The sequence below is a fragment of the Burkholderia sp. BCC1047 genome (assembly GCF_902833155.1).
In the GTDB taxonomy this organism is placed as follows: Bacteria; Pseudomonadota; Gammaproteobacteria; order Burkholderiales; family Burkholderiaceae; genus Burkholderia; species Burkholderia sola.
Map to the genome: position 1 here is coordinate 57,153 of NZ_CADFEH010000019.1, position 88,881 is coordinate 146,033.

The following is an 88,881-nucleotide window of genomic DNA, read 5'->3' on the forward strand; positions in this document are numbered from 1 at the left end:
GCCAACGATGGCGAGCACCTTTGCTACCGATGTTGGAAACGAACGGATTTGCATACGACTTACTCCTGAAATTCGAACCAGCTGTGTGCCGTGTCTGGTACACACGCGTTTTCGGCGCAAGAACGGGACGCCCTCTGTCTGGGGCGCTAGAAGAAGCAGGCGCCGACTGCCACGAAGGGACGCTGAGTGCGATAGTTCGGCTACAGTACATGTGAAAGCAAGGCCCGCGTCAGTAACGCTGAAGCCGAACTCGTTGCGCTGGAAGAGGGCGTAGAGCATCATGCAGGAAAGGGAGGAATAGCCGGCGAGAAATGCAGTGTTTACGCCGAGCGGTGAATTCCGGTTGAAGGCACAATGAGGACGCTGGCTGCTCCGCCGAGCGACACCCAATAGCCTCTTCGTCAGCCGCATCGGCGAACCGCGATCACTACATTGGTGGATTCGGAGGAGCTGGGCCTACGGGCGACGATCGCATTTTTGTGGCGAGAGAAGCTTGTGGGCAATTCCACCGAACGGAAATGGGACCGACACTCTATACAACGAAATGTAGTCTTGGATGACGGAGCATCAGACAAGCCGACCGCAGTCGACGCATGTCGCAAGCAAAGATCACGGCATGTCCGCGGTCGGACCATGTATTGACGAAGCTCGACGGCTATCATCAGTCGCATGTGGGTGCGGATCGACACGCACGTGCCGTGTCCACGTCAATGCGGCTCAGAAGCGGTATCCGATCGAAAGGGATGTCACAATCGGATTGACCCGGAATTTGCTGGTGCCCGTGACCGTGCCGACGGATGACCGGGTAGTCAGCGTAGCGCGCGTCGATAACCACGAGTACGCCACCGATGCGCTGATCGACCAGCGAGAGTCGATGTTGTAGGTCAGGCCGCCGCTCACGACAGGCGAAAAGGATTTACTGAGTGACACTGATGTCGGTCCCTCGAGCGCCGTCCCGACGGTCGGCGAGAAATAGATCTGACCTGTGGAAACGGGGTTGCTGAGCTTGATGTTGCTGAACCACGTATAGGTGACACCGGCGCCCAGATACGGCCTGAACCGTGCATTCGGTTGGCCGAAGTAGTAATTGAAGATGATCGTCGGACTCCAGGCCCGCGCGGTCCCCAGCTCGCCGAGACCGCTGAGCGTACCCGTGCCGTTCAAGTGCCATGTCGGCGGAAATCCCATGATCGTCGTTGCCGCAATATGGTCGGTCAAGAAGTACGTTGCGGTAAGCCCGAACGTATCGCCGCTTGCGATGTCCCCGCCGCTGCCAGTTATCACATGTGACTGGCCGAGCGCATTGACGGTCAGCGGATCTGCGGCCCCCTGCGGGGCAAAGTGGGACCAGCCGGCATTGACTACCCACTGACCGGCTGATTGGGCATGCGCGCCAGAGATGGTCGCGAGCAGTACGACGGTTCCTGCACTCATTCGTTTCATGATTGTCTCCAGATTTTGGTGTTGGTGTTCAAAAATCGTGAAACCTGTCTTCATCGCCGTGTGCCAGACACCACTCGCGGGCTGCTCCTATGCTTATGAAGCGCGACGGTAAAATAATCTGGTTCTTCTTCGATAATGAAAATATCTTCTAATTAAATTTTAAATGCGAAATTACTTACCTAATTCAACCGCAAACGTTACGAGAGTGGCCTATCATTGATGTCAGCTTCGACTGAGGCTGAAAAATCAAATGGAAAGCGTCCATCGGGTTCGGAGATCTTGCCGATCGCCGTTAGCGGCATCGCGTTGGCGATATGAATTCGCTTCGGCATCCCCAATCGGAAAGGGACGAGGGCAGCACTGTGACAATGCAAGATCAATGTTCCGGGCCGCGACTATCGAATCCAGATGAAGTCCGGACACAGCCCGGACAGTAACCTATTCGCGCGCCTGTTGAACCAAGCGTCTGCGAACGACAGAGCGCACCACGTGTCGTCGCATACGGGGTAGAAATCCAGGGCGGTTCAACTGGTATACCAGCCGCTGGCCGGAGTTCAGAATACGATTCTTTACGTCGGCGAGGTCTTCGCGAAGCAACTGATGGCCACGCTTGCGCCATGCACCCGCAATCATGACGGCTTCGATGTTGGCAATGCTGGCATGCAGGGCAGCGACGATCGGCTCGTGAGCCGGCCAAAGATTCAGTGCGCTGGTATCAATCACGACGAGATCGGCTTGCATGCCGGGAAGGAGGCGGCCGACGCGGTCGAACATGCCCATGGAGCGGGCACCCTCCACCGTCACCCACGACAATGCCTGTTTGCTTGTGATGGGACTCGTAACTGCTGCCATTCTTGTCAACTGTCGCTGGACCTGATGATCAAGACCGCGCTGATGTGCCAGGGCGACCCGCGCGGCGATGAGGATTTCACCCGAGACAGCTGACTCGACGTCCGTTCCAAGGGACGGTGAAATGCCGAGTCTCATCAGCCTTCCGGTGATGGGTACGCCGTGCCCCTGAGCGAGTTCGTTTTCCGGGGTAATCGTGAAGTTCGCGCCAGCGCCGACCAACGTTTTGAGCCAATCGTCATCCAGGTCAGCACCATGTACGATGTTTGTACGGGAGCCGATGACTCCTGCGTCGCGAACGGCCTCCCACGCCGCGCCGGGGCGCCCCCCACTTTGATGCATTGATACGACGAGACCTCGTTCATGGGCTGCACGCAAGTCCCCGATGGCAACTTTCGTTGTCGAGTACTGGGGACCTTTGATCGCCATGCCGAGTGTGAGGAGCGGATTGTGGCTGATTGGTCCCATCATCAGGCGGTCTACTTCGTTCAGCGGATGAGGTGCATCGGCTGCAGTGTGCGGTGTGCCATGAAGAAAGACAGCACGGATGCCCGAATCCACCAAACCTGCTACGGCTTGTTCAGCATGCTGTGGCGTTTGGGTGTTGTGACACCAGTCCCCGAGCGTGGTAACACCGCAATTTATCTGGTTCAATGCACCCGCCAGCGCTGCGATACGCATGTCGTCAGGCGTGTAGTGCGAAGCCACTCCGCCATGCATGTTGGCGAGGTAATCCAGAAGCGTCCACGCAGCGCCAACGCATCGCAGTGGAGTTTGCCAACTATGCAAATGAGCGTTGATCAAACCCGGAATGATGATGCGACCGCTCAGGTCGACGACGACGGCCCCTGAGGCGCTCAGGTTGTTCCCGATCGCCAGAATCTTGTCCCCTTCAATGAGAAGGTCCACATCTTCTACATCGGGTCGGTTTTCCGCCATGGTGATGACGCGGGCACCAGTCAGCAGGATTTTGTTCATCGTGAAGCCTCCTTGCCACGAATTGCCTCGGGGCAAAGTTCGGGGGAACGACTGTGGGGCGGAATCATTGCCTGTGACGCTGCCATGGTGGTGGTGGCAATGTCTCGCGTCGCAATATGAGCGATGTAACCGTCGGGGCGGACGAGGATGAGCGTATCGCCGGTGACTCCGTAGTGGCGCTTGAACGACTGCGACGGGTCAGTAAATGCAGTATCCTTATGAAGGTCACCGACTTCGACGAAAACGCGCCGGAGTGGCGCACCGGCAGACGGCCATAGCAGGGTGCGACAGTCTTCGGCAGCATGACGTCCATATGCCACCGCGGTGAAATGATGTCCGCGGTAGATATCAAACAATCGCAGCGGGGCGCCTTGTGCATCACGTAGCTGTGCATCCGGCGCGCGATCACCTGCGCGCAGGGTCTTGGTCTGCTCCGCGTTCGATGGCGCCAACGGGCCGCCTTGGTAGGTCAGCAGCAGTTGCTGCTCGTCTTTGCCACGTCGTATGCTTGACGGGTCCAGCCTGCCAATCCCCTCGTACTTCTTTGTGGAAAGACCGAGCACGCCCGACGCAATCGGCTGGCGCTCAGCCTCATACGTATCCAGCAGAGTCGGGTTCGCGCCGGCCAGCACCTGTGCGATCTTCCAGCCAAGGTTGTACGCGTCCTGAATGCCGGTGTTCAACCCCTGTGCACCGGCGGGCGGGTGTACGTGCGCCGCGTCTCCAGCAACAAAGACCCGGCCGTGACGATAGCGTTCCGCAAGGCGAATGTTTGGCCGGAATACCGACTGCCACCGAATGCTGTGAAGCCGCACACGCGGATTGCCTAAGCGTGACTCGAGCAGCGCGATGATGGAGTCATTGTCTTGCGGTGGCGCTTCACCCGGCGACAGACGAACCATAAATTGAAACAAGTCGCTATGCGGGAGTGGGCAGGCGCCGACAAAGCGGCCTGCCGCGCCTGGCCACATGTGCCAGCGATCGCGAGCCAGGCCGGAGACTGCGGCATCGACAATCAGGATTCTGTCAGATTCATCCGTTGTACCAATGAACTTTAGTCCGAGCTTCTGACGGACGGTACTGCCGCCACCGTCGGCACCGACGACATAGCGAGCGGCGATTTGCTGAATACCTGCCTCGGTCGAAACCTTGCAATGGACGACGTCGGGGCCTTCGGCGAGCTCGATCAGCTCGGTTCCGAACTCGACGCGGCGCCCTTGCCGCTCAAGATAGGCATGCAGTATTCGGTCGATCCGGAATTGTGGAATCAGCCAGGTGTTAGGATAGGGTACGTCGTCGGATGGCTGCTTATTGCTGAACATCCGCCAAGGAACCGTAAACGGTCCAATATGGATGCCCAGCTTTGGATAAAGGCTACCGCCGTCGAGGATTTCATCCAGCACACCGAGATCAGCGAACACTTCCAGGCTCCGCGGCTGTACTCCTTTGGCACGGGAGCCATCAAAGGCATGACTCCTTCTTTCAATCAATCTGACATCAAGTCCTCGACGCGTCAAATCGATCGCAAGGGCAGAGCCTGTTGGACCTCCGCCGACAATGAGCACATCAAGAATGTTTTCGCCAATCATAAATTTAACTCTTCTCTAGGCAAGCGCGGCATACGTTGCACACTGGGCTGAGTGGGTGTCGTGATGACCGCGAGTGACTGCTTTTTGGCCGTGAACGGGATTGAAACCGCTCACTGATCCGGCCCGGTGTGCGCTACTTGTGCGATAGGCAGGTGTTATCGAGGTCGTGCATGAATCGCTGGATCGCATTTGCAACCCAGTCGGGCTCCTCCTCCGGAAGCAAGTGCCCACCGTCCGCGTGCACGCGCTCCTGGCTGTTTTGAATGTCGCGGGCGAAGCGCTGTGCATTGATCATCGCGCTGCGCAATATCAAGGTCGGTGCCGCAATGCGTGTGATTTCTTCGCTGCGGTCGATCTGGTCCGTGTTGACCAAGTCGACGAGTGCCGATCGATTACCCGGGCGACCTGTCAATGTGTGGACCCGCTCCACCATAGCCTCATCGACGATCTCCGAGTGAGACCCCACGGCCATCCGCAGACTACGAGCGGTTGCACTGCGTGGCATCCAACGTCTAAACAGCGGTCTAAGCAGCGGGTTGTGCATCAGGCGGAAGGCTGGCGGCACGGTTTTCTCCGGATAGCCAGTGGCGTTGATCAGTACGAGTGCAGCCACGTGATCCGGATAATCGAGCGCAAGGTTCCATGCGATGTTTCCGCCCAGTGAGTGGCCAACCACTGTGTAGCGGGACACCCCGATTCTTGCCATGAAACGTGCGACGGTTGCCGCGTACGTGCGTATTCGATAGTCGCGGTCGCTGCGCGGTCCGGTCAGCCCAAACCCTGGTAGGTCAAGGCGAACAACATCGAACGTCGTCGATAGCAGATCCGCCAGTCGTTGGACGCTGTGTAGTGAGCCGCCAGAGTTGTGCAGCAGGACGATCGATGTCCCGCTCCCCGCCCTCTTGTAATGAACACGGAGTCCATCGACAGTGGCGAAGAGGGAATCGAATTGGGGTTCGAGCCAGTTCATCATAATGGTTACAGTGTATCCATTATTAAATGGGATGTCAAGGTGGTCTTGCGTCGAGACTGACCGGTCACGGTTCAGCAGAGGGACGTTATGGGGCATCCCGTCTGGCTCGCCGAATGCAGCAGACCTGCGCGTTGGGGGATACTAAGTAGATCAAAATAGGGTCGGCTGAATATTGATGTCTCGTTCACCGGATGCCCAGTCTACCGATTTCAGTGCAGTCCAATACCCTGCAAGGAAACGAGTATTTGGCTTACGAGCACGCCCGATTAAATGCTGCTCCGTCGCTACGGGGAACGCAAAAGTTGATGTCTAGTGAAGAGCGGATGGCGCAACGCTGGTCAACGTATTGCCCACGGGCCGCCTTGCCATCACGACGTCTTTCGCGCGGCTAGGCTAATGAGCAATTCGAAATGGGAGCGATGATGCTCGCGAACAGTCACTCCGCGGCGTACTTCTCGCCATGCTGAAAACAGCGGATGCCAGTACCCAATGCAAAAGATGTTCGTACCGCCCGGCTGTATGGTCCGAGTGGCCAGTGGCAGGCATCGGATCAGAAATTGAAGCTCGGCATCTGGGAAATTCGGCAAACTTCGGGACTCGCCGGAACGACTTTGCTCTCGTTGCGCCTTGGCAGGCGGCGGTCCCCCAAAGGCCGCGATGAGGAGGGTGGTGAGGCCAATACCGTGATTCGTCGAGCAATCGTCACGAATTGAGCCCGATCGTGTGTGCGGCGGTAAAACCGGCAATCAGACTGGCAACCTCTCGCGGCCGCTCGAACGGTGCCATATGCCCACAGTCCTTAACCACATCGCATTGTTGCGGCTGTAGCAGATCACGCGCGATCTCGAGCTGACTGATCGGGGTTACGAGATCGTTCTCACCCCATACAAGCAAAGTTGGAACATTCAGCGACCGCGTGCGTCTGAACAATTCGGTACGGCCAGAGAGCGGAAAATTCTGCAAAGTCGAGAATAGCGCATACATCGCTCCTCTGTAACGGTATGCGTCCAAGATCATTCGTGCCGCTTTGTTCGCGACCTGTGGATCTTGAACGTTGTGACCCAAGTGACGCTTCAATAAGCGTTGACCAAATCGTTTAGCCACGAAAGTCATCAGCCAATCGCGACGGGTCAGCCAAGGCGGCAACGCCGGCTTGGCGCCAAGACCTGCCGGACCGGCCAGAGTCAGCGTAACAAGCGTGCCAGCATGTTGTGCAGCATAGGCCATTGCGATGAGGGCACCCATCGAAGTTCCAACCAAATGGAAACGTTCAATGCCGAGCCTCTGTGTAAGCTGCGATAGCTGCTGCGCGAAAAGCGATTCGTCATACCTGTTCCGCACCCGGTCGGAGTAACCCCGGCCGTAGCAACTGTAGGCCAGCGTTCCAAACCCGCACGCCTGCAGATGAGAAGCGAGGCCATCCCAATAGAACAGGGGAATCGTCAACCCGCCTACCATGACGACTATATCCTTTGTCTTAGGCGCAGCCAATTCGTAATGTGTGGTTCCGTCGCCCAACTCGATAAAACTTCCACGAAGAGCCTTGCGTGTAAAAGCATCGAGTTGCCGGTCCTCACCAGACGCCACGAAGTATTTCATCTCTGGATCCTCTTCGCAGATAGCATCACGGAGCTTTCTCGTCGTGACGCGCGGTTGCGTAGCTATTGCGGCACATATCGGATACAATGTATCCGATAATTTTCGCTATTCTGACCGATTTCACCCGCTCGCCAACCCCATGAAAACCCTACCCTCTTCCAAAGACGCGGCTCCATCCACGGTTCAACGATCGCCGGGCAGGCCGTCGTTGCCGCTTGACCGGATCGTCGAAATGGCACTCCAGATCGTCGACGAGGAGGGCTCCGAAGCCCTCACGATGCGAATTCTGGCTGATCGCCTGAAGTCGGGAACTGCAACTCTTTATCGACACTTTGCCGATCGAGGCGAGCTCGTGTCTCAGGTCATCGATCGCGTGTTTGGTGAAGTTGATATCCATCCGGAAGAGTTCGCCAAACTTCGCTGGCAAGACGCATGCACGCGTCTTGCTCACGCGATGTTCCATGCGCTAAGACGACATGGAAATATTGCGCCCCTGCTGGCACAATTCCCGCCCATTGGGCCAAATGCCAATGTGATTCGCGAACTCGCTCTGGCCACCCTGATTCGAGACGGTTTTCCAATTGCGCTGGCTGCTCGTACGTATGCAACGCTTGCGCGCTATGTACTGGGTTTTGCAATTCAGTCATATCCAGGCCTGTTCACAGAACACAGCGACGGCCATGACCAGCTATCGCTCACTTTTCGCGACTTGGACAGTTCCCGATTTCCCGGTACCGTCGCCGCGTCAGCAGCATTGCCAATTCCGCTGGAGGAGGAATTCACTTTCGGCCTCGAATTGATCATGGAGGGTCTCGTACAACTCCATGCCAGTAAGAATTCTCGTCGCGTGAAGCGTTGATAAGCCGTATCGGCTCGATCGCGGACGGGCATCCCACATATCGACAGGCCGCCAGGAATCAACCCGCGACCGGTGACCGAAAAAACGTCCGTGTCAACTGCTCCGCAGGCGGGAGAAGTCATGGGCACTGAATGGTCGCTGCGTTGATTCGCAATGCCCGTGTGTGGCTGATGGTATAAAACCGCGCTCGAGCAGCGGCGCAATGCTGAGCAATTCGCTCAAGCCAGAGGGAGGGGCGGCCGGGATTCGTGAATATGCGAAGCTTCGCATATTCACGATTATGCTCAGCGCTGGATTATGCGTAGCGACGGCCGGTACGCTTTAATTGGCGGGCGCCGTCGGCCGTCGGGATGCACATAATCAGAGGCTATCGAGGAACGCCATCACCTTGTCGGTCGCACGAAACCGAGGGACTGTTTTCCCCGCCGGCTGAAGCCGATTCAGTGCTTTCTCCTTCAGTGCGAGGTCAGCTTCCATGTAGATGTGCGTCGTGTCGAGGTGCTCATGTCCGAGCCAAAGTGCGATCACGGTCATCTCGACGCCCGACTGCAATAGATGCATGGCCGTCGTGTGCCGGACAACGTGGGCGAGACGCGTTTACTGTTCAGGGTTGGACAGGTTTCGGCCGCGCGCGAGACAGCTTTTTGCCGGATCGAGTCGACGCCGTTGCGCGTCAGCCTTTCGCCGCGATAGTTGGCGAACAAGAACACGGGTATTCGTTGCGAACGACGCTGATTCGCTTCGCATGAGAACGCACGAGCGATGGCGTTGGACGACCCGCTTCATGATGGATAAAGAAAGAATTTCCTCTCCAGCAAAACAAACTGCTCCCCCGGCAAATGCTCGGCCGAATATCGCTACCCATAATCCGCTGACCCTTACACGGCAACCCGCGGAATACATGGGCCTGGCCCGTAAGGAATGGCTGCAACTGCGGCGATAAAAGCAGCGGAAGCAGCGTGTCGGAGGCGCACGAACGGAGGTTGCAGAGGCGCCATAGCAGAGAGCACAAAAGGAAAATCTTTCGTCCACTAAAGAAGTTGGAAGGGAAAACGCAATGAACAAAAATCAATACAGGGTGGTCTCGAATCGAGGGTTTGGCGCGCTCGGAACGGCAGCAGACAAGCAAGGAGCCACGGCGCAAATGGAACGTCGACAGGCCAGCGCTCCGACGAAGTCAAAGGCTGCGCTGGCAGTCCTCGCGGCGCTCGTGCTCTCGGCGGGTTATGCGCATGCGGATAACCTCGCGGTTGGGGGGGAAAACGCTGGTCAGACGGCAACCGTCGGGGGTGCTACGGCGCCGGTCGCGAGCACGGGCGGAGTGTTCCCCGCAGTCGCCGGTGCGGACGGTTCAAGCCAGAATACGGCGGTCGGCATCAATGTATCGGCGCAAGGCGGCGCCGCAACGGCAGTGGGCGATACAGTCACGGCGAATGGTACGAATGCCACGGCGGTGGGTGCCAATTCGGTCGCAAATGGCACGAGAGCAGTAGCGTTCGGCGGTGGGGCGACCACGACGACCGGTGATGCGACCGCAATCGGTGCCCTTGCACACACGACTTCTGAATTCTCGACGGCGGTCGGTACCAATAGTTCAGCCGCTGGCGGAACGGCGCTGGGTTTCCAGGCGAGTGCGAACGCATCTGACGCTACGGCAGTTGGTGTAGATTCTGTTGCGTCAGGTATCGGCAGCGTTGCGATTTCCCGCGCACAGGCAACCTCGCAGAATGCAATCGCTATCGGTGAGAATGCCAAGGCAAGCGATGTCAATGCCGTGGCCGTAGGCTCCGGGGCGAACGCCAGCGTCAACAGCGCCACGGCGATTGGTCCCGCAGCGACAGCAAGCGGCGGCAGTTCGCTGGCGCTCGGCAATTCCAGCGTGGCGAGCGGAGGATCGGCCATTGCGATCGGTCAGTCTGCCACCTCATCATCCGTCACGGCGGTCGCGATCGGCTTTAATGCGAATGCCGCATCGACCAACGCGATTGCGATGGGCACGCTTACACAAGCAACGGGCACAAATTCAATTGCGATCGGTAACGCGGCTGTGGCTTCGACGGCAGAGTCGACGGCCCTGGGTTCCGGCGCGGTCACACGTACGGCAACGAACGTGAATAGCGTCACGTTGAACGGCGTAACGTTCGGTGGCTTTGCTGGCGCGACACCGACCGGTGTCGTAAGTATCGGCGCGGTTGGTCAGGAGCACCAGTTGCAAAATGTAGCCGCCGGGCAGATCAGCGCTACCAGCACCGATGCGGTGAACGGCTCACAGCTTTTTTCTATTGCTTCGCAGGTTGCGACGCTGTCGAACAATCTGGCGGCGGTGACGACCACTGTCAACGAGATATCGACGTCGGGCGCGAATGGCACGGTTGCGGATACGACCGACACAGCGGTGGGTAAGAATTCGGTAGCGTCCGCGCCAAACGGTACTGCGGTCGGAAACGGATCGAACGTTTCGGGTCAAGATGGTACGGCAATTGGCACGAACTCGAATGTCACGGCCGCGCGAGCAACCGCCATCGGCACGAACTCCAAAGTCACGGGCACGGATTCGACGGCAATCGGCACGAACAGCAAGGCCACCGCGAACAACTCGGTTGCCCTGGGTGCAAATTCAGTTGCGGACAGGGACAACACAGTTTCGGTTGGTGCGCCGGGTGCCGAGCGTCAGATTACCAACGTTGCAAATGGCACGGCTCCGACGGACGCTGTGAATGTGCGCCAATTGAATAGCGCAGTGAACAGTGTGCGTGACGACATGCAAAAGTATCGCAAGGATGCGAACGCCGGTTCGGCATCGGCTGTCGCGCTGTCGATGCTTCCGCAAGCGCCTGCGCCCGGCAAATCGGTCGTCGGCGTAGCTGTCGGTAATTACGTTGGGCAGACGGGCTTCGCTGTCGGCGTGTCGACGTATCTGCCCGGTGGCAACTGGATTCTGAAAGGCGGTGGCTCAACGAACACCCGTGGTACGGTGGCTGTTGGAGGTAGCGCCGGCTATGTCTGGTAAAACTATGCTGCTGCAAATCGAGCCTTGTTTTGCCTGCTGAAGTCTGGTCTGGAGTTTGCCGGATCGCCCTCTGCCGTTTAGTGTAAGCGTCCGGCGAACCCATCCCGTGGTTAAGCCGGTTCTGGCTTCCAGTTCTGGGGTAAGAGTTCGTCGAGCCGAGCTGCCGGATGCACCGGCAGCCGTGCAAGGACGTCCTTGAGATAGACGTAGGGATCGTGGCCGTTCATCTTGGCCGACTGAACCAGGCTCATGACGGCGGCGGCGCGGCGGCCGGCTCGCAACGAGCCCGCGAACAGCCAATTGTTACGGTTATGCCCAAATGGGCATAAGCGCCGTTATGGCAAGCCTGCAATTATGTAGGGTCCCCGACACGGGACCGCCCCTTGTGGAGCGGCCCAGTGTTGTCGGCTGCACATAATCACAGGGCCTGAAGGAACTTCAGTAGCGCGTCTGCTGGACGGTAGCGTGTACGCCGAATGTCGGGCGGCGAGATCGCGGCCAGTGCATGTTCCTTCATGGTGAGATCGGCCTCCACATAGCCGTGCGTCGTCACTGGACTCTCGTGCCCGAGCCATAGGGCGATGACCGAGAGATCAACGCCAGCCTGAAGCAGGTGCATGGCGGTTGTGTGACGTAACGTATGCGGAGAGATGGCCCGCCCATGCAGGGATGGACAGTGATGCTCTGCCGTGCGCACAGCCCGCGCAATCCGTTCGGCAACGTTTGAACGGGTCATTGGCTGTTTCCAGTGATTGGGCAGCAAGGGCTGATCGGGCTGCAGCCCAGTGAATTCGAGCCACTGACGAATCTCCGCAACGGTTTCCTTCCATAGAGGCACAGTGCGCTGCTTGCGCCCCTTGCCGTGGAGCCGCACCGACGGCGTCACGTCGAGCGTGAGATCTCGAACGCGGATGCTGATCAGTTCAGAAACACGGGCACCGGTGTTATAGAGGAGCTTCAGCAACACCCGATCGCGACGGCCATACCACGTGGAGGCATCGGGTGCGAGCCGCTGCGCGTAACGTTCGCGCTGGATTGCTGTGACCGTGAGGCAATGAACGCGTCGGTTCGCAGTGGCCATCGGCCTGAAGCCATTGACCACGCCGGTATGCAGCCCGCAAAGTAACGGGATGGCCGAGAGCTTCGTGAAGACGATGAAACGCGACTACGTCGCCTTCATGCCGAAGCCGGACGCAGCGACTGCTGCACGCAACCTGGTCATCGCGTTCGAGCATTACAACGAGAAGCATCCCCATAGCGCGTTGAAATACCGCTCGCCTCGCGAGTTCCGGCGCTCGATGGATTCAGCAACCTTAGTGTGATGCTGTGTCCGGTATTACAGGGTCAACTCCACGAGCGCCGGCCCCATAGCGCACATCGCTATCAACCTCCCGCCACGGTCCGTCGAGCCTGGCTGGATTCCGATAATATCGACGCGAGACTCACTGCCTGATTGGCTACAAAATTCCGCCTCAGGTCAGCTGGCCGACGCCAGGGAGCAGATTGAGCGATGGCGGGTCGAATACAACGAGAGTCGGCCTCACAGGGCTCTCGATGAAGTGCCGCCTGCCGAATACGTCCGTCAGTTGGGCCTGCAGGCCCAACCGACGGACCAACAGAACGCCGAAGACTAACATTGCCTTTGGCACTGAAAACCGGGACCGTTCACATTGATTGTGAACTCCTACACCGACTGGCCCTGTTTGCCGGGGGCAGGTCAGTCAACCTCTGAAGTGACATTTTTACTTCGCAAATGTCGACAACTTTGCTTCGGTCTACGGCGAAGTAGCAACGAGGCGCACGGCGGCGTTGAAACGCCCGTTTTCGTGACGAGGGCGGACGCGGCCGACGTGCCGCTGATCATCAGCATGCTCGGGGCGCTCGACGTACCGGGCTACCGGTGCGTCGGCATGAGGTTCTCAAGCGCTACGGCGGCATCGCTTCCGTAGTGCCCTTGGAATCGGTTGCCCCGAGGCCACAGGTATGTGGTGTCCACCTGTTCAATATCCGGGCATCCGATCTGTGCGAGCGTGCGATCCATTTCATCTCGGAAAATCTCGAGTACGGCGTCGACGCCTTCCGATCCTTTTGCCGCCAACCCATAGAGCGTGGCCCGCCCGAGTAAGACAGCTGTAGCCCCGGCTGCGATCGCCTTGACGACATCTGATCCGCGGCGAATGCCGCTGTCAATCAAGACCGGGATGTCCACGGCGCTGTGGGTGGACGGCAGCGCTTGAAACGGAGCAATGGCGGTGTCGAGTTGCCGGCCGCCGTGGTTTGAGAGAATCACTCCGTCAATTCCCATCGATTCACATCGCTTTGCATCGTCGGAACGGCTAAGGCCTTTGACCAACAGCTTGTGGGGCCAAATTTCTCTCAGGTGTGCCAAATCGTCCCATGAGAAGCTTCCGTCCATCTGACGCGTCATAAGCGCGGCTTGAATTTCCGGATCGTTAATAGTAGATGACGCAAGATTGCCAAATTGGGGGACGCCGTTGCGAAGAAAATTCCAGGACCAGCTGGGATGCGTCAATCCGTCGATGAGCGTGCGAGCCGTGTAGCGCACGGGTACGCCGAAGTTGTTCTTCAGGTCCCTTTCCCGTTTCCCGTTGACGGTAACGTCTACAGTGAGAACGAGCGTCCTGTACCCCGCGGCAAGAGCTCGTTTGACTAGCAGGTCGGAGAGCTTTCTGTGCACGATATACAGTTGAAACCAAAGGTCGCCGCCGGCTGCATCGGCAACCTCTTCGATGGAGGAGTTCGATGCTGTGGACAAGATGAAGGGAATGCCAAATCGTGCGGCCGCCTTCGCTAAAACGATGTCACCCTTTGGCCAAAGAATGCCGTTGATGCCGGAAGGGGCGATCAGAAGTGGCGCACGCATACGCTTGCCAAACAAAGACGCTTCAATCGAGCGCTTGCTGACGTCTGTCAGGCGTTTGGGCTGGAAGCGAACTTCTTCGAAGACCTCCCGATTGTGCCGAAGTCCACTTTCACCTTCGGCGCCTCCTTCCATGTAATCGAATACCATCTTCGGCAGACGACTTTGAGCAAGTCTCCGAAAATCTTCTACGCTGACGAGTGCACCCATCTTGGTTTCCTAGTTTGGCTGTTTTTTGAAAATAAGTTAGCGTCATCTGACCATCGATATGTCCTGGCTTTGCTCGCCTCCGCACCGAAAAGAGCGCGAAATCGCGGTGAGTGGGGACATGCGTCAAAACGAAACCCGCTTACCGTGGAATGCGTATACGGTTGCCCGATCAGGTACCAAGTCTCAAGCTCGTCAAATTCAGACGTCGCCGTTCTGGCAACAAGCGCCTCCTTCTCACGCTCGAACATGCGCCAAGTCACCTCAGAAAAATTACGGCGGAAGGGAAGCTTATAAACGCAACCATCGTCGATACCAGGATGATCTTCGCGATTCTTCCAACGTTGGCCCCGAAGCGCTCGGCGACCGGGGCGACATTGCTCGCACTCGGTAGGCACGCGACGGCAATGACTACCTTCAGTTGAATCAGGGATATCGGAGCCCCGAGAGCAATTGCCGCTTTTCCAAAAGTGAGCACCAATAGCGGGTGGAGTAACAACTTTATCGCTACGGCCACGGCCAAGCTCGATATCGAGGGGTGGTCGTAAGGGAGCGCGACATCAAAATCGACACCCAACCAATGACTGAGGTCTCCTGTCAGGCCAACCAAAGCGCTTGAATCCAATCCAAGTTTCGAGAAAGTCATGTCGCTTTCGATACGCGTACGTGCCTCGAGCAGCTGACGTTCGCACGTACTTTAATTTGACGGTGCCACGTTGACTAATGCCAAAGTGACGAAAACCCATGCCGCATGATGCATGGGTCAAGAAACGCTACGGCAACTGGTTTGGCCTTTCGAAGAGTACTTTCTTCAGCTCCTCGATGAATCTCACCGCGGCGACGGAGAGAACCCCGTTGCGGCGGCAGTACATCCCAAATGTTCGGAGGGCTTGCACGTCCTGTACCGGGAGGACCGATATCTCTGCGGAGGACGTCAGTCCGGTAAGCAACATTTCCGGCATCCAGCCAAGATAGCCATGTGTCGAAATAAGGCGGCGCATGGTCTCGATTGACTGCGTTTCGACCGAAATTTTCGGTGTTGATATTCCGGCTCTACGAAATATCTTCGACCATTCATGCCAGGGTTGCGTGCCGGGGGGCGGGGCGACCCACCTGTGCTTGGAGATGTCAGCAACGGTCACTAGCGGCGTAGACCGAAGCGAATGGGTCGCGGAAGCGATCACGTGGCATCCCGATTGCCAATGAGTCTCGGCAATTTGCAGTATCTCCTCGGATTCAGGAAGCGACATCGTCACGATCAAGTCCAGTTCTCCGCTCTGCAAGCGCCTGGAAAGGTCATCCGTAAGCCCTTCCGCGACGTGAAACCGCAGGTCGGGGAACTGACGAGAGAGACGATTGATGGCGTTGGGAATCACCGAATTCAAGGCACTGGCAACGGAGCCTATCTTGACCAGTCCTGTCTCCGAGCCGCGAAGCGCAAGCAGCTCGCGAGATGCGCGCTCCGATTCGGACACTATCAATTCGGCATATGGTTTCAGTGCCGCACCAGCCGGGCTCAGGCGCATGCCCGTCGCATGGCGCTGAAATAGTGGCTCTCCAACATGTTCTTCCAGCTTCTGGATGATGCGGCTGAGCGACGGTTGTGTCATTCCACAAGCGTCCGCTGCGCGGCCAACGCTTCCGCACTGAATCACGCTGAGAAATAACTGCAATTGACGAAGGTCTCGGATCATCGCTGCTTCTGCAGGTCAATATAGGGGAAATGCCGCTTCGGTCGTCCAGGAGACGGTTGTGGGGAATCCGCAATAGCAGGCACCTCGCGAGCAGGATTATTCGTATTCGCGATCGAGCCCTGTCAAAGACCGCAATTCTTCCAGTAATCTGGTCACAGATTCCGGCAACGGTCCGCCGCGGCGATGCAATTGCGGAAGACTGAAGGCCATAACGTCGATGTTCTCTTGAAATGCATTTATAGGACGCAAGCGTTGCACAAATCGATCGATTGGTGGGTGTCAGTGTCTTCCCTAGGTGGCGACGGTGCTGTCACATTGGCAAGTGTGGTCACGTAAGATGGCGCGATGAAACCAAAAGCGCTCTACCACGGACATCGATTCCCCGCAGCGATCATCAGCCAGGCGGTCCGCTGATATTTCCGCTTCCAGCTGAGCCTACGCGACATTGAGGAGCTGCTATTCGAGCGCGGCGTGATCGTCAGCTACGAGACGATCCGCCGATGGTGCGACAAATTCGGTGCGACCTTCGCCCGGCGGATCAAGGCTGCGCGACGAAAGCCGGGCCGCACCTGGCATCTGGACGAGATGTTCGTGAATCTGCGTGGCGAGCCCTGGCTGCTGTGGCGGGCGGTCGACGAACACGGTGCCGAGCTGGATGTTCTGCTGCAGAAGCAGCGCGACAAGGCCGCAGCGAAGCGCTTTTTCCAGCGTGTGCTGCGTTACTTTCCAGCACCGCGCAAGATCGTCACCGACCAGTTACGCAGCTACCCGGCTGCCAAGGCCGACATCCCGGCGCTCGCCGACGTCAAGCACGTGTTCGTGAAGGCCGCTGCCCGCGTGAACAACCGTGCCGAGAACAGCCATCAGCCGACCCGCGAACGCGAGCGGCGCATGCGGGGATTTCGCGACCCGAAGCGCACTCAGGCTTTCCTCGAGAGCGTCGGGCGGATCCGCCAGCACTTCACCCTGAAGCGGCATCTGCTGCGTGCTTCGCATTATCGCAAACACCTCGCCGTACGCTTCTCGACGTGGCGTGAATTGACCGAGGTCACCCAGAATCCGTCTGCCGCATGAAACATGCAAGTCGCGCTCGCGCCACTTGTGAACAATACTCCGCTAACGTGACAGCGCCGGATGATCTGCTCGTCGGAAAATCGCTTTTTCATCGAGTCCTCCTTGTCCTTGGGATAAAAGAGAACTCACTTGCCGGATGCCGACAAAATCCCGCCGCAGGTCACTGGCTTTGTCCTTCCTTGCGCAAAGATCCTGTCAGGTGACGCAGCTCGTCCAGCAGTTTGACGGCGGGCGTGGGCAGCGTGCCCCGCCGGCGCCGGAACGCCGTCAAAGTGCGTTGCGCATCCAGGCCTTCGATATCCAGGGCGTCGATGACGCCCGCTTTGCTTTCAGTGTCGTACATGGGTTCGGCCATCCATGAGACAAAGCCACATCGCGCTACCAGGCTTTTGAGCACGGTGACCGAACGGGTCTCGACCGCAATGGCCGGCATCGGCAGACCGCGGGCCATGAAGGTTTCCTGCATGTGGGCATAAGGTCCGGTTCCCTTGGGCGTGAGTGCCCACCGTTGCGTCAATGTGTCATCGAGTCGAAGACCGCGCTTCGCGCGCAACGGGTGATCGGGTGCCGCGACCACGAAACTCCTGTCGCTCCATGAACAATCGGAGAGTGCGGCGACATCCTCGGTTTCGATTCCTGATGTGCAAAGCGCCAGGTCGATTTCATAAGCGAGCAAGCCTTCGACGAGACGGTCCCACACGCCTTCGATCACCTCGACGCGCAGATTGGGCCATTTCTCGAGCACACACGCGATGGCCATCGGCAAGACGAGGCTCGCTATGCTGCCCACCGCGCCAACCTTGATCACGCCTTTCGCCAGGCCGCGCATCGCGTCCAATTCCTCGCGGGCCTGTTCCGCCTCCCTTTGCAGCGACATCGCATGCGGCATCAATGCTTCGCCGAGAGCGGTCAGCTGCATCCCTTTGGTGTGGCGCTCGAAAAGCGGCGCCCCGACGGATTCCTCGAGCCGCTTGATCGATCTGCTCAGCGCCGGCTGGGTCATGTTCAGCGTGGTCGCGGCTCGTCCCAGGCTACCCGCGGAGACGATCGTGGTGAACATCATCAACTGCTGCAGATTGAAACTCATCGTGACGAACCAGATTGAAAGGGGTGAAGGGGTCGAACGCGATCCCGGGCCGCCCGGCGCTGGCTAGGTGTCTTCCCTGAAAGGGATCGCCGTGCCCGCTTACCGCGGCTGCCGCCGAGCCCGTGATGACGGCGGATAGCCTTGGCCAGCAAGCTTCGGGGCGAAATGGGACCGTCCGGCAAGCCGATCATGCAATGCCAAAATGTAATGACTTTTAGCATATTTGGCAATTTTCAAACAATGTGTCGAATCCCATACTGCGGCTCATCCAATCACCGCCAGCCTGAGTGGCGAACCGCAGAGGACTCGAGATGCAACGAAACACAAGTGGGCAGCCGACCGTTCGCGATGCCGTCGTGGACTTGATGCGGCGCCTCGGAATGACGTCGGTGTTTGCCAATCCCGGCTCGACCGAGCTACCCATGTTCCGCGACTTCCCGGAGGACTTCCGGTACGTGCTGGGACTGCAGGAAGCGGTCGTCGTCGGTATGGCGGATGGCTATGCCCAGGCGACCGGCAATGCCGCTCTGGTCAATCTGCATTCGGCGGCCGGTGTCGGCAACGCGATGGGCAACATATTCACGGCTTTCAGGAACCGGACGCCGCTGATCATTACTGCCGGCCAGCAGGCCCGTTCAATTCTGCCGTTCGATCCGTTTCTGTCGGCATCGCAAGCAACCGAGTTGCCGCGGCCCTATGTGAAGTGGAGCATCGAACCGGCTCGTGCCGCGGATGTTCCGCTCGCGCTCGCCCGTGCTTACCACGTGGCGATGCAGGAGCCGCGTGGTCCGGTGTTCGTTTCCATTCCGGTCGACGACTGGGATCAGCCGGCCGACCTCGTCGAAGCGACACGGGTCAGCACCCGGTTCCGCCCCGATCCGGTATCGATCGCGGAGATCGGTGACGCGCTGGACAACTGCAAACGGCCGGCCATCGTCGTCGGCGCGGAACTCGATCGTGCCGATGCCTGGAACGAGGCCATCCAGCTCGCCGAGCGCCACAATGCGCGGGTTTATGTCGCGCCGATGTCGTCACGCTGCAGCTTCCCCGAAGATCACCGACTGTTCGCCGGATTCCTTCCGGCGATGCGCGAAAAAATCGTTCGGATTCTGGATGGGCATGACCTGATCTTCGTCGTCGGGGCGCCGGCTTTTGCGTATCACGTCGAAGGCAGCGGGCCGCATGTGCCCGATGGCGCGGCGTTGTACCAGCTGATCGACGATCCGGCTACCGCCGCGTGGACACCGGTCGGCACGTCGGTGGTGGCGAACGTTCGCTTGGGGCTGGTGGACCTGCTCGCCCGTCCGGCGCCGCGTGGCCGGCCGCTACCGGCGCCTCGCGAGGTCGTCGAGCGAGCCGAGCCCACGGCGGTCATGTCGGTCGCGTATGCGTTGCAGACGCTCTCCGAGGTGCGCGACGCAGCGGATATCGTGGTCGAGGAGGCGCCAAGTTCGCGGCCCGTCATGCAGCGCTATCTGCCGTTCACGCGCAGTCAGACGTTTTACACGATGGCAAGCGGCGGTCTGGGCTACGGCATGCCCGCCGCGGTGGGCGTGGCGTTGGGCAAACCCGGCCGCCGTGTGATTGGCCTCATCGGTGACGGCTCGACGATGTATTCACCACAAGCGATCTATAGCGCGGTCCAACTCGATCTCCCGATCACATTTGTCATTCTGAATAACGCCCGCTACGCCGCCTTGCAGGAATTTGCGCCCGTATTCGGCTTCTCCGCGTCGGATCCGGTACAGGGCACCGACCTCCTGGGGCTCGATTTCGTTTCTCTGGCCAACAGCATGGGTTGCGAAGGGGTTCGAGTGAGCGACGCGCTGTCGCTGAAGCCAGCGCTGGAAGACGCGTTGTCTTCGGGCAAAACGCGCCTTGTAGAAATTGTCGTGGCCTGACCGTGAGTCGGTGGTTCGACAGGCTGGCTTTTTAAAAATACTCCAGGAGACGGTAATGAATCAGGTAGCGATGCTGATCAACGGCGAGCGTACGACGGCTCGCGATGGGGCGACATTCGAGCGCCGTAATCCGCTCGATAACACGGTTGCATCGACGGCACCGGCCGCGACCGTCGCCGATGCACAAGCCGCGGTGCACGCTGCGGCCGCCGCGTTTTCCGCGTGGTCGGCGATGGGGCCCGGCGAGCGACGTGCATTGCTGAATCGAGCCGCGGATGCGCTCGAAGAAAAGGGCGACGCTTTCGCGCTGGCAATGGCAACCGAAACAGGCGCGTCCCGCCTGTGGGCCGATTTCAACGTCAAGCTTGCGGCCGACGGGTTGCGCGAAGCTGCTGCGATGATCACGCAGATTTCGGGCGAAGTGATTCCGTCGGACGTGCCCGGCAATCTCGCGCTCGGGGTTCGGCAGGCCGCCGGCGTCGTGCTCGGGATCGCACCGTGGAACGCACCCGTCATCCTCGGCGTGCGTGCCATCGCGTTGCCGCTGGCTTGCGGCAATACCGTCGTGCTCAAGGGTTCGGAAATTTGCCCCGCGACCCACGGCCTCATCATCGAGGCGTTGCAGGACGCCGGGCTGCCGCGCGGCGTGGTGAACTTCGTCACGAATGCGCCGGCGAATGCCGGCGCCATTGTCGAAGCGCTCATTGCCGAGCCGGCGGTCAGACGTGTGAACTTCACGGGTTCGACCCGCGTCGGCCGCATCATCGCTGCCCAGTGCGCGAAGTATCTGAAGCCCTCAGTACTTGAACTCGGCGGAAAGGCACCGTTTATTGTTCTTCACGATGCCGATATCGACGCCGCAGTTCAAGGCGCGGCATTCGGGGCGTTTGCAAATTCCGGTCAGATCTGTATGTCGACCGAACGCATCGTCGTCGACACGAGGATCGCCGATGAATTCGTCGCGCGCCTTGCCGAAAAGGCAAAGAGCCTGCCGCTTGGCGATCCGAGAAAGGGTCCGGCCGTACTCGGCTCCGTGGTAGACATGGCGACCGTCAGGAAGTGCAACGACCTGATCGACGACGCGCTGGCGAAAGGGGCGACATTGGTGTGCGGAGGAAAGTCCGAGACCACGCTCATGCCGGCCACGTTGCTCGATCACGTGACGGCGGACATGCAAATCTACCGGGAGGAGTCGTTCGGGCCCGTCAAGGCGATCGTTCGCGTCAATGGCGACGAAGAAGCCATCGCATGCGCAAACGACAACGAATATGGTCTGTCCGCGGCAGTCTTCAGCCGTGACGTCGCGCGGGCGTTGACGGTAGCGAAGCGTATCGAGTCCGGGCTTTGCCACGTCAATGGCCCGACGGTTCACGACGAGGCGCAAATGCCGTTTGGCGGGATGAAGTCCAGTGGTTTCGGGCATTTCGGCGGCAAGGCGGGAATCGCGGAATTTACCGATTTGCGCTGGATCACCGTGCAAACGACGCCTCGTCACTATCCGTTCTGATCGTTGCCGCGGCCAGCGCGCGTGTTTCGCCGCGGAAGCGATGAGCTTCCTGACGGTGGGCGCGAACAAAATAACAACCCTATATCGTTGGAAAGCCTTCGCTCCTGGAACGACGAGCGATCGGCTCAAGGAGACTGCAATGCCTGTCGTCAATGCCGAGTCGTCGCTCGATCGCACGCGGTTCAAGTTTGATCATCACGTTGGAAGGTGGATTAATCAGGACTGCAGTTTTGAATTCGCCGATCCGGTCGGGGGAGCGAAATGAACGATCGCAATCCGCGTCTGCCGACCGTAGACATCGGCCGCACACTTGATGATGGACCGTTCTCGGCGTTCCAGCGAATGGTCGTCCTGCTCGCCGCGCTCGCGATCGTGATGGATGGATTCGATGGGCAACTCATCGGATTTGCCATTCCCAGCCTGATCAAGGAATGGGGCATCACGCGCAATGCATTTGCGCCCGCCGTTGCCGCCGGTCTTGTCGGCATGGGTATCGGCAGCGCGTTCGCCGGGCTTTTCGCGGACCGGTTCGGTCGGCGCTGGGCAATCATCGGGAGCGTGCTGGTATTCGGCCTGGCGACGAGTTCGATCGCGCTATCTCCGGACGTCATGACCATTGCGATCCTGCGTTTCTTCGCAGGACTGGGTATCGGCGGCGCACTGCCGAGCGCGACGACCATGACGGCGGAATTTACGCCTGCTCGCCGACGAACGCTCGCCGTGACCGCAACCATCGTTTGCGTACCGTTGGGGGGCATGCTTGCCGGGTTGTTCGCGAGCGTCGTGCTGCCTCATTATGGCTGGCGCGGCCTCTTTCTGATTGGCGGCACGCTTCCCGTCGCGCTGGCGTTCCTGCTGTATTTCGTCATGCCTGAATCGCCACGTTATCTGGCCCGCCGTCACGAACGTTGGAACGAACTGCGTCACCTGCTGACCCGCATGTCCCGCTCGATTCGGCCGGACGCCGTGTTCGCCGATCAGAAGGAGCAGAAGGCAGGGCAGCGTCCAGGCTTTCGTGCGCTGTTCGCCGACCATCAGGGCCGAGACACGCTTGCGATCTGGGTCGCTTTCTTCATGAACCTGGTTGCGGTCTACAGCGCATTCAGCTGGCTGCCGACGATGCTTGCAGGCGAGGGGCTCAGTCCTTCGGTGGCGGGTTCGGGTCTTACCGCCTACAACCTCGGCGGCGTACTCGGCGCAATGGGTTGCGCGGTGGCGATCGGTCGATTCGGGTCGCGATGGCCTTTGCTCGTGTGCTGCCTGATGGCATCCGCGAGCGCGCTTTTCCTGCGCGGTCTCGACGTTTCCGCCCACACGACGCTGCTCGTGTTCGGCATCGGTTTGCACGGTCTGTTCGTCAACGCGGTTCAGTCGACGATGTATGCCCTTTGCGCGTATGTCTATCCCACTGAGATTCGCGCGACCGGGACCGCATCCGCGCTCGCGTTTGGGCGGCTCGGCGCGATTCTCAGCGCGTTCGCGGGGGCCTTCGTGATCACGCAGGGTGGAGCGTCTGCGTACCTGGGCATGCTGGGTGGAGCGATGGCGATGGTCTTTATCTGTCTGATGATCGTGCGTCGCCATATTCCGCCCATCAAGGGCGTCTGAGATTAGTGTCGAGGGCGACATATGTTACGAGCTCCGCGCAGAGCACGTAACGACGTCGCTCATGTTCAACCGAATGACGGAAAGCGTCTGACAGTACCTTCAGTTGGAGATAGCATGCGCACTCAAGTAGGCATTATTGGCGCCGGTCCTGCCGGCCTCCTTCTCTCTCATCTTTTGCATCTGAAAGGTATCGAGTCCGTCGTGCTCGAAACCCGCGGACGCGAGCAGATCGAATCCACGATCAGGGCGGGTGTACTCGAGCAGGGGACGATGGACTTGCTTGAAGCGTCCGGTGTCGGTGAACGAATGAAGGCGGAAGGTGCGTTGCATCACGGCTTTGAACTCGCGTTCGACGGAAAGCGGCGGCGCATCGACCTCAAGGCGTTGACCGGGCGGGCCATCACCGTTTATGCGCAGCACGAAGTCATCAAGGATCTGGTGGCGGCTCGCGTTGCTGCGGGCGGCTCTATCCTGTTTGGTGTCGCGGATGTCTCGATTCACAACATCGACACGTCAGCCCCGTCGATACGGTTCATGCATCAAGGGCAATCGCATACGCTGAACTGTGATTTCGTGATCGGATGCGACGGTTCGCAAGGGGTGTCCCGTTCGGCGATTCCCGAGAGCGTTCGCCGCGATTTCGAGCGCGTCTATCCCTTCGGCTGGTTCGGCATTCTGGTTGAAGGTGCACCGTCCGCCGACGAACTGATCTATGCACGTCATGATCGTGGCTTTGCATTGGTCAGCACCCGTTCGCCGACGGTTCAGCGTATGTATTTCCAGTGCGACCCGAAAGATTCCGTCGATATGTGGTCCGACGATCGGATCTGGGCCGAAATGCACGCACGCGTCGACTCCGCCGATGGTCGGCGCGTTGTCGACGGGAAGATTTTTCAGAAGAATATCGTCGGCATGAGAAGCTTTGTCTCGACGACGATGCAGCATGGCCGGCTGTTTCTTGCCGGCGATGCCGCTCATATCGTTCCGCCCACCGGGGCAAAAGGTCTCAACCTGGCGGTCTCCGACGTACGGACCCTGAGCGGTGGACTGGACGCCTATTACCGGACTGGCGATGAAGCGCAACTCGCTGCATACAGTCAGTCCGCGCTGAAGCGGATCTGGCGCGCGGAGCATTTCTCCTACTGGATGACCCGCATGATGCATCGCCTCGACGATGCCTCGCCGTTTGAACAGCAGTTGCAGGTTGCCGAACTCGAACATGTGACTACGTCCGAGACTGCGGCGAGGTCCATGGCGGAAAACTATGTCGGCAGCGTTGTCGTTTAGCTTTCGACATTTGTGCCGTTGCTCGGTCGTCTTCCGGCTCGCACGGTCGACCGAGACGCGCGAAAACGGCGTGCAGCGCATCTCGTGCTTTTTGCATCACGATTTACTCTGACAGTACTCCAATCATGACAACAGGATTTCCCGGAATTTTCTCCGTCAGCGACTATCGTGACGAAGCCAGACGGCGGCTGCCGCGCATGGTGTTCGACTATCTGGAAGGCGCGGCGGACGATGAATCGGGATTGACGCATAACCGTTCGGCGTTCGACAGGTTGCAGTTGTTGCCGCGCCGGCTGTCGGATGTCAGCACGCGAGAGCAGTCGGTGCCGCTTTTAGGGCGGCGGATTCCATTACCGCTGGTGATCGCGCCGACGGGCCTCAATAGCGCGTTCTGGCCGAAGGGCGACCTCGCACTTGCGCGCGCAGCGGGCAAGGCCGGTATTCCGTTTGCGCTATCGACGGCTTCCAACATGTCCATCGAAGAGGTGGCAAAAGGGGCCGACGGAGACCTGTGGTTTCAGCTGTACGTCGTTCATCGCAACCTCGCGAAGAGTCTGGTCAATCGTGCCCGTTCGGCTCGCTATTCGACCTTGATCCTCACCGCCGATGTCGCGGTGAACGGCTTTCGCCGACGCGATCTTCGCAATGGCTTTGCCATGCCGTTCAAGGCAAGTGCACGTGCGGCAGTCGACGGACTGTCGCACCCGCGCTGGCTTTGGTCCTATCTGATGAATGGCATGCCGGAGTTGAAGAATTTCGCCACAGACGATGCATCGGACACCGCCTCCCAGGCGGCGATTCTTCGCCGGCAGATGGATGCGAGCTTCAGTTGGGACGACCTGCGCCGTTTGCGGGACGAATGGCCGGGCAAACTCCTCGTCAAGGGCATCGTGACGGCCGACGATGCCGCGCGGTGCGTCGCGCTCGGCGCGGACGGCGTCATCGTTTCGAACCACGGCGGCAGGCAACTCGCCGACCTGCCCGCGACGGCCGACGTGTTGCCGGATATCGTCGAGCGCACCTCGGGCTCGACGGTCATTCTCGACAGCGGCATCCGGACGGGGACCGACGTCGTCAAGGCGGTCGCGCTGGGGGCCCACGCCGTGATGCTGGGGCGCGCCACCTTGTACGGGCTGGCTGCCAGAGGGGAAACCGGCGTGAGCGATGTCATCGACATGATCAAACGGGAAACTGACCGGACGCTCGCGCTCATCGGTTGTCGCTCGGTGGGCGAGCTCGATCGCAGCTATATTTCGAAGCGGCCATCATAGGTAACTGCGCATTGACGGCGGATTCTGGATGCGCAATTGTTCGGGGTAACACTCCCGCGTATTTGCCGCCGGAACCTTGTGCCATGAATCAAGTGACGACCACGGATCATTACCATCGCGACGACCGGCTTTTGGCATGGGCGGATCAGGTTCGGGCCAGTTGCGTCCCCATGGTTTTCAGGACCAAATCCGATCAGGGATTTCGTGGCGAGATTTCCAGCGTGAACACCGGCGGAGTGTGTGTGTCGCGGATCTCGGCGGTCGATCACGTCGCGGCTCATGACTGGGACGACGTGCGGCGCACGGCGGACGACTACCTGCTCGTGTCGATACAGATCGAGGGGCGAGGTGCACTCGAGCAGGATGCCCGCACCGCGTTCGTCGACCCTACAGACATGGTGCTGTTCGACTCATCGCGCCATTTCGTCTGGCATTTTTCCGGACAACACTACACGATCCGCTTTCCCCGCCAGGCGCTGGAGAAACTGGTGCCGTGCGGCCGGCAGCACACCGCGGTGCGTATTCCTGCGGCCACCGGGATACGCCGTATCGCCGCGGACCATATCGCGTCGCTGCACCGAGTGCTTTCGTCAGACAAAGGCGCGATGACCGCTTGCGAGAGGCTTGGCGATGTGTCCGCCAACCTGGTCGCGCTGGCGTTGGCGGATTATTTCAACACGGTTCCGCTGCCCAGATCCAACGTGAAAGAGATGCATCTGCTTCGGGCACGTGCGTTGATCAAGGGCCGGATTCACGAACCGGAACTGGGACCCGAACGGATCGCCGATGAACTGGGGGTGTCCAGCCGTTACCTCTACCGGCTGTTCGCCGAGGTCGGGGAGTCGATCGGCGAGACCATCTGTACGGCCCGACTCAACGGGTGCGGCGAGTGGCTTCGGCAACGTGCGTACGCAAACCGCTCGATTACCGATATTGCGATGGCATGGGGTTTCAATAATGCATCGCATTTCAGTCGCACGTTTCGACGTCACTTCGGCATGTCCGCGCGCGACTACCGTGCGAAGCACCGCAGCGCTATTTGAATCGCCCTGAGCGGGCTGCGCGGCGATCCCACCGGCTGGCAGCATAAGTAAAAATCCTGTTCTGTCAGAGTCAAGCGTCCGCCATATTGGCCCCGGACACTTCCTCTACAACGTTGCGGGCGTCCCGTCCCGCGAGTCGTGGAGGAGTATCTTGGCTCTCAACCATCCCCAATATAAGGCGGCTGTCGTGCAAGCCGCCCCGGCGTTCCTTGATCTTCAAGCCGGAATCGAAAAGTCCATACGCCTGATTGAAGAGGCGGCGCAGGCCGGCGCCGCCCTGATCGCATTCCCCGAAGTGTGGCTGCCGGGCTACCCGTTCTACATCTGGCTGGGTACACCGGCCTGGTATATGAGCAAAGGCTATGTTCAGCGATATTTCGACAACTCGCTGAGCTACGACAGTCCGGAAGCCGATGCACTGAGGGACGCGGCGAGAAAAAACCGCATCACGGTGGTGATGGGACTCTCGGAGCGCAAGGGCCATTCGTTGTATATCTCCCAATGGATCATCGGCCCCGACGGAGAAACCCTCCTGCAACGACAGAAACTCAAGCCTACCCACCTCGAGCGGACGGTCTTCGGTGACGGGGAGGGCAGCGGCCTGACCGTAATCGACAGTCCGTTGGGAAAGCTCGGCGGGCTTTGTTGTGCCGAACACGTGCAGCCTTTGACCAAGGCCGCCATGTATGCGCAAGGCGAACAGGTCCACGTTGCGGCCTGGCCAAGCTTCTCGCTCTATGAATTTGCCAGCGCATTGAGCCACCAGGTGAACAACGCGGTTTCGCGGACGTATGCCGTCGAAGGAGGTTGCTTCGTCCTCGCGCCTTCGACAGTCGTGACCCAGGAAATGGTCGAGAGCCTTTGCGACACCGAGGACAAACGTCAGCTGTTGCGGGCAGGCGGTGGCCATAGCGTCGGATACGGGCCCGACGGGGCGGAACTGTTCGACAAGATCGACGAAATCGCGGAAGGCCTGCTCTACGCCGATATCGATCTCGGCATGCAATCGCTTTCGAAGTGCGTTTTCGATCCGGTGGGGCATTACTCGCGGCCTGACGTTCTGCGGTTGCTGGTCGACCGGCGAGCGCGCCCCCCGGTCACCGAGATCCTCGATGGCCCCGCCGCGGAGACGGTCGCCGATGATCCAACATCATCGGACAACGGTTGCTCGCCAGAGCTGGCGAGAAGTGGCGGAGATCGGTAGCAGCCTGTCGGGCTCGCCATGCGATTCCGTGGCGAGCCGGACGGAGGTTTTCGTGTCGCTGCCGTATTGGCTCGATACCGATTGAAGCGGAATGGTTTTCCTTGAAACAACGGCCATTCAATCACGACGATATATTTAGGATATCGATATGAACTACAAACAAAATAGAGAATACGAATGGAAGATGGTCATCTTTCTTGCGGTGTTGTTCGGCATCGTTGGACTCGATCGTCTGGTCATCGTGTATCTGTTTCCGGTTCTTCTGCCGGAGCTCAAATTGAACAACACGCAGGCAGGCGCAATCGCGTCGGTTCTCGCGTTGACCTGGGCCATTTCGACTTGGGTGCTCGGGAGTCTGTCCGACCGCCATGGGCGTCGCAAGATTCTTCTTGGGTCGTCAATCTTCTTTTCGGTGATGACCTCCTTTACCGGCGTCGCCAAGTCGTTCCACAGCATGCTGCTCGCGCGAGGCCTCCTTGGCGTGGGCGAGGGTGGCGTGTTCAGCGCCAGCGTTGCGACCATTGACGAAATATCGACGCCGAGCCGGCGCGGCCTGAATCTGGGCATTCATCAGTCGTTTTTCCCGCTTCTGGGTATCGGCCTCGGGCCGATCATCGCTACCCAGCTCGTGATGCACATGCACTGGGAGTGGGTGTTTTTCGTGCTCGGCATCCCGGGGCTTTTGCTGACGTTCCTGATCGGCAAGACCATGCGCAAGACGGAGGCCGGTCGCGACAAGCAGGTCCGATCCGCATCGGGCGGCCCGTTGACCGTGCTGAGATACAAGAACATCTGGTTGACCACGGTCATCGGATCGCTGTTCCAGACGGGCCTGTTCGTGTTCTCGACGTTCGTCGCGCTCTATCTGACCAAAGTGGTGGGCCTCAGCCTCGGTACGGTCGGCCTGATCATCTCCGGATGGGGTTTCGGCGGGTTCATCGGGATGATCGCCGTTCCGGCGATATCGGATCGGCTCGGGCGCCGTATCGTGCTCGTCGTCTCCGCGACCTGCTATGGCCTCCTGATGTTGGCGTTCGTGCTTTGTCACGCTTCCCCGATCGTGATGTTCGCCAACCTCTTTGCTGCCGGGATTTGTGGCTTCGGGATCGCGCCGCTCTTTCTTGCCGTGATTCCTTGCGAATCCGTACCGTCGACGCTGACCGGCTCCGCCGTGGGCGTTCCAACCGCTGTCAGTGAACTCATTGGCGGGGTCCTGATGCCGGTGGTGGCAGGCGGGCTCGCCGACACGTTCGGCCTGGGTTATCCGATGCTGATCGTCGGGTGTGTGTCGTTGGTGAGCGCGTTCGTCGGGATGTTTCTCGACGAAACGGTGCCCGCCGCGACGTCGAAGCATGCCGTCTCGAACATCGACGCGGCCTGAACGTCCGGCGATGAGGCGACGCTGGCAGGGTTGGCTGCGTCGTCGTCATTTCTGACGATGCGCGACAAAAATGTCGGCGCGCAATCTACGAAGACCGACATGCACAAGAGACGTAGATGCCAACCCTGCCGCAGCTTTCAGTCGTCGACGCAAAAGGCGCGATCGATCGACGCGAGATTTCCTGCCTGGAATACGTTCAGGCGCTGGTCGATCAACAGGCCAAAACCGAGTCGCTGAACGGGTTCGTGTATTTCAACGCCGAGGCGCTGTTACAAGCAGCGCGGGCGCACGATGAAGCGTTCGCAGCCCGAACTGGCCGGATGCCACTTGCCGGCATTCCGTTGGCCATCAAGGACAACATCGACTGTGCGGGCATGCCGACAGCCGCTGGAACGGCAGCGCTCCGCCACGCCGTACCGCGAGCGAACGCGCCGGTCGTGGCACGCGTGATCGAGGCCGGTGCGCTGGCAGCCGGCAAAGCCAACATGCACGAACTCGCTTTCGGCTGCACCAACGACAACGGATGTTTTGGCCCGGCCCGGAATCCGTATGACCCGTCCAGAATTCCCGGCGGAAGCAGCGGTGGGTCTGCCGTGCTGGTGGCGAGCGGTGCGGTGCCGGCGGCGCTCGGCACCGACACGGGCGGATCGGTACGGATACCGGCGGCGCTGTGCGGACTGGTCGGCTTTCGTCCTACGCATGGACGCTATCCGTCCGGGGGCGTCGTACCAATATCGCCCACGCGTGACACGGTCGGCCCGATTGCCCGCACCGTCTCCGACGTGATACTGCTGGACGAGATCCTGTCGGGAAGTGGTTCAGCGCTTCCCGTGATCGACGGCGAACGTGACTTTCGCCTGGCAGTCCCGTACTCGACGATGTGGGAGGGGCTGTCGCCCGATGCCCGGCCGGTACTCGAACGTGCGCTGCAGCAGCTCGAGGAAGCCGACTTCGAACTGGTCGACGTGGACCTGCGACGTTATCCGTTTTTCCGTGCGAAGAAGAACGCCACCATCCCTTTCTTCGAATTTGCCGGTGCCGTGGCGCGCTATCTGGAAGCAGGCGGCGTAGCCGTGACGTTCCCGGAGATCGTCGCCCGCATCGAGAGCCCGGATGTGGCCCGAATCGTCGGCCACATCCTGGGGGGCGGTGCGATTTCCGCGACCGAATACGCCGAAGCGCTTCTCGCGCGAGAGCAGTCGCGCACGTCGTACGTGGCGTGTCTTCGCGAAGTGGACGCAGACGCACTGCTGTTTCCCACAGTCCTGATTCCGGCCTGCAGCATCGGCGCTGAAACGGTGGTGGTCGGGTCCGAAGCGCTCGATGTCTTTGCCGCATATACACGAAATACCGAACCGGGCAGCAACGCAGGGGTACCCGGCATCACCGTGCCGGCAGGTCTGACCCAGGATGGGCTCCCGGTTGGATTGGCGCTGGACGGTGCTCCGTATTCGGATCAGCGAATTCTGCAGATCGGCAAGGAAATGGAGCGTGTCCTGTGTGCCGCGACGTTCCCGCGTCTCGACGCACACGTTTGAACCATCCGGCAACGGCTTAACGAGAAAGGCAAGCAAATGAATCGTCGAAATGTCCTGAAGAGTATTGCGCTCGGTGCTGCAAGTGCCGCGGTGGGCGTTGGCGGGCTCGTGCCGGCATCGGCACGCGCGGCAAATCAGCCGCTGAAGTTGGCGCTGATGGCGCCAATGAGCGGGCCGGCCGCATTCTTCGGCCAAGCCTGCAAAAACAGCGCAGCGATGGCAATCGCGGAGATCAACGCGCGCGGGGGCGTGTTGGGGCGCCCGCTCGAGTTGCTGGTGGGCGACGCCGGCGCAGCACCTTCCGAGTCGGCGCAGACGGCGCTCCGCCTCTGGAAGCGCGACAAGGCGGAGGTCTTCGTCGGATCGCACGACAGTGCCGTGCGCACGGCGCTGGAAAGTCTGTTCCGAGGCCTGGTGCCTTACTTCTATACGCCGATGTACGAGGGGGGCGATTGCGCGAAGGGGACGTTCTTCGTCGGCGAGACGCCCGCGCAGCAACTGACGCCGGTCATTCCGTGGCTGACCGCCCAACACCAGATCAAGCGCTGGTTCCTGATCGGCAACGACTACATCTGGCCGCGCAAGTCGAACGAAGTGGCGAAGAAGGCGATTCAGGGTGCCGGCGCGACCGTGGTCGGCGAAGAGTACGTGCCGTTCGACGTCGACAACTTCGACGCGGTACTCGGCAAGATCCGGGACAGCAAGGCAGATGCGGTGTTCATCACGCTGGTGGGCGGCTCGGCCGTCACGTTCAACAGAAGTTTTGCGAGCTTCGGTCTCAGCGACAAGATGATCCGTTTCGGCACGATGATCGAGGAAAACACGTTGATCGGCATCGGTGCGTCCAACGCCAGGAACCTCTACTCGGCTTCCGGCTTTTTCTCGACGCCGACCGCCACGTCCGCGCAGTTTCTGGAGCGCTATCACAAGCAGTTCGGCGCTTCGGCGGTATTGAGCAGCATTGGCGAGTCGACATACGAAGGCATCCTGATGTATGACGCGATGGCCAGGAAGGCGAATGCCGTGTCGATCGGCGAGCTGACGAAGGCGTCCGATGGGGCCAGTTACAAAGGCCCGCGCGGCGTGGTGACGATGAAGTCCCGCAACGTGACGGCCGACATCTTCCTCGCGAAGGCATCGGGCGCCCGCTACGACATCGTCAAGACGTTCTCGCAACTCGGCTCGGCCGAGACCTGTGCGAGCGGAGCGGGTGCGGGTTAACGTCATGCTGCTTTCCTATCTTCTCAATCTCGGGTACGCGTGTGCGGCCCTCGCGCTCACGACGATAGGCCTGGCCATCGTGTTCGGCCTGCTGGGCGTGCTGAACATGGCGCATGGCGAGTTCATCATGCTCGGCGCGTACTCGGTTGTCGTCGTGCAGCGTCTCGGGTTACCTGCCTTGCTTGCCATACCTTTGGCGATCGTCGTATGCGCCGCCGTTGGATGGATAGTCGAACGCCTGCTGGTGCGTCCTTTGTATCAGCGGCCATTCGATACCTTGCTCGCAACCTGGGGCGTTTCGATCCTGCTGCGCGAAGGCGTGGTCGCATTGTTCGGAAAGGGTTACCAGGACGTGGCCGGTGTGGATGGCGCATCGATCGATGTCCTGGGCACGCCGTATCCGGCATTCCGACTCGCGATGATGTTCGCGGTGGGCCTCGCATTCGCCGGGCTCGCGGCATGGTACAGCCGCAGCCAGACGGGCGCGCGGATCCGAGGCATGGTCGCGAATCCCCTTCTTGCGAAGGCGGCCGGCATCAACACGACGCGACTGGCCAGCGGCACTTTCATCACGGGTGTGGTGCTGGCCGGACTGGCGGGGGTGCTGCTCGCACCGATCGTGCGGGTCGAGCCGTACATGGGCCTCGACTATCTGCTCAATTCGTTTTTCGTGCTCGTCGTCGGTGGCCTGGGCAGCTTGCTCGGTCTCGCGGTAGGCACGTTCGTCATCGGTGGAACGCAGGTCGCGGTGTCGAGTTTCATCGATCAGACGTCGGGTTATACGGCTGTTCTGATCCTGTCCATCTATTTCTTGTGGAGTCGCCCAAATGGCCTCGTCTCGCGCCGTTGAAACGGCCCTCCAGGTTGCCACGGCGGCGATTCTTCTGAGCTTGCCGCTGTGGGCCGGCGACTACAGCGCAAACCAGATCGGGCTGCTGTTGCTGTATGGAATGGCGACGCAAAGCGTTGCCTTGTGCTGGGGGAATTCGGGTTTCTTGCCGCTCGGCCAAAGTCTGTTCTTCGGGCTGGGCGCGTATGTCAGCGGGTTTGTATTGCGCTCCGCGGGCGCGGCCGGCGGCGAATGGCAGATCATTCTGCTTCCGCTTGCCATAGCGGCGCCGGCGGCGCTGGCCTATGCGATCGGATTCATCGTCTTTTCGCGCCGGATCGACAGCGGGCCGTTTTTTTCGTTGATTACTCTCGCGTTGTGCATGTTGGGGTTTCTGCTGGCCAATCAATGGAGCAGCGTGACCGGCGGTTTCAACGGGCTCACCGATATCCCCGATCTGCCGATGACCGACCGGTATGGAAATCTGTATTACATGATCGCAGCGGCTGCGGTCGGGGTCACGGCACTGATCACTTGGCTGAACCGCAGACCGATCGGGACGCTCTGGGCAGCGATCTCGGAGAATGAAGATCGCCTCCAGTTTTTTGGATTTGCGACGCACAAGCTGAAGGCGGCCGCTTTCGGCCTCTCGGGCGCGATCGCGGGTTTGGGCGGCGCCCTGTATGCGCCGCACGAGGGTCTGGTCGGTCCGCAGGCGGTCGGCGTGGCATTGTCGGCGCAGTTCGTCATCTGGGCGGCCGTCGGCGGAAAGCGCAGTCCATTGGGCGCGCAACTCGGCGCCGTCGTGATCGGACTGCTCGCCGCGACGTGGCGTGACCTGTTCACCTATTGGGAAGTGCTGGTCGCGCTGATTTTCATCGGTGTGGTGCGGCTCTTTCCCGATGGCCTGGCCGGCGCGGCGGCCGCGCTTGCGCGCATGGCCGGTCTGCACGTCGCGAACCCCATTCCGGAGAAACGGATCGATGCGCACGACATCGCGACGATCGACCTGCGACCGGCTCAATCCACGCTGCTCAGTTTCAGGAAGGTGGAAGTCAGCCAGGGCGGCGTCAACATTCTCAACGGGCTTGATCTCGAGGTGGGAGCAGGGGGCGTCAATTGTTTCATTGGTCCCAACGGCGCAGGGAAGACGTCGACGTTCAACGCAATGACGGGCCGCTTGCCGGTTCGTTCCGGTGAAATCCACTTTCGCGGGGCCGAGATTTCGTCTTCGCCGGCGTGGCAGGTCGCCCGACTGGGCGTCGGCCGCAAGTTCCAGATTCCGTCGGTTTTTGCGCAGTTGTCCGTCAACGAGAATCTTCAGATCGCGCTGTGGGCGAACCGGATCCGTCCTCGAGAGATGATGGCCGCGGCGCCGCTGCATTGGAATTCGCTTCAACGCGTTCGCACACTCGAAAAATTCGGATTTCTCGAATCGAATATGGCCGTTCGTGCGGGGGATCTTTCTCAAGGGATGCGCCAGATGCTGGAGTTCGCGATGGTGGCGATCACCGAGCCGCGTCTTTTGCTGCTCGACGAACCGTGCGCCGGTCTCTCGGCGCACGAAACCCGTCACATGATGGACGCGATCACATCGACCGTGAGCGAACTGGACGCGTCGGCCATCGTGATCGAGCACGACATGAGCGCACTCGAAAAGATCGCCGACAACGTGGTGGTCCTGCATCAGGGCAGAAGCCTCGCGGTCGGATCCCTAGCGCAGATCAAGATATCGGAAGACGTCAAGGCCGTCTATTCGGGAGGAAGAAAGTGAGCGAACGCCGGCGAGAAGCAATGTTGAAGTTTTCGTCGATCGTCGCGGGCTATGGCGACACGATGGTGCTCAAGGGGATCGGCGGCGAGGTGGCCGCGGGTAGCGTCCTGGGTGTATTCGGCCGCAACGGTGTGGGCAAGTCGACGCTCATGCGCGCGTTGGCGGGCATCATCCAGCCCGCGTCCGGTGCGGTCATCGTCAACGGCAGGGAAGTCGGCAACGTGCCGTCGCATCAACGGCGACGGTTGGGGATGAGCTATGCGCCGCAGGAGCGGGTCGTCTTCGACAATTTGAGCGTTTCGGACAACCTGACACTCGGATTCAAGACCCGGAGCCTGGACGTATACGACGACTTGTTCCGGCTTTTTCCGCGTCTGAAAGAGCGGTTGTTCCAACCGGCCGGGAAGCTGAGCGGTGGCGAAAAGAAGTTGCTTTCCTTCGCCCGGATCATCGCGGAGCGTTCGCCGCTCACGCTGATCGACGAGCCGTCGGAAGGGGTTCAGCAGGAGAATCTGGAGCGGATGGCATCCGTGATCCGGTCTCGGATCTCGGAAGGGGCGGCGTTCGTGGTCGTCGAACAGAATCTGACGTTCCTCACGTCGATCGCCGACCATTTCATCGGTCTGGATCACGGAGAAGTCGTGCTGTCGGGCGATTCGATCGATATGTCTCGCGACCGGCTCGAAGCGGTATTGGCAGTTTAGTTCTCTCGTATCGGACGATTCGTCGCGCCGTGCGTACGTGGCGGTCGACCGCGCCGTTCGATCGTCACGACGGCGCGGTCGTTCCGGCCGCGGCGACGGACGCAGCGAGCTCCGCGCGGTTGGAGAATCCCTTCTTGTCCATGATCCGCCGCAAATGGGTGCGCACGGTCGACAGGCTGATGCAGAGAAGACGGCCGATATCCTGATCGGTACAACCCTTTGCGACCAGCTGGGCGATCTCGCTCTCACGGTCCGTGAGCCCCGTCTCGCTGCCTGCCCGACGTTTGATCGCGCGACAAAGGAACGGCTCGATCGCATCGAGCACGAGTTTGTCGCGCATCTCGAACTCCGGTCGATTCCTGGTTCGCCAGATTCTCAGGTCGCTGAGCTGGCGTTCGCCGTCGAAGACAAACACGTTGATCCCGTGATGCAGACCGTCCTGCGCGAGAAACTCGTTGTAGAACTCGCTTTTCTCTAAGGCAGGCCGGTCCATCACTTCCTCCACCAACGTGGCCCTGCGCCGCTTGCAGAGTTGCGCCGTCATCGGGTCATTGTGCTGGTACCAGCTCGTGTAGCGACGCACGTGATCCGAGTCGACATTGACTGCAATCGGGTCGGCGTACATCCCTTTTTCGGCATCCCAGTTGTAGGAGACGCAGAAATCGGATCGCAGCAGCCGGGTCAAGTCTGACAAAACGACGCGCCTGACATCCACGACCGGTCCGAGCTCTTCGAGCCGTCCGATGATGTCGCCGAAAAGTCGGAGTTCGTCGAGCGTGAGATCGTGAACTTGTGGCTTCAAGGGTGCCTCATCGGTGGGAAGAATCAGGAGACAGCATGCGTGACAGCCTTGAAAGACTGGTTCGCATTACACACCAAGCATAGCAGCGCAAAAAATCCTGATCAGCAACGAACTTCGCTGCCTCTGTCCGTCCGTTGTATTCATGCCGCAGTCAGGTCCACTGCCTATTGCAGATCGAAAGGGATGCTCGCGCGGACCTCTGAGTGTCGTGAGCGCGGGCTCAGGCCAAGGTTTCCCTGTCGATATTTCTAACGATGGGGCTCAAAAAACGCTGCCCATAGAGTAGATGCGCAGTGGGAAGCGGACGTGCTGAGACTGTTCGTTGTAGCGAGGCAAGCGGGAGAATTACCCGGAGACGCCTGCCCATTGGCCAAACGATTCCGATGCATTTCCAGCGGGACGTTTTCCTCAGTCATTTTCGTCAACGAAAGCTACGCATAAAATTAGGAAAGCGATATGAATACGGTCATCAAGCGAAGCATGGTGGTATGCGCCGCGGTCGGATGCGGCGTGGCACATGCACAGTCCTCAGTGACGCTGTACGGGCTGGTGGATGCAGGTGTTACGTACACGAACAATGCGACATCGAGCACCGGACATGGCGCGCTCGTGCAGTTTGCGTCCGGGTCTTCGCAGGGAGATCGCTGGGGGCTGACGGGTAAAGAGGACCTGGGTGGCGGACTCAAGGCGATCTTCACGCTCGAAAGCGGCTTCCAACTTTCCAACGGGGCCTTGGCACAGAGCGGGCTGTTGTTCAATCGCGCAGCCTTCGTCGGCCTTGACGGGCGCTTTGGCAAGCTGACGCTCGGGCGGCAATACGACTTCATCAGCGATATTTTCTGGGCGTATTCGATTGCAGGCAACACGGCAGCGGGCATCCTCGGGTGGGGAATCCCCGCGTATGCGGCTGGCGGGTATACGCTCGATAACCGACTGTGGGGCGATAACGTCAATAACTCGGTGAAGTATCTTTCGCCCACGGTGTCGGGTTTCAGTGTCGGCGCCATGTATGGTTTCGGCAATGTCGCGGGCTCGTTGGGCACCAACAGTTCGATGAATTTTCTGCTGAACTACAGCCAAGGCGGGCTTGCCGCATCGCTGTCGTATTTCAAGCAGCACAACGCGACGACTTCCGCGAATTTGACGGAATACGCCGGCGGTGCAACCTACAGCCTCGGGAAAGCGCAGATATTCGGTGTAGTGACCGATGTCCAGCTGAGCAGCGGGACGCAAGCTCGGGCGCTGACCTATGACGGCGGCATGACTTACTTTGTCAGGCCCGATATTTCGCTCGGCGCCGGGTTCCAGTTTCAACAGCGCAACAATGGGGTCGCCAGCGCGAATCAGGTGACCATCGGCGCGGACTACTTCATTTCCAAGCGAACGGACGTTTATTTCGTTGGCGCGCTTGCGCATGATCATGCACACGGCGCTCAAATCGAAGCAGCGCTCGGATCGCCTTCCAGCACGAGTTTTCAGACCGCGGCGCGGATTGGCATTCGGCACAAGTTCTGAGTGCGCCGGGAGACCGGCAAGGAGTAGGCGGTGTAAGTCCGCCATGATGAAGGTGTAGCGAACCACATCGGCCCCGAGCCGTGCGCAGGCCACCGCGAGGTGATCGGCGAAGCGTCGGTAGGGGAACGTGTGGGCCAGCCATTGAGCCGCGATAGTTGTGTTATTCCGGGTACCGACGCGGTTCAGAACGCGGAAGGCAACACGAAGGGGCGCGCAAGCGCGAGCGCCTCGACGACCCGGCGTGGTCGAAGACCCTGGCACGCACGGACGCTCTTTGTGCGGGAACCGGGAGATCCCTCGTCCGGCCAGTCGCAACACGGGCGGGTCCGTGTCGGGAAGGCGAGGAGCCGTAGCCGATGATGAACGGACGGGAGAAGTCAGACTCCGTCATAGTAGCGAGGAAGCCTGCGAACAACGCCGGGAAGCCGGCTGCGGAGTGGGCGGAGCCAAGGACGGGGACCAAGAGGAACATGGGTCAGCCGCACACGTGCCGGGCGCAGAACCGGGTAAGCGTGTCACAGGGACTGGACCGTGGACCGTGTACGGCAGGCTGCAAGGCAGCGGAAGCAGGAACGGTTCACCGCGCTGCTGCACCACGTCACGATCGATCGCCTTAGGGAGTCGTTCTTTGCGCTAAAGCGCAATGCGGCTCCCGGGGTGGACGGGGTGACGTGGCGGTACTACGAAGCAGGGCTGGAAGAACATCTCCAACGCCTGCATACGCAAGTACACAGCGGAGCGTATCGGGCACTGCCCGTACGGCGGCAGTACATACCGAAGCCGGACGGCAAACAGCGCCCGCTGGGGATTGCTGCGCTGGAGGACAAGATCGTCCAGCGTGCAGTGGTCGAGGTGCTGAACGCGATCTACGAGGGGGACTTCCTCGGATTCTCGTACGGGTTCCGGCTCGGGCGCAGTCAGCACGATGCGCTGGACGCGTTGGCGACCGCGATCACCAGTACCCCGGTGAACTGGATATTGGATGCGGATATCCGAAGCTTCTTCGACTCGGTCAGCCAGGAATGGCTGGTCCGTTTCATTGAGCACCGGATCGGCGACCAACGCATCATCCGTCTTGTGCGCAAGTGGCTCAAGGCGGGCGTGCTGGAAGACGGGGCATTGAGCGTGAGTGAGACAGGTACCCCACAGGGATCAGTGGCTTCGCCATTGTTCGCGAATGTGTACCTGCACTACGTATTTGACCTCTGGGTCAATCGGTGGCGACGGCGTGAAGCCAAAGGCAACGTCATCATCCTGCGCTACGCGGATGATGTCGTGGTCGGCTTCGAGCATGAAGCTGACGCGCGGCGCTTCTGGGATGCGATGCGTTCGAGGCTGGAGGAGTTCGCGCTTGCGCTCCACCCGGACAAGACGAGGCTGCTGGAGTTTGGACGCTATGCGGCGGCCAACCGCCGAAGCCGCGGCCTTGGCCGGCCGGAGACCTTCGCCTTCCTGGGCTTCATCTTTATCTGCGGCAAATCGCGTCGCGGCGCCTTCCAGCTTCAGCGGAAGACCCGCAGTGATCGCATGCGGGCGAGGCTCAGGCAGATCAAGGAGGAACTACGGCGGCGCATGCACGAACCGATTCCCGTGCAGGGGAAATGGCTCGGGCAGGTGGTTCGCGGGTACTTTGCGTACCACGCGGTCCCGACGAACTCGCGAGCACTTGGCGCGTTCCGTTACCACGTCGTGGATCTCTGGCGGCGAGCGCTTCGGCGTCGCAGCCAGAAGGATCACATGACGTGGACGCGGGTCGAGCGGATCGCGGATGCCTGGCTCCCCCAACCTCGAATCCTTCATCCGTGGCCGGACCGGCGTTTCGCCGTCAAACACTCAAGGTAGGAGCCCGGTGCCCGAATTGGGCACGCCGGGATCTGTGCGGGGGGTGTCCAGTAATGGGCATTCCTACCGCGATCCGTTGCGGGTCGAGCGTGATGGCGAACCGTGGGGGCGCCCATTTGTCTTCGACGCGGTATCGGCCGCTACATCGCCGCACCATAAAGATGATGCGCGTCGGTCAGTGCATCCGCGACGAGTTCCAGGCCGTCCCGGCACTGCTTCCGATCCTGCGGCCCGCCAAGGCAGATACGGATCGCCGCCGGCGGGTCGCCGTCCGTCGAAAATGCCGCGCTCGCCACGGCGGCGACGTTTCGACTCCGCAGATGCTGCGCCAGATCCGGTGCGGTCCATAGGCACTCGCGCGGAATCGGCAACCAGAGATGGAAACCGTCGGGGTGGGCATCGAAAGGCCATGCGCCGAGAATCCGGCCCGCGATCGCCTGCCGTGCATGCGCCTCCGATCGAATCGCGGCCAGCATCTCGCTCGCCGTGCCGTCGTTGATCCATTGGGTGGACAGCAGCATCGTGAACGGGCTCGGCATCACGGTCGTGGCGCGCAATGCACCCGCGACACGCTGTGCTTCGCGCACCGTCGGTGCCAACAGGTAGGCGATTCGCAGCCCGGCGCCGAGATTCTTCGACATGCCGGTCACGTAGTAGGTCAGTTCAGGGGCCAGCAATGCCAGTGGTGGCGGTGCGCTCTGCGGCAGCATTGCGTACGCATCGTCCTCGATGATGGGCACGTTGTAGCGTGTGGCGATATCGGCCAACGCTTCGCGGCGTCGGAACGGTATCGTGAGCGTGCTCGGGTTCTGCAGGGTCGGGTTGCAGTACAGCGCAGCGGGCTGTCCGCTTCGGCACAGCGATTCGAAGGCATGCGGCAACGGCCCGTCGTCGTCCCGCGGCAGCGGCTGTAACCGCACGCCCAGTTGCGATGCGATGGCCTTGATGCCGGGGTAAGCGAGAGAATCGAGGCAGATCGAATCACCGCGGCTCGCAAGCCGGGAAACGAGCGCGACGAGGGCGCTGTGGATTCCCGGGCAAACGAGCACGGTATCGCTGCTGCAGCCGGGCAGGCGATTGGCCAGCCATGCGCGGCCGGCGGCGCGATCCGCCGGTGTGCCGCCGAAATCCTGGTAGCGCATCAGTTGGTAAGGATCCGCCGCAGCGAACAATGCCGCTGCCGATTGCTGCAGCCGGCCGACCATCTCGGCCGGTTCAGGGGGCATGTTCATCGACATCTCGATGCTGCTCCCGCCCGACAGCTGGATCGTTCGCGTCGGGCCGCGCACGAAGGTTCCGCTGCCTGCCCGTGTATCGAGCAAGCCGCGTCTGCGGGCTTCAGCATACGCGCGGGCCACCGTCGTGTAGTTCAGGTTCAGCGCACCGGCAAGATCGCGCAGCCCGGGTAGGCGGTCGCGTGGTTTCAGCCGGCCCGCCGCCAGGTCTTCCTCGATTAGGTCGGGGATCAGCAGGTACGCCGGCTTCCTGCTTTCCAGGAGTCGCTTCGACCAATGATGGATTATGTAATCCATACCTGTTTCCATTTGATGATTCATCAAAACGTTAGCATGGCGCATTAATCGTAAATATCTATATCGCCATTCTGAAGCCAGATGATTGCATTGATCGCATCATGTATCGGATTGATGCATGGATGCACGCTCGATGCGCACGCATGCTTGCTTGTTGCTTCACACGGGTGCGCGCCGTCGCCCGGACGGGACACTTCCTGTCCGAACCGCATTCGGTCACGCAAGGATCGGACCGGCTGCATCGGCATTTATCGATTGAATGATCGGAGAGTGATCGCATCAGGTCTGTGCCTGACTGGCATATGCGTTGCGTTAATGAGATCGCCCGGACTCGAAAGTGTTCGGGAATATCACTGAACTCATTATCAAACGGAGCGTGCCATGCCCGCAGTCAATCAGCCGTTGCACAAGAAGGGAGATTTCCTCGTCGATTACGAGGAAAAAGTGTTCGAAGACGTCAAGGCGGAACCGGGCGAGAAAGCGCTCGTGACGTTCCATACGGTTGCGTTCGAGGGCTCGATCGGCTTCGTGAACCTGCTGCAGGCGACGCGCCTGCAACGCAAAGGATTCGACACGTCGGTGCTGCTCTACGGCCCCGGCGTGACGCTCGGCCTGCAGCGCGGGTTTCCGACGCTCGGCGACGAAGCGTTCCCCGGCCACCTGAACTTCAACAAGCAACTCGTCAAGTTCATGGAAGAGGGCGGGAAGGTCTACGCGTGCCGTTTCGCGCTGCAGGCGCTGTACGGGCACGGCGAAGCGTCGCTGATCGAGGGCATTCGGCCGATCAATCCGCTCGACGTGCTGGATATCCAGCTGCTTCACCGCAAGGAGAACGCACTGATCATCCACACCTGGACCGTTTGATCGAGCGACGGGTGCCATCATGTCCGACAAACGCATCGTCCGTGCGGCAGCCGTCCAGATCGCGCCCGATCTGGAACGCGCCGGCGGGACGCTCGACAAGGTCTGCGCGGCGATCGACGAGGCAGCCGGCAACGGCGTCCAGCTGATCGTCTTCCCTGAAACGTTCGTACCGTACTACCCGTACTTTTCGTTCGTGCGGGCGCCGGTCGCATCCGGCGCCGATCACATGCGGCTCTACGAGCAGGCCGTGACGGTGCCCGGCCCCGTGACGCATGCAGTCGCCGAGCGCGCACGGCTGCACGGGATGGTGGTCGTGCTCGGCGTGAACGAGCGCGACCACGGCAGCCTGTACAACACGCAGCTGATCTTCGACGTCGACGGACGCCTCGCGGTGAAGCGCCGCAAGATCACGCCGACGTTTCACGAGCGGATGATCTGGGGGCAGGGCGACGCGGCCGGGCTCAAGGTTGCGCAGACCGGTGTCGGACGCGTCGGTGCGCTCGCCTGCTGGGAGCACTACAACCCGCTCGCCCGGTATGCGCTGATGACGCAGCACGAGGAAATTCATTGCAGCCAGTTCCCCGGCTCGCTGGTGGGCCCGATCTTCGCGGAGCAGATCGAAGTCACGATCCGTCACCACGCGCTGGAAGCGGGCTGCTTCGTCGTCAATGCGACCGGCTGGCTGACGGATGCGCAGATCGAATCGATCACCGGCGATCCGAATCTGCAGAAGGCCCTGCGCGGCGGCTGCAATACCGCGATCGTGTCCCCGGAGGGCCAGCATCTGGCCGAGCCGTTGCGCTCGGGCGAAGGGATGGTGATCGCCGACCTGGACATGTCGCTGATCACCAAACGCAAGCGAATGATGGATTCGGTCGGCCACTATGCGCGCCCGGAACTGCTGAGCCTTGCCATCAACGATCGGCCGGCGACGACGGTGACCCCGATGGGGACCGGCGGGTCGGCCGCACGCGAATTCGAGGGAAACTGTCATGAGCGCGAACGCGAAACCGTCGGTGCAGAGCCGGCAATTGATGACTGAACTGCAGTCGGTCGGGCTGCGTCTGGCGGACCCCCGGGTTGGGGCAGCGAGCCGGCGCGGCGGCGCCGGGCCGTCCGATCACAAGGCCGTGACGGTCGACGGCGTGACCATCATGGTGCCGGTGCACACGAGCACCGCGTGGGAATCGCCGTTCGTCGCGGCGGAGCCCGACGCGGCGGGCGTCAGCCTGCTGTCGCGCGGCGCCATCCCGATCGCGAGCATCAGCTTCCCGTCGAACCCGCGCTTCTATGCATTGCAGACGCTGGAGGGCGTGCCGTATTCGCACATCGCGACGCTGCATGGCGCCGACGTGCTGGCGACCACGGTGTTGCAGACCTGCATTCGCTACGAGAGCCGGCGCAAGACCTGCCAATTCTGCTCGATCGGCCAGTCGCTGGCCGCCGGCCGGACGATCGCGCGCAAGACGCCTGAACAACTCGCGGAAGTGGCGCGCGCGGCGGTGCTGCTCGACGGCGTCAAGCACATGGTCCTGACGACCGGCACGCCACCGACGCCGGATCGCGGCGCCCGCGTGCTGTGCGAAAGCGCGTTCGCGATCAAGGCGGCCGTCGATCTGCCGATCCAGGCGCAATGCGAGCCGCCCGACGACGACGGCTGGTTCGACCGGATGAAGGCAAGCGGGATCGATACGCTGGGCATGCATCTGGAAGCCGTGACGCCGGCCGTGCGCGAACGGATCATGCCGGGCAAGGCGAGCGTGCCGTTGTCACGGTATATGTCGGCATTCCGCGCGGCCGTGGCCGTGTTCGGCCGCGGGCAGGTCAGCACCTACATCCTCGCCGGGCTGGGGGACAGCGAGGCGGCGATTCTGGACATGTCGCGCGAGCTGATCGACCTGGGCGTGTATCCGTTCGTCGTGCCGTTCGTGCCGATCAGCGGCACGCCGCTGGAGAGCCATCCCGCGCCGTCACCGGACTTCATGCGCGCGGTGCTCGCGCCGCTCGGCGCGATGTTGCGCGACGCCGGCATGCGTTCCGCCGACATCAAGGCCGGCTGCGGAAAGTGCGGCGCCTGCTCGTCGCTGTCCACCTACGAGGCCTGACCATGTACTGCGTGGAGATGGGGCTGGCCGACAGCCGCGACACGTACCGGCCGGCCGAATACCGGATCAAATGGGCCGCGCTTCCGTGGGAAATCGACGAAGCGTACAAGCTGCGCCGGGCCGTATTCTGCATCGAGCAGGGGATCTTCGTCGGCGACGATCGCGACGATATCGATCGTCACGCGCAATTGCTGGTCGCGGTCAGTTGCTGCGCCGGCCTGCCGGAGCAGGTGGTCGGCACGGTGCGGATTCATGAAACCGTGCCCGGCACCTGGATGGGGTCGCGGCTCGCGGTGCATCCGGCGTTTCGCCGGCAGGGCAGGATCGGCTCGATGCTGATCGCGCTGGCCGTCAGCAGCGCGCATGCCGAAGGTTGCGGCACTTTCGTCGCGCACGTGCAAGCGCAGAACGTGCCGCTGTTTCGTCGGCTTCACTGGGATGCGCTTGGCGAGGAAACGTTGTTTGGCCGCCCCCATCAACTGATGCAGGCCCAGCTTGCGCACTATCCGCCGTGCGGTACGCCGTTCGAGGGTTTCGTCCTGCGTGCGGAGGGCCGGCCATGAGTGTCGCAGATCGCATCGCGGCGCTGCGTGCCAGCCGCGGCTTCCAGCACAAGCACGACATTTCCGGCGTGGTCGCGTCGCTCGCGGCGGCATTGCCGAACGGCGCACCGGATCTCGCGCAGGCGGTGGCGCTCGGTGACGACTGCGCGGCGATTCCCGACGGGGACGGCTACCTGCTGTTCGCGATCGAGGGCATGGTCGGCGATTTCGTCGAGTCGATGCCGTGGTTCGCCGGGTACAGCGGCGTGATGGCGAATGTCAGCGACATCTACGCGATGGGTGGGCGGCCGATTGCCGTCGTCGACGCATTGTGGAGCGACGGAATCGACGCCGCGCGGCCGGTGCTCGCCGGGATGGCCGCGGCGGCGGCGGCGTACGGCGTGCCGATCGTCGGCGGCCATAGCAACACACGCAGCGCGCAGGGGCAACTGGCCGTGTCGATTCTGGGCCGGGCGCGCGCGCTGCTGTCGAGCTTCAACGCGCGGCCGGGCGATCGCCTGATGATGGCGGTCGACCTGCGCGGCGCATTCGAGGAGCCGTATCCGTTCTGGAATGCGTCGGTCGGCGCGCCGCCGGACCGGCTGCGCGGCGATCTCGAGATTCTGCCGATGTTGGCGGAAGACCGGCTGTGCGACGCCGCGAAGGATATCTCGATGGCGGGCGTGCTCGGCACGGCGCTGATGCTCGTCGAATGCTCGCGCGTCGGTGCACGGATCGCGCTCGACGCGATCCCGCGGCCTCCCGGCGTCGACTTCGATCGCTGGCTGACGGCCTTTCCAAGCTACGGATTCCTGATGGCGGTGCGGCCGGCGCATGCCGACGCGATCGCGGAACGCTTCGCGGCGCGCGGGCTCGCGTGCGCGGTGATCGGCGATATCGACGCCACGCGCGAGGTCGTCGTCGAAGAGGCGGGCGAAACGGCGGTGCTGTGGGATTTCCGGATCGAGCCGTTCATCACCGGTGTCGAAGGAGGTACGCGATGAGCGGCGATACGTTGCGCATCGCGCTGCTGACCCACTCGGTCAATCCGCGCGGCGGTGTCGTGCACGCACTCGAACTCGCGAGGGCGCTGCACGAAGCGGGAAGCGACGTCACCGTGTTCGCGCCGGCCGCGCCGGGCGACGCGATGTTCCGCGATGTCCCGTGCCGCGTCGTGCTGGCGCGCGTCGATGGCCGTCCGCGTGGCGTCGCCGAAATGGTGCGCGCGCGAATCGCCGCGATCAAGCACGCCCTGCTGGAGCACGACGCAAGCGGGTTCGACGTGCTGCATGCACAGGACAGCATCACGGGTAATGCGCTGGCCGAGCTGAGGCAGTCGGGCGAAATAGAGGGATTCGTAAGGACCGTGCACCACCTCGACGTATTCGACGACCCGCAGCTCGAACGCTGGCAGGAACGCGCGTGGCGCGAGGCGGACCAGGTGCTGTGCGTGAGCGCCGCGTGGGCGGCCACGATGCGCAAGACGTTCGGAGTCGACGCGAGCGTGGTGCCCAATGGGGTGGACGTCGCACGGTTCGCTCGCGCGAGCCAGGCGGACATGCACGCGGTGCGGCGGCGGTTCGGCCTGCACGGCGCGCCGGTCGTCCTGGCGATCGGCGGGATCGAGCAGCGGAAAAACTCGATCGCGTTGCTCGAGGCGTTCGCCCGGTTGCGCGGCACGATACCCGATGCACGGCTCGTGATCGCGGGCGGCGCGAGCCTGCTCGATCACGACGCCTACACGCGCCGCTGCGTCGCGCGCGCCGCCGCGCTCGGGCTGGGGATCGGCGTCGACGAACCCGTCGTGCCGACGGGGCCACTCGACGACGCGGCGCTGGTCGCGCTGATGCACTGTGCCGACGTGGTGTCGATGGTGTCGATCCGCGAGGGATTCGGTCTGGTCGTGCTCGAGGCGCTCGCGTGCGGCAAGCCCGTCGTCGTATCCGAAATCGAACCGTTTACCGAGTATCTGGACGAGCACGCGTGCGTGTGGGCCGATCCCGCCGACGTGGATTCGATCGCCGATGCGCTGCGCGACGCGCTCTCGGGGCGGCGTGGTCCCGATTTCACGCATGCCGTTCCCGCACTGTTGAACCGCTTCACATGGGACGCGAGTGCGCGCAGGCATCTGGACATTTACCAGGACAGGCTGGCGCAGCGTGCGCAAGCATCGTCCGCCGAGTAAGGAGGCATCATGCCGGTCATGCATTTTCGGGTTCGTTGGCCCGACCAGTCGGAAACCAATTGCTATTCGCCTTCGACCGTGGTGTCGGAGTTTTTCACGCCCGACACGCAGTACGCGCTCGACGACTTCGTCGAGCGAGCCCGGTGCGCACTGGGTATCGCGTCCGATCGCGTGCGCGAGAAATACGGGTTCGCGTGCTCGGCCGCGATGGACGAGCTGGCGCGGATCGAAGCGCACGCGGAACGATTTGCGCCGCAGGGCGACGCGACCGTGACCGTCATCGAACTCGTTTGAGGCGTCCGGCACGCAGGAATCCACCGTCTTCTTCAACACACATTCAGGACTGCATCATGTCAAGCGAACCCGTCGTTTCATCCAGCCTCCCGGATTCCGATTCCCATCTTGGCGTAGCCGTCGTCGGCGGCGGGCAGGCGGGATTGTCGATCAGCTACTACCTGAAGCAGGCAGGTATCGATCATCTCGTTTTCGAAAAGGAGACCGTGACGCACACGTGGCGCAGGCAGCGCTGGGACGCGTTCTGTCTCGTGACGCCGAACTGGCAGTGTGCGCTGCCGGGCTATCCATATCGCGGTGCCGACCCGCACGGCTTCATGACGAAGGACGAGATCGTCGAGTATCTCGACGGCTTCATCCGCAGCGTCGATGCGCCGGTACTGGAACATACCGCGGTCGAGCATGTGACGCGCGACGCGGACGGACGCTATCGCATCGCGACGTCGCGCGGCACGTACACGGCGGATCGGGTCGTCGTTGCGTCGGGCGGCTACCATCGGCCGATCGTGCCGCGCATGGCCGAGCGGCTTCCTGCATCGATCGTGCAGATGCAGTCGTCGGAATACCGGAATCCGGCCGCGTTGCCGGACGGGCCGGTGCTCGTGGTCGGATCGGGACAATCGGGTGCGCAGATCGCGGAAGACCTCCACCTCGCCGGGCGTAAGGTGTTCCTCGCGGTGGGCGATGCGCCGCGCTGTGCCCGTTTCTATCGGGGCAGGGACGTCGTCGACTGGCTGGCCGACATGCAGTACTACGACATGCCGGTCGATGCGCATCCGCTGCGCGAAGGCGTGCGCGACAACACCAACCACTATGTGACCGGCCGAGACGGCGGGCGCGACATCGATCTGCGCCGCTTTGCCGCCGAAGGGATGGAACTGTACGGCCGGCTGGAGGATGTCGCGGGCGGGCAGTTGCGGTTCTCCGCGGATCTGTCGGCGCGGCTCGACAGCGCCGACGAGACCTACAACCGGATCAATGCCGGCATCGATGCCCATATCGAGAAGAACGGGATCGCCGCGCCGCCTGCGACACGCTACGAACCCGTGTGGCGTCCGGCCGGCGAGCGCACGGCGCTCGATCTCGCGGCCAGCGGCATCGCATCGATCATCTGGTGCATCGGCTTCACGCCGGATTTCAGCTGGCTGGATGCGCCCGTCTTCAACGGCCGCGGCTATCCCGCGCACCGGCGCGGCGTGACGCCGGTGCCGGGCCTCTACTTCGTCGGGCTGCCCTGGCTATACACGTGGGGATCGGGGCGATTCTCCGGCGTGGCGCGCGATGCGGCCCATATCGTCGACCAGATCCAGGCCGAGATGACGGCCGCGCGGTGCTCGGCCGACAGCCTGGCCGCCTGACGCCGATGCATACCGCCATCCATCGCTATCGCGCCGGCATGCCGCAGCTCGCGCACACGGGGCTCGCGGAAAACTGGCTGCTCAAGGAGTGCGGCCAGCGCCACTGGGACGCGCTGGCCGCGCATAGCGGTCGCGACGCGCCCGAGTTCTTCGACGACGACGGGCGGCGTGCCTATGCGTCGTTCGTCGCGGTGCACGTCGACATTAACCACCGTCACGCGATTCGCGAGAACGACACGTTCGCGCTGCATGTCGCGCTTCACCGGGTCGGCCCGATTCGTCACTTCAGCGAACAGCGGATCCGGCACGGCGACCACGAAGCAGGCGTCGTGCGGATGATGTCGACGTTCGTGACGCGCGAACACGCCGGCAGCAACCGCTCGGTGATGAAGGCGCGAATGACCGGCGTCGACGGCCGCACCGGGCCGGTCCCGGCCGATGTGCTGTCGATGGCGGAACGCGCGAAGCAGTTGCGGAGGCGGGATGCGTCGATCGTGCCGGCGCTCGCCGGCCTCGCGGAGGGCGACGGCGCAAGCGTGTCGTTCCTGCCGTGCCCGAACACGGATTTCAACGGCGCGGACCTGCTGTACTTCGCCAGCTTCCAGGCCTTCGTCGACCGCGCGGAATGGCAGCATTACCGCTTCGCGCACGCACCGGTGCTGGCGGCACGTCAACTGTACTTTCATGGAAATCTCGACATCGGCGATGCGTTGACCGTGCGTTTCGTGCGTGCCGGACCCGATGCGGGCGGCCTGCTGCACTGGAGCGAAATCCTGCGCGACAGCGACGGGACGAAGATTGCCGATGTCATCACGCAAAAGCACTGGAGCCGGGCATGAACGAAGCGGCAATCATGGCGCCGGACACCGACGAGGAGCGCGTCGCGCCGAACGATCGACGCGCGCGCACGGTGCCGCTGCGCAAACTTTACACGCAGCGCGATCTCGAAGCCGTCGCGCATCTCGGCGGCATGCCCGGCGCGTGGCCCTATGTGCGCGGCCCATACGCGTCGATGTATACCGATCGCCCATGGACGATTCGCCAATACACGGGGCATGCGGACGCGGCGGATTCCAATCTCGCGTTTCGCACCGCGCTCGAGCAGGGCGCGCAGGGGCTGTCCGTGGCATTCGACCTGGCGACACAGCGCGGCTACGACTCGGATTGCGCCGACGCGCGGGCCGACGTCGGCGTGGCCGGCGTCGCGATCGATACGGTCGAGGACATGGTGCGGCTGTTCGACGGCATTGCGCTCGACGCCACGACCGTGTCGATGACGATGAACGGCGCGGTCCTGCCGATCATGGCGGCGTTCGTCGTGGCCGCCGAGGAGCAGGGCGTGCCGCCCGAGCGGATCGGCGGGACGATTCAGAACGACATCCTGAAGGAATACATGGTCCGCAATACGTGGATCTTCGGGCCGGCGCCGTCGATGCGGATCGTCGCCGACGTCGCGTTGTGGCTGGCCGAGCATGCGCGGCGCTTCAATGCGCTGTCGGTGTCGGGATATCATTTCCAGGAAGCCGGCGCCGATGCCGTGCTCGAACTCGCGCTGACGCTGTCGAATGCGCGGGCGTACGTCGACACGCTGGCCGCACGCGGGATGCCTGCGGATGAAGCCTGCTCTCGGTTGAGCTTTTTCTTCGGCGTGGGCAGCGATTTCTATACGGAAATCGCCAAGCTGCGTGCGGCGCGTCTGCTGTGGGCGGAGATCGCACACGCGTGCGGCGCGCGCTCGCCCCGGGCGTGCGCGCTGCGCATGCATTGCCAGACATCGGGCTGGTCGTTGACCGCACAGGAGCCGGAAAACAACATCGTTCGCGTGACGGCGCAGGCGATGGCCGCGGCGTTCGGCGGCACGCAGTCGCTGCACACGAATGCGTACGACGAAGCGCTTGCGCTGCCCTCCGCGGCGGCGGCGCGCCTCGCGCGCAACACGCAGCTGATTCTGCAGCATGAAACGGGACTGTGCGACACGGTCGATCCGTGGGCCGGTTCGTACATGATGGAATCGCTGACGGACGGCATCGCGACCCGCGTGCGCGCCGAGCTGGCAGCCATCGACGCGCAGGGCGGCGTGATCGCCGCGATCGAGTCCGGTTGGGTCAAGCGGCGCTTGCTGCATGCCGCGGCCAAGACGCAGGCGCAGGTCGATTCCGGGCGCCGGACCGTGGTCGGCGTGAACCGTTTCGTCGCGAGCGATCCGACGGGTGAATTCACGGTGCGCGAGATGGACGGTCGTCATGTTCGTGCGGGGCAGGCGCGGCGAATCGCAGCCGTCAAGGCCGCGCGCGACCCGGCGCGGGTGGACGCGGCGTTGCGGCGGCTGGCCGACGCGGCGCGCGACGGCGGCGGAAACCTGCTCGCATTGGCGATCGACTGCATGCGGGCACGTGCGACCGTCGGGGAGTGTACGCACGCGCTGGAATCGGTATGGCCGCGACATGCCGCGGCGGTGGAAGCGAATGGCGAGGGTGCTTACGGCGACCATCGCGGAGGCGACGCCGCATGGCGGGCGGCGAAGGGCCGCGTCGGCCGGCTGGCGCAACGTGCGGGACGCCGGCCGCGCATCGTGATCGCCAAGCTCGGCCAGGACGGACACGACCGCGGTGCGGCGGTGGTCGCAGCCGCGCTCGAGGATGCCGGATTCGACGTCCTACGCCTGCCGCTTTTTCAGCAACCGGCCGCCGTGGCGGCAGCCGCGCAGGCGCATGGCGCCGATATCGTGGGCGTTTCGTCGTTGTCGGGCGCCCACCGCGAGCTCGTCGAAGGGCTGTTCGACGAACTGGCATTGCTTCGCGCCGGGATTCCGGTGGTGTTGGGCGGCATCTTTCCCGCCGCGGATGCGCGGCATCTGAAGGCGAAGGGCGTCGCGGCAACTTTCGGGCCCGGCACACCGCTCCACGCGATCGCACAAGCGCTGTGCGCATGTATCGAGCAGGCTCGGTGTGCACGCCCGGCGGACGGCGCGAGCTGATGCGGGTCGGGCGGCCGTTCGTGCGACAGAGGTCGCATTGAACGAACGGATGGTTGGCGTCGCGTCATGCGATCACGGCGACGTCGTCTGCCACACGCACGCCTTGGCCGGCATCGAGCACGAACAGCAGATTGATTTCCGCTTCGACGAGCCGCTCGCCATCCGCGAGAACGCGACGAGGGTCGCGCCGGACATGCCGGATGTGCCGCGCCGCAACCCTGCGCGGTCGGTGCGAAGCCGAAATATTTCCTCCGACCCTAAATAAACGATAATAGTTATGTTGGGATGGTGCGAATTCGGACCGAAATATCGTATTTGACATAATTGTATCTAGCGAAATTTTCGGTGCAATAGAAAAATTGAAATGTCGTAGTTCGTGTTTCGGCAGCCTGTTGCCTCAGGAGGACGAGCACTCTCGCCGGCAATCGGCGCTGTTCTCACTACGTCGATCGTCGTTTTGGCTGGCCTGCCGCGGCCGGCGCGTCCGGTGTCTCTTGCGTCACGGCCCGCGCAGGCTTGTCGGCACGCAGGCCTTGAAACGACGGGTGCCGGAGCCGGCCGCCCTGCGTCCATTCAAGAAACGCCACTTCGGCGACGAGCTCCGGCTTCAGCCAGTGGAACTCGCGATCGGCTTCGGGTTCGGGCGCGGTCGCAAACGGCGGCCGCTTGCGCACCAAGGCCGCCAGGCGTTCCTCGAACTCCCGTGCCTGGCGGGGCGTCAAGCGCGGCGCGACGTCTCCGACGTAACGCAGTTGGCCGTCCTCCTCGTACACCCCGAGCAACACCGCCCGCACACCCGCGGCCGCGCCCTTGCGACGCGAGAAGCCGCCAATTACGAACTCCTGACGCTGGGTGCATTTGAGCTTGATCCAACGGTCCGAACGACCGGGGCGATACGGCGCGTCGACCTGCTTGCCGATGATCCCCTCCAGCCCGAGCTCGCATGCCGATGCCAGCATGGCATCGGGCGCCGCGTCGATCGCTTCCGAGAACCGGACCTCCGAGCCGAGTATGTCGCCGATAACCGCGCTGAGCGCCGCTCGGCGTTCGCGCCACGGCTGCGGCCGTAGATCGATGTCACCAAGCCACATCAGGTCAAATACCACCAGTGAGATGCCGGCTGTCCGCCGCCGATCGAACGCGTTCTGCAGGCGATTGAAGCTTGGGCGCCCTTCCGCATCGAACCAGACGGCCTCGGCATCCAGCCAGGCACGCTCGACCGGCAGCCGCTGCAGGAAAGACTGCAGGTGCGGGAACCGGGTCGTCCAATCGTGGCCGTTCCGGGTGAAGATCCGTACGTCGCCGGCGTCGATCCGCGCGAGCATGCGGTATCCGTCGTATTTGATTTCGTATGCCCATGTGCCAACCAATGGCGGACCGGATGCCAGGACGGCGAGCGCCGGCTCGATGAATGTCGGCATATCGCTCGTTTGTACACTGGGTCGGCGACGGCCCGGTTCGCTCGACTTCGTCCACCTGCCCATGGCTGCCTCCCTCGCAAGTCGCGAAAAGCACGCAAAGGCCCGCAAAGTATGTGCCTGGTGCGGCCTATAGTGAGGTGAGCCGGGAGTCCGAAGGAGTTTTGTGGCTCGCAAGTCTGCCAGAGGGCATCGTTTCGGATAGACGCTCGATCGTGAAGTTCCAGAGGCTTCAACCGACATGCAGGACTACCGAGAACGGAGGAAGAGTGAATCGCGTATACCGCAACGAGCGCGCCGAATACGGCCCATGCTCCTATGCGAGACCCTCGACGATCGCGGCCTTGATGCGCTTCGCTTCGATTATTCGTGACCGCCGTTTATGCGATATATCGTGTTGTCAATGTCTGCTTGCGCTTGCTTTAGGTGGGCACACAGGCCTTGCTGCTTTCCTGAGTCGCCGCATTTGCTCTCTGCGATCGCCATCTGAATCTGTTCATTCGCAGCGCGAGCGGCCGACAGCTGCGATTCTTTTGCATCGTCGGACGCTTGATGCTGGCTGCAACCATATCCAATCACCGCAAGTAGCGCAACGATGTATGCGGCGGCTCTCATTGTTCTTGTTTTCCGTTGTTACAGAGGCAAACCGGCGACCGAGTACACACGGACTGCCGAGCGCGGAATAGCAAAGCGTTCGATGGCCTTCCCAGTCTGAAGTGGCAACACCAACAGCCGGTGCATGAAAGCGCCTCCGCTCGGGTCGACATGCGCGAATAACCGCCCCACAAGCTCACGGTTCTGTAGCGGCTCATCAACAACCACGATGTCGGCACCGTTGAGATCGAACATAGGATAGTGGCCGACCGCTGCATCTCGCGTTTGCCCCTCGAAGGCGACTTCAACCTTGTCCTTGACCAGGAGAGTGTGGCTGTCCACGTAGGCCACCCTAGCGGTCCTTTGCGCGCAGCATGCTTCCGCCCATTGCTTCAGCGATATCGTCTTGCCTGTTCGAGACGCACCGACGATCGCAAGTACCTTCGTTGTTCCCAGACAGTCGCTAACGAGGTCCGCCACCATCGCTGGTGTAAGAGTTACGTGGTCCACCTGATTTTCCTGTTTTCCGATTCAAAGAGTAAGCAGCTTCACGGCACCGACGCCACCGAGAAAAAGCGCGACGACTCCCCAGGGCGGGAGGTGCATCGCGAGACCCAGTGCGCCACATGTGAATGCGAACACGACGCCGGCGACAATCTTTTCGCGTTGTATTTCGCGGTTCTGTCTTTCGGCCTCGTCGTAGCCAGCCTCTGCCGCTGCGAGCCGAGCATCTTGATCGACATTGCCGGCGCGATACGCTTTGCGTGCCGCGTCGCGTTCTTTCAAAGCTCGCAGCATGTTTTCTCTCGAAGCGCTCATGCTTTCCTTCCCTTCTTTATGCCGTCGTTGCTCGCGCCCAGCGCTGGCCAACGAACAGCAACAGTTCGGATTCGACTTTGCGGAGATCGAATTCTGCGCACTCGGCCGTGATCGCGCGTAGCGCTCCATCGTCGACGAGGCGTCCGGTGCAGCGCCAGTCGCTGATTTCTCGTACAGCCCTGGCCAGGATCTCATCCGACTGCCGATCAAGAACGTTGGTGATTCGCATGGTGCATTCCGATTTCCTATGCGTTCGGACGCAGCGCTCGGGCCGCCTCTCGAATCCGGCGGGCGGCATCGCGCGACGTGTCCGATACCTCCGTCCAGTCGTGATGCCACCACTCGATCACTGCGGCAGCGTCGGCCAACGAGCGCGCAGCGATCACGTCGCGAACCTGGTCAGCAACCTCATCCCACCATGCCACACCTTCACCATCACTTACGCGCGGATCGATTGCCTTGCGGTAGACCGCCTTAGCAGTGTCAAGAGTGATTTGCATTGTGTTTTCCGTCGTCTCACTGATACGCTTCATGGAGCAGCGCTCGAGCATCGATTTCGTCGGCGGTAAGCTGTCGCACGTCCTGGCCGTCGATCCGCCACTGGGTTCCATCGGAGAGGCGCGCGGTAAGCACGCCTTCGCGCCCCAGCACCGCGAAACCACGCGTTGCCTCTACGACTTCGGCGGCACTCGGATTGATCTTTCGGATCGCGGCGTCGGCCTGTTCGATCCACTGTTTGTTTCGCTGTATCAGATGCACTATGTTTTCCTATTCCCAAGTGCGAGGATCGCAAACTCAAATCCTTCCGAACCAACCGTCCCTCGCATACCCGCAAGACGCCCTTGGCCGTCAGCTCGCGGCCGGCCGATGCATGCGCATCAAGCGTTCATAACGAGCCTTGGCGAATGCAATGTAGGCTCGACCCACGGTGCGGCCGATCAATGTGTTCGAGCGCGAAGCCGTGAAGGAATAATGACCATGCTCGTCTCCATTCATTCCGAGGACCTTGCTACACTCGATAGCAGCGGAAAAATGCTCTCCATACCATCGATTAATTAGCGCAACGCTCACTGCGGTCAGTAGCGTAAGTAGCGTCGCAATCGAAATAGCCATCGTAACCAGAGTCATGACGTCGTTCTTCGAGGGTTATGCGGGCAGCTTCGACGGCACCGGCGACATGCCGTACATCGTCTTGCCGATTGTGACGTGATGCCCGTTGCATGCGAGAACAGCGCTCTCAGCGGCTTCCGTGGCAGCGATGGCTGCTACGAGTCCATCGCGCAGCTTCACCGCGTCAGCGAGCGTCAATTCCGTGGCAACGCCATCGAGCGTTATCACTACCGGATGCTGGACGATCCCGCCGGCAACTGTCCGCGCCAGAACTCCACCTTCAAACGTCTGTTCGTTGTACATGATGATTTTTTCGAGCAATTTGCTTAAGTCCGCTTGATTGCACGCGGTCGATCACGTCGAGCGCTTGCTCCCAGGCCCACCGAATGCCCGAAGTGCGCATATCTGCCGCCACCTCGGACAGGCCCACGCTATCAAGCATTCGTGCGTAGTCGTCGTTGTGGACCGCGCGTGCCGTGTCGCCTTGAGCGACAACCGGTTTGTAGACCAATGAGGCCCACGCCAACATCACGCCTTTGGCCTGATTCTCGAACGCCTCGCGATCGTGCCGATTTTGGCTGCCCCGGGGCCTGCGCCATGAACGCTTCAACTTGAAGCTCCGCGTGCCGAGTCAATTCCGCGTAAGTGAACCTGATTTCGTTCATGGCGTTTTCCGTTCTTAACGTCGACTTGCTGCGTCGATCGCGTCCGGATCGGGAACGGCGATGTAGCGGTGCCGCTCGCCTCGAATAGCGGCGCCGTTGTTACCTTCACTGACCAGAGCGCGGGCCAATCCTCGGTCCGCTACGTCATCGCGTACCAACTCGCGCCTGCCATCCGCTTCGACCAGCCAAATTTCAAACATATCTTTTTTGTTTGGGTCGTGACCGACCGAGACATGACGCAGCACACCGGTTTCGCAATTGCGCCACGCGTCACCGGCGAATCCGTCACCTCGGCTGATGCGTCGATCATGTTCCGGCGCACGTTCAAACGCTACGGCTCTCGGTGCTGCGCTCGCATGACTAGCGGCCTTCTCAGCTTCAGTGAGGATCTCGCTCATCGTGTTTTCCTAGACGTGTTCTCTAAGGTTCTAATCAGTGATGAGCGCGTCTCTGAGGTTGAGGTCGTAGCACTTCTCGACGTAGCGGGAGATTACTTCAACGATCTGTCGAAGGTTCCTCAGGTTCGCCTGGGCGGTCTCAAGGTCAGCGAGATTCCGTTCCGCCTCAATCGGGTGCTGCATTTCCTTTGTTATCCCGGCGATGATCAACGGGTAGGACTCGTGAATCCTCGCAAGATCGTCGAATCGTTCCAATTTTCCATCGGTCACATGACGGAGCAAGTAATTAAACTCGCGGACTACTAAGCCGTGAATTGAAAAGCCCATTTGACCATGGAAATCCATCCGCTGTTGAACCATCCATTCTTTGAGCTTACGTTCGCGTGCATGGTTCGATTGCCTTACCTTCCTTTCCAGTCTCCACTGACGAGGTGCATCGCCACGCACGAGCCAGTGGACCACGGCGACTGCTACGATAACCGCACTAATTTCAAATATCTGGTTCATATCTTCCTCGACGTCGCGCTCAGCGGACACGCTGTGTTATCTGCGTGCAGTGTGTCGATCACATCGAAACAAATTCGACGATACCTGCCGCCGCGGTTCCGATTACGGTACCGAAAGCGCACACTGCTACGACTTCCCACATCTTTCTTTGAGCAATTGCTCGGCGAATTGAGGCCTTGTCTGCGACCCCGGGCCCGATGAAGTATGCGGTGCGCCGTTCCTCATTGACGGAGGTACGCACCCTACCGTCCTCAATCGCCTCCGCCAATACTGAAGGCATTGGCAAATACGTCGCCAAGATCCATCGAATCGTCTTCATTCGTTCTCTCCCCGATTGTCCCTATCGTTCGCGTTCGGTTTCGAGCGCTAGGGCCGATTTCGACCCATGAGAATGCCGTGAATAGCGAGCCCAAACAGAGCGATGTTGAGCGCCATGCCTGCCGGCCACGAGATGACGCCGGTTCTCGCGAGAAGAATGCAGCCGATGGACGCCATCAGAAAGGCAAGGTACGACCATGGCGAAAATTCTTCGAGGAACTTGTCGATGTGTCGAAACATGTGACGGCCGAAGGTAAGATCGCAACGATTCATCGGGTTGCTAGGGGCGTCGTGTGACGCTAATCGTACTCGCTGAGCATTTTTTGTATGCCCACAGGCCCCGAATAGCCTCTCCGTCTGACCATCGATCACTTTGCGGATGGCGTCCTGCGAGGTTCTCGAGCCCAGACAAAACGACGACAAGCAGGACCCCTGCTTGCGAGGCCGTCTGTCCCTGGAGTGGAAAGACGCAAACTACCGCCGCTGCCAGAAACGTTGCTCCTACCCCTGCAGCGTACACCGCGATGCGCCGTGGCCGGGATATTGGCAGCCATTTGAATTCGACGTGACCGGTGAATGGCAACGAACCAAGCAGGAGCCGGAAATTCGGGCCGAACTGAAGGGCCAAGCGCTTTCCGCCACCAAGTCTAAGCTCCGAAACGGGCATGCCGAAGGCGATCCCCATCAGCAGATGCCCGAGCTCGTGGATGACCGTCGATACCGGAACGGAAAGCCAAGCTGACGCCACTATCATGAGCGCAGGGTCGCGATACGCAGGATAGAGATAAGCTGCAGTCGCGCTTGCGTAGATAAGCAAAATTGTGACTATGGCTCCTACGCTGAAGGAGCATATTCGACTGAGTTTTCCTGTCGCTATCCCGTCCACCGGTTACATGACCCAGAAGTATGAAGCGGCAAGAAGTCCCAACGCTACGCTGACGGTTGCGGCCGCGATCAAGACGAGCCGATCGCCTTCTCGCAATGGGCCGTTTTCGTTCCAGGCGGTTACGGTGAACGCCGTCGCGGCCAGGTAGGCAACAGTAAGCGTCAGAAAGGCCGCGACACCGTTCTTCGGCATCGGGTGCCCAAACATAGAGCCGATCGAGAACATCACTACGAATGTCGAAATCGGAAGTGAGAGTGCGATCAAGCGCGTCACGCCTCCGACCCGAACGCCATCCATGGTCTCAAAAATTCTCTTGCTCATCGTGGTCGTGTTTGACATTCTCAGTTTCTCCGTAACTGGAATCGGATTGGAACAACGCGATGGTAGTCCATTCGTGTGCGCCCGTTTTTCCAAAAGCTGTATGAAATGAGCCCTCTTTCGAGGGTTGCGAGAGGCTGGCAGCTTGTAGTAGTCGCCGGGGCCTTGGCGAGACCACGGAGCTGGTGTGCACATCAGATCCTATATCGGCAATTGTGATTCAAACTTGAGAGACCAGTGGGAAAAATCGGGCAACGAACCGATCATCCGTTACCATTCCGCTGTATTGCAATAACCCGGCGATGATCGTGATCAATGAACTACAAGACCTACAGGCCCAACTCCGTGAATTGAACATTCGGCTCGCGGATCTGAAGAAGGACGAGAAGCAGGCGTATTTGGCGGATGTCCAGGAACGCGTGGCGCTCTACGGCATCACCGAAGATGAACTTCTGCGCGCGGCAGGTTTCCGGAAATCCCGCAAACCGCGGGCGCAAGCGAAGTACTACGACCCCTCTTCGGGTAAGCAATGGTCTGGATTCGGGCCGCGACCGAAATGGCTGGAAGGCAAGAATCTCGACGACTACCTGATCGAGCGCGCGGCGAAACCGTGGTGGCCCGGAGAGGAGGCCTGATGGCTCGCCCCCGCGACGATCGTGAGGGAGAATGTCCGGCGCTCGGCCGAACGTCGCGACAGTGGTAGGCCCACGCTCAAATCTTGCGGTACCCTGTCCCTGAACGGTTGCTTAGGGGACACGGCAATGTGCTATTCCGCAAAGATCCAAGCCAACTACCGGGAGTACGTGCGGCGCTATGGCGCCGACATGGACATCGAAACATTCAGGCGCATCTTCTTCGCGCGAGCAGCCGGGGCCGATATCAAGCTCCCGAAAGCGGTCGACGCCGCGTTCGCTGGTGTCGACGAAGAGATCACTGCCGCGATCGCCGCGTATCGGAGCCAGTGGACGCGGAAGCTGGAGACCGATCTGTTCGAGCAACGAGCGCGGCTTGCCGCGGCAGAGAAGAAGCTTGCCGTGAAGATCACGAAGAAGGCCAGCGAGGACGTCCGGATCGCCACGAACAAGATCGATGCGGCAGCGCGCGGGCTCGACGATCTTCGCCGTCAGGACCTGCAGGAGCGGGATTCGCGGATCTTCCCCGGCTGGTATGCGCCCGTCCTGATCGAACTCGACGGCAAACGCCTGGTCGTGCCGATGCGGTATCGATGCCGGATACCGGGCTGGACCGAAGCGGACGAAAAACAGAAGCCGGCAACTTATAACGCGCGCTCGGATTCGCTCGCCACGGCCTGGCGCAAGGTCTTCGGCTTCACGCATGGGCTCGTGCTCGTCGACGCTTTTTTCGAAAACGTGAAGCGCGACGGCCAGAATGTCGTGCTTCGCTTCGACCCAACGCCTCCGCAACACATGCAGGTCGCCTGCCTGTGGACCCGCACCGAGATCCCTGGCGCGGACGATTTGTGGTCCTTCGCGGCGATCACCGACGACCCACCGCTGGAAGTGGCGGCAGCTGGCCACGACAGGTGTATCGTCCCCATTAAATCCACGAATGTCGACGCTTGGCTCGCGCCGGATCCAAGCCGGCGCGCGCAGCTGCGCGAGATCCTCGCCGACCGCGAGCGGCCGTACTACGAGCACCAACTCGCTGCGTAAACCCGGGGGTTGGAGGGACGGTTATCTCTGGCATATACTGTATAAACATACAGGTATTTTGTGTAACCGACCCCATGCACCCCGCTCTCGTCCACCCTGAAGCCATACATCCAGCCCTTTGGCGAGCCAGCCAACTGGCTCGCTCGAGCGTGCGCGGCGTCGACACGGGCCATCCGGACCTGACAGCCGAACTGCCCGGCGGCGGCTGGCCGGCCGGCGCGCTGATCGAACTGCTCGCGCCGCAGCCTGGAATCGGCGAACTGCGGCTGCTGGCGCCAGTGCTCGCGCGCGCGGCCGGCAAGCCGGTCATGCTGATCCAGCCACCGCATGCGCTGCAACCGTTGGCGCTCGCGTATTGGGGCATCGACCCGTCAGGCTTCGTGACACTGCCGGCGCCGCGCACGGCCGACGCGCTGTGGGCCGCCGAACAGGCGCTGCGGGCCGGCACGTGCGCCGCCGTGCTGCTCTGGCAGTCGCATGTCCGCGCGGACGCATTGCGGCGGCTCAACCTGGCTGCGCAGAGCGGGCAGGCCCTTTTCTATCTCTTCCGGCCTGTCGCCGCCGCGCGCGACGCGTCGCCGGCACCCTTGCGGCTCGCGCTGGCGCCCAAGCGTGACGGCATCGACGTCACGTTTGTGAAGCGCCGCGGACCGGCGCGCGACACGCCGCTGTTCGTTCCCCTGTCCCCCTCGCCGATTTTGTTGAACCGCCATGGCAGTCTTTCTCGGCGTGCATTTATGCCATCTGACCCTAGAAGTGTTCCGGCCGCGATCGCCGGCGCCGTCGCCTGACGATGCGCGCGGACTCGTCGTGCTCGAGGGCGGCCGCGTCGTGGCGCTCGATCGCGCCGCGCGTGCGCTCGGCGTGGTCGCCGGCATGCGCCGCGGTGGCGTGCTGTCCCTCGCGCCGGACGCGCAGATCCGCGAGCGCGACGCCGCGCGCGAGCGCGAGCTCGTGCTCGGGGTTGCATATGCGCTCCTTCAATTTACGCCAAACGTCGTCGACGCCGACGAAGCCGTGGTGTTGCTCGACGTGACGGCGAGCCTGCGCCTCTTCCACGGCATCCGCGCGCTGCGCCAGCGCGTGCGCGACGTCGTCGCGTCGTTCGGCGTCACCGCGGCGATATCCGTCGCGTCGTCGGGCCCGGCCGCGTGGGTCGTTGCCCGCGGCCTGCGCGGCGGCCTTGCGCTGTCCGCCCGATCGCTGCGCCGCGCGCTCGCGCGCGCGCCGCTCGTCGTGGCGCCGGACGCGCGGCGCTACGCGAACTGGTTTGAGGATCTCGGCTGCGAAACGCTGGCCGATCTGCAGCGCTTGCCACGCGCCGGACTGAAAAAGCGCTGCGGCACGCAGCTGCTCGACTGGCTCGATCATGTCGCTGGCACCGCGCCGGCCGCCTACGACTGGCTCGAAATGCCGCCGTCGTTCGACACGCGTGTTGAACTGATGGATCGCGTCGAACACGCCGAGGCGCTGCTGTTCGTCGCGCGCCGGCTGATCCTGCAGCTGACCGGCTGGCTCACCGCGAAGCAACTGGACGTCGCCGCGTTCGCGCTGCTGCTCGAGCACGAGCGCGGGCGGGACGCGATCGCGCCGACCGAGATCGAGATCGCATTGGGCGCCCCTACCCGCTTCGAGGAACACCTGACGCGACTGATCAAGGAGCGGCTCGGCCACGTCGAGCTCGCTGGGCCCGTGATTGCGGTGCGCCTGGTCGCCCGCAGCGTGCAGGAAGCGGCCGCGCCGAGCGACTCGCTGTTCCCGGAACCCGGCGGCACGCCGCAGGATCACGCGCGGCTGCTCGAACTGCTGACCGCGCGGCTCGGCGCCGAGAACGTGCTCGTCCCGGCTCCCATGGCCGACTACCGTCCGGAGCCGGCCGCCCGATGGGTGCCGATGCGCGACGCGCCGAAGCCGGCGCCGCTGCCGGCGGATCTGCCACGCCCGGCATGGCTGCTTGCCAAGCCGGTGCCGCTGCTCACGCGCCAGCATCGCCCGTTCTACGGCACGCCGCTGCGCATGGTGTCGCCCGGCGAGCGCATCGAAGGCGGCTGGCAGGACGGGCAGACCGTGACGCGCGACTACTTCGTTGCCGAGGACGACCACGGCGTGTGCTACTGGATCTACAAGGAGCGGCCGACGGCCAGTGACGAAAGCGAATCCCGCTTTTTCCTGCACGGCCTGTTCGGCTGATCCGTCATGGACGCCGGCAGTTTCGGCGCCCTGCCCGCCTACGCGGAACTGCAGGTCGCTTCCGATTTCTCGTTCCTGCACGGTGCATCGCGCGCGGAGGAATACGTCGCTCGCGCGGCGCAGCTCGGCTACAGCGCGATCGCGATCACCGACGAGTGCTCGCTCGCCGGCGTCGTGCGTGCGCACGTTGAAGCGAAGGCGGCGAACATGCCGCTGATTATCGGCTCGCACTTCCGGCTGACGGCCGCCGACGGCTCGCCCGCGCTCGCATTCACCGCGCTGGCGATGAATCGCGATGGTTACGGCAATCTCTGCGAATTCATTTCGCTTGGTCGCATGCGCAGCAAGAAAGGCACGTACCGGCTGGCACCGCTCGATCTCGAGCACCCGGAAACGCCGTACACCCACCTCCGGAGCCTGCCCGACTGCATCGCGATCCTGTCGCCGGACTTCCCGGCCAACGAGCAGCGCCTCGACGCGCAGGTCGAATGGTTCGCGCGCGTGTTCGGCGATCGCGCATGGGTCGCGCTCACGTTGCATGCGCGTGCGATGGACGATATCCACCGCGGTGTCGTTGAACGCGTCGCCGCACGCCACGGCGTGCCGGTGGTGGCCACCAGCTGGCCGCTGATGCACGTCCGGTCGCGCAAGCCGCTGCAGGACGTGCTGACGGGAATTCGCGTCGGCCGACCGGTAACAGAGTGCGGGTACGAACTCGCGCCGAACGCGGAGCGTCACCTGCGATCGCGCCTGCGCCTGGCCAACCTCTACCCCGCCGGCGCGCTCGAGGAAACCGTGCGTGTCGCGCGGCGCTGCACGTTCTCGCTCGACGACCTGAAGTACGAGTATCCCGACGAACTGGTACCGGCCGGCACCGACCCGGCAACGTACCTGCGCGAGCAGACCTACATCGGCGCGCGGCGGCGCTTCCCTGCCGGCATCCCGGTCGACGTCCAGGCGCAGATCGAGCACGAGCTGCAGCTGATCGCCGACCTGAAGTACGAGGCGTATTTCCTGACCGTCTACGACATCGTGCAGTTCGCGCGTGAGCAAGGCATCTTGTGCCAGGGACGCGGCTCGGCTGCGAATTCGTCCGTTTGCTACTGCCTCGGTGTGACCGAGGTCGACCCGTCGCGGCAATCGATGCTGTTCGAACGATTCATCAGCAAGGAGCGCAACGAGCCGCCAGACATCGACGTCGATTTCGAGCATCAGCGTCGCGAAGAGGTCATGCAGTACATTTACCGCAAGTACGGCCGCGATCGCGCAGCGCTGACGGCCGCCGTCACGACGTACCGGCCGCGGAGCGCTTTGCGGGAGGCCGGCAAGGCGCTCGGCGTGGATCTTGCGATCGTCGAGCGCGTTTCGAAACAGCATCGGTGGTTCGATTCGCGCGATGATCTGCTGCAGCGCTTTGCCGAAGCCGGCCTAGATCCCGAAGCGCCGCTGAACCAGCAGTGGGCCGGATTCGCCGCGCAGCTGCTCGGCTATCCGCGGCACCTATCGCAGCATTCAGGCGGCTTCGTGATCAGCCGAGGCAAGCTCACGCGGCTCGTGCCAGTTGAGAACGCAGTGATGGAGGATCGCTCGATCATCCAGTGGGACAAGGACGATATCGAGGCCCTCGGCATCATGAAGGTCGATTGCTTAGCCCTGGGAATGTTGTCAATGGTGCGCAAGGCGCTCGAGATGATTTCCGAAAAACGAGGCGAGACTTTCGAACTGCAGGACATCCCGGCCGAGGACAAGGCGACGTACGACATGCTGTGCGACGGCGACAGCATGGGCGTGTTCCAGGTTGAATCGCGCGCGCAGATGTCGATGCTACCGCGCCTGCGGCCGCAGTGCTTCTACGACCTGGTGATCGAAGTCGCGATCGTGCGGCCGGGCCCGGTGCAAGGCGGGATGGTGCATCCGTTTCTCCGCCGGCGCCAAGGGCTTGAGCCCGTCACGTTTCCGTCGGAAGGCATGAAGAAGGCACTGGCGCGCACGCTCGGCGTGCCGATCTTCCAGGAGCAGGTGATGCAGGTCGCGATGCTGGCGGCCGGCTTCTCCGCCGGCGAAGCCGACCAGCTGCGCCGTGCGATGGCGGCATGGAAGCGCAAGGGCGGGCTCGAGCCGTACCACGAACGTCTCGTGAGCGGCATGCTGGAGCGCGGCTACGATCGCGAGTTCGCCGAGTCGATCTTCGCGCAAATCAAGGGCTTCGGCGAGTATGGCTTCCCGGAGAGCCACGCGGCGAGCTTCGCGCTGCTCGTCTACTCGAGCGCATGGCTGCGTCGACACGAACCGGCCGTGTTTCTGGCCGCCCTGCTCAACAGCCAGCCCATGGGCTTTTACACGCCGTCGCAGCTGCTGCAGGACGCGCGGCGTCGCGGCGTTGAGGTACTGCCCGTCGACGTCAACGTGAGCACATGGGAATCAGCGATCGAAGGGCCAACGACGTCGGCGCCCGTGCGCCTCGGCTTCTCGCTGTTGCGCGGCATGCGCGAGGACGTCGCCGGTCGCATCGAGCTCGCACGCGCAGCGCGACCATTCGTCGACGTCGCGGACCTCGCGCGCCGCGCGCAGCTGGATCGCCACGACCTGCAGGTGCTCGCGCGCGCAAACGCACTTCGATCGTTCGCCGGCGGCACCCGACGCGCGGCGCTTTGGCTCGCTGCCGCTGCCGTGCCTGATCGCGACCTGCTGCGCGGCACCGAACGCGACGACGCGGTGCCGGCGTTGCCTCAAGCGTCGGAGGGCCACGAGATCGTGACGGACTATCGCGCGATGGGCTTCACGCTTGGCCGGCATCCACTGGCGCTGCTGCGCGATCGCCTCGCGCTCGATCGCCTGCAGTCAGCCGAGCAGCTCGCAACGCTGCGTAGCGGCCAGCTCGCGCGCGCGTGCGGAGTTGTCACGGTACGGCAGCGGCCGGCCACGGCGAACGGCGTGCTGTTCATGACGCTCGAGGACGAGACGGGCACGGTGAACGTGATCCTCTGGCCCGGTCTGTTGGAGAAGTTCCGGAAGGAGGCGCTCGGCGCGGCGTTGCTCGCGGTCTACGGCGTGTGGCAGGCCGAAGGTCAGGTGCGGCACCTGATCGCGAGCAAGCTCGTCGACCGGACCGAGTTGCTCGGCGCACTGCCGACGACGTCTCGGGAATTTTGCTGATATGGCCGGCGGCGCACGATGGTTGGTGCCCGCCTCCGAGGCCGCACGTTATGATGGTCAATCGACAAACGTGTAAGGGGCACACCGTGGCGCTGGTAAATTTCTACAATTCGACGCCTTCGGACACACAAGTTGCTTCTGATCTGAGCAACGACGAAATCGTCGTGTTCACTCATTTGAGGACCGGCGGACGAATCCTTGCAGGTCGAGTGCAAGCGCTTGTCGACTTCGACGTCAATTTGCACCACGAAAACACCATTCCGAAGTGGAATGGAGAGGACTACTTTGTGATAGTGAAAGTCAGTTTTGGCTACAGCATTGTGCGCGAGAAATTACGCGCGATCGCGGTAGACTGGGCTGCAGCAGAATACCCCGATCAAGTCAGATACATCTAGATCGACCAGGGCTCGTCCATGTGCCGGACGAATGTCAGCACCAAGAGCCCAAGAGAGTGATCAGCTCTGGCGGCGTCGCGAACTCAGGTGGACACGTCGCCCACAAGCAGCGTGAAAAACCCTTCGCATGCGCTGCAGCGGAACAATCGCAACTGGCCAGGCTCAACCGATTTTCTCCGTGCAAAGCCATGTGGCTTGGCTGGCGCCTCCTGGCCACACTTCGCGCAGGGTAGGACCGGCCACGGTGTCTTGAGGCCCAGCTTGACCCGCTGCTCGTACTCGCCGGACGGATCCAGACGGAGTAGCCAAACCCTAAACCGCTTGACGATTCCCTTGATCGTTTCGGGAGTAGCGTCGAACGCTTTCGCCGCATGTGCCATAGGCCGCTGTTGCGAAAGCCAGGGCAGGAATGCGTCAAGCATTTCCCTGCGTAAGCTGTTAGCCAATGCAGTACGCGTGACCCGTGTGAACGTTCGTTCGCAAGTGCCGCAGTGATACACCGGCAGCCGCGGCAAGTCGCGTTGTCGAGAATCGAACCACGTGCTGCCGGACGCGCAATGCGGGCACGGCGGAACTGGATCAACCTCTTCCGACAACGATCGTGCGATCGCTGCTCTAAGATACGTCGTTAGCTCGGTATCTTCGACGTAGTGCCGCGGTAGAGGACTGTTCGAACGAAGCGGTTGTGCGAAATCGAATCTGTGGAACAGCGGCCTTGGAACTTCGGGCAAGGACACGTTGGCCACAGGAGAGCTTGGGGGTGTGCTCAACATGCCACCGTCGGCCGCCGTAAGAGCTGGCGTCGCCAGCCCTTCCCGACGGCGCCGTTCGATAACCGACATTGCCGGGTCGCGGACGATACTCACTTTGACCCTCGTGCCCGTTTCATGGTCTCCCAAAGGCCATGTTTTAGAACATTGCGGGCACTTGGCTCGGCGGCGGTGCCCGCTTGCGAACCCGCCGCTTAATAGCGGGCCGGTATAGCTGCAGCGAGGACAGATGCCCTCCGCTTTGTATTGCAAACCTAGGGTTACGCGCGCCGCCCAATAGTTATCCGGATCATGCAGTTCGATCAACTGCCGAAAGCGCATCAGCCATAATGCAATGGCCTCGTAATCCAGGCCGAGTCGGCGGGAGGCCTCCTCGAGAGGAATTGTCTGCGAAAGCAACCGGATAAAGTCCGGCATCTTGCTCTCGTGTCGCAACCCGGCCATCGGCGACCCCGTGCGACGGGTGAATCGCCGTTTGCACGCGAAACACTTGAATTGCGGCAGGCGCATTTGCCCGTTGGAACGCAAATGCAAGCTCGTCTGAGCGCTCAGGCAATGAGGACACGATGGTACAGGCTGCGTGTCGGTCGAGAACAGCTCCTCCCATAACGACATGACGAAAGCCGTCAGCGTCCGATCGTCCTCGTCGGTGAATGCGCGACGGCTTCTGGCAGTACGAGGTTGAGTGACATCGAACTCAAGCTCCGGACGCCCGTTGCCCATGTGCTCGTCGATTTGAGGCTGTCGAGAGAGGTTTGTCTTCACGCCGATGATTGCGCCTTTCGCCCACGGCAAGTGGTCCGGGAGTGCGACACTTTCGATGGTCGACCGGGGGCGGAAAAAGAGTTACTTGGGGACACCCCGTTGAGATACCGACCGATAGATCGCGAGCGGCAGTCGTAGGCAAGTATACCGACGTCGCAACATTGGCAGTATTGCGAAGGCGAAGTGACCGCCCTAGCGAATCCCGTTGCCCCAGTCGGACAGTAGCGGCAATTGCCCACCTAGCTATACGACCGCCGCGATTAACGTCTTTTCGATCCATGCGACCCGCCTACTGCTGAGTCGTCGCGCTCTGCAACGGCTCGCGAACAAACTGCGCACTGACCTTCTCCAGCGCGAGTGCCTCGCACTGCTGGCGGATCGCCATCTGCGCCTCTTTGGATGCCGGCCCTTCACGGCCGCCTGTCGATGCAGACTTGACTTTGGTTCGAATTGGTTAAGGTAGTCGATACCAACTTCCCAACCATGAATGGAGGAAACATGTCGACATACCAACAACTTCTCGCAAAGCGCGCCGCACTCGATGCGGAAATTGACGCCGCCAAAGGAGCTGTGCGGGAAAATGCTCTGAACGAGGTGCGCCAGCTCGTAAGCGAATTCGACATCAGTGCTCGGGAGGTCTACGGCGCCCGGGCAATGCGCAAGCGCGGCCGCGCAGACGCGAAGTATCGCGATCCCGAAACGGGCGCGACCTGGAGCGGCCGGGGCCGCCCTCCTGCCTGGATTGACGGCAAAGACCGCGCGCTCTTCGAGATCCAGCGCAGCGCCGCCCAGTCTTGAACCTTCGCGAAACACTGGATACATTCAGAGGGTGCCAGGCGCGGCTGCCACTCGCGATCTGCCGGGCGGCAGCCGCCGCTCCTTTTTCTCGCCGTTCCCTATGAACCTCGCCCCCACAGCTAATTGCCACGATCCGGAGTACGACCCGATTCGGTTCGGGTACGCGCTCGCGCTCGCAGCGGAAGATCTGCGGCGCATTGCGACTTCACTCACAGCACGCTATATCAGCGCCGGCCTTACCCATGATCTGAGCTGGCCGCTATTGCTCGAGATCGAAGAGCAAGCGTTTTCCGATTTGGCCTTTCAGAGTCGCAACGATCCAGCGATCGTCGACGCACTGCCACGCATCGGGCCGGCGACGCTGCCGGGCGTCGATTTCAGCGGCCTCGTCAACTGGAGTTGGTCGGATCCATCGCTGCCGATCGTCTATCGGTCCGTCCGAGAGCTCCTGATGGCCACTCCCACCTCTCAGAACGGAAGGGACGCGGCGTGAGCGACGTACCTCGTGGGCTCGACGAGCTGCGTATCGCTGTCCACGACGGTAACCGGATGAAGGGCCTCTCCTTTCTGCAGGCAAGGGGCGCGAATCGAAGATTCGCGCTATGCTTGGGGCAGCCAATATTCAGTATATAAGGTCAAATGGACGATCCGACTCTCTGGCTGTCGGCACCGACCGACGCTTACAAGCAGTGGCAACGCACCGAAGCGGCAGGCGCCGATCGGCGCGCTTTCTCCCCACGATCGATCGTCCAGCATGAAGCCATGTTCGAGCGCTTCATGCGCCACCTGACCGCAGCGCAGCGGACGCTGGCCACCTTCGGGCCAGACCACCTCGAATCGTTCTTCGCCGATCTCGATCGACGGTGCAAACCCGGCACCACCACACGCCTGCGGTACCAGAAGCTCCTCGATCGGCTTGGCCGGCACCTGGTCGACGTCGGTGTACGGAAAACGAATCCTGCCGCGGTCTATACCTTGACGCAGACGTGGCCGGAAGACGAGCCGGTTCCCATCTACCTCATCGAGGACGACGACTATCGACTGCAGGCTTCGATTCGATCCATCGACGGGCTCGACGATCGGGCGTTGCGCAACCGCGCGATCGTTGGACTTTTGCTGGCGACCGGTATCACCGCGCAGGAAATCCGGCAGGCGGCCGCCGCCGACCTCGACCTGTCGCCTGCTCGGCCGCACCTCCGTATACCGAAGCGCGGTCCGCGCGAAGCACGTCGGATCAACATCGAGGGATTCGCAGAGCCGGCGCTGGCGCGGTGGAGAAATCTCGCTGCGACCACCGACAGCCCGCTCCTGTTTCCATCGCCCCGTGCCGGCGGCCCGATGACGGACGAGATGCTCGGCCGGATCGTTCGGGACGAGCTGGTCGCGGTCGATATTCGCGTTCCCGATATGAGCCCGCGCACGCTACGCAACACTTTCGCTCGCCGCCTGCTGCTCGCTGGCAGGAGCAACGACGACGTCATGCAGATGCTGGGCCTCTCCAGTCAGCGGACAGTGATCCGCATTCGGGCAACGATATCGAGCGGGCTCCACGCGTGACCCCGACTTGACTTCCTTTGCACCTCGATAGTCTGAAAAAGCCAGCACGTTCGCTGGCTTCTTTCTTGTCGAGGCATTAATTATGGACTACGTATCTAAATATACGGGCCTTATCTATTTTGCGAAGGGTCGCATATTCATCTGCCGCTACCGGATGCTGAAGCTGACGTCGAATCCGAAGCAGGTCATCGTCCAAGTCGAAAATTACGACGGCCCAAAGGACGTTCTGATCCACGATCACAATGTTCGCGATGGAATTCTTAATCGCATCGCTGACCGTGAGCTGCCCGGCATCCCGTTCGACATGCTGTGCGTCGCGTTGACCGACTCGGACCAACACCACATCGTGTTCGTCGAGGCGGACCTCGAGGACTACATTCATCGTGGCCATCCTTACCAGCGAACGGCCGAGCGTGCCGCGAGGGGTCGTCATATCGAGCGAATCTCTATCGACTCCCGGAATCTGGTGGTCGGACGAGCGCGCCTCCAGACAACTGACGCAACACCAACACCGCCGGCGGACGACCTCGCGGCCATTCTGAGCGCCCCTGCCAGCGCGTAGCATGTTGGCTACGGGATAGGATGCCCCTGGCGGCGATCTCGTGCGCGAGGGAACTTCCGCAGTCAACTGCCGGGGTCGGGTCGGTCCCGGACCCGACATTGACGCACAACGATCCAGCGCGCTCTCGAAAGCTCTGGGCCGGGCTAAAGAAGGGCCGGAGAATACCGATATGCTGTACGTGGTCACGGCCGTGGGCCACGACGTGAAGACTAAAAGGGAAGAAGAATGGGGTTGAAGATCATCTCAGTTGTATTTACGCTCATTGGAGGCCTCCTTATCACCTCCGGGATGTATGCCCATCTGGAATTTATCGGGAAACTCGGGATCTCGCACGACGTGCAGGCGGTGACAGGCTTAATCCTTGCCGTTCTTGGTTTTTGCGCCCATTTGCTTTCAGGCGGAGAACTGCTTCCGTAAGAGCATCGGCCGCGACTGGCGCACCGTTGCCCTTTGATCACGCGGCATCCGAGGACCGGACCGTCTGATACAGGTGTGCGCCGTGCCCGAAAAAAAAGCCCGACACGTAAGTGCCGGGCTGTATGCAAGATCGCTTTTCTTCAGGCTGCCTGCGAGAATAGGTCGACGGGCGCCAAGTTGAGCATCGTGAGATGCTCAGAGTTCGAGATCGCCCTGTCGACGAGGAATCGATCAAGCTCGGCCGGCGTCAGGTTATAACGCTCGGCGAGATGGGCGAAATACTGCCCGCGCTTCGCCATCTCCTGATACCTGCCCGACATGCCGCCGGGCAGCGTCAAGATGCCTTCGTTTAACCAGAACCGGGCCGACTCCATCCCAGTGTGCTGCTGGGCCTTCACATACCAGGCAGAGTCGAAACTGCAAGTGACGAACGCGCAAGCGGCTTCGATGTCCACCTCGAACTGGTCGCTCTCTTCGAAATAAACGATCTGCTCGCCCGATTTCGTGCGTGCATAGCGGCTCGCCCGGGCCGGATGACGATAACGATTCCACTGTTCCGCCCCATAGTCGCGAAGGCCATCCGTGGGCACGTCGGCATCGTATGCGCCGACGAAGAACCACCCATGGTGTGGAATATCGACCTTCGGTAGTGGGTCGACGACCGGGACGTGGAAGCGCCGACCGAGGCGATGAATGTCGAACCAGACGGACAGCGCTGGAAAGGCATGCGGCGCATAGTGGTGCATCGAGAGGTAGAAATCGATCGCCACCAGCTGCGCCGGCGTGATCATCTCGAACTGCACGTCGCAAAGCGCTCGGTTTTCGGGCGTGTCAGGTATCTCGCCAGCAGCCAATCCGCCTTCATGCTGTACGGCGCGCTCGACCTCAAGCACGTCGAGCGTCAGTAGGTACTGCAGCAACCGGAGCCGTTCCCGATACGACAGGACATCCGGCCTGACTGCCAAGTATCCGGCGTCGCTTAGCTTCCGGCCGACGAGCTCGCGGCGACCAAGATCCCACTGGACCGCGACCAGATAGTTCCGGAATCGATTCAGCCCTTCCAGATGCTGGTGGCCCGTCTCCTTAACCATCGATTCCATCGAGCGATCGCGCTCGCCGGACACGCAACAGAATGCACAGCCGAATCGAGATCCGCACGCGGCGCGGGCGCCGCCCTCACCGAGAATTACCCCGCACGTTCCCTCGTTTCCAGCACGGTATAGATCCGACAGGCGCCGAATCGACTCGCTAGAGACGGGCGATGGAAAAGGGCGACCTGAATCGTCCGCGAAAAGTGCGAGCATCGTCCATACACAGTCGGTAGACCAGTCGGCGATCGGTGAAAACGTGAGGAATCCGTCCGCGTTCCGGACGGGTCTCAACGCATTCTCGTTGCGGGCCGCCATGGCCGTTGCGCGGCTGCCGCTTTCACCGAACCTGTTGCCGAGTACGGTAACGACTTCGCCCCTGCCACCGGTGGCCGCCAAACGCTCGAGTGCGATCCGCAACCGATTCTGCGGGTCGACCTTCCAGTCGGCCGCGCACGCACGAATCCGCTTCCCGTTCTTCACGCCGTTTTCCGGCGTGCGGGGAAGCGTGCCACGCCCGATCGTCGCAACGACAAACTGGGACGCCAGGGATGGCTTAGCGACGTGCACCGATACCGGCACGCCGGCATTCACAAAGGCGTCTCGAATCTCGTCGAGCATCACCTGCAGATGCCAATGCATGCTTGGATTTTCGATCGTCGTGTCGGCGCTCGTCACGAAGTGCTCGCGCGACACCTCCGCACCAGCGCGCCGCACCGCCTCCAGCATAAGGATCGCCGTGCACGTCGAGTCCTTCCCGCCGCTCAGCGCGTTCGAGAGCGTGAATCCCTGTCGAATCAGCGCGACGAGTGCCTCGATCGCCGACTCCATCTTCACCACAATTTCAGAGAACATGTACTGCTCCAGTAACGCAGGAACAGCCCCACACGGGAGCTGATCCCGCGTGGGTTGAGAGAAATGAGACTATCAGGGCGCGCGATACAACTCGCCGCGCGCCGACACCGCGTCCCAGTTTTTCAGGTACGCATCCGCAACGCGAGCATCCCCGCGCAACACGATGACGTTCTCTGCGTTGTGCCGCGCCTGCTGCGAATAGTTGTAGCTGCCAGTTTCGACGGTCACACCGTCTACAACGAGATATTTCGAGTGCTGGGCCGGAAAGACGCTAACGACCCGGACCGGAATGCTGGCGTACGCGAGAGCCCCGAGTGCTGCACGAGCACGACCGCTGCGGTCCTCGTCAAAGTTGCTGCGGGCATCGACCGTCACCGCGACGTCGACGCCTCGCCGCTTCGCGGAGATCAAGGCGCGAGTTACTGCCGGTGCGGTGAACGAGTAGGCCAGCACGCGAATCGACTGGCGAGCTTCGCCGATCGTCCGCAGCACCAGCGATTCAGCATCGCCGTCCGGCGAGAACGCAACTTCAACCCGCGGCGACGTCTCCGCCTGAGCACGACCGCCCAGCGCGATCGCGACGAAACAGCAAAGCCATGCCACCAGTACGGCCCAACCGATTTGCTTCTTCATAGGTATCTCCAAACGAAAATGAGAGGCCCCGCTCCAGTCGCGCGCGGGGCGTTTAGATGCGCCATCGAAACGTTGTGACGAACGCCCTAGCGGTTCGCCAATGCTTTCGCCACATCACGCGCGGTGACGGTCAAAAGCCACCGATCGCTGTCCTCCCGCGGCCACCTGGCGAACTCCGCGTACCCCTCCTTCTGCGGAACAGCCGAGCTACCAACCGCGACGAGAAAGTCGAAGCGATCGGCCGGAATACGCAGTAACGCGCAACTGGATTGGAGCGCGATCCGGACCGCTGAAAGCCCGACATAGGCCGGAGCGTCGATCACCGTCAGCGCATGAAGTGCAACATCGCGCACTGACGAGTTCCCAGCTTGATCGGCGACGATCGAGAGGGTCGCCAGACGCGCCCGAACCGACATCGCGTCGAACGAATCGCGCTCGCTTTCCGGCACAAGACTCGACGCGAGCTGAACAAGATCAACATTCAGAAGTGGCATATAGGGACCTCAAAAAAAGGGCCCCACTCTCTTGCGAGAGCAGGGCCGCTGGTTAGGGGATTAGATGCAGGGTTTGGGGTAGCCCGCGGGAAAAGTGTGGACCTGGCCATCCTTGCAGATGACCGCATCCATTCTCATCGGCTGCCGCTTCCGTACAGCGGCCACAGAAGCCACCGCGTAGCGGTACACCGGCGGCGGCGACTGCGCGCCGCCGTGCATAGCAATCAGCAGCATCACCAAGTTCGTCATCCCGTTCATCGCACATTCCTCCGTCGACGATTCAGGATGCGGCGACGGCCGCCGTGGCCACCGTCACCCAGCGTCCGTTCACCAGCACGTCGCGCAGCCGCGAGCCGTTCAGCTCGTAGACGTGCTCCGTACCCGTGCGGATGGGTTTCGGACGGATCGAAACCGTCAGGCTTCGAACCAGAGCAGCAGAATTCGACTTCAGTTTCATTGCGTTCCTCGAAAAGAAAAAGGCGAGGAACGCCCCTGTGGGGACCGATCCCCACCAGGGTTAAAAATGTGTGCCGCACTACCTCGCGAGTGCGGCCACGTCGATGACCGCATCAGCTTCGGCAATCAGGTCCGGCGTTTGCGAAATAAAAAACTCACGTGCATAGCCGCCCTGACGCAAAACCTCGCGTTTCATGCGCATGAACTGCGCCTTGCGATCAGGATCAAGTGGACCATCTGACTCGTCGCTGAACAGCGACTCGTACGGCTGTCCCGCATTCGCGGCGATATACAGGGCGACGCCGCGTGTCAGGCACTCGTTGATCCAGACCTTCTGACCACCGGACATCACGCCGACCACCTTGCTGCTGTCGTTTTCGGCGTCGTGCACGAGGATTTCAAACCCCTCGCGCGTTTCACCACTGGCCAAGATCCGCTGCGTCTGGATCTCGACCGTGAACCGCGTGCCATAGCACGCGAGCAACAGGTCATTCACCGTCTGCGTTAGTGCCGGGCCAGCGTCGTCGATCGTCAGCGCTATCACGCCGTCATTGCCGAGGCCCTTCGCGAGCAACTTCCACCGCGCGATCTCGTCCGAAATGTGCTCAGCGAATGCTTGCGTCGCCGAGAAGCCCTCCAGCTCGCGCTCGAGTGCCGCCAACGTCGTTTCGCAGGTGGCCTGGGTCCGGATCAAAGCTTCGATCCGAGCGTCCATCGCGGTACAGACGTCACGACGGGCAACCAACTGTCGATCGACCTCCAGAATCGCCTGCGTCACATCGACAGCAGCCAGGCGCGAGACCTCCGCCTCGACTTCACGCAACAACCCAGTGAGCCGCGTCGATTCCGTCTCCCGACGTTTTGACGCCTCGCTTCGCTCAACATCGAGCGATTCGAGTTCGCCTTGGGCCTTCGTCAGCCCGGCCTCCGCCGCGTCGAGCAATGGCTTTCGCGCAGCAAGATCGGTAGCACGTTGAAGGGCCTGACGCGCGCCCGTGAGTTCCGTGTTCACCTGCTGGAGCTCGGTCCGCTTGGCCAACAGCGCTTCAACCGACGGTGCGAGTTCCTTCAACTCCGTCTGGTGTTGCCGATAGCGCGTGCGCAAGTCTTTCAGCGAGACGGTCTGGACGTCGACTTGTTGGGCCGCATTTCTCGCTTGCGCGAGCAATGGACACATCGCATGAATATCCATCCCTGCACACGGCACCGATCCGATCACTGACGATTGTTCGGTCAAGGTTCGGATCAGGTCAGATTTCGCCGTACCCTGCGATTCCAACCCGGCGAGCGCCGACTCGACCGTGGCCACGCGCAACCGCTTCGCATCAAGCTGTTCGATTGCACGCTGCAACGGTTCGATCAGTGCCTCGGCCTTCCCGACACGAAGTTGGGCTTCGTCTCGAGCGGCCGCAGCGCCACGGATCTGCTCTGCCTGTCGGACAACCGCTACGTGACCCGCGATCGCCTCCCTTAGCGCCGAAGCGCGTTGGGCGAGGCGCTTGTCGTCGGCCTGCTTGTCACGCTCCAACATCTGGAGCGATGCCTGCAGCTCGCTACGCCGCACACCGAGTTCACGCATGCGCGCCGAAGTGCCCGCGTTCTCGCCCTGCTTGGCAACGAGCACCGCGTGCTGTTGCGTCAGCGTGGCAATCTCCGATTGCGCGGCCGTACGCTTCTCGCGCGCCGCCGCGATATCTGCCGCGGCCGTCGCGATCGCCTTGCGCGTCTCGTCAACACGCTCGCGCTTCCCGGAGAATGCAGCGAGCTCCTGTTGCACCACACCGAGTTTCCGGGTGAGCGCCTTCGCGACATCAGCAGCCTTGGTCGACAGTGCGCGGAGGTGATCGATCTTCAGCAGCTCCGCGAGGAGCCCCTTGATCTCGGTCGCACCGTAGGACGCGAGTGGCCGACGGTTCTGCGCCGAGAACACGCTCGTGAAGAACGATTCGAGGGAGCCGCAGATCGCGTCAACGCAGCGGTCATAGGTCTCACCCTTGCCGTCCGACACCGTGCCATCCGGCAGCGATACCGGACGCCACTCGCCGTCCGTCGAGCGATAGAACAGGAAGTAGTCCGCCTTGCCGGTCTTGCCTGGCTTGCGAAACACGAAGGTCGACCGATAGCGCAAGCCATCGTGCTCCCATTCGAACTCCTTGCGTGCCTGCACCCCGCAGACGTGATCCCAGTACGAGAACGCATCGACCGAGAGCTTGGACGCGCGCGACGGCATGATCCGGTATGGGTGCAGGTTGTCCATGATCGTCGTCTTGCCCGCGCCATTCGGCCCGGTCAACGCGATCAACCCGGTGGGCAACGACTCCAGATCGAGTTCCACGCTGTCGCGCTTCATCCCGTCCCGGACGCCATAGAACCCTTCAAGCAACAGTCTCAGTGGTCGCATGACTGGATCTCCGAAAGAGAGATGGGCTGCAGATACTCGTCAGGCAGGAAGAAGGGGACATCCTCGTCATCGACCGGAAGCGTCGGTTCGGGCCGGGATGCCGGCTTCGCCAACGTACCGTCAACGGCGGCCTGCACCGTTCCACAGAGACGGCTGAACGCGTCCGACGTCTGCTTGAGCATCGAATCCCAGTTGGAACAACCGGTGAGAATCTGCAGCTCGCGGCCGGACCACTGGCCCGAGTAACCAGCGTCGAAGGACCACAGCAGGTTTTGCAGCTCGACGCCTGGCGTAACGACGATCTCGGCCCCGTCGGCGTCAAGCACGTGGGTCAACACCAACATGCCGTCGCGCTGTGCAATGACCGCGCCCCGCTGGGCGCCGAACGGTTGGTGGAAAAGTGCTGCCGTGCACCCGCCGTGATCGACGAGAAGCTTCTGCAGGGATTTGGCGTCGGTAGACGCGGCGAAGGACTGGGCCCAACGGACACCAGCAGGATAGAGACCAAACATGAGCGCACTCCGGATTTGAGACGGAGTGCGCCCCTGCCGGGAACACGCCCCGTCAGGGTAGAAAGAAAATGGATGCAGCAAAGCTGCCTTCGATGCGCCAAAGGCGCGGGGTGAACCTCGTTTCGATAGCCACACGGGCTATCGGAACACGGCTAGTGTTCGAAAAGGACGGGGAACCGTCGGTGAGCGGCACTACGCCGCGAACAGGTCATCGGTGAGCCAGGACGGTTCGTCGGCGGTTGCCACTGCATCGTCGCTGGCGGCGCCCGTCATGGGCATCGGTATCGGTGTAGCGCCCGACGGGCACGGCTGATCGATTGTCGACGCGCTGTCGCCAGCTAACCGCGCCAGGATCGACTCCGTGATCGCTTCCGGATCTCCGGTCTCGAGCAGTTGCAGCCGATCAACCAGCGGGACAGCGTCGACATCGCTCAACTCGCACCATCGGGTCAGCTTTGCGTCGACGGTCGGCGCGGTGCTGATCCCTTCCGCCCGGCTGCGCATGACAGGAAGTACACGCGGCTCAAGCTTCAGGCCAGCGGCCGCCGAGAACATCGCTTCGATCGCCTTGCGGTCGACCAGCTGCTTATGCTCTTCATCTATCTGCCAGCGAATGCGCACGAACTTCCCGGCCGATGCCGCTGCAAGCGCTTGCAGCGCGTCCGTGTCAGGCGGCCCGTCAAACGCGACGGAGACCATTTCACGAGACGGTGTGGGGACAAGTACGGCCCGTGCATCCGAGGCGGAGACCTCCCACAACAGGTAGCCCTTGTCGCCGAGCTCGCCGTAGTGGAAACGCCCGATCGATCCCGGATATCCCACCAAGCGCCCCTCGCGCTCCCACGTCTGATACTTGTGGATATGGCCAAGCATGAACGCCGAGCATTCCGCCGCAAACAGCGCGCCGAGGCCGAACTCGTGATCGAACCCCGCCATCGTGACGCCATGTTCCGTTTGACAGCCGTTCACGGTGCCATGCGACACACCGACGGTCGGGACACCGGCCGCACGAAACGCCGCGTTAATCCGCCCGGCAGCGCACAAGAACCCCGCGAGCGTATCTGCAAGATCCGTCGACGCCGCCAGCGCACCGACGCGCAGCGCCAGATCCGCTTTGTTCATCGTCGGAAGGCAGGTGAAAATCACCTCCGGCTCGCAATCCAAGTGATGCCGGACCTCGTCATCATCGAAAACCGGACCACGCGAGAACCAGAAATTTCCGTCGTAGAGCGCCACCTGACATACCCGGTCCGCAATGGCCACCGGATATCGCGCGCCCATCAGCGCGAAGTTGTCCAGCGTGCCGGGCGGCTCGTGTGAGAACGTGCCCTGCAGCATAAGCACCGGCATCGCTTGCGCGAGACGGTGCACCCGCGTGGCGAGTGCGTTCAGCGCCGGCGCGTGCGCGTCAAGACGGTGATCTGTCGAGTCACCGCTAATGACCGCCACAAGAGCCTCGCGCGCAATGGCGTCACCCACCGCATGCGAGAAGCACCGGTCCGCCTCGTCGAGGTTTCCCGGCGAGTAATGCAGGTCAGAAAAATGCGCGATCTTCATCGACGCCTCCAGAAAGAGAAATGGCCGCCCGAGGGCAGCCAGAAATAATTCGCGCCGCTACACGGCGCAAGAAGGGAAATCACGACCGAGACAGCACGTCCCGTACACGCATCAGGGCGTCGCCAAGCAGGTTCAATCCCAACCAGGCCGACGGGTCGGCGATACGCGGGTCGTGCTCACCGAGCCCGATGCCCCAGATGCGGTCATACGGACTCGCCTCAACCAGGACCGAGGTCCCCGTTGCGAGCAGCGCGATAGCGAAGGCTTCGTTTTGTCGAAACTTCTCTCGACAGCCGACGAACATGATCTTTTCGCGCGCTTCGATCCAACGTTGCTCGTCGAAACCGCGCACCGACCGCCCGAGCCGCTTCTGTTCGCGTGGCGACGTCGACGCCAGGATCGCTTCCGCGGTCACGTGATCGTCGAACAGCATTGCCTTCGCATACATCATGAACTGCTCAACACAGTTGAACTTCACTTCGTGGAACGTGAAGCTGCACGGGTGCCAATTGCTGAACACGTCGGCGGCGCCAAAGAACGCCGTAATGTTGCCAATCCGGCGCATGGGATCCTCCAGAGGAAGGGTCAAAAGATGGCCGCTTGCGCGGACGATTTCGATGCGTGAGCCACGCTGTCGAAAGCACTTGAGCAAATAGCTTTGCTGAAGGACTCTCGGGGAGATGACGTGAGGAAAAAGACACCGGCCCCGAAGGGCCGGCGAAAGGGGTGTCATTTAGCCGTTGTGGAACGATTCGACAGCGGCACCGATTTCGCGTTGAAGCGAAGTCGGGTCCTCCAATGCCGTCGTCAGCCGCGTGACCATCTTGTCGACGTCGGCAGGGCGTTCGGTCCAGCCGCGGCCGAATCGAAAGTGACCGTAGACACGAAACGCCTTGCGTTGCTCGTCGTCATCGAAGCGGAGCCGCTGCAGCAGGTCCTGCATGCGGTGACGCTTCTCTTCGATCGACTCGGGCGAGCCGTCGCCGGGTTCAACCTGATCAGCGCGCCTGGCGTGGGTTTCGCCCTCTGCCGGGTGAAGCTGAATCACGGTGCTGCCCGTATCTGCCGGCGTTGGCGATCCAGCGACCTCGATCGCCAACGGCACGTCTTCCGCGCCGTCGAGCAGGGCGCCGATGTCGATATCCGCGTCGAGCACGGTCAGCATCTGCGGTTGACGCACCGCCTCGCCCGCTTCATTGATCCGCGTGATGTCGAATTCCCGCTTCGAGATCCAGAACCGAGTGCCCGTCAGCTTGCCCCGGGCCAGCTGAACCGTCTTCATCGCCGCGTATGCTTTCTGCAGGACGTAGATTGAGTTCGTCGGGAGTTCAATCAAACCCAGTCCCTTGATATCGGGAATGGCGAAGATGAACTGGGCACCGAGGTTGCATTGGCGGCTTTGGTACTGCGGGCATTGCTCGGGGTTGCAGATGCCATCCGGGATCGCGTCGTCCTGACGGAAAATCACGTCGCGACCGCCGAAATGGCGAGTCGCACGTTGCGCATGCCGATCGCGCTCGACCTTCGCGTACGTCTTGCAATACCGCAGACCATCCGGCCCGTACTGCGAGAAGTACTTGCGACCGCTTGCGCCCCACGCCGCCATCTCGTTCGGGATGTTTTGCATCCAGTCGTTGAAGGCGAACAGCACCGGGAAGCGATAGAGCCTGACGCCCTGCCCGCGATCCTCACCGTAGAGGCGGAGAATCTCGTCAGCCACGTCCGGATTGTTGAAGTCCGAGCGACGGCAGGTGAAGTGATCGGTGTTGCGCGGCGCCAGCGCATGCTTAAGCCGACAACGGGATTCGATCGCCTTGCCGATCGTCTCGAACGAGTCGCCGGCGGCCACCATCTCTTCGTACAGCGCAACCGCATCCGGATTGCCCCGGGCGGCCGACGTCAGGACCTTGATGCCGGGCCGGATCTTCCCGATCACGGGCGGGCGCATCGTCCGTTCTTCGACGACGCTCCGTATGGGGCCGCCGACCATACTGACAACTGCATTCATGAAAGTTTCCTCGCGAGTTTGATGATCGCCTGGGTGCGCAACGCGTCCGCTGATTGCTCGAGCGCATTGGCAACCGCCTCTCCGCGGCGGTGGGCGATGCTGGACAGAAAAATCCGGCGGTCGGAGTCGGTGAACATCGCGACTTGCGCTACCTCGCAACGCTCCCGCCAGGCGGGTGACGTCGTGTCGGTAGCCGACCTTTCCTCCGCGATCGTTTGGCTGATCACGTCGGCAATCCGGGAATTGAGTCGATTGGGAAGCACAGGGACCTCCGGGACAGAAAAAAACGACGAAAAAAAAGCGCGTTCCTCGGTGGAGGAACGCGCTTCGTGGATTCGGATAAATGACCCAAGCACCACGTCCCTTCCGGGGACGTGGTGCTCAGGGAGCCGGTCGGCTCATATAGAGGACGTTAGGTCGTCCTCGCACAGCATGGTCACGCTGCGCTACAGCCCATTTTCGGAAGTGCCATTCCGACGCAGGTTCACGGCTCAGTCGACTACAGTCGTTCTACCCAGACAGAGGCCTGGAGAGAGACACCCGTTGTCCGGGCTCGAACGACGTCGCGGCGCAAATGAATGCGGCCAGCAACGAGTTTCATGACTGAAATGGGGAGCGCGGGCGAGGCGCTCATCAGAAAGGAATTCCACACTGGTTGCCAACCAGTCGGAGCATGCCCATTGGCACGGCTTGTACAAAAGATGGACTTCGGCCAGCGAAGTCAAGGTCGATGCGTCAGGGACGCGAGAAGTAGAGTCAGTATCGCGATTATTCCGCCACGCAACCCCCGAAAAGCTCACGAAAACAGCCACGCTTTTGCCGGTACGCGCCTCGAGCGGCTCGCTCAGAATTGTCAATGAGAGAGACCACCCGAAAAAATCATGTCTGCCGTTCTCGAACCACCGCACGAAGGGCGCGGGCAACCTGACACGCCCACGCAAAACGAAACACCAACCGCCGACCCGGCGGTTCGCCTCGCCACGTCGACAGGATTGAAGCCGATCCAGCGCCTGACAAGCGACAGCCGCATCGACAAGATCGTGCCGGATTCCGACGCGGTCACCATCCTGCACTACAGTTCAGTCTTCGCCCGCACGTTCATTCGAAGCGACTACAACTTCTGCGCAGCCAAGATCTCGGTTGCCCGCGGTGGCAAGGTCCGGGCGCTCGAAACCGCACTGAGAGACACAGCGGACTGGATGCGAAAAGCGACGGCTTGGGTCGAACGACACAACGCGCGGTCCCTGACGTTTCCGTACGAACAGATCGAACTGAAAGTGACGCGGCCGCTCGCCGGTCTGCTGGTGCGCTGCCTGACCCAGTACGACCGCCTTTTTACGGCGTCGATGGAAGCGCAGCTCGCCGAAAAGATCACGCCGCAAGACCGCGCCAACATCCTCAAGAACGCCGAGGGCCGAATTCTGCACGTCAGAACCGTGTGCATTCCGGACAACGATCGGTACGACGGCGACGGCACCGTTCGCGACTGACGACTTCGCTTCTGCAATCAGGCCGGACGTTGACATTGTCGTCCGGTGAATAAGCTCGTCCTGAGCCTGTCGCGCGTTCGAACGACGTTGCGACGTCTCGATCAACCACGGAGCACATTTTGGACATTCGAGAGATCCAGGCGTTGCACGCCCAATACTCGTCGCAACCTGTCGTCATCGACATCAATAGCCATATACGAGCGCTCCCGGCCCCCGACCGGCATGAATCGCCACGACCGCTGGTGTCCGCGCGTCTCGCGTCGACCGGCCGGCGGTTCGGCCGGCCGGCTGCCATCGTCGTCGCTGTGGCGCTGGGCGCCGCCGTCGCAGGAGTGTGTACCGCGAAACTCTGGCGCTCCCTTCATGCGCCGCAAGCCTCCGCGCACATCGATCCGGCGACGTCGCAGCCCCCTGGTACCACGCCTGTACAGGTCGGTACGGCCTCGACACCGAACGTATCGAAGCCGCCGCTCACCAGCGCCGACTTCAGCGAGCCCGCCGAGCGTGCCGCGGCCAGCCCGCCCCGTGTCAGTGCCGACGCGTTGCGCGCGTCGGAGGCGCCCGGTTCGCCGGCACTGACGAAGCTATCAACAGCGGCCGCCCGGCCCGATCCGGCAAAGGCTGCTGAATCCCCGGTTCGAGTTGCCCATGCCGCTGCCGGTGCAGGTGCTGGCCAACCACCGGCTCCACCCGCGCCGGCTCAGGCCGTCCCCGCAGCTGCCGCGGCGCCTGCTGCATCCGTGCCGACTATCCGGCCCGCCGCGCAACCGAGGGCCGTCCCGCACCGGGCCCACCGCACACCCGCTCGGCAGCGCCAGGACTCGGCCGCCGTCGAGGCGTCCGCTCCGGCGACACGGATCGAAGCGGCGAAGCCCGAGCACACCCCGAAATCCGGAACGCCTGCCAAGGCTGGCGACGTCCCCCTGTTCTAAGAGGTCTCCTATGAAAGCACAACCGGTCAACGTGACGATCCTTGCTCCCGGTCTGGTCGTCGAGGGCACCATGATTCTCGACCACGGTTTGAGCGTCTTCGCGATCGCAAACGGCGACATCATCTCAACCGCCGGCCTGCTGCACATCGGCGCAGGGGGCATCGTGAAGGGACAAGTGCAGGGGGAGCTGGTACGAATCGACGGCGTCGTCCAAGGTGACGTCCACGCTCGCGACACGCTCGAAATCAACGGCCGCGTGAATGGGAACGTTTTCTATTGCGGTACGATCCGGCTCGGCCCGCATGCGGCTCTCAACGGACAGCTGAAGCGCGTGCCACGCGATCTGGTCATCGAAGCAGCGACAACTGTCACCCCGCTCCCCGAAGCTACCGAAACTACCGCACTCCCGACAGCGTGAACAAGCCAAAAAGAAGCGTCACCAAGGCTCTACAGCACATCGTCGTGGTCGCAGTCGCGATTATGTCGTTGGCCGCCTCCGCCACCCTTGCATGGAGCGGGTTAGCTCCATTGCGGGGCGCGCCGGACAACTTAACGAGCAGAGCTATCGAACACATAGTCGATCTTGTAGCCCATTGGCTCGCCCATGGCGACGACGGCGTCGCGAGCATCGGGCTGCTTCAAGCTCCTATCGCGCTCATCGCCTATCTTTTGATCGTTGGTCTGCCGCCGGCCTTCGGAAGCCTAATGGTCGAGTGGTGGAGGCATGGCCAAGACGGCCCCCGCAAACCTCGCGTCGACCGCCCGTAAGAATCGACGGCGCAACTCATTCGGGCGCCAGCGGCCGTGAAGCCCCGTTCCAAGCTACATTTCTCCAACTACGAGAACACCCAGAATGAAATCCTCACATTTCCTCGCCCTCTTGCTGGTTGCATGCGCCGTCGGACTCGGCCTCACGGGCGTGATAATCAGCCAAGGTGACTCACCCGCCACATCGATCCTGCCTGCAGGTCTGTTTTATACCGGTGCCTGCATCGCATTCGCCGCCGCCTTAGCAACCATCTTCGTGTCGGCAAACAAGGGCGACTGACCGGTCCGCGAACGCACACAATTTCGGCCGCTTCACGCGGCCGATTTCTGTTCGATCCCGGACTCGATAACAAACCGCGACACCGCGTTCTTCTTGATCGACGAAATGGTGAGGCTGTCTCGAGCTCGAGTCATCGCGACGTAGAACAAGCGCCGCTCCTCCGACTCCGGGCTCTTGTCGTCCGGCACCACGCCCTCCTCCGATCGGCTGATCCAGACGTGGTTGTACTCCAGCCCCTTCGAACTGTGCATCGTCGTCAGCACCAGGACGCCATCGCCCGGCTTGTTGTTGTCCCGCTTCAAAAACTCAATGCGCTCGGTAAACGAGCCATTGAGGCGGCTCACCACGTCGTAGATGCACTGGATGGCCCGGATCGCGACGTCGCCCTTGGCATACGTCATCATCCACTCGTAGACGCCTTCGAGCGCGAGCGAATGGAACGATCGCTGGCAAAGCGCTTGCCACTCGCCCAGGCGCTTCATGAAGGCCCGGTATGCTGTCGCGGTGTCCTCTCGCAGCCCGAGGCCTACCAGCTCCTGCTTTTGCAGCTGGACGAAAGCCGTACCCATCCGTTTGTGCAACGCCCCGAGGTCGTAGGAACTCATGCCCATGTACCCCAAGACGGCGTCGATACCGTTCTGCTTGTGACCTTCGACGACCTGCAGCAGATTGCACATCAACGCTGCCTGCGGCTTGTTGAGCACGGACCCGCCCGACGCCCGGTAGTACGGCACGCCATGTGATCGACACACGGATTCGATCGGATCGAGGATCCGGTTGGTACGGGCGAGGATTGCGCACCTTTCGCCGGCAGCCAGTTTCGGTTGAAGCGCTTCGACCGCGGCCACCGCGTCGCCATACTCGTCGTCGAATCGGCGCGCCGCGACCACGCCGCCGGCGCCGCGGTCCGCATGGAGGACCTTTGGCATGCGGTCGACGTTGTTCTGAATCACCCTGTCCGCCGCCGCCAGGATCTCCGCGCGGCATCGATAGTTGCTCCCGAGCACCACGCGTTGGGCCTCGAACGTGCTCGCGAAGCTCTCCATGCCCCGGAACCCCAGTGCGGCTCGGAACCCGTAAATACTCTGGTCGTCGTCACCCACTACCGTGACGTGTGTGCCAGCGCGCGCGTGCAGCTCGACCCAACGGAACTGCAAGGGGTCAGTATCCTGGAACTCGTCGACGAGCAGGTCGGTGAACCGGTAGGGTTTTATGTCCCCGCTCTGCATCCGCTCGACGGCGAGGCGCAACATATCCTGGAAGTCGATCTTGCCATTGCGTTCCAGCGCTTCCTGGTAGGCAGCGTAGAGCGCGGCCTCGGCCGAACCCTCATCGGCCCGGCCAAAGTTCGTCTTGATCCGCTCGACGATCGGTACAGCCTCCTCGACCTTCCAGTCGTATCCGAGCTCCGCGAGCACCCGCCCGAGCATTCCGAGGCGATCCCCATCCGAGGCAATGTCCGGCCGCCCGCGACCGGGCTGCTGAAGCTGCTTGTACGCAAGCGAGTGGAAGGTGCCGGCGATCAGGCGGCGTTTGGCATCTGGCGGCGCCAACGCGAGAATGCGCTCGCGCAGCTCGACGGCCGCGTCCTTGCTGAAGGTTACAGCGCCCACCATCGCCGTCGGGTCCTGCAGCCTGAAGGCGGCCTTCGCCGCGCTCATTTTGGTCTTGCCCGCCCCCGGGCACGCAATCGCGAGGCAGTGGCGGCGCAGAAGTACCACCTCGCGCTGTTGGGGATTCAACTTGTCGAGCATGGCACTGGCCTTCAAGATCAGTTACCGCGAACGGTGTTCATCAGCTTCAGGTGGGTCGTGTAGCCGCGCAGGCCGACCGGATGGAACTTGCGCAGGAAGCGCACGGTTTCGTCGTCGACGTCGGACTGGTCACGAATGCCGTTCCAGACCAGGAAGTCGAAGTGGTCCATGACCTGGTCGAATTTCAGGATCACGGAAAGCAGCCGCATCGAGAACCGCGAGTATGCTTCGACCTCGATATCGAGAGAGGGCTTCGTCACGGTGGGCTCGAATACCGTCTCGCCGCGCGCGCGCATCTCGGTTTCCGTTTTTTCCCGGAAACCCTTCGCCACGTCGAGCTGCTCGTTCACGTACCCTTCCAGTTGGTCCAGCTGCTTCTCGAACCACGTGCTGACGATCCCCTGCTCGTTCGCGCCGTAGGTCGCGCGGCCGAAGCGCTGCATGTTGATCGTCATCCGGTTCAGGTACGGCCACCATTGCTCGAAAAGCGGCTTCAGCCGCGTATGCTTCATCGTGACCCGAGCGGTCACGACGGCGGCGCCGGACAGCTGCTTGCTCATCAGTTCGCGCCCGATCTCGCGACGGCGCTGAACGATCCGTGCGCGCTGCTCAGGCGGCAGGTCGCGGAACAGCGTACGCGTGCGAGCGACTTCTTCCAGCTTGGTGACTGCTTCCTCGGCGCTGATCAGCCCTTCGCGCTGGAGGATGCCGGCCGATCGCTCCATCTCGTCGAGTTCGCGCTCAACATCTCCATCGTCCGCGCCGTCCGTTGTCTGCCGGACATCGTTCTCGGCCAGCTCTCCGGTCGCTGCCTGCACGCCGCTGCCCGGCAGTTCGCTTGCAGCTGCGTGGTCGGCCGCCACGTCCGCAGTTTCGGTGCCGACGTGCGCTTCTTCGTTGATCGTGCTCATGTGGATCCTTTCTGGTTGACTGACCGCACGTGCGGCTTGCGTCTATTCTTGCGGGCCTGTGCCGCGATACGCGCCCGAAACGTGAACGATTTCGCGCGCCTTTCGCAGCGTCCGGCCCAGCGCCGGACAAAAAAAAGCCCCCTCCGGGGGAGAGGGGGCAAGGCCGAAAGCTCTACGGGGAGTCGAGCTTTCCGAGGACCGAAGATCATGATTCATTGTGGCCCGGGCAGGCACACCGAATCGGTGGAAACGTCATCTGTTTCAATAAGCTTTTCTCGGCTCCGTAGACGAAGCGGCGCTCAACCGGTTGCGGGCATAAAGGCAAAAAGCTATACGAAATGCCGTAGCTTTCCGCCGTCATTGATACGACGATGCCGCTTTCCAGAGCAGCGCGCCCAGGCACGCCGCGATCGCGAGCCAATATGGCGCGAGGAGGGGAATTGGCGCGACAAGCACAGTGAACGTCACGCCGAACACCAGCAATATGCCGTGGCCGGCCAGGTGGAATGACAGCGGGCTGACGTAGCCGGCCGCCGCAGCCCTGACCTTGCGGCGCACTGTCCCGTCGATGAACATTGCAATCCCAAACACCAGCACACCCAGCAGCCAGTACTTCATCACGGTGAGCCGATACACCATGCGGTAAACGAGACGCCAGAAATTGTGGACCCACCGGCTGGCAAAGTTTGCCACTCCGCCATCCTCAATCTGGGACTCGCCCGTCGACTCGATCGATGCCTGCACCAGACCGGTCTCGATGAAGTAGTGCTTGAACGTTCGGTTTGTAGCCTCAATGGCATCCGCTGTCCGGACCTCGCCGAGGCTGTTGGCCACAGACGCGGCCTCTGCATCAGGGATCTCGAACAGCGACGGGTCGGGTACTGCCGGCATGAGTGCAACGGACAGAAGGGGCACGAAAAAGAACCACATTTTGATGTGCCCGACAAACCGGCTACCAGCCATAGAAGTCCCCGACAAGCGTGCCGACCAAGTAGATCGGCAACGCAATCAGACCGGACAGCCCCACGTAGAACCGGACAGGGCTCCTTCCAATGAAAGTCGCCAGCGCATATGCCATCGCATTTCTGCCCCGCCGAAATTCCGCCGGAGGCGACGCTGTCGGCTCATCTTGCGCCGCCGCAGTCGAGATCACTCGGCTCACGGTATGGTCATCAAGCCGCGTGAGCGTCCGAATCAGAAAATGTGTGAGCGACATCGTATTCCTCAAAGTAGAGTCTGAAGGTCTCACCGGTCAGCGCACGAGCGGCCAGCTGGAACGCGGCCGATTTCTGGCTGATGTTCTCCGGACACCGCTCGTCTACCATCTCCGGCGCCTGCTTGAACCGGGATTCGAAGGCCGTTACCGGCTCGAACATCGGCGACCAGACATGGCAGCGATCGCCATCGCGCACGACAAAGCGCCGCGCATACAGCATGTGTGCCGACCCGAACAGGCCTTGCATGAACGCGACATGCGGATCGCCGGTCTTGCGCACGCGCTTGAATGCTGCAAGGCCGTCCACGAACATCTCCTTGACGAGCGGCTCCGCCTTCCCGATGAAGTGCTCACCGACGAACTCTGCGACGCGCGTACATACAAGCTCGAGCTCGGGCGCGAAGGTGAACACCGGCGTCAGGTGGGCGGAAAGTTTGTGCTCGCGAATGATTTTTTTGAATACGGCAGACATGCTTGGTTGTTTAGCCTGTAAGAATTGGAATACGTCCCTGGTACACCGCGCCGCCCGATATCCGCATGAAGTACTGCAGGTTCGGAAGGGTCTGTATTGTTGATTTGCACGGAATCCTGACCCACCCTACGCAGTAATTTGCATCGAATATTGACCCACGTAGAACACTGACCTGCTCGGCAACGGGCAGGGGAACGGAGTGATCGACGTG

87 protein-coding genes and 4 pseudogenes (1 of these 91 cut by a window edge) are annotated in these 88,881 nt (G+C 61.7%); 47 read left to right on the forward strand and 44 right to left on the reverse strand.

From position 1 onward, the window contains the following. From HWX55_RS20005 to HWX55_RS20030, 6 genes are all read right to left on the reverse strand, one after another. Nucleotides 1-54, reverse strand: partial view of a hypothetical protein gene (locus tag HWX55_RS20005; RefSeq protein WP_175976999.1) — the 5' portion only. Its footprint begins 177 nt before the window's first position; the window shows 54 of its 231 coding nt (coding positions 1-54); its start codon is at nt 52-54; its stop codon lies off the left edge, out of view. A 663-nt stretch (nt 55-717) separates the two neighbouring features. Next, nucleotides 718-1,443 (reverse strand): OmpW family outer membrane protein, encoded by a 726-nt coding sequence (locus tag HWX55_RS20010; protein ID WP_171800789.1) that lies wholly within the window; start codon nt 1,441-1,443, stop codon nt 718-720. Nucleotides 1,444-1,881: 438 nt separating this feature from the next. Further along, nucleotides 1,882-3,270, reverse strand: a complete 1,389-nt coding sequence (locus HWX55_RS20015) for an amidohydrolase family protein (RefSeq protein WP_175977000.1) — start codon at nt 3,268-3,270, stop codon at nt 1,882-1,884. Beyond that, nucleotides 3,267-4,859: an FAD-dependent oxidoreductase gene (locus tag HWX55_RS20020; RefSeq protein WP_175977001.1), complete on the reverse strand. Its 1,593-nt coding sequence runs from the start codon at nt 4,857-4,859 to the stop codon at nt 3,267-3,269. Before HWX55_RS20020 ends, HWX55_RS20015 begins: the two co-directional genes overlap by 4 nt. Before the next feature lie 133 nt (nt 4,860-4,992). Further along, nucleotides 4,993-5,829, reverse strand: a complete 837-nt coding sequence (locus HWX55_RS20025; protein ID WP_204496286.1) for an alpha/beta hydrolase — start codon at nt 5,827-5,829, stop codon at nt 4,993-4,995. A 705-nt stretch (nt 5,830-6,534) separates the two neighbouring features. Next, nucleotides 6,535-7,431 (reverse strand): alpha/beta hydrolase, encoded by an 897-nt coding sequence (locus HWX55_RS20030; RefSeq protein ID WP_109343189.1) that lies wholly within the window; start codon nt 7,429-7,431, stop codon nt 6,535-6,537. Between the two features lie 232 nt (nt 7,432-7,663). On the opposite strand from HWX55_RS20030, the gene HWX55_RS20035 reads away from it, so the two are divergent. Then, entirely contained in the window at nt 7,664-8,290 is a 627-nt protein-coding gene (locus HWX55_RS20035; RefSeq protein WP_208458718.1) for a TetR/AcrR family transcriptional regulator, read from the forward strand. Between the two features lie 360 nt (nt 8,291-8,650). On the opposite strand, the gene HWX55_RS36145 is transcribed toward HWX55_RS20035, so the two are convergent. Beyond that, on the reverse strand, nt 8,651-8,851 hold the full coding sequence (locus tag HWX55_RS36145) for a hypothetical protein (RefSeq protein WP_175977003.1): 201 nt from the start codon (nt 8,849-8,851) through the stop codon (nt 8,651-8,653). 496 nt (nt 8,852-9,347) lie between these two features. Here HWX55_RS36145 and HWX55_RS20045 point away from each other — a divergent pair, with 496 nt between their 5' ends. Next, nucleotides 9,348-11,300 (forward strand): YadA family autotransporter adhesin, encoded by a 1,953-nt coding sequence (locus tag HWX55_RS20045; RefSeq protein ID WP_175977004.1) that lies wholly within the window; start codon nt 9,348-9,350, stop codon nt 11,298-11,300. Nucleotides 11,301-11,410: 110 nt separating this feature from the next. On the opposite strand, the pseudogene HWX55_RS20050 reads toward HWX55_RS20045, so the two are convergent. Both HWX55_RS20050 and HWX55_RS20055 read right to left on the reverse strand, forming a co-directional pair. Continuing rightward, nucleotides 11,411-11,608, reverse strand: a pseudogene (locus tag HWX55_RS20050) (transposase domain-containing protein); the annotation flags it as partial. A gap of 110 nt (nt 11,609-11,718) precedes the next feature. Beyond that, complete coding sequence (locus tag HWX55_RS20055) at nt 11,719-12,336, reverse strand: tyrosine-type recombinase/integrase (RefSeq protein ID WP_244140614.1); 618 nt, start codon at nt 12,334-12,336, stop codon at nt 11,719-11,721. Between HWX55_RS20055 and HWX55_RS20060 the strand changes: the two are divergent. Next, nucleotides 12,307-12,622, forward strand: a pseudogene (locus HWX55_RS20060) (integrase core domain-containing protein); the annotation flags it as partial. The gene HWX55_RS20055 and the pseudogene HWX55_RS20060 sit on opposite strands and share 30 nt — an antisense overlap. A 96-nt stretch (nt 12,623-12,718) precedes the next feature. Continuing rightward, nucleotides 12,719-12,934, forward strand: coding sequence for an integrase core domain-containing protein (locus HWX55_RS20065; RefSeq protein WP_279612695.1), 216 nt, complete (start codon nt 12,719-12,721; stop codon nt 12,932-12,934). Between the two features lie 260 nt (nt 12,935-13,194). On the opposite strand, the gene HWX55_RS20070 is transcribed toward HWX55_RS20065, so the two are convergent. From HWX55_RS20070 to HWX55_RS20080, 3 genes are all read right to left on the reverse strand, one after another. After that, entirely contained in the window at nt 13,195-14,391 is a 1,197-nt protein-coding gene (locus HWX55_RS20070; protein WP_175977007.1) for an alpha-hydroxy-acid oxidizing protein, read from the reverse strand. 256 nt (nt 14,392-14,647) lie between these two features. Next, nucleotides 14,648-15,067: an acyl carrier protein gene (locus HWX55_RS36415; RefSeq protein ID WP_347879632.1), complete on the reverse strand. Its 420-nt coding sequence runs from the start codon at nt 15,065-15,067 to the stop codon at nt 14,648-14,650. Between the two features lie 94 nt (nt 15,068-15,161). Further along, complete coding sequence (locus HWX55_RS20080; RefSeq protein ID WP_175977009.1) at nt 15,162-16,082, reverse strand: LysR family transcriptional regulator; 921 nt, start codon at nt 16,080-16,082, stop codon at nt 15,162-15,164. Nucleotides 16,083-16,427: 345 nt separating this feature from the next. Between HWX55_RS20080 and HWX55_RS20085 the strand changes: the two are divergent. Continuing rightward, nucleotides 16,428-17,156, forward strand: a pseudogene (locus tag HWX55_RS20085) (IS6 family transposase). 160 nt (nt 17,157-17,316) lie between these two features. On the opposite strand, the gene HWX55_RS20090 reads toward HWX55_RS20085, so the two are convergent. Beyond that, complete coding sequence (locus tag HWX55_RS20090) at nt 17,317-18,243, reverse strand: LysR family transcriptional regulator (protein WP_124550000.1); 927 nt, start codon at nt 18,241-18,243, stop codon at nt 17,317-17,319. 311 nt (nt 18,244-18,554) lie between these two features. Between HWX55_RS20090 and mdlC the strand changes: the two genes are divergently transcribed. The 14 genes from mdlC (at nt 18,555) to HWX55_RS20160 (ending at nt 35,511) form a co-directional block, all read left to right on the forward strand. Further along, on the forward strand, nt 18,555-20,144 hold the full coding sequence (gene mdlC / locus HWX55_RS20095) for a benzoylformate decarboxylase (protein WP_175977010.1): 1,590 nt from the start codon (nt 18,555-18,557) through the stop codon (nt 20,142-20,144). 55 nt (nt 20,145-20,199) lie between these two features. Continuing rightward, on the forward strand, nt 20,200-21,651 hold the full coding sequence (locus HWX55_RS20100; protein ID WP_175977011.1) for an aldehyde dehydrogenase: 1,452 nt from the start codon (nt 20,200-20,202) through the stop codon (nt 21,649-21,651). Between the two features lie 40 nt (nt 21,652-21,691). Then, entirely contained in the window at nt 21,692-21,916 is a 225-nt protein-coding gene (locus HWX55_RS20105) for a hypothetical protein (protein WP_175977012.1), read from the forward strand. After that, complete coding sequence (locus HWX55_RS20110; RefSeq protein ID WP_105798101.1) at nt 21,913-23,259, forward strand: MFS transporter; 1,347 nt, start codon at nt 21,913-21,915, stop codon at nt 23,257-23,259. Before HWX55_RS20105 ends, HWX55_RS20110 begins: the two co-directional genes overlap by 4 nt. Before the next feature lie 114 nt (nt 23,260-23,373). Continuing rightward, nucleotides 23,374-24,546: a 4-hydroxybenzoate 3-monooxygenase gene (locus tag HWX55_RS20115; RefSeq protein WP_175977013.1), complete on the forward strand. Its 1,173-nt coding sequence runs from the start codon at nt 23,374-23,376 to the stop codon at nt 24,544-24,546. A 125-nt stretch (nt 24,547-24,671) separates the two neighbouring features. Next, on the forward strand, nt 24,672-25,817 hold the full coding sequence (locus tag HWX55_RS20120; protein ID WP_124476523.1) for an alpha-hydroxy-acid oxidizing protein: 1,146 nt from the start codon (nt 24,672-24,674) through the stop codon (nt 25,815-25,817). Nucleotides 25,818-25,900: 83 nt separating this feature from the next. Further along, nucleotides 25,901-26,860: a helix-turn-helix domain-containing protein gene (locus tag HWX55_RS20125; protein WP_175977014.1), complete on the forward strand. Its 960-nt coding sequence runs from the start codon at nt 25,901-25,903 to the stop codon at nt 26,858-26,860. 151 nt (nt 26,861-27,011) lie between these two features. Beyond that, nucleotides 27,012-28,064 carry a carbon-nitrogen hydrolase family protein gene (locus HWX55_RS20130; RefSeq protein ID WP_175977015.1) on the forward strand — a complete coding sequence of 351 codons (1,053 nt, stop codon included), beginning with the start codon at nt 27,012-27,014 and terminating at the stop codon, nt 28,062-28,064. Between the two features lie 148 nt (nt 28,065-28,212). Then, nucleotides 28,213-29,445 carry an MFS transporter gene (locus HWX55_RS20135; protein ID WP_208458719.1) on the forward strand — a complete coding sequence of 411 codons (1,233 nt, stop codon included), beginning with the start codon at nt 28,213-28,215 and terminating at the stop codon, nt 29,443-29,445. Between the two features lie 116 nt (nt 29,446-29,561). Continuing rightward, complete coding sequence (gene iaaH / locus HWX55_RS20140) at nt 29,562-30,983, forward strand: indoleacetamide hydrolase (RefSeq protein WP_175977016.1); 1,422 nt, start codon at nt 29,562-29,564, stop codon at nt 30,981-30,983. Nucleotides 30,984-31,019: 36 nt separating this feature from the next. Beyond that, a complete protein-coding gene (locus HWX55_RS20145; RefSeq protein ID WP_105798095.1) occupies nt 31,020-32,204 on the forward strand; it encodes a substrate-binding domain-containing protein in 1,185 nt (394 codons plus the stop codon). Nucleotides 32,205-32,208: 4 nt separating this feature from the next. Then, nucleotides 32,209-33,054 (forward strand): branched-chain amino acid ABC transporter permease, encoded by an 846-nt coding sequence (locus tag HWX55_RS20150; RefSeq protein ID WP_089437823.1) that lies wholly within the window; start codon nt 32,209-32,211, stop codon nt 33,052-33,054. Then, complete coding sequence (locus tag HWX55_RS20155; protein WP_175977017.1) at nt 33,032-34,807, forward strand: ATP-binding cassette domain-containing protein; 1,776 nt, start codon at nt 33,032-33,034, stop codon at nt 34,805-34,807. Before HWX55_RS20150 ends, HWX55_RS20155 begins: the two co-directional genes overlap by 23 nt. A 20-nt stretch (nt 34,808-34,827) precedes the next feature. After that, nucleotides 34,828-35,511 carry an ATP-binding cassette domain-containing protein gene (locus HWX55_RS20160; protein WP_175977018.1) on the forward strand — a complete coding sequence of 228 codons (684 nt, stop codon included), beginning with the start codon at nt 34,828-34,830 and terminating at the stop codon, nt 35,509-35,511. 64 nt (nt 35,512-35,575) lie between these two features. On the opposite strand, the gene HWX55_RS20165 is transcribed toward HWX55_RS20160, so the two are convergent. Continuing rightward, nucleotides 35,576-36,313 carry a helix-turn-helix transcriptional regulator gene (locus tag HWX55_RS20165; protein WP_175977019.1) on the reverse strand — a complete coding sequence of 246 codons (738 nt, stop codon included), beginning with the start codon at nt 36,311-36,313 and terminating at the stop codon, nt 35,576-35,578. Between the two features lie 456 nt (nt 36,314-36,769). On the opposite strand from HWX55_RS20165, the gene HWX55_RS20170 reads away from it, so the two are divergent. Together HWX55_RS20170 and ltrA are read left to right on the forward strand one after the other, a co-directional pair. Continuing rightward, nucleotides 36,770-37,828 (forward strand): porin, encoded by a 1,059-nt coding sequence (locus tag HWX55_RS20170; protein ID WP_244140610.1) that lies wholly within the window; start codon nt 36,770-36,772, stop codon nt 37,826-37,828. Nucleotides 37,829-38,184: 356 nt separating this feature from the next. Then, a pseudogene (ltrA, locus tag HWX55_RS20175) lies at nt 38,185-39,670 on the forward strand (group II intron reverse transcriptase/maturase). 140 nt (nt 39,671-39,810) lie between these two features. Here ltrA and HWX55_RS20180 read toward each other — a convergent pair. Continuing rightward, nucleotides 39,811-41,202 carry a PLP-dependent aminotransferase family protein gene (locus HWX55_RS20180; RefSeq protein ID WP_175977020.1) on the reverse strand — a complete coding sequence of 464 codons (1,392 nt, stop codon included), beginning with the start codon at nt 41,200-41,202 and terminating at the stop codon, nt 39,811-39,813. A gap of 381 nt (nt 41,203-41,583) precedes the next feature. On the opposite strand from HWX55_RS20180, the gene HWX55_RS20185 reads away from it, so the two are divergent. Genes HWX55_RS20185 through HWX55_RS20235 form a run of 11 tightly spaced genes read left to right on the forward strand, consistent with a single transcriptional unit; the run spans nt 41,584 to nt 51,792 of the window. Then, a complete protein-coding gene (locus HWX55_RS20185; RefSeq protein ID WP_046424759.1) occupies nt 41,584-42,066 on the forward strand; it encodes an MSMEG_0572/Sll0783 family nitrogen starvation response protein in 483 nt (160 codons plus the stop codon). A gap of 19 nt (nt 42,067-42,085) precedes the next feature. Then, nucleotides 42,086-43,108: a Nit6803 family nitrilase gene (locus HWX55_RS20190; RefSeq protein ID WP_175838252.1), complete on the forward strand. Its 1,023-nt coding sequence runs from the start codon at nt 42,086-42,088 to the stop codon at nt 43,106-43,108. Further along, nucleotides 43,101-44,171: an MSMEG_0568 family radical SAM protein gene (locus HWX55_RS20195; protein WP_175977071.1), complete on the forward strand. Its 1,071-nt coding sequence runs from the start codon at nt 43,101-43,103 to the stop codon at nt 44,169-44,171. The genes HWX55_RS20190 and HWX55_RS20195 overlap by 8 nt, the downstream gene beginning before the upstream one ends. Before the next feature lie 2 nt (nt 44,172-44,173). Continuing rightward, nucleotides 44,174-44,734 (forward strand): MSMEG_0567/Sll0786 family nitrogen starvation N-acetyltransferase, encoded by a 561-nt coding sequence (locus tag HWX55_RS20200; RefSeq protein WP_059708430.1) that lies wholly within the window; start codon nt 44,174-44,176, stop codon nt 44,732-44,734. Further along, nucleotides 44,731-45,717, forward strand: a complete 987-nt coding sequence (locus tag HWX55_RS20205; protein ID WP_175977021.1) for a sll0787 family AIR synthase-like protein — start codon at nt 44,731-44,733, stop codon at nt 45,715-45,717. Before HWX55_RS20200 ends, HWX55_RS20205 begins: the two co-directional genes overlap by 4 nt. After that, on the forward strand, nt 45,714-46,898 hold the full coding sequence (locus HWX55_RS20210) for an MSMEG_0565 family glycosyltransferase (protein WP_175977022.1): 1,185 nt from the start codon (nt 45,714-45,716) through the stop codon (nt 46,896-46,898). Before HWX55_RS20205 ends, HWX55_RS20210 begins: the two co-directional genes overlap by 4 nt. A 9-nt stretch (nt 46,899-46,907) precedes the next feature. After that, nucleotides 46,908-47,192 carry an MSMEG_0570 family nitrogen starvation response protein gene (locus HWX55_RS20215; RefSeq protein WP_175977023.1) on the forward strand — a complete coding sequence of 95 codons (285 nt, stop codon included), beginning with the start codon at nt 46,908-46,910 and terminating at the stop codon, nt 47,190-47,192. 56 nt (nt 47,193-47,248) lie between these two features. Further along, complete coding sequence (locus tag HWX55_RS20220) at nt 47,249-48,550, forward strand: MSMEG_0569 family flavin-dependent oxidoreductase (RefSeq protein ID WP_175977024.1); 1,302 nt, start codon at nt 47,249-47,251, stop codon at nt 48,548-48,550. A gap of 5 nt (nt 48,551-48,555) precedes the next feature. After that, entirely contained in the window at nt 48,556-49,389 is an 834-nt protein-coding gene (locus tag HWX55_RS20225; RefSeq protein WP_175977025.1) for a Pnap_2097 family protein, read from the forward strand. Beyond that, on the forward strand, nt 49,386-51,527 hold the full coding sequence (gene scpA / locus HWX55_RS20230; RefSeq protein WP_175977026.1) for a methylmalonyl-CoA mutase: 2,142 nt from the start codon (nt 49,386-49,388) through the stop codon (nt 51,525-51,527). The genes HWX55_RS20225 and scpA overlap by 4 nt, the downstream gene beginning before the upstream one ends. A gap of 37 nt (nt 51,528-51,564) precedes the next feature. Next, on the forward strand, nt 51,565-51,792 hold the full coding sequence (locus tag HWX55_RS20235; protein WP_175977027.1) for a hypothetical protein: 228 nt from the start codon (nt 51,565-51,567) through the stop codon (nt 51,790-51,792). A 175-nt stretch (nt 51,793-51,967) separates the two neighbouring features. On the opposite strand, the gene ligD is transcribed toward HWX55_RS20235, so the two are convergent. The 12 genes from ligD to HWX55_RS20295 form a co-directional block, all read right to left on the reverse strand. Continuing rightward, the gene (gene ligD, locus HWX55_RS20240; RefSeq protein ID WP_244140611.1) at nt 51,968-52,948 is read right to left on the reverse strand and encodes a non-homologous end-joining DNA ligase; all 981 of its coding nucleotides are present in this window, start codon (nt 52,946-52,948) and stop codon (nt 51,968-51,970) included. Nucleotides 52,949-53,578: 630 nt separating this feature from the next. Beyond that, nucleotides 53,579-54,049: a hypothetical protein gene (locus tag HWX55_RS20245; protein WP_175977029.1), complete on the reverse strand. Its 471-nt coding sequence runs from the start codon at nt 54,047-54,049 to the stop codon at nt 53,579-53,581. A gap of 21 nt (nt 54,050-54,070) precedes the next feature. Then, on the reverse strand, nt 54,071-54,358 hold the full coding sequence (locus tag HWX55_RS20250) for a hypothetical protein (RefSeq protein WP_175977030.1): 288 nt from the start codon (nt 54,356-54,358) through the stop codon (nt 54,071-54,073). 16 nt (nt 54,359-54,374) lie between these two features. Further along, nucleotides 54,375-54,587, reverse strand: coding sequence for a hypothetical protein (locus HWX55_RS20255; RefSeq protein WP_175977031.1), 213 nt, complete (start codon nt 54,585-54,587; stop codon nt 54,375-54,377). Between the two features lie 16 nt (nt 54,588-54,603). Beyond that, entirely contained in the window at nt 54,604-54,891 is a 288-nt protein-coding gene (locus HWX55_RS20260; RefSeq protein WP_244140612.1) for a hypothetical protein, read from the reverse strand. Then, nucleotides 54,875-55,117 (reverse strand): hypothetical protein, encoded by a 243-nt coding sequence (locus HWX55_RS20265; protein ID WP_175977032.1) that lies wholly within the window; start codon nt 55,115-55,117, stop codon nt 54,875-54,877. Before HWX55_RS20265 ends, HWX55_RS20260 begins: the two co-directional genes overlap by 17 nt. Before the next feature lie 90 nt (nt 55,118-55,207). Further along, nucleotides 55,208-55,486, reverse strand: coding sequence for a hypothetical protein (locus HWX55_RS20270; RefSeq protein ID WP_175977033.1), 279 nt, complete (start codon nt 55,484-55,486; stop codon nt 55,208-55,210). A gap of 18 nt (nt 55,487-55,504) precedes the next feature. Next, the gene (locus HWX55_RS36155) at nt 55,505-55,771 is read right to left on the reverse strand and encodes a hypothetical protein (protein WP_244140613.1); all 267 of its coding nucleotides are present in this window, start codon (nt 55,769-55,771) and stop codon (nt 55,505-55,507) included. Further along, complete coding sequence (locus HWX55_RS20280) at nt 55,749-56,078, reverse strand: hypothetical protein (protein WP_175977034.1); 330 nt, start codon at nt 56,076-56,078, stop codon at nt 55,749-55,751. The genes HWX55_RS36155 and HWX55_RS20280 overlap by 23 nt, the downstream gene beginning before the upstream one ends. Nucleotides 56,079-56,147: 69 nt before the next feature. Beyond that, nucleotides 56,148-56,531, reverse strand: coding sequence for a hypothetical protein (locus HWX55_RS20285; RefSeq protein WP_175977035.1), 384 nt, complete (start codon nt 56,529-56,531; stop codon nt 56,148-56,150). A gap of 30 nt (nt 56,532-56,561) precedes the next feature. Then, nucleotides 56,562-57,038: a hypothetical protein gene (locus HWX55_RS20290; RefSeq protein ID WP_175977036.1), complete on the reverse strand. Its 477-nt coding sequence runs from the start codon at nt 57,036-57,038 to the stop codon at nt 56,562-56,564. 58 nt (nt 57,039-57,096) lie between these two features. After that, entirely contained in the window at nt 57,097-57,357 is a 261-nt protein-coding gene (locus tag HWX55_RS20295) for a hypothetical protein (protein WP_175977037.1), read from the reverse strand. A gap of 77 nt (nt 57,358-57,434) precedes the next feature. Between HWX55_RS20295 and HWX55_RS20300 the strand changes: the two genes are divergently transcribed. Beyond that, a complete protein-coding gene (locus tag HWX55_RS20300) occupies nt 57,435-57,653 on the forward strand; it encodes a hypothetical protein (RefSeq protein ID WP_175977038.1) in 219 nt (72 codons plus the stop codon). A 592-nt stretch (nt 57,654-58,245) separates the two neighbouring features. On the opposite strand, the gene HWX55_RS20310 is transcribed toward HWX55_RS20300, so the two are convergent. Further along, nucleotides 58,246-58,581 (reverse strand): hypothetical protein, encoded by a 336-nt coding sequence (locus HWX55_RS20310; protein ID WP_175977040.1) that lies wholly within the window; start codon nt 58,579-58,581, stop codon nt 58,246-58,248. Between the two features lie 287 nt (nt 58,582-58,868). Here HWX55_RS20310 and HWX55_RS20315 point away from each other — a divergent pair, with 287 nt between their 5' ends. The 6 genes from HWX55_RS20315 (at nt 58,869) to HWX55_RS20340 (ending at nt 65,974) form a co-directional block, all read left to right on the forward strand. Continuing rightward, nucleotides 58,869-59,195, forward strand: a complete 327-nt coding sequence (locus HWX55_RS20315) for an H-NS histone family protein (RefSeq protein WP_175977074.1) — start codon at nt 58,869-58,871, stop codon at nt 59,193-59,195. 126 nt (nt 59,196-59,321) lie between these two features. Further along, the gene (locus HWX55_RS20320; protein WP_175977041.1) at nt 59,322-60,233 is read left to right on the forward strand and encodes an SOS response-associated peptidase family protein; all 912 of its coding nucleotides are present in this window, start codon (nt 59,322-59,324) and stop codon (nt 60,231-60,233) included. Between the two features lie 74 nt (nt 60,234-60,307). Next, a complete protein-coding gene (imuA, locus tag HWX55_RS20325; RefSeq protein ID WP_175977042.1) occupies nt 60,308-61,024 on the forward strand; it encodes a translesion DNA synthesis-associated protein ImuA in 717 nt (238 codons plus the stop codon). Beyond that, on the forward strand, nt 60,945-62,423 hold the full coding sequence (locus tag HWX55_RS20330; RefSeq protein WP_175977043.1) for a DNA polymerase Y family protein: 1,479 nt from the start codon (nt 60,945-60,947) through the stop codon (nt 62,421-62,423). The genes imuA and HWX55_RS20330 overlap by 80 nt, the downstream gene beginning before the upstream one ends. Nucleotides 62,424-62,429: 6 nt before the next feature. Further along, on the forward strand, nt 62,430-65,579 hold the full coding sequence (locus HWX55_RS20335; RefSeq protein ID WP_175977044.1) for an error-prone DNA polymerase: 3,150 nt from the start codon (nt 62,430-62,432) through the stop codon (nt 65,577-65,579). A gap of 50 nt (nt 65,580-65,629) precedes the next feature. Beyond that, entirely contained in the window at nt 65,630-65,974 is a 345-nt protein-coding gene (locus HWX55_RS20340) for a hypothetical protein (protein ID WP_175977045.1), read from the forward strand. 83 nt (nt 65,975-66,057) lie between these two features. Here HWX55_RS20340 and HWX55_RS20345 read toward each other — a convergent pair whose 3' ends face one another. Next, nucleotides 66,058-67,509 (reverse strand): DUF746 domain-containing protein, encoded by a 1,452-nt coding sequence (locus HWX55_RS20345; RefSeq protein ID WP_175977046.1) that lies wholly within the window; start codon nt 67,507-67,509, stop codon nt 66,058-66,060. A 498-nt stretch (nt 67,510-68,007) separates the two neighbouring features. Here HWX55_RS20345 and HWX55_RS20350 point away from each other — a divergent pair, with 498 nt between their 5' ends. The 5 genes from HWX55_RS20350 to HWX55_RS20370 all read left to right on the forward strand — a co-directional run bounded on the left by HWX55_RS20350 (nt 68,008) and on the right by HWX55_RS20370 (nt 70,843). Further along, complete coding sequence (locus tag HWX55_RS20350; RefSeq protein WP_175977047.1) at nt 68,008-68,307, forward strand: H-NS histone family protein; 300 nt, start codon at nt 68,008-68,010, stop codon at nt 68,305-68,307. A gap of 100 nt (nt 68,308-68,407) precedes the next feature. Next, nucleotides 68,408-68,800, forward strand: a complete 393-nt coding sequence (locus tag HWX55_RS20355) for a DUF2471 family protein (protein WP_175977048.1) — start codon at nt 68,408-68,410, stop codon at nt 68,798-68,800. Nucleotides 68,801-68,946: 146 nt separating this feature from the next. Next, the gene (locus HWX55_RS20360) at nt 68,947-69,864 is read left to right on the forward strand and encodes a site-specific integrase (protein ID WP_175977049.1); all 918 of its coding nucleotides are present in this window, start codon (nt 68,947-68,949) and stop codon (nt 69,862-69,864) included. Between the two features lie 82 nt (nt 69,865-69,946). Then, nucleotides 69,947-70,426, forward strand: coding sequence for a hypothetical protein (locus HWX55_RS20365; RefSeq protein ID WP_175977050.1), 480 nt, complete (start codon nt 69,947-69,949; stop codon nt 70,424-70,426). 225 nt (nt 70,427-70,651) lie between these two features. Further along, the gene (locus HWX55_RS20370) at nt 70,652-70,843 is read left to right on the forward strand and encodes a hypothetical protein (protein WP_175977051.1); all 192 of its coding nucleotides are present in this window, start codon (nt 70,652-70,654) and stop codon (nt 70,841-70,843) included. Nucleotides 70,844-70,983: 140 nt separating this feature from the next. Here HWX55_RS20370 and HWX55_RS20375 read toward each other — a convergent pair whose 3' ends face one another. The 11 genes from HWX55_RS20375 to HWX55_RS20425 form a co-directional block, all read right to left on the reverse strand. Further along, a complete protein-coding gene (locus HWX55_RS20375) occupies nt 70,984-72,786 on the reverse strand; it encodes a phosphoadenosine phosphosulfate reductase family protein (RefSeq protein ID WP_175977052.1) in 1,803 nt (600 codons plus the stop codon). A gap of 72 nt (nt 72,787-72,858) precedes the next feature. Then, nucleotides 72,859-73,419: a phospholipase D family protein gene (locus HWX55_RS20380; RefSeq protein ID WP_175977053.1), complete on the reverse strand. Its 561-nt coding sequence runs from the start codon at nt 73,417-73,419 to the stop codon at nt 72,859-72,861. Nucleotides 73,420-73,505: 86 nt separating this feature from the next. Further along, entirely contained in the window at nt 73,506-73,913 is a 408-nt protein-coding gene (locus HWX55_RS20385; protein WP_175977054.1) for a hypothetical protein, read from the reverse strand. 60 nt (nt 73,914-73,973) lie between these two features. Then, complete coding sequence (locus HWX55_RS20390) at nt 73,974-74,171, reverse strand: hypothetical protein (protein ID WP_175977055.1); 198 nt, start codon at nt 74,169-74,171, stop codon at nt 73,974-73,976. Between the two features lie 22 nt (nt 74,172-74,193). Next, complete coding sequence (locus tag HWX55_RS20395) at nt 74,194-74,370, reverse strand: hypothetical protein (protein WP_006757240.1); 177 nt, start codon at nt 74,368-74,370, stop codon at nt 74,194-74,196. Nucleotides 74,371-74,448: 78 nt separating this feature from the next. Continuing rightward, a complete protein-coding gene (locus HWX55_RS20400) occupies nt 74,449-76,770 on the reverse strand; it encodes an SMC family ATPase (RefSeq protein ID WP_175977056.1) in 2,322 nt (773 codons plus the stop codon). Next, nucleotides 76,758-77,282 carry a hypothetical protein gene (locus HWX55_RS20405; RefSeq protein ID WP_175977057.1) on the reverse strand — a complete coding sequence of 175 codons (525 nt, stop codon included), beginning with the start codon at nt 77,280-77,282 and terminating at the stop codon, nt 76,758-76,760. The genes HWX55_RS20400 and HWX55_RS20405 overlap by 13 nt, the downstream gene beginning before the upstream one ends. Before the next feature lie 192 nt (nt 77,283-77,474). After that, nucleotides 77,475-78,839 (reverse strand): metallophosphatase family protein, encoded by a 1,365-nt coding sequence (locus HWX55_RS20410; protein ID WP_175657530.1) that lies wholly within the window; start codon nt 78,837-78,839, stop codon nt 77,475-77,477. 79 nt (nt 78,840-78,918) lie between these two features. Continuing rightward, nucleotides 78,919-79,404, reverse strand: coding sequence for an NADAR family protein (locus tag HWX55_RS20415; protein WP_175977058.1), 486 nt, complete (start codon nt 79,402-79,404; stop codon nt 78,919-78,921). Between the two features lie 168 nt (nt 79,405-79,572). Continuing rightward, nucleotides 79,573-80,847, reverse strand: coding sequence for a hypothetical protein (locus HWX55_RS20420; RefSeq protein WP_175977059.1), 1,275 nt, complete (start codon nt 80,845-80,847; stop codon nt 79,573-79,575). After that, nucleotides 80,844-81,110 carry a hypothetical protein gene (locus HWX55_RS20425; RefSeq protein WP_124680417.1) on the reverse strand — a complete coding sequence of 89 codons (267 nt, stop codon included), beginning with the start codon at nt 81,108-81,110 and terminating at the stop codon, nt 80,844-80,846. Before HWX55_RS20425 ends, HWX55_RS20420 begins: the two co-directional genes overlap by 4 nt. A gap of 618 nt (nt 81,111-81,728) precedes the next feature. Between HWX55_RS20425 and HWX55_RS20430 the strand changes: the two genes are divergently transcribed. From HWX55_RS20430 to HWX55_RS20440, 3 genes are all read left to right on the forward strand, one after another. After that, nucleotides 81,729-82,337, forward strand: coding sequence for an AcaB family transcriptional regulator (locus tag HWX55_RS20430; RefSeq protein ID WP_175977060.1), 609 nt, complete (start codon nt 81,729-81,731; stop codon nt 82,335-82,337). Nucleotides 82,338-83,279: 942 nt separating this feature from the next. Continuing rightward, nucleotides 83,280-83,687, forward strand: a complete 408-nt coding sequence (locus HWX55_RS20435) for a polymer-forming cytoskeletal protein (RefSeq protein WP_175977061.1) — start codon at nt 83,280-83,282, stop codon at nt 83,685-83,687. 435 nt (nt 83,688-84,122) lie between these two features. Next, nucleotides 84,123-84,317 carry a hypothetical protein gene (locus tag HWX55_RS20440; protein ID WP_175977062.1) on the forward strand — a complete coding sequence of 65 codons (195 nt, stop codon included), beginning with the start codon at nt 84,123-84,125 and terminating at the stop codon, nt 84,315-84,317. Between the two features lie 32 nt (nt 84,318-84,349). Here HWX55_RS20440 and HWX55_RS20445 read toward each other — a convergent pair whose 3' ends face one another. The 4 genes from HWX55_RS20445 to HWX55_RS20460 form a co-directional block, all read right to left on the reverse strand. Continuing rightward, nucleotides 84,350-86,071, reverse strand: coding sequence for an ATP-dependent helicase (locus HWX55_RS20445; RefSeq protein WP_175977063.1), 1,722 nt, complete (start codon nt 86,069-86,071; stop codon nt 84,350-84,352). 17 nt (nt 86,072-86,088) lie between these two features. Next, nucleotides 86,089-86,982 carry an ATPase gene (locus HWX55_RS20450; protein ID WP_175977064.1) on the reverse strand — a complete coding sequence of 298 codons (894 nt, stop codon included), beginning with the start codon at nt 86,980-86,982 and terminating at the stop codon, nt 86,089-86,091. A 357-nt stretch (nt 86,983-87,339) separates the two neighbouring features. Continuing rightward, nucleotides 87,340-87,945 (reverse strand): DUF4400 domain-containing protein, encoded by a 606-nt coding sequence (locus HWX55_RS20455; RefSeq protein WP_175977065.1) that lies wholly within the window; start codon nt 87,943-87,945, stop codon nt 87,340-87,342. Between the two features lie 209 nt (nt 87,946-88,154). After that, the gene (locus HWX55_RS20460; protein WP_175657521.1) at nt 88,155-88,670 is read right to left on the reverse strand and encodes a hypothetical protein; all 516 of its coding nucleotides are present in this window, start codon (nt 88,668-88,670) and stop codon (nt 88,155-88,157) included. Between the last annotated feature and the right edge of the window lie 211 nt (nt 88,671-88,881).

Excerpts from the sequence above, each read along its gene's own strand:
- HWX55_RS36145 (WP_175977003.1), bottom strand. The coding sequence starts at position 8,851 with ATGCATCTATTGCAGTCGGGCGTCGAGATGACCGTGATCGCACTTTGG.
- HWX55_RS20295 (WP_175977037.1), bottom strand. The coding sequence starts at position 57,357 with ATGAAGACGATTCGATGGATCTTGGCGACGTATTTGCCAATGCCTTCA.
- HWX55_RS20015 (WP_175977000.1), bottom strand. The coding sequence starts at position 3,270 with ATGAACAAAATCCTGCTGACTGGTGCCCGCGTCATCACCATGGCGGAA.
- HWX55_RS20150 (WP_089437823.1), top strand. The coding sequence starts at position 32,209 with ATGCTGCTTTCCTATCTTCTCAATCTCGGGTACGCGTGTGCGGCCCTC.
- HWX55_RS20010 (WP_171800789.1), bottom strand. The coding sequence starts at position 1,443 with ATGAAACGAATGAGTGCAGGAACCGTCGTACTGCTCGCGACCATCTCT.
- HWX55_RS20385 (WP_175977054.1), bottom strand. The coding sequence starts at position 73,913 with ATGCCACTTCTGAATGTTGATCTTGTTCAGCTCGCGTCGAGTCTTGTG.
- mdlC (WP_175977010.1), top strand. The coding sequence starts at position 18,555 with ATGCAACGAAACACAAGTGGGCAGCCGACCGTTCGCGATGCCGTCGTG.
- HWX55_RS20035 (WP_208458718.1), top strand. The coding sequence starts at position 7,664 with ATGGCACTCCAGATCGTCGACGAGGAGGGCTCCGAAGCCCTCACGATG.
- HWX55_RS20160 (WP_175977018.1), top strand. The coding sequence starts at position 34,828 with ATGTTGAAGTTTTCGTCGATCGTCGCGGGCTATGGCGACACGATGGTG.
- HWX55_RS20250 (WP_175977030.1), bottom strand. The coding sequence starts at position 54,358 with ATGAGCGCTTCGAGAGAAAACATGCTGCGAGCTTTGAAAGAACGCGAC.
- HWX55_RS20205 (WP_175977021.1), top strand. The coding sequence starts at position 44,731 with ATGAGTGTCGCAGATCGCATCGCGGCGCTGCGTGCCAGCCGCGGCTTC.
- HWX55_RS20155 (WP_175977017.1), top strand. The coding sequence starts at position 33,032 with ATGGCCTCGTCTCGCGCCGTTGAAACGGCCCTCCAGGTTGCCACGGCG.
- HWX55_RS20180 (WP_175977020.1), bottom strand. The coding sequence starts at position 41,202 with ATGGATTACATAATCCATCATTGGTCGAAGCGACTCCTGGAAAGCAGG.
- HWX55_RS20415 (WP_175977058.1), bottom strand. The coding sequence starts at position 79,404 with ATGCGCCGGATTGGCAACATTACGGCGTTCTTTGGCGCCGCCGACGTG.
- HWX55_RS20335 (WP_175977044.1), top strand. The coding sequence starts at position 62,430 with ATGGACGCCGGCAGTTTCGGCGCCCTGCCCGCCTACGCGGAACTGCAG.
- HWX55_RS20460 (WP_175657521.1), bottom strand. The coding sequence starts at position 88,670 with ATGTCTGCCGTATTCAAAAAAATCATTCGCGAGCACAAACTTTCCGCC.
- HWX55_RS20220 (WP_175977024.1), top strand. The coding sequence starts at position 47,249 with ATGTCAAGCGAACCCGTCGTTTCATCCAGCCTCCCGGATTCCGATTCC.
- HWX55_RS20115 (WP_175977013.1), top strand. The coding sequence starts at position 23,374 with ATGCGCACTCAAGTAGGCATTATTGGCGCCGGTCCTGCCGGCCTCCTT.
- HWX55_RS20360 (WP_175977049.1), top strand. The coding sequence starts at position 68,947 with ATGGACGATCCGACTCTCTGGCTGTCGGCACCGACCGACGCTTACAAG.
- HWX55_RS20125 (WP_175977014.1), top strand. The coding sequence starts at position 25,901 with ATGAATCAAGTGACGACCACGGATCATTACCATCGCGACGACCGGCTT.
- HWX55_RS20390 (WP_175977055.1), bottom strand. The coding sequence starts at position 74,171 with ATGAACGGGATGACGAACTTGGTGATGCTGCTGATTGCTATGCACGGC.
- HWX55_RS20070 (WP_175977007.1), bottom strand. The coding sequence starts at position 14,391 with ATGGGTGCACTCGTCAGCGTAGAAGATTTTCGGAGACTTGCTCAAAGT.
- HWX55_RS20170 (WP_244140610.1), top strand. The coding sequence starts at position 36,770 with ATGAATACGGTCATCAAGCGAAGCATGGTGGTATGCGCCGCGGTCGGA.
- HWX55_RS20455 (WP_175977065.1), bottom strand. The coding sequence starts at position 87,945 with ATGGCTGGTAGCCGGTTTGTCGGGCACATCAAAATGTGGTTCTTTTTC.
- HWX55_RS20025 (WP_204496286.1), bottom strand. The coding sequence starts at position 5,829 with ATGAACTGGCTCGAACCCCAATTCGATTCCCTCTTCGCCACTGTCGAT.
- HWX55_RS20330 (WP_175977043.1), top strand. The coding sequence starts at position 60,945 with ATGGCAGTCTTTCTCGGCGTGCATTTATGCCATCTGACCCTAGAAGTG.
- HWX55_RS20375 (WP_175977052.1), bottom strand. The coding sequence starts at position 72,786 with ATGTTCTCTGAAATTGTGGTGAAGATGGAGTCGGCGATCGAGGCACTC.
- HWX55_RS20195 (WP_175977071.1), top strand. The coding sequence starts at position 43,101 with ATGACTGAACTGCAGTCGGTCGGGCTGCGTCTGGCGGACCCCCGGGTT.
- HWX55_RS20210 (WP_175977022.1), top strand. The coding sequence starts at position 45,714 with ATGAGCGGCGATACGTTGCGCATCGCGCTGCTGACCCACTCGGTCAAT.
- HWX55_RS20105 (WP_175977012.1), top strand. The coding sequence starts at position 21,692 with ATGAGCTTCCTGACGGTGGGCGCGAACAAAATAACAACCCTATATCGT.
- HWX55_RS20080 (WP_175977009.1), bottom strand. The coding sequence starts at position 16,082 with ATGATCCGAGACCTTCGTCAATTGCAGTTATTTCTCAGCGTGATTCAG.
- HWX55_RS20340 (WP_175977045.1), top strand. The coding sequence starts at position 65,630 with ATGATGGTCAATCGACAAACGTGTAAGGGGCACACCGTGGCGCTGGTA.
- HWX55_RS20215 (WP_175977023.1), top strand. The coding sequence starts at position 46,908 with ATGCCGGTCATGCATTTTCGGGTTCGTTGGCCCGACCAGTCGGAAACC.
- HWX55_RS20435 (WP_175977061.1), top strand. The coding sequence starts at position 83,280 with ATGAAAGCACAACCGGTCAACGTGACGATCCTTGCTCCCGGTCTGGTC.
- HWX55_RS20100 (WP_175977011.1), top strand. The coding sequence starts at position 20,200 with ATGAATCAGGTAGCGATGCTGATCAACGGCGAGCGTACGACGGCTCGC.
- HWX55_RS20410 (WP_175657530.1), bottom strand. The coding sequence starts at position 78,839 with ATGAAGATCGCGCATTTTTCTGACCTGCATTACTCGCCGGGAAACCTC.
- HWX55_RS20440 (WP_175977062.1), top strand. The coding sequence starts at position 84,123 with ATGAAATCCTCACATTTCCTCGCCCTCTTGCTGGTTGCATGCGCCGTC.
- HWX55_RS20400 (WP_175977056.1), bottom strand. The coding sequence starts at position 76,770 with ATGCGACCACTGAGACTGTTGCTTGAAGGGTTCTATGGCGTCCGGGAC.
- HWX55_RS20020 (WP_175977001.1), bottom strand. The coding sequence starts at position 4,859 with ATGATTGGCGAAAACATTCTTGATGTGCTCATTGTCGGCGGAGGTCCA.
- scpA (WP_175977026.1), top strand. The coding sequence starts at position 49,386 with ATGAACGAAGCGGCAATCATGGCGCCGGACACCGACGAGGAGCGCGTC.
- HWX55_RS20200 (WP_059708430.1), top strand. The coding sequence starts at position 44,174 with ATGTACTGCGTGGAGATGGGGCTGGCCGACAGCCGCGACACGTACCGG.
- HWX55_RS20420 (WP_175977059.1), bottom strand. The coding sequence starts at position 80,847 with ATGAATGCAGTTGTCAGTATGGTCGGCGGCCCCATACGGAGCGTCGTC.
- HWX55_RS20145 (WP_105798095.1), top strand. The coding sequence starts at position 31,020 with ATGAATCGTCGAAATGTCCTGAAGAGTATTGCGCTCGGTGCTGCAAGT.
- HWX55_RS20290 (WP_175977036.1), bottom strand. The coding sequence starts at position 57,038 with ATGAACCAGATATTTGAAATTAGTGCGGTTATCGTAGCAGTCGCCGTG.
- HWX55_RS36155 (WP_244140613.1), bottom strand. The coding sequence starts at position 55,771 with ATGTACAACGAACAGACGTTTGAAGGTGGAGTTCTGGCGCGGACAGTT.
- HWX55_RS20285 (WP_175977035.1), bottom strand. The coding sequence starts at position 56,531 with ATGAGCGAGATCCTCACTGAAGCTGAGAAGGCCGCTAGTCATGCGAGC.
- HWX55_RS20365 (WP_175977050.1), top strand. The coding sequence starts at position 69,947 with ATGGACTACGTATCTAAATATACGGGCCTTATCTATTTTGCGAAGGGT.
- HWX55_RS20120 (WP_124476523.1), top strand. The coding sequence starts at position 24,672 with ATGACAACAGGATTTCCCGGAATTTTCTCCGTCAGCGACTATCGTGAC.
- HWX55_RS20110 (WP_105798101.1), top strand. The coding sequence starts at position 21,913 with ATGAACGATCGCAATCCGCGTCTGCCGACCGTAGACATCGGCCGCACA.
- HWX55_RS20450 (WP_175977064.1), bottom strand. The coding sequence starts at position 86,982 with ATGAGCACGATCAACGAAGAAGCGCACGTCGGCACCGAAACTGCGGAC.
- HWX55_RS20260 (WP_244140612.1), bottom strand. The coding sequence starts at position 54,891 with ATGAAGCGTATCAGTGAGACGACGGAAAACACAATGCAAATCACTCTT.
- ligD (WP_244140611.1), bottom strand. The coding sequence starts at position 52,948 with ATGCCGACATTCATCGAGCCGGCGCTCGCCGTCCTGGCATCCGGTCCG.
- imuA (WP_175977042.1), top strand. The coding sequence starts at position 60,308 with ATGCACCCCGCTCTCGTCCACCCTGAAGCCATACATCCAGCCCTTTGG.
- HWX55_RS20370 (WP_175977051.1), top strand. The coding sequence starts at position 70,652 with ATGGGGTTGAAGATCATCTCAGTTGTATTTACGCTCATTGGAGGCCTC.
- HWX55_RS20320 (WP_175977041.1), top strand. The coding sequence starts at position 59,322 with ATGTGCTATTCCGCAAAGATCCAAGCCAACTACCGGGAGTACGTGCGG.
- HWX55_RS20190 (WP_175838252.1), top strand. The coding sequence starts at position 42,086 with ATGTCCGACAAACGCATCGTCCGTGCGGCAGCCGTCCAGATCGCGCCC.
- HWX55_RS20355 (WP_175977048.1), top strand. The coding sequence starts at position 68,408 with ATGAACCTCGCCCCCACAGCTAATTGCCACGATCCGGAGTACGACCCG.
- HWX55_RS20380 (WP_175977053.1), bottom strand. The coding sequence starts at position 73,419 with ATGAAGAAGCAAATCGGTTGGGCCGTACTGGTGGCATGGCTTTGCTGT.
- HWX55_RS20270 (WP_175977033.1), bottom strand. The coding sequence starts at position 55,486 with ATGACTCTGGTTACGATGGCTATTTCGATTGCGACGCTACTTACGCTA.
- HWX55_RS20225 (WP_175977025.1), top strand. The coding sequence starts at position 48,556 with ATGCATACCGCCATCCATCGCTATCGCGCCGGCATGCCGCAGCTCGCG.
- HWX55_RS20350 (WP_175977047.1), top strand. The coding sequence starts at position 68,008 with ATGTCGACATACCAACAACTTCTCGCAAAGCGCGCCGCACTCGATGCG.
- HWX55_RS20395 (WP_006757240.1), bottom strand. The coding sequence starts at position 74,370 with ATGAAACTGAAGTCGAATTCTGCTGCTCTGGTTCGAAGCCTGACGGTT.
- HWX55_RS20445 (WP_175977063.1), bottom strand. The coding sequence starts at position 86,071 with ATGCTCGACAAGTTGAATCCCCAACAGCGCGAGGTGGTACTTCTGCGC.
- HWX55_RS20135 (WP_208458719.1), top strand. The coding sequence starts at position 28,213 with ATGAACTACAAACAAAATAGAGAATACGAATGGAAGATGGTCATCTTT.
- iaaH (WP_175977016.1), top strand. The coding sequence starts at position 29,562 with ATGCCAACCCTGCCGCAGCTTTCAGTCGTCGACGCAAAAGGCGCGATC.
- HWX55_RS20045 (WP_175977004.1), top strand. The coding sequence starts at position 9,348 with ATGAACAAAAATCAATACAGGGTGGTCTCGAATCGAGGGTTTGGCGCG.
- HWX55_RS20430 (WP_175977060.1), top strand. The coding sequence starts at position 81,729 with ATGTCTGCCGTTCTCGAACCACCGCACGAAGGGCGCGGGCAACCTGAC.
- HWX55_RS20090 (WP_124550000.1), bottom strand. The coding sequence starts at position 18,243 with ATGAGTTTCAATCTGCAGCAGTTGATGATGTTCACCACGATCGTCTCC.
- HWX55_RS20185 (WP_046424759.1), top strand. The coding sequence starts at position 41,584 with ATGCCCGCAGTCAATCAGCCGTTGCACAAGAAGGGAGATTTCCTCGTC.
- HWX55_RS20255 (WP_175977031.1), bottom strand. The coding sequence starts at position 54,587 with ATGCGAATCACCAACGTTCTTGATCGGCAGTCGGATGAGATCCTGGCC.
- HWX55_RS20030 (WP_109343189.1), bottom strand. The coding sequence starts at position 7,431 with ATGAAATACTTCGTGGCGTCTGGTGAGGACCGGCAACTCGATGCTTTT.
- HWX55_RS20310 (WP_175977040.1), bottom strand. The coding sequence starts at position 58,581 with ATGTCAAACACGACCACGATGAGCAAGAGAATTTTTGAGACCATGGAT.
- HWX55_RS20405 (WP_175977057.1), bottom strand. The coding sequence starts at position 77,282 with ATGTTTGGTCTCTATCCTGCTGGTGTCCGTTGGGCCCAGTCCTTCGCC.